This window comes from Haloarcula sp. HT12 (assembly GCF_055271655.1).
In genome coordinates this window covers 54,156-166,049 of sequence record NZ_JBUXKW010000005.1, presented here as the reverse complement: position 1 = coordinate 166,049, position 111,894 = coordinate 54,156, and the positions used below count along the sequence as shown (strand labels likewise).

General features: G+C 65.2%; 104 protein-coding genes, 1 tRNA gene and 1 pseudogene (2 of these 106 running past the window's edge). 61 read left to right on the top strand and 45 right to left on the bottom strand.

The window, feature by feature from the left end; translation table 11 throughout:
• Positions 1 to 369, bottom strand: the 5' portion of a protein-coding gene (locus ACY9XZ_RS17185) for an HTH domain-containing protein (protein WP_463458252.1). The gene continues 120 nt to the left of window position 1, outside the view; only the first 369 of its 489 coding nucleotides appear in the window; the start codon lies at positions 367 to 369; its stop codon lies beyond the left edge, outside the window.
• A gap of 131 nt (positions 370 to 500) precedes the next feature.
• Positions 501 to 1,436 (bottom strand): sulfide-dependent adenosine diphosphate thiazole synthase, encoded by a 936-nt coding sequence (locus ACY9XZ_RS17180; protein ID WP_463458251.1) that lies wholly within the window; start codon positions 1,434 to 1,436, stop codon positions 501 to 503.
• A gap of 253 nt (positions 1,437 to 1,689) precedes the next feature.
• On the opposite strand from ACY9XZ_RS17180, the gene ACY9XZ_RS17175 reads away from it, so the two are divergent.
• Positions 1,690 to 2,049 carry a hypothetical protein gene (locus tag ACY9XZ_RS17175; RefSeq protein WP_463458250.1) on the top strand — a complete coding sequence of 120 codons (360 nt, stop codon included), beginning with the start codon at positions 1,690 to 1,692 and terminating at the stop codon, positions 2,047 to 2,049.
• Positions 2,050 to 2,214: 165 nt separating this feature from the next.
• On the opposite strand, the gene ACY9XZ_RS17170 is transcribed toward ACY9XZ_RS17175, so the two are convergent.
• The 4 genes from ACY9XZ_RS17170 to ACY9XZ_RS17155 form a co-directional block, all read right to left on the bottom strand.
• Positions 2,215 to 3,564, bottom strand: coding sequence for a hemolysin family protein (locus ACY9XZ_RS17170; protein ID WP_463458249.1), 1,350 nt, complete (start codon positions 3,562 to 3,564; stop codon positions 2,215 to 2,217).
• A gap of 43 nt (positions 3,565 to 3,607) precedes the next feature.
• Positions 3,608 to 4,396, bottom strand: coding sequence for a hypothetical protein (locus ACY9XZ_RS17165; RefSeq protein WP_463458248.1), 789 nt, complete (start codon positions 4,394 to 4,396; stop codon positions 3,608 to 3,610).
• Between the two features lie 112 nt (positions 4,397 to 4,508).
• Positions 4,509 to 7,058, bottom strand: a complete 2,550-nt coding sequence (locus ACY9XZ_RS17160; protein ID WP_463458247.1) for an AAA family ATPase — start codon at positions 7,056 to 7,058, stop codon at positions 4,509 to 4,511.
• A complete protein-coding gene (locus ACY9XZ_RS17155; protein ID WP_463458246.1) occupies positions 7,055 to 7,804 on the bottom strand; it encodes a 4-phosphopantoate--beta-alanine ligase in 750 nt (249 codons plus the stop codon). Before ACY9XZ_RS17155 ends, ACY9XZ_RS17160 begins: the two co-directional genes overlap by 4 nt.
• Positions 7,805 to 7,948: 144 nt before the next feature.
• On the opposite strand from ACY9XZ_RS17155, the gene ACY9XZ_RS17150 reads away from it, so the two are divergent.
• The 10 genes from ACY9XZ_RS17150 (at position 7,949) to ACY9XZ_RS17105 (ending at position 19,360) form a co-directional block, all read left to right on the top strand.
• Complete coding sequence (locus ACY9XZ_RS17150) at positions 7,949 to 8,860, top strand: PhzF family phenazine biosynthesis protein (RefSeq protein WP_463458245.1); 912 nt, start codon at positions 7,949 to 7,951, stop codon at positions 8,858 to 8,860.
• Between the two features lie 121 nt (positions 8,861 to 8,981).
• Entirely contained in the window at positions 8,982 to 11,291 is a 2,310-nt protein-coding gene (gene ppsA, locus ACY9XZ_RS17145) for a phosphoenolpyruvate synthase (RefSeq protein ID WP_463458244.1), read from the top strand.
• 54 nt (positions 11,292 to 11,345) lie between these two features.
• Complete coding sequence (locus tag ACY9XZ_RS17140; RefSeq protein WP_463458243.1) at positions 11,346 to 12,254, top strand: RAD55 family ATPase; 909 nt, start codon at positions 11,346 to 11,348, stop codon at positions 12,252 to 12,254.
• Positions 12,255 to 12,395: 141 nt separating this feature from the next.
• On the top strand, positions 12,396 to 13,448 hold the full coding sequence (gene mfnA / locus ACY9XZ_RS17135) for a tyrosine decarboxylase MfnA (RefSeq protein WP_463458242.1): 1,053 nt from the start codon (positions 12,396 to 12,398) through the stop codon (positions 13,446 to 13,448).
• A gap of 93 nt (positions 13,449 to 13,541) precedes the next feature.
• A complete protein-coding gene (locus ACY9XZ_RS17130; RefSeq protein WP_463458241.1) occupies positions 13,542 to 14,126 on the top strand; it encodes a YqaA family protein in 585 nt (194 codons plus the stop codon).
• Between the two features lie 74 nt (positions 14,127 to 14,200).
• Entirely contained in the window at positions 14,201 to 16,333 is a 2,133-nt protein-coding gene (metG, locus tag ACY9XZ_RS17125) for a methionine--tRNA ligase (protein WP_463458240.1), read from the top strand.
• Between the two features lie 77 nt (positions 16,334 to 16,410).
• Entirely contained in the window at positions 16,411 to 16,776 is a 366-nt protein-coding gene (locus ACY9XZ_RS17120; RefSeq protein WP_463458239.1) for a DUF7312 domain-containing protein, read from the top strand.
• Between the two features lie 69 nt (positions 16,777 to 16,845).
• A complete protein-coding gene (locus tag ACY9XZ_RS17115) occupies positions 16,846 to 17,442 on the top strand; it encodes an NfeD family protein (RefSeq protein ID WP_463458238.1) in 597 nt (198 codons plus the stop codon).
• Between the two features lie 71 nt (positions 17,443 to 17,513).
• Positions 17,514 to 18,704, top strand: coding sequence for an SPFH domain-containing protein (locus ACY9XZ_RS17110; RefSeq protein WP_463458237.1), 1,191 nt, complete (start codon positions 17,514 to 17,516; stop codon positions 18,702 to 18,704).
• A gap of 50 nt (positions 18,705 to 18,754) precedes the next feature.
• Positions 18,755 to 19,360, top strand: a complete 606-nt coding sequence (locus ACY9XZ_RS17105) for a winged helix-turn-helix transcriptional regulator (RefSeq protein WP_463458236.1) — start codon at positions 18,755 to 18,757, stop codon at positions 19,358 to 19,360.
• A gap of 19 nt (positions 19,361 to 19,379) precedes the next feature.
• Here the strand turns inward: ACY9XZ_RS17105 and ACY9XZ_RS17100 are convergent, their stop codons facing one another.
• Together ACY9XZ_RS17100 and ACY9XZ_RS17095 are read right to left on the bottom strand one after the other, a co-directional pair.
• A complete protein-coding gene (locus ACY9XZ_RS17100; RefSeq protein ID WP_463458235.1) occupies positions 19,380 to 21,230 on the bottom strand; it encodes a PAS domain S-box protein in 1,851 nt (616 codons plus the stop codon).
• A 198-nt stretch (positions 21,231 to 21,428) separates the two neighbouring features.
• Positions 21,429 to 21,671: a DUF7123 family protein gene (locus ACY9XZ_RS17095; RefSeq protein ID WP_463458234.1), complete on the bottom strand. Its 243-nt coding sequence runs from the start codon at positions 21,669 to 21,671 to the stop codon at positions 21,429 to 21,431.
• Positions 21,672 to 21,918: 247 nt separating this feature from the next.
• Between ACY9XZ_RS17095 and ACY9XZ_RS17090 the strand changes: the two genes are divergently transcribed.
• Complete coding sequence (locus tag ACY9XZ_RS17090) at positions 21,919 to 22,317, top strand: TRAM domain-containing protein (protein ID WP_463458233.1); 399 nt, start codon at positions 21,919 to 21,921, stop codon at positions 22,315 to 22,317.
• 2 nt (positions 22,318 to 22,319) lie between these two features.
• Here the strand turns inward: ACY9XZ_RS17090 and ACY9XZ_RS17085 are convergent, their stop codons facing one another.
• From ACY9XZ_RS17085 to ACY9XZ_RS17075, 3 genes are read right to left on the bottom strand one after another with little or no spacing between them, the layout of a single operon-like run.
• Positions 22,320 to 23,075, bottom strand: coding sequence for a YkgJ family cysteine cluster protein (locus tag ACY9XZ_RS17085; protein ID WP_463458232.1), 756 nt, complete (start codon positions 23,073 to 23,075; stop codon positions 22,320 to 22,322).
• A 33-nt stretch (positions 23,076 to 23,108) separates the two neighbouring features.
• Complete coding sequence (locus tag ACY9XZ_RS17080; protein WP_463458231.1) at positions 23,109 to 23,894, bottom strand: MBL fold metallo-hydrolase; 786 nt, start codon at positions 23,892 to 23,894, stop codon at positions 23,109 to 23,111.
• Between the two features lie 9 nt (positions 23,895 to 23,903).
• A complete protein-coding gene (locus ACY9XZ_RS17075; protein WP_463458230.1) occupies positions 23,904 to 24,173 on the bottom strand; it encodes a MarR family transcriptional regulator in 270 nt (89 codons plus the stop codon).
• Positions 24,174 to 24,411: 238 nt separating this feature from the next.
• On the opposite strand from ACY9XZ_RS17075, the gene ACY9XZ_RS17070 reads away from it, so the two are divergent.
• Both ACY9XZ_RS17070 and ACY9XZ_RS17065 read left to right on the top strand, forming a co-directional pair.
• Positions 24,412 to 25,116 carry a class I SAM-dependent methyltransferase gene (locus tag ACY9XZ_RS17070; RefSeq protein WP_463458229.1) on the top strand — a complete coding sequence of 235 codons (705 nt, stop codon included), beginning with the start codon at positions 24,412 to 24,414 and terminating at the stop codon, positions 25,114 to 25,116.
• A gap of 95 nt (positions 25,117 to 25,211) precedes the next feature.
• A complete protein-coding gene (locus ACY9XZ_RS17065; RefSeq protein ID WP_463458228.1) occupies positions 25,212 to 26,117 on the top strand; it encodes a glycosyltransferase family 2 protein in 906 nt (301 codons plus the stop codon).
• A gap of 48 nt (positions 26,118 to 26,165) precedes the next feature.
• Here ACY9XZ_RS17065 and ACY9XZ_RS17060 read toward each other — a convergent pair whose 3' ends face one another.
• Positions 26,166 to 26,975 carry an amidohydrolase family protein gene (locus ACY9XZ_RS17060; protein ID WP_463458227.1) on the bottom strand — a complete coding sequence of 270 codons (810 nt, stop codon included), beginning with the start codon at positions 26,973 to 26,975 and terminating at the stop codon, positions 26,166 to 26,168.
• A 175-nt stretch (positions 26,976 to 27,150) separates the two neighbouring features.
• Here ACY9XZ_RS17060 and thsA point away from each other — a divergent pair, with 175 nt between their 5' ends.
• Positions 27,151 to 28,710, top strand: a complete 1,560-nt coding sequence (gene thsA, locus ACY9XZ_RS17055) for a thermosome subunit alpha (protein WP_463458642.1) — start codon at positions 27,151 to 27,153, stop codon at positions 28,708 to 28,710.
• 80 nt (positions 28,711 to 28,790) lie between these two features.
• Here the strand turns inward: thsA and ACY9XZ_RS17050 are convergent, their stop codons facing one another.
• The gene (locus ACY9XZ_RS17050; protein WP_463458226.1) at positions 28,791 to 29,222 is read right to left on the bottom strand and encodes a DUF371 domain-containing protein; all 432 of its coding nucleotides are present in this window, start codon (positions 29,220 to 29,222) and stop codon (positions 28,791 to 28,793) included.
• Positions 29,223 to 29,248: 26 nt separating this feature from the next.
• The gene (locus ACY9XZ_RS17045) at positions 29,249 to 29,422 is read right to left on the bottom strand and encodes a hypothetical protein (RefSeq protein ID WP_004517155.1); all 174 of its coding nucleotides are present in this window, start codon (positions 29,420 to 29,422) and stop codon (positions 29,249 to 29,251) included.
• A 108-nt stretch (positions 29,423 to 29,530) separates the two neighbouring features.
• Here ACY9XZ_RS17045 and ACY9XZ_RS17040 point away from each other — a divergent pair, with 108 nt between their 5' ends.
• From ACY9XZ_RS17040 to ACY9XZ_RS17030, 3 genes are all read left to right on the top strand, one after another.
• Complete coding sequence (locus ACY9XZ_RS17040; RefSeq protein WP_463458225.1) at positions 29,531 to 31,375, top strand: glycoside hydrolase family 2 protein; 1,845 nt, start codon at positions 29,531 to 29,533, stop codon at positions 31,373 to 31,375.
• 267 nt (positions 31,376 to 31,642) lie between these two features.
• A complete protein-coding gene (locus ACY9XZ_RS17035) occupies positions 31,643 to 32,533 on the top strand; it encodes a coiled-coil protein (protein ID WP_137684527.1) in 891 nt (296 codons plus the stop codon).
• A 36-nt stretch (positions 32,534 to 32,569) separates the two neighbouring features.
• Positions 32,570 to 33,271, top strand: a complete 702-nt coding sequence (locus ACY9XZ_RS17030; protein ID WP_463458224.1) for a LysE family translocator — start codon at positions 32,570 to 32,572, stop codon at positions 33,269 to 33,271.
• On the opposite strand, the gene ACY9XZ_RS17025 is transcribed toward ACY9XZ_RS17030, so the two are convergent.
• On the bottom strand, positions 33,266 to 33,982 hold the full coding sequence (locus ACY9XZ_RS17025; protein ID WP_463458223.1) for an HD domain-containing protein: 717 nt from the start codon (positions 33,980 to 33,982) through the stop codon (positions 33,266 to 33,268). The genes ACY9XZ_RS17030 and ACY9XZ_RS17025 overlap by 6 nt on opposite strands.
• A gap of 285 nt (positions 33,983 to 34,267) precedes the next feature.
• Here ACY9XZ_RS17025 and ACY9XZ_RS17020 point away from each other — a divergent pair, with 285 nt between their 5' ends.
• The gene (locus ACY9XZ_RS17020; protein ID WP_463458222.1) at positions 34,268 to 34,465 is read left to right on the top strand and encodes a hypothetical protein; all 198 of its coding nucleotides are present in this window, start codon (positions 34,268 to 34,270) and stop codon (positions 34,463 to 34,465) included.
• Here the strand turns inward: ACY9XZ_RS17020 and ACY9XZ_RS17015 are convergent.
• Both ACY9XZ_RS17015 and ACY9XZ_RS17010 read right to left on the bottom strand, forming a co-directional pair.
• Positions 34,462 to 35,190 (bottom strand): GNAT family N-acetyltransferase, encoded by a 729-nt coding sequence (locus ACY9XZ_RS17015; protein WP_463458221.1) that lies wholly within the window; start codon positions 35,188 to 35,190, stop codon positions 34,462 to 34,464. The genes ACY9XZ_RS17020 and ACY9XZ_RS17015 overlap by 4 nt on opposite strands.
• A gap of 197 nt (positions 35,191 to 35,387) precedes the next feature.
• Positions 35,388 to 35,810: a universal stress protein gene (locus ACY9XZ_RS17010; RefSeq protein ID WP_463458220.1), complete on the bottom strand. Its 423-nt coding sequence runs from the start codon at positions 35,808 to 35,810 to the stop codon at positions 35,388 to 35,390.
• Between the two features lie 75 nt (positions 35,811 to 35,885).
• On the opposite strand from ACY9XZ_RS17010, the gene ACY9XZ_RS17005 reads away from it, so the two are divergent.
• On the top strand, positions 35,886 to 37,496 hold the full coding sequence (locus tag ACY9XZ_RS17005; RefSeq protein WP_463458219.1) for a Na+/H+ antiporter NhaC family protein: 1,611 nt from the start codon (positions 35,886 to 35,888) through the stop codon (positions 37,494 to 37,496).
• A 319-nt stretch (positions 37,497 to 37,815) separates the two neighbouring features.
• On the opposite strand, the gene ACY9XZ_RS17000 is transcribed toward ACY9XZ_RS17005, so the two are convergent.
• The 3 genes from ACY9XZ_RS17000 to ACY9XZ_RS16990 form a co-directional block, all read right to left on the bottom strand.
• Positions 37,816 to 37,888, bottom strand: a tRNA-Gln gene (locus tag ACY9XZ_RS17000).
• A 120-nt stretch (positions 37,889 to 38,008) separates the two neighbouring features.
• Complete coding sequence (locus ACY9XZ_RS16995) at positions 38,009 to 38,443, bottom strand: metal-dependent transcriptional regulator (RefSeq protein ID WP_463458218.1); 435 nt, start codon at positions 38,441 to 38,443, stop codon at positions 38,009 to 38,011.
• Positions 38,440 to 38,922 carry a ferritin-like domain-containing protein gene (locus ACY9XZ_RS16990; RefSeq protein WP_463458217.1) on the bottom strand — a complete coding sequence of 161 codons (483 nt, stop codon included), beginning with the start codon at positions 38,920 to 38,922 and terminating at the stop codon, positions 38,440 to 38,442. The genes ACY9XZ_RS16995 and ACY9XZ_RS16990 overlap by 4 nt, the downstream gene beginning before the upstream one ends.
• A 243-nt stretch (positions 38,923 to 39,165) precedes the next feature.
• Between ACY9XZ_RS16990 and ACY9XZ_RS16985 the strand changes: the two genes are divergently transcribed.
• Positions 39,166 to 40,797 carry an alpha-amylase family protein gene (locus ACY9XZ_RS16985; RefSeq protein WP_463458216.1) on the top strand — a complete coding sequence of 544 codons (1,632 nt, stop codon included), beginning with the start codon at positions 39,166 to 39,168 and terminating at the stop codon, positions 40,795 to 40,797.
• Positions 40,798 to 40,871: 74 nt separating this feature from the next.
• Here ACY9XZ_RS16985 and sufD read toward each other — a convergent pair whose 3' ends face one another.
• From sufD to ACY9XZ_RS16965, 4 genes are all read right to left on the bottom strand, one after another.
• Complete coding sequence (sufD, locus tag ACY9XZ_RS16980; RefSeq protein ID WP_463458215.1) at positions 40,872 to 42,083, bottom strand: Fe-S cluster assembly protein SufD; 1,212 nt, start codon at positions 42,081 to 42,083, stop codon at positions 40,872 to 40,874.
• A 2-nt stretch (positions 42,084 to 42,085) separates the two neighbouring features.
• Entirely contained in the window at positions 42,086 to 43,516 is a 1,431-nt protein-coding gene (sufB, locus tag ACY9XZ_RS16975) for a Fe-S cluster assembly protein SufB (RefSeq protein WP_310895368.1), read from the bottom strand.
• Positions 43,517 to 43,552: 36 nt separating this feature from the next.
• Positions 43,553 to 44,485, bottom strand: a complete 933-nt coding sequence (locus ACY9XZ_RS16970; RefSeq protein ID WP_463458214.1) for an ATP-binding cassette domain-containing protein — start codon at positions 44,483 to 44,485, stop codon at positions 43,553 to 43,555.
• A 125-nt stretch (positions 44,486 to 44,610) separates the two neighbouring features.
• Complete coding sequence (locus ACY9XZ_RS16965) at positions 44,611 to 48,642, bottom strand: DNA polymerase domain-containing protein (protein WP_463458213.1); 4,032 nt, start codon at positions 48,640 to 48,642, stop codon at positions 44,611 to 44,613.
• A 107-nt stretch (positions 48,643 to 48,749) separates the two neighbouring features.
• On the opposite strand from ACY9XZ_RS16965, the gene ACY9XZ_RS16960 reads away from it, so the two are divergent.
• The 3 genes from ACY9XZ_RS16960 to ACY9XZ_RS16950 are packed head-to-tail and all read left to right on the top strand — an operon-like array spanning position 48,750 to position 49,834.
• On the top strand, positions 48,750 to 48,941 hold the full coding sequence (locus ACY9XZ_RS16960; RefSeq protein ID WP_463458212.1) for a DUF7331 family protein: 192 nt from the start codon (positions 48,750 to 48,752) through the stop codon (positions 48,939 to 48,941).
• Positions 48,942 to 48,981: 40 nt separating this feature from the next.
• Complete coding sequence (locus tag ACY9XZ_RS16955; protein WP_463458211.1) at positions 48,982 to 49,386, top strand: DUF7322 domain-containing protein; 405 nt, start codon at positions 48,982 to 48,984, stop codon at positions 49,384 to 49,386.
• Between the two features lie 25 nt (positions 49,387 to 49,411).
• The gene (locus ACY9XZ_RS16950) at positions 49,412 to 49,834 is read left to right on the top strand and encodes a DUF7346 family protein (protein WP_463458210.1); all 423 of its coding nucleotides are present in this window, start codon (positions 49,412 to 49,414) and stop codon (positions 49,832 to 49,834) included.
• Positions 49,835 to 49,858: 24 nt separating this feature from the next.
• On the opposite strand, the gene rad50 is transcribed toward ACY9XZ_RS16950, so the two are convergent.
• From rad50 to ACY9XZ_RS16935, 3 genes are all read right to left on the bottom strand, one after another.
• Entirely contained in the window at positions 49,859 to 52,534 is a 2,676-nt protein-coding gene (gene rad50, locus ACY9XZ_RS16945) for a DNA double-strand break repair ATPase Rad50 (protein ID WP_463458209.1), read from the bottom strand.
• A gap of 13 nt (positions 52,535 to 52,547) precedes the next feature.
• Positions 52,548 to 53,807 (bottom strand): DNA double-strand break repair protein Mre11, encoded by a 1,260-nt coding sequence (gene mre11, locus ACY9XZ_RS16940; RefSeq protein ID WP_463458208.1) that lies wholly within the window; start codon positions 53,805 to 53,807, stop codon positions 52,548 to 52,550.
• Between the two features lie 84 nt (positions 53,808 to 53,891).
• Positions 53,892 to 54,254, bottom strand: coding sequence for a hypothetical protein (locus tag ACY9XZ_RS16935; RefSeq protein WP_463458207.1), 363 nt, complete (start codon positions 54,252 to 54,254; stop codon positions 53,892 to 53,894).
• 207 nt (positions 54,255 to 54,461) lie between these two features.
• Here ACY9XZ_RS16935 and ACY9XZ_RS16930 point away from each other — a divergent pair, with 207 nt between their 5' ends.
• The 13 genes from ACY9XZ_RS16930 to ACY9XZ_RS16870 all read left to right on the top strand — a co-directional run bounded on the left by ACY9XZ_RS16930 (position 54,462) and on the right by ACY9XZ_RS16870 (position 67,778).
• Positions 54,462 to 54,590: a hypothetical protein gene (locus ACY9XZ_RS16930; protein WP_463458206.1), complete on the top strand. Its 129-nt coding sequence runs from the start codon at positions 54,462 to 54,464 to the stop codon at positions 54,588 to 54,590.
• An 81-nt stretch (positions 54,591 to 54,671) separates the two neighbouring features.
• Entirely contained in the window at positions 54,672 to 55,205 is a 534-nt protein-coding gene (locus ACY9XZ_RS16925; RefSeq protein ID WP_463458205.1) for a DUF7310 family coiled-coil domain-containing protein, read from the top strand.
• Positions 55,202 to 55,675: a DUF7311 family protein gene (locus ACY9XZ_RS16920; RefSeq protein WP_463458204.1), complete on the top strand. Its 474-nt coding sequence runs from the start codon at positions 55,202 to 55,204 to the stop codon at positions 55,673 to 55,675. Before ACY9XZ_RS16925 ends, ACY9XZ_RS16920 begins: the two co-directional genes overlap by 4 nt.
• Positions 55,668 to 57,530, top strand: a complete 1,863-nt coding sequence (locus ACY9XZ_RS16915) for an ATPase, T2SS/T4P/T4SS family (RefSeq protein WP_463458203.1) — start codon at positions 55,668 to 55,670, stop codon at positions 57,528 to 57,530. The genes ACY9XZ_RS16920 and ACY9XZ_RS16915 overlap by 8 nt, the downstream gene beginning before the upstream one ends.
• Positions 57,527 to 59,272 (top strand): type II secretion system F family protein, encoded by a 1,746-nt coding sequence (locus tag ACY9XZ_RS16910; RefSeq protein WP_463458202.1) that lies wholly within the window; start codon positions 57,527 to 57,529, stop codon positions 59,270 to 59,272. The genes ACY9XZ_RS16915 and ACY9XZ_RS16910 overlap by 4 nt, the downstream gene beginning before the upstream one ends.
• Before the next feature lie 33 nt (positions 59,273 to 59,305).
• The gene (locus tag ACY9XZ_RS16905; RefSeq protein ID WP_463458201.1) at positions 59,306 to 59,767 is read left to right on the top strand and encodes a DUF7283 family protein; all 462 of its coding nucleotides are present in this window, start codon (positions 59,306 to 59,308) and stop codon (positions 59,765 to 59,767) included.
• On the top strand, positions 59,748 to 60,167 hold the full coding sequence (locus tag ACY9XZ_RS16900) for a DUF7285 family protein (protein ID WP_463458200.1): 420 nt from the start codon (positions 59,748 to 59,750) through the stop codon (positions 60,165 to 60,167). Before ACY9XZ_RS16905 ends, ACY9XZ_RS16900 begins: the two co-directional genes overlap by 20 nt.
• The gene (locus ACY9XZ_RS16895; RefSeq protein ID WP_463458199.1) at positions 60,164 to 61,033 is read left to right on the top strand and encodes a DUF7284 family protein; all 870 of its coding nucleotides are present in this window, start codon (positions 60,164 to 60,166) and stop codon (positions 61,031 to 61,033) included. Before ACY9XZ_RS16900 ends, ACY9XZ_RS16895 begins: the two co-directional genes overlap by 4 nt.
• Positions 61,021 to 64,023 carry a DUF7286 family protein gene (locus ACY9XZ_RS16890; protein WP_463458198.1) on the top strand — a complete coding sequence of 1,001 codons (3,003 nt, stop codon included), beginning with the start codon at positions 61,021 to 61,023 and terminating at the stop codon, positions 64,021 to 64,023. The genes ACY9XZ_RS16895 and ACY9XZ_RS16890 overlap by 13 nt, the downstream gene beginning before the upstream one ends.
• A gap of 50 nt (positions 64,024 to 64,073) precedes the next feature.
• Positions 64,074 to 64,502 carry a DUF5791 family protein gene (locus ACY9XZ_RS16885; RefSeq protein ID WP_463458197.1) on the top strand — a complete coding sequence of 143 codons (429 nt, stop codon included), beginning with the start codon at positions 64,074 to 64,076 and terminating at the stop codon, positions 64,500 to 64,502.
• On the top strand, positions 64,499 to 65,389 hold the full coding sequence (locus ACY9XZ_RS16880; protein ID WP_463458196.1) for an SDR family oxidoreductase: 891 nt from the start codon (positions 64,499 to 64,501) through the stop codon (positions 65,387 to 65,389). Before ACY9XZ_RS16885 ends, ACY9XZ_RS16880 begins: the two co-directional genes overlap by 4 nt.
• Before the next feature lie 48 nt (positions 65,390 to 65,437).
• Complete coding sequence (locus tag ACY9XZ_RS16875) at positions 65,438 to 66,622, top strand: DHH family phosphoesterase (RefSeq protein WP_463458195.1); 1,185 nt, start codon at positions 65,438 to 65,440, stop codon at positions 66,620 to 66,622.
• Between the two features lie 70 nt (positions 66,623 to 66,692).
• Positions 66,693 to 67,778: an aldo/keto reductase gene (locus ACY9XZ_RS16870; protein WP_463458194.1), complete on the top strand. Its 1,086-nt coding sequence runs from the start codon at positions 66,693 to 66,695 to the stop codon at positions 67,776 to 67,778.
• A gap of 4 nt (positions 67,779 to 67,782) precedes the next feature.
• Here ACY9XZ_RS16870 and ACY9XZ_RS16865 read toward each other — a convergent pair whose 3' ends face one another.
• Positions 67,783 to 67,953 (bottom strand): HVO_0758 family zinc finger protein, encoded by a 171-nt coding sequence (locus ACY9XZ_RS16865; protein ID WP_004517187.1) that lies wholly within the window; start codon positions 67,951 to 67,953, stop codon positions 67,783 to 67,785.
• A 119-nt stretch (positions 67,954 to 68,072) separates the two neighbouring features.
• On the opposite strand from ACY9XZ_RS16865, the gene ACY9XZ_RS16860 reads away from it, so the two are divergent.
• The 5 genes from ACY9XZ_RS16860 (at position 68,073) to ACY9XZ_RS16840 (ending at position 72,376) form a co-directional block, all read left to right on the top strand.
• A complete protein-coding gene (locus ACY9XZ_RS16860; RefSeq protein WP_463458641.1) occupies positions 68,073 to 69,209 on the top strand; it encodes an MFS transporter in 1,137 nt (378 codons plus the stop codon).
• Positions 69,210 to 69,241: 32 nt separating this feature from the next.
• Positions 69,242 to 69,712, top strand: coding sequence for a DUF7109 family protein (locus ACY9XZ_RS16855; RefSeq protein WP_463458193.1), 471 nt, complete (start codon positions 69,242 to 69,244; stop codon positions 69,710 to 69,712).
• 84 nt (positions 69,713 to 69,796) lie between these two features.
• Positions 69,797 to 70,417: an NUDIX hydrolase gene (locus ACY9XZ_RS16850; RefSeq protein ID WP_463458192.1), complete on the top strand. Its 621-nt coding sequence runs from the start codon at positions 69,797 to 69,799 to the stop codon at positions 70,415 to 70,417.
• Between the two features lie 72 nt (positions 70,418 to 70,489).
• Positions 70,490 to 71,272, top strand: a complete 783-nt coding sequence (locus ACY9XZ_RS16845; protein WP_463458191.1) for a DUF7388 family protein — start codon at positions 70,490 to 70,492, stop codon at positions 71,270 to 71,272.
• Positions 71,273 to 72,376, top strand: a complete 1,104-nt coding sequence (locus ACY9XZ_RS16840; protein WP_463458190.1) for an NAD(P)/FAD-dependent oxidoreductase — start codon at positions 71,273 to 71,275, stop codon at positions 72,374 to 72,376.
• 30 nt (positions 72,377 to 72,406) lie between these two features.
• Here ACY9XZ_RS16840 and ACY9XZ_RS16835 read toward each other — a convergent pair whose 3' ends face one another.
• Positions 72,407 to 72,910, bottom strand: a complete 504-nt coding sequence (locus ACY9XZ_RS16835) for an Hsp20/alpha crystallin family protein (protein WP_463458189.1) — start codon at positions 72,908 to 72,910, stop codon at positions 72,407 to 72,409.
• Positions 72,907 to 73,065, bottom strand: coding sequence for a DUF7559 family protein (locus ACY9XZ_RS16830; protein WP_463458188.1), 159 nt, complete (start codon positions 73,063 to 73,065; stop codon positions 72,907 to 72,909). The genes ACY9XZ_RS16835 and ACY9XZ_RS16830 overlap by 4 nt, the downstream gene beginning before the upstream one ends.
• Positions 73,066 to 73,170: 105 nt before the next feature.
• On the opposite strand from ACY9XZ_RS16830, the gene ACY9XZ_RS16825 reads away from it, so the two are divergent.
• From ACY9XZ_RS16825 to ACY9XZ_RS16780, 10 genes and pseudogenes are all read left to right on the top strand, one after another.
• Positions 73,171 to 73,968, top strand: a complete 798-nt coding sequence (locus tag ACY9XZ_RS16825; RefSeq protein ID WP_463458187.1) for a DUF429 domain-containing protein — start codon at positions 73,171 to 73,173, stop codon at positions 73,966 to 73,968.
• A gap of 69 nt (positions 73,969 to 74,037) precedes the next feature.
• Positions 74,038 to 75,960, top strand: coding sequence for an ABC transporter ATP-binding protein (locus ACY9XZ_RS16820; protein ID WP_463458186.1), 1,923 nt, complete (start codon positions 74,038 to 74,040; stop codon positions 75,958 to 75,960).
• 271 nt (positions 75,961 to 76,231) lie between these two features.
• Positions 76,232 to 77,683, top strand: coding sequence for an arginine/ornithine antiporter ArcD (gene arcD, locus ACY9XZ_RS16815; protein WP_463458185.1), 1,452 nt, complete (start codon positions 76,232 to 76,234; stop codon positions 77,681 to 77,683).
• 139 nt (positions 77,684 to 77,822) lie between these two features.
• Positions 77,823 to 78,167, top strand: coding sequence for a DUF4112 domain-containing protein (locus tag ACY9XZ_RS16810; protein WP_463458184.1), 345 nt, complete (start codon positions 77,823 to 77,825; stop codon positions 78,165 to 78,167).
• A 44-nt stretch (positions 78,168 to 78,211) separates the two neighbouring features.
• Positions 78,212 to 79,951: a radical SAM protein gene (locus tag ACY9XZ_RS16805; RefSeq protein WP_463458183.1), complete on the top strand. Its 1,740-nt coding sequence runs from the start codon at positions 78,212 to 78,214 to the stop codon at positions 79,949 to 79,951.
• Between the two features lie 68 nt (positions 79,952 to 80,019).
• The gene (locus ACY9XZ_RS16800) at positions 80,020 to 81,837 is read left to right on the top strand and encodes a flippase-like domain-containing protein (protein ID WP_463458182.1); all 1,818 of its coding nucleotides are present in this window, start codon (positions 80,020 to 80,022) and stop codon (positions 81,835 to 81,837) included.
• 350 nt (positions 81,838 to 82,187) lie between these two features.
• A complete protein-coding gene (locus ACY9XZ_RS16795; protein ID WP_004591241.1) occupies positions 82,188 to 83,153 on the top strand; it encodes a transcription initiation factor IIB in 966 nt (321 codons plus the stop codon).
• A gap of 456 nt (positions 83,154 to 83,609) precedes the next feature.
• Positions 83,610 to 84,638 (top strand): DNA-methyltransferase, encoded by a 1,029-nt coding sequence (locus ACY9XZ_RS16790; protein ID WP_463458181.1) that lies wholly within the window; start codon positions 83,610 to 83,612, stop codon positions 84,636 to 84,638.
• Positions 84,639 to 84,677: 39 nt separating this feature from the next.
• Positions 84,678 to 85,007: pseudogene (locus tag ACY9XZ_RS16785) on the top strand (type I 3-dehydroquinate dehydratase); the annotation flags it as partial.
• A gap of 84 nt (positions 85,008 to 85,091) precedes the next feature.
• Positions 85,092 to 85,508, top strand: coding sequence for a DUF6677 family protein (locus tag ACY9XZ_RS16780; RefSeq protein WP_463458180.1), 417 nt, complete (start codon positions 85,092 to 85,094; stop codon positions 85,506 to 85,508).
• A gap of 30 nt (positions 85,509 to 85,538) precedes the next feature.
• Here ACY9XZ_RS16780 and ACY9XZ_RS16775 read toward each other — a convergent pair whose 3' ends face one another.
• Positions 85,539 to 86,705: a 3-dehydroquinate synthase II gene (locus ACY9XZ_RS16775; protein WP_463458179.1), complete on the bottom strand. Its 1,167-nt coding sequence runs from the start codon at positions 86,703 to 86,705 to the stop codon at positions 85,539 to 85,541.
• A 299-nt stretch (positions 86,706 to 87,004) separates the two neighbouring features.
• On the opposite strand from ACY9XZ_RS16775, the gene ACY9XZ_RS16770 reads away from it, so the two are divergent.
• Complete coding sequence (locus ACY9XZ_RS16770) at positions 87,005 to 88,399, top strand: P-loop NTPase (RefSeq protein WP_463458178.1); 1,395 nt, start codon at positions 87,005 to 87,007, stop codon at positions 88,397 to 88,399.
• Here the strand turns inward: ACY9XZ_RS16770 and ACY9XZ_RS16765 are convergent.
• From ACY9XZ_RS16765 to trpC, 4 genes are read right to left on the bottom strand one after another with little or no spacing between them, the layout of a single operon-like run.
• The gene (locus tag ACY9XZ_RS16765; protein ID WP_463458177.1) at positions 88,396 to 89,199 is read right to left on the bottom strand and encodes a 2-amino-3,7-dideoxy-D-threo-hept-6-ulosonate synthase; all 804 of its coding nucleotides are present in this window, start codon (positions 89,197 to 89,199) and stop codon (positions 88,396 to 88,398) included. The two genes, ACY9XZ_RS16770 and ACY9XZ_RS16765, sit on opposite strands and share 4 nt — an antisense overlap.
• A gap of 26 nt (positions 89,200 to 89,225) precedes the next feature.
• Complete coding sequence (gene trpA, locus ACY9XZ_RS16760; protein ID WP_463458176.1) at positions 89,226 to 90,056, bottom strand: tryptophan synthase subunit alpha; 831 nt, start codon at positions 90,054 to 90,056, stop codon at positions 89,226 to 89,228.
• The gene (gene trpB, locus ACY9XZ_RS16755) at positions 90,056 to 91,318 is read right to left on the bottom strand and encodes a tryptophan synthase subunit beta (RefSeq protein WP_463458175.1); all 1,263 of its coding nucleotides are present in this window, start codon (positions 91,316 to 91,318) and stop codon (positions 90,056 to 90,058) included. Before trpB ends, trpA begins: the two co-directional genes overlap by 1 nt.
• The gene (gene trpC / locus ACY9XZ_RS16750; RefSeq protein WP_463458174.1) at positions 91,315 to 92,130 is read right to left on the bottom strand and encodes an indole-3-glycerol phosphate synthase; all 816 of its coding nucleotides are present in this window, start codon (positions 92,128 to 92,130) and stop codon (positions 91,315 to 91,317) included. The genes trpB and trpC overlap by 4 nt, the downstream gene beginning before the upstream one ends.
• Before the next feature lie 128 nt (positions 92,131 to 92,258).
• Here trpC and ACY9XZ_RS16745 point away from each other — a divergent pair, with 128 nt between their 5' ends.
• Both ACY9XZ_RS16745 and ACY9XZ_RS16740 read left to right on the top strand, forming a co-directional pair.
• The gene (locus ACY9XZ_RS16745; RefSeq protein WP_463458173.1) at positions 92,259 to 92,756 is read left to right on the top strand and encodes an N-acetyltransferase family protein; all 498 of its coding nucleotides are present in this window, start codon (positions 92,259 to 92,261) and stop codon (positions 92,754 to 92,756) included.
• A gap of 100 nt (positions 92,757 to 92,856) precedes the next feature.
• Positions 92,857 to 94,044, top strand: a complete 1,188-nt coding sequence (locus ACY9XZ_RS16740; protein ID WP_463458172.1) for a redox-regulated ATPase YchF — start codon at positions 92,857 to 92,859, stop codon at positions 94,042 to 94,044.
• A gap of 57 nt (positions 94,045 to 94,101) precedes the next feature.
• Here ACY9XZ_RS16740 and ACY9XZ_RS16735 read toward each other — a convergent pair whose 3' ends face one another.
• The 5 genes from ACY9XZ_RS16735 to ACY9XZ_RS16715 all read right to left on the bottom strand — a co-directional run bounded on the left by ACY9XZ_RS16735 (position 94,102) and on the right by ACY9XZ_RS16715 (position 98,630).
• Complete coding sequence (locus tag ACY9XZ_RS16735) at positions 94,102 to 94,641, bottom strand: hypothetical protein (RefSeq protein WP_463458171.1); 540 nt, start codon at positions 94,639 to 94,641, stop codon at positions 94,102 to 94,104.
• Between the two features lie 107 nt (positions 94,642 to 94,748).
• A complete protein-coding gene (locus ACY9XZ_RS16730; protein ID WP_463458170.1) occupies positions 94,749 to 95,348 on the bottom strand; it encodes a hypothetical protein in 600 nt (199 codons plus the stop codon).
• Positions 95,345 to 96,001 carry a DsbA family protein gene (locus ACY9XZ_RS16725; RefSeq protein ID WP_463458169.1) on the bottom strand — a complete coding sequence of 219 codons (657 nt, stop codon included), beginning with the start codon at positions 95,999 to 96,001 and terminating at the stop codon, positions 95,345 to 95,347. The genes ACY9XZ_RS16730 and ACY9XZ_RS16725 overlap by 4 nt, the downstream gene beginning before the upstream one ends.
• A 342-nt stretch (positions 96,002 to 96,343) precedes the next feature.
• Positions 96,344 to 97,687, bottom strand: coding sequence for a glycosyltransferase family 2 protein (locus tag ACY9XZ_RS16720; RefSeq protein ID WP_463458168.1), 1,344 nt, complete (start codon positions 97,685 to 97,687; stop codon positions 96,344 to 96,346).
• Between the two features lie 172 nt (positions 97,688 to 97,859).
• Positions 97,860 to 98,630, bottom strand: coding sequence for a lamin tail domain-containing protein (locus ACY9XZ_RS16715; protein WP_463458167.1), 771 nt, complete (start codon positions 98,628 to 98,630; stop codon positions 97,860 to 97,862).
• A 535-nt stretch (positions 98,631 to 99,165) separates the two neighbouring features.
• Here ACY9XZ_RS16715 and ACY9XZ_RS16710 point away from each other — a divergent pair.
• Positions 99,166 to 100,200, top strand: coding sequence for a hypothetical protein (locus ACY9XZ_RS16710; protein WP_463458166.1), 1,035 nt, complete (start codon positions 99,166 to 99,168; stop codon positions 100,198 to 100,200).
• A gap of 149 nt (positions 100,201 to 100,349) precedes the next feature.
• On the opposite strand, the gene ACY9XZ_RS16705 is transcribed toward ACY9XZ_RS16710, so the two are convergent.
• The 3 genes from ACY9XZ_RS16705 to ACY9XZ_RS16695 all read right to left on the bottom strand — a co-directional run bounded on the left by ACY9XZ_RS16705 (position 100,350) and on the right by ACY9XZ_RS16695 (position 103,541).
• Positions 100,350 to 101,519: a zinc-dependent alcohol dehydrogenase gene (locus ACY9XZ_RS16705; protein WP_463458165.1), complete on the bottom strand. Its 1,170-nt coding sequence runs from the start codon at positions 101,517 to 101,519 to the stop codon at positions 100,350 to 100,352.
• Positions 101,520 to 101,532: 13 nt separating this feature from the next.
• Complete coding sequence (locus ACY9XZ_RS16700) at positions 101,533 to 102,054, bottom strand: SRPBCC family protein (RefSeq protein ID WP_463458164.1); 522 nt, start codon at positions 102,052 to 102,054, stop codon at positions 101,533 to 101,535.
• Between the two features lie 530 nt (positions 102,055 to 102,584).
• A complete protein-coding gene (locus ACY9XZ_RS16695; RefSeq protein ID WP_463458163.1) occupies positions 102,585 to 103,541 on the bottom strand; it encodes a TIGR03557 family F420-dependent LLM class oxidoreductase in 957 nt (318 codons plus the stop codon).
• Between the two features lie 842 nt (positions 103,542 to 104,383).
• On the opposite strand from ACY9XZ_RS16695, the gene ACY9XZ_RS16690 reads away from it, so the two are divergent.
• The 3 genes from ACY9XZ_RS16690 to ACY9XZ_RS16680 all read left to right on the top strand — a co-directional run bounded on the left by ACY9XZ_RS16690 (position 104,384) and on the right by ACY9XZ_RS16680 (position 108,173).
• Positions 104,384 to 105,028, top strand: a complete 645-nt coding sequence (locus ACY9XZ_RS16690; RefSeq protein WP_463458162.1) for a helix-turn-helix domain-containing protein — start codon at positions 104,384 to 104,386, stop codon at positions 105,026 to 105,028.
• 119 nt (positions 105,029 to 105,147) lie between these two features.
• Complete coding sequence (locus ACY9XZ_RS16685) at positions 105,148 to 106,737, top strand: oleate hydratase (RefSeq protein ID WP_463458161.1); 1,590 nt, start codon at positions 105,148 to 105,150, stop codon at positions 106,735 to 106,737.
• 56 nt (positions 106,738 to 106,793) lie between these two features.
• Positions 106,794 to 108,173 carry a hemolysin family protein gene (locus tag ACY9XZ_RS16680; RefSeq protein ID WP_463458160.1) on the top strand — a complete coding sequence of 460 codons (1,380 nt, stop codon included), beginning with the start codon at positions 106,794 to 106,796 and terminating at the stop codon, positions 108,171 to 108,173.
• Between the two features lie 89 nt (positions 108,174 to 108,262).
• Here the strand turns inward: ACY9XZ_RS16680 and ACY9XZ_RS16675 are convergent, their stop codons facing one another.
• The gene (locus ACY9XZ_RS16675; protein ID WP_463458159.1) at positions 108,263 to 109,483 is read right to left on the bottom strand and encodes a GNAT family N-acetyltransferase; all 1,221 of its coding nucleotides are present in this window, start codon (positions 109,481 to 109,483) and stop codon (positions 108,263 to 108,265) included.
• 143 nt (positions 109,484 to 109,626) lie between these two features.
• Between ACY9XZ_RS16675 and ACY9XZ_RS16670 the strand changes: the two genes are divergently transcribed.
• Positions 109,627 to 110,598: an aldo/keto reductase gene (locus ACY9XZ_RS16670; RefSeq protein ID WP_463458158.1), complete on the top strand. Its 972-nt coding sequence runs from the start codon at positions 109,627 to 109,629 to the stop codon at positions 110,596 to 110,598.
• A 39-nt stretch (positions 110,599 to 110,637) separates the two neighbouring features.
• Here the strand turns inward: ACY9XZ_RS16670 and ACY9XZ_RS16665 are convergent, their stop codons facing one another.
• Positions 110,638 to 111,702: a Brp/Blh family beta-carotene 15,15'-dioxygenase gene (locus tag ACY9XZ_RS16665; RefSeq protein WP_463458157.1), complete on the bottom strand. Its 1,065-nt coding sequence runs from the start codon at positions 111,700 to 111,702 to the stop codon at positions 110,638 to 110,640.
• 149 nt (positions 111,703 to 111,851) lie between these two features.
• Here ACY9XZ_RS16665 and ACY9XZ_RS16660 point away from each other — a divergent pair, with 149 nt between their 5' ends.
• Positions 111,852 to 111,894 carry the beginning of a phytoene desaturase family protein gene (locus tag ACY9XZ_RS16660; RefSeq protein WP_463458156.1) on the top strand. 1,481 nt of this gene lie beyond the right edge of the window, so only the first 43 of its 1,524 coding nucleotides appear in the window; it begins with the start codon at positions 111,852 to 111,854; its stop codon lies off the right edge, out of view.

The following is a 111,894-nucleotide window of genomic DNA, read 5'->3' as shown; positions in this document are numbered from 1 at the left end:
AGAATATACGGCGACAGCAATCATCGGCAGGCGCAGTACCTCGGTACTCCCGCCGACCAGGAGCGACGACGTCCGCGTCTCGAACGGCGGTCGGAGACTCAACCCTCGTTCGGTCGCCCACTGTTCGTACCGGTCGACAGTTTCCAGCACCTCACCGTGTTCGCTCCCCTGGGACACCGGGACTTCCTCGGGCCACGTCCGGATATCGAACCCGTCGATGGTTCCCGCGGTGGCGAGTTCCGTGAACCGGTCGATAGCTGTCGTTCGTGGGCCACAGACCGGCCGCCGACTCCATAGCTGGACCGTGATCTCGCCGCCGACTAGCTCATCGGACCTGTGTTCGTCGCTCCGCTGCATCTCTTCTGACATTGGTTGTCAATCACTAACAACTCTGCACTACTCTTGTTTAATTGTTGGTTTCAGCGCGAGATTCCGGCCTGAATGTTCATCTATATGGGGAAAACCTAGACGGTTAAAAACCAGAGGGGCGTGGGTGGATTTCAGTCGTCAGCGGGGGATGCGGCGTCGCGGCTCGTGACGTCGACTGGGTCGGCATCGACTTCCAGCTCGTCCAGGGCGACCTGGGCGGCGCGCTTGCCGGAGACGAGCATGGCACCGAACGTCGGACCCATGCGCGGGAGGCCGTAGGTCGTTGCCGTGGCCATGCCGGTGACGACGAGGCCGTCGTGGGCGAGGCCGGTGTGTTCGACGACGGCGTCCTCGCTCTCGCCGACCCACATCGAATCGTGGCCCGGCGAGTCGTGGCCCGGCGCGCCGTAGGTGTCGTCGTCCGTCTGGTCCATGCCGCTGGCTTCGTCTTCGAGGCCCGGCGCGTTCAGGACGCCGCGCTCGTCGAGTTTCTTGACCGCCATCGCGTCGTGGCCGGTCGCGTCGATGACGAGGTCGGCCTCGACGGCGATGGGATCGACGCAGGTGATCTCACGTGGCAGCGCGTGGACCGGCGTCCAGTTCATGACGATGCCGCCGACGCGGTGGTCTTCGCGGATGACGATGTCGGTGAACTCCGTCATGTTCTGCATCTTCGCACCGGCGTCACAGGCGGCCTTGATGAGGCCGGAACAGGCTTCGGGTCCGTTTGCGACGTAGAGGCCCTCACTGTCTTTGGACTGTTTGTGGTCGACGTCGAGTTCGTCGAGGATCTGCTGGGCCGGGTCCCGCACCGTGACCTTGTTCATCAGGAAGCCGCCGAGCCAGAAGCCGCCGCCGAGGTAGTTGTTCTTCTCGACGACCATCACCTGCACGCCGCGCTCGGCGAGTTCCTTCGCGGCCATCAGTCCCGACGGGCCGCCGCCGACGATGATGACATCGGAGTCCGAGAAGTCCATGAACTCCTCGGTCCACTCCTGTCCGATGGCGCGTGTGACTTCCGCCTCGCCGACGTCGCTGAACTGTTCGAATGAATCGGAATCGCTCATACCACCTAGTGATATCTCTTGGTGGTACAAAGTCGTTCTGGTACTGTGACTTGCGGGGACGACGGCTCGGATGGTGAATGACGGTCGTCGTGAATGCGGTGCTCCTATTCACGAGACGGTAACGGTACTGGGCAATCCAGGCGAGCGATGTAACGTGCTGGATCGCCGTCTATCTGATCCCTGGCAGAAACGCCCCCAGGAGAGAGGCTAGATTCATCAGTAGCACACCTGATAGGTGACCAAGGAGAATCTCATGGTCGTAAGCGTTCATCACTACGAGCTGGCGGAGTCAGCGACCCACTCGGAGTTCCGAGAGGCGGTGTCGGAGGCCGTCAGTCGCGGTCTGTTCGAGGATGTCCCTGGGCTGATTGACTACCGGATCGGTCGGGGTATCAGAGGCGACCGATCCGGGGAGTTCGCGGCCGTGTGGATGTACGAAAGTCAGGAGAGATGGGCTGATATCTGGGGCCCAGTCGGAGACCCAGTCCCAAAATCCGAGTATCCCGACGCCTGGCTCACGTGGGAAGATGAGTTGCTTGATCCGCTACTCGCCGACGACCCGGACAAGGTCGAGTACACATCGTACGAACTCATCGCCAGCAGTACCGAATAAGCGCTGTATATTTTGCAGAGCCGAGACGAACTATTGGGTTTGTGTCAGGTGAGCCGTCCGGGAGTTAAGCCGTTCAGCACGCAGGAGACCGTCATTACTACTATAACGCCAACTCGCCCGACTGGGAGTGACGTCGGTTCAACCTTGCATGTCCCTGATCGAGACCTACTCTGTGCTCGGTAGTTCGTCGGCGTCGGTTTCCGCGCTGGGAAGTTCCACCCGCACCTCCAGAATACGGTTGTTCTCAGCGGTCTCAACGGTCAGCCGGGCACCGTCGTAGGTCACGCCCTCCCCTTCTTCGACGATCCGCCCCGTCTGATTCAGTATCGATCCCGCGATAGTTTCGAACTCCCCGGTTTCCGGAAGCTCGGTACCGAGTGTTTCATTAGCCGTATGAACAGTGAGTTCACCGCGAACGACGGCGGTGGTGTCGTCAACCCACCGAATCGGGGTGGTCTCCGTTTCGGCAAGCACTTCACCGATTATCTCCTCGACGATGTCTTCGATAGTGACAATTCCGGCGGTCGCCCCGAACTCGTCAACGACGATAGCCATTCGTTGTCGGTCGGCACGCAACTCCGACAGCAGTTCGTCTACCTCCTTGGTCTCCGGGACGATAGGCGGGGTTCGGGCAACAGACCGAAGCGGCGTCTCACCCTGCCGGTCGCGCGCTTCGACCAGATCCCGGATGTGGACGACACCGACGACCGTATCTAGCACGTCCTCGTACACGGGGAGCTGTGCGAACCCGTGGTCGAGACACGTATCGATAGCCGTCTGGAGATCCGCGTCAGCGTCTACCGCGACCACGTCGAGTCGGGGCACCATCGTTTCTTTGACGATGCGGTTGCGAAACCGGAGCAGGCGTTGGAGCATCCGATGTTCCTCGTCGGTGAAGACCCCTGCGCGCCGGCCGGCAGTGATCACCTCTCGGACTTCCGCCCGCGTAACATACGCGGCTTCGAAGTTCCCGTCACTCCCCATGAGCGTATTGACAGCTCTGGTCAGCGCGTCGAATACTTTTACGAGCGGATACAGCAGGACCTGTACGATACGCAACGGGCGGGCGATCCGAAGTGACCACTGTTCACTGTGTTCGACGCCGTACGACTTGGGTGCCGTCTCACCGAACAGCAGTACCAGCGATGTAACTCCAAAGGTGGCGATCAGGACAGCCTCACCGGGCGTGAAATACAGCCCGAGTAGTCCCGTCGTGATGGCTGACATACCGATGTTGGCTATGTTGTTCCCGACGAGAATCGTCACTAACAGCCGACGTGGGTCGGATTTCAGGGTTGACAACGTCGCTGCGCCCGGTACCTTCTCGTCAACTAGCGCTCCGATTCGGTGGTCTCCGAGGGAAAAAATAGCGATCTCCGCAGAGGCGAAAAACGCGGAGAACAGAATCAGGACCACTACGGCGAGGATTCCGAGACCAGTTATCGTCGTTTGCGAAACATCGAGAAGCGCGACGGATTGTCCGAGCGGAATCGACGAGACAGCCAGTGGATCCATACCTATGAATCCGTAGTTGTACGTGTAAAATCCCGGTTACTGGTCAGTCCCAGGCCTGTAGGCCCGCAGCGGTCAGCACATCAGGGCCACCGTCCGGCTGACAAACTGCCCACCGGGAACGGTCGCCATCTGCGGGAAACAGGTGTTCGGGGACAAGCGGCATCGGCACGGGCGGGTAGCCGCCCCGCCGCATCGCTGTCGGGCCGGGGAACCGCGCGACCACCTCGTCGCCTTCGGTCACCTCGAACTGGCCGTCGTCGGCTCGGCGGTAGGCGTGCTGGAAGGCGTGGCGGCCGGCGTCGGCGAGTGAATCGACGTGTTCGAGGACGGCGACGACTTCGGTTCCGACGCCCAGTTCGAGCCGGGGCCGGCCCTGGTCGACCCTGATCTCGCGCCACTGCAGGTCACCTGCCGGGGCCCGAGCGCAGGCGTAGGTCCCGTCCGAGAGCGGCACGCGGTCGGGCCCGTTGTAGAACCTCCGCCCGTCTGGGCCGTCCGCGGCGAGACAGGCGGGGTCCCCGAGCACCGTCGCGACCACCTGGGTCAGCGTCGTCCCCATCTCTTCCGTGGACGGGACGACGAACAGGCAATCGCGGCCCTCTCGCACTGCGTCGACGAACCGCGGCACGAGTCCGGACGGGCCGACGTCGGCTTCGGTCAACGGCTCGATGGCAATCGGCCGCGGGTTCGCCCTGTCGACGAGCCCGATGGCGTCCTCGGTCGGCGTCGCAAGGGCTGGGGGTCCGCGGTTATCGTCGCGCACGGTCACGTCGTAGCCGGCCCGCTCACACAGCTCGACGGCGTGGTCTCGGACCGATGGGTAAAGCAGCATTCGTCTTCAGTACGGGCGCTCCCGGCTTGAACCCTCGATACGATCGTCGGCTGTCGGGGACCGTTCAGACACCGCGTACTGACGGACCGAGACAGCAGGGTCTGGTCGACGGCTACGACCCGAGTCCCAGGTCTGCCGTCCCCGCAGCCCCCTGATAGCGGTCCCGGTCGTCCCAGTCGGCGATGCTCGAATGGGTCTCCCGGACGGCGAGTTCGAGATGGGCCTGTGTGATTTCGGATCCGTCCCGCAGAGCGTGGCGCGCCGCGTCCTCGGCGACGAGTGCGAGATCGCTGGCGGCGTAGCCCTCTGTCGGGGCGACGATGGCGTCCCAGTCGATGTCGCCGGCGACGGGCCGGTCCCGCAGGTGGATCCCCAAAATCTGCTTGCGCGCTTCGGCGTCCGGCGGCGGCACCTCCACACGCTCGTCGAACCGCCCGGAGCGCCGTAGCGCCGCGTCGATGTCCTCGACGAAGTTCGTCGCGGCGACGACGACGACGTCCTCGGCGGCCGCGCCTTCGAGTTCGGTGAGCAACTGATTGACCAGTTGCTGCTCGCTCGTGTTCATCGAGCCCCGCCGCGATCCCGCGATGCCGTCGATCTCATCGATGAACAGCACGCAGGGGGCGTTCGCGCGGGCCACTTCAAACACCTCGGCGACGTTGCGGGCCGGCTCGCCCATCCACTTGCTCGTCACGTCCGCGGGGCTGATCTCGACGAAACTGTGGTCGAGCTCGCCCGCAAGCGCGCCGGCGAGGTGTGTCTTCCCGCAGCCGGGCGGGCCGTACAGCAGCAAGCCTGATAGCACGTCGATGCCGTACTCGGCGTAGGCGTCGGCGTTCTGAAGCGGGTCGAGGACCGTCTCTTCGAGTCGGGCTTTCAGGTCGCCCATCCCGCCCACGTCGTCGAAGTCGCGCCCGGCGTCAGTCTCGACCAGCGAACTGGCCTGCAGGTCGACGCCGTCCGGTTGGACGACGCCGTTCTCGGCGACCATCTCGGGGTCGATCCAGTCCGGGATGCTGGTGTCGGTCTCGGTGGCGGCCTGCATGAGATGGTCCGTCCCGATTGGAGCGTCGGCCCGCAACGCCTTTCGGGCGGCGTCCTCGGCGATGAGTTCGATGTCGCTGGCCGCGAAGCCGGCCGTCTCCTCGACGACAGAGTCTAAGTCGATGTCGGCCGCGGTGGGTCGGCCAGCGAGGTGAATCTCCAGAATCTGCTTGCGGGCTTCGGGGTCCGGTGGCGGAACCTCGACGCGTTCGTCGAACCGCCCAGAGCGACGGATGGCGTCGTCCACGTCCTCGATGAGGTTCGTCGCGCCCAGCACGACCACGTCCTCGTCGGCGATCCCTTCGAGTTCGGTGAGCAGTTGATTGACCAACTGCTGCTCGCTGCTGTTCATGTTGCTGTCGCCGTCGCGCGCGCCGGCGATGCCGTCGATCTCGTCGATAAAGAGGATACAGGGGGCGTTCGCGCGGGCGATCTGGAACAGCTCCTCGACTTTCTGTGCGGGTTCGCCCATGTACTTGCTCGTCACGTCGGCGGGTGTGACCTCGATGAAAGCGTGGTCGACCTCGCCCGCGAGCGCGCCGGCGACGTGTGTCTTCCCACAGCCGGGCGGCCCGTGCAGGAGGACGCCGTTGACGACGCCGATGCCGTACTCCTCGAAGGCGCTGGGGTCCTGCAGCGGCCGGACGACCTTGTGGTTGAGCGTCTCCAGCAGGTCGCTCATCCCGCCCACGTCGGCGAAGCTCCGAGACGGGTCCGGGTCGACCAACTGGGCGGCTTGCATGTCGACACCGTCCGGCTGGACCACCGATCCGTCGTCCGATGGGCGCTCGCGGTTTATCGAGGGTGCGCCGTCGGTGCCGCCGGGACTGGAGTCGCGGCCGGTATCAGCCGGGCCGGTGTCGTCGGACTCGTCGATCCGCTCCCGGATGTTCCGTTCGAGCCGGTCGGGGTTGACCTCGTAACCGTAGTCGGCCAGCCGGCGGGGCTCGGCGCTGAGAAACTCCGCGAGCCAGCCGTGACGTTTTAGCTCCTCGGTCGGAGCGTCCGGGTCCCGGAACGTCACGAGCTTCACGTCCGAGCTGTCGGGCGAGTGGTACTCGGCGAGCCAGAAGGGGATATACAGGCGCTCGACGGCAGTCACGCCGTCGAACCCGTCGGGGTCGAAGTCTCCGGGGAGCCCGTAGGACTCCCGCAGCTTCCGGAGGAACACGTTCGCCGCGCCCGAGGTGCCACTACGCTCCTCGCGGTACTCCGCGACGCGCTGGGGCAGCAGCGACCGGGCGTCGTCGTCGGTGACCTGGAACTGCAACAGGACGGAGCGGCCAAGCGCCGGGTCGTCGTGGCCGAAGTCGTAGTCGCCCGTCGCTCGGCGGACCACCGCGTCGGTGTCGTCGACGTATTGGGACACCGCCCGGTCGTTGTCCGCCCAGAGGCCGTCGAGAAATGCCGTCTCGGATTTCGTCGTCGTTCCGAACAGCTTGCCCTCGCCGGTTTCGTACTCGTAGTCGATCTTGAACACCGGATAGAACACGCGGTGGAGCCGTTCGAGTTCCTCGGTATCGCCGAAGGCCGTCATCGTCCGCTGGTCGAGGGTTTCTCTGACGGTCTCCTCGTCAGGCACCCGGCGGTCGGCGTAGATGTACGGCGGCAGACTCATTCGAGGTCTCCCTCCCGAATCGTCCGCTCCGCCGCAGTCAGGGCGCTGTCGGCGTCGAACGCGTCGATGGCGTCCTGCTGGGCGTCGGGGTCGTCACGGAGGTCACGCGCGTGCTCGGTGATGTTCGGTATCGCGCGGATGATGTTGTCGATGATGGGTACTGTCGCTACTTCGGCCGAGCGACTCCGGGGATTGAGGTCGATGACCAGTTCCGTCTTGCCCATCTCGCCCAGCGCCTCGGCGCGGTCGCCGTCCTCAAGCGGGACCAGCACTACGTCCGCCGCGCCGATACCGTCGGCGTCGACCTTCGCGCGCTCGTGGTCGAGGCCGGGGATGCGGCCATCGGCGGTCAGCCCTTTCACGTCCGTCGCGCCGTGCTCGCGGAGGTACTCCGCGATGGCCTCGATTCGATCCTCAGTCCGGTTGAACAGGTTCACTTCGAGGGCTGCGCCGGTCACCTCGGCCAGTTCGACGAGTTCACCGGGCACCAGGGCGGCGGCGTTGCCGTTGACCGAGACGACGGCGTGCTCGGCGGAGAGGAGGTGTGCCGCGGCGGCACGCTCGGCGTCGTCGGCGCTGTCGATAGTGCGCTCGCCCAGCAGGTAGTCGAAGGCCTCGCCGCGGCCCTGGGCGATGAGGCCCTGCCGGGAGGTGATGCCGCGGTCGACGCCCGCCTCGATCCGGTGGCGGGTCAAAAGCGACTCGTAGCGGGGGTGGCTTTCAGGGAGATCGACGTCCTCGCTCATACGTTCCAGTGATAGCTCCCTGTACTAAAGTCGTCCGTCAGGCGCTCGGTTCGGTCGCCGTCGCGTGTCTCATCGTGACCGGCCGCCGGACGTCTCCGACTCGCTCCGGAAAAGGTTATCCCCGAGTCGGCACAACTCCGTGCCATGGATACCCGACAGGCGTTGCTTGTCGACGCGTTCGCCGCGGAGCCGACGGCGGGCACACCGGCCGGCGTCGTGCCCGACGCCGAGGGACTGAGCGGCGATCAGATGCAGGCCGTCGCCAGCGAACTGGGAGCCACCGAGACGGCCTTTGTCCTGCCGGCGGGGGACGCCGACCGTCGCCTTCGCTGTTTCTCGCCGACCGAGGAACTGGAGCAGGCCGAGACGGCGGCAGTTGCGGCTCACGCGGCGCTGTATGAACGGGGCGAGATCGACGCCGCCGAGTGGACCGTCGCCACCGCCGGGGGCGAGGTCAGCGTCGAAACGAAACAGAACGGGATAGTCTGGGTCGAACAGGGACGGGCCGACATTACCGAAGTAGATATCCCCTACGACGACGTCGCTGACGCGCTCGGACTCGACGAGGCCACGCTCAAGGACGTGGGTGCGGACCTCCCGCTCGTGACGGCCGACGCCGGCGAACCGTGGCTCATGGTTCCGGTCAACTACTTCGAGCACCTGAGCAACCTCGCCGTGGACGGGGCTGCCGTCGATTCACTCTGTGACCGCGCGGACGCGGCCGGCGTGTACCCGTTCACCTTCGACACCGTCGGGGCGAACGCCACCCGCCGGTCGACAGTCCACGGCCGGGTCTTCCGGGCGGGCAACCGGACCGAGGAACCGGTAAACGCCGCAGCGTCCGGGGCCTGTGGGGCCTTCGTCCGCCGGTACGGGGCGCTCGATGACACCGTCGAACAGGTCCTCGTCGAGGGCGGTCACTTCCGCGACCGACCCGGAACTGTGTCAGTCGACACCGACGGGACCGAGGTGTGGGTCGGCGGTCGCGGCGTGACCGCGCTGGACGGGACAGTGACTGTCCCCGCTGTCGACGACGACGATATTATCGAGGCGTGACCGCACGCACCGCACCGGCAGCGTGACTGTCTAATTCACTCGATATCGAGTGAAGAGCGGTTTCTCACTGGCTGCAACCGGAACATCCTTAATTGTCGTTGGAGATGATACGGATGAGTCCATGCCAACACTGTGGCTCGACGAAATCGGTGCCGACGACCTGTCGCGGGTCGGCGGCAAGGCGGCGTCTCTCGGAGAACTGACCGGAGCGGGCCTGCCCGTTCCGTCGGCGTTCGTCGTTACCGCCGACACGTATCGGTCGTTCATCGAAGCAACTGGAATCGACGAGCCGCTGTTCGAGGCCGTCGATGTCGACAGCGACGACTCGCAGGCCCTGGCCGAGGCGGCCGAACGCGCCCAGGAGCTGATCCTGGAAACCGACACCCCGCCGTCGGTCCGCGAGGACCTGCTGGCCGCCTACGACGAGATGGGCGACGAGGACGTTGCAGTGCGCTCCTCGGCGACCGCCGAGGACCTCCCGGACGCCTCTTTCGCCGGGCAGCAGGACACGTACCTCAACGTCTCGCGGGCGGATCTGCTCCAGCGCGTCAAGGAGTGCTGGGCGTCGCTGTTCACACAGCGGGCCATCTACTACCGCAACGAGAACGACTTCGCCCACGACGCCGTGGACATCGCCGTCGTCGTCCAGCAGATGGTCGACGCGGAGAAATCGGGCGTCATGTTCACCAGCCACCCCTCGACCGGCGGCCCGACGGCGATCATCGAGGCCGCGTGGGGACTGGGTGAAGCGGTCGTCTCCGGTGCGGTCTCACCCGACAACTACATCATCGACCGCGAGAGCGGCGCTATCGACGAGGTGACTGTCGCCGACAAGAAGGTGATGTGTGTTCGGGGCGAGGACGGGGAGACAATCGAACGCTCCGTCCCCGAGGAAAAGCGCAACGAGCGGGTCCTCTCCGACGAGGAAATCCACCGGCTCATCGAAATCGGTGAGCGCGTCGAAGACCACTACGATACTCCACAGGACGTCGAGTGGGCGGTCTACGAGGGCGAGGTGTACCTGCTGCAGTCCCGTCCGATCACCACCATCGACGACCCCGAAGGGAGCGCCGGGTCGGCCAACGAGGCCGAGAGTCAGCCGCCGGGGGCCAAATCGGGCGTCGCCGACGGCGGGGCGATGGAGAGCCAGTCGGAGTCGGTCCGGCTCTCCGGTATCGGCTCCGCGCCGGGCCGGGTCACCGGCGTCGTCCGCATCGTCGACAAGCTCGACAACCTCGACAAGGTCGAGGACGGCGACATCATCGTCGCCGAGATGACCACGCCGGACATGGTGCCGGCGATGAAACGAGCCAACGGCATCATCACCGACGAAGGTGGGATGACCAGCCACGCCGCCATCGTCTCCCGGGAACTCGGCGTGCCGGCCGTCGTTGGTGCCGAGGACGCGACACAGAAGCTCCGGGACGGCGAAACGGTCACCCTGGACGGCGATAAGGGCACAGTCGAGAAAGGGGCCAAGGTCCCGGAGACGAGCGAGGACGAGGAAGACGCCGGGCCGGTCGAGGCACATTCGGCCGTCAAACCGATGACCGGAACGGAGGTCAAGGTCAACGTCTCCATTCCGGAGGCCGCCGAACGGGCCGCCGCGACGGGGGCCGACGGCGTCGGCCTGCTGCGTATCGAGCACATGATCCTCTCGACGGACAAGACCCCCTCGCGCTACGTCGAGGACCACGGCGAGCGCGCCTACGTCGACGAGATCGTCGAGGGCGTCCGCTCGGTGGCCGAGGCGTTCTACCCGCGGCCGGTCCGCGTCCGAACCCTCGATGCCCCCTCCGACGAGTTCCGGCAGCTCCAGGGCGGCGAGGACGAGCCCAGCGAGCACAACCCGATGCTGGGCTACCGGGGCATCCGGCGCTCCCTCGACCGGCCCGGCGAGTTCAAGCTCGAACTCCGGGCGTTCGAGCGGCTGTACGACCTGGGCTACGACAACGTCGAGCTGATGCTCCCGCTGGTCACCGACGCCGAGGACATCCTGCGGGCGAAGGCGCTGATGCAGGAGGTCGGCATCGACCCACAGAAGCGCGACTGGGGCGTCATGGTCGAGACGCCGGCGAGCGCGCTCTCCATCGAGGATATCTGTGAGACGGGCATCGACTTCGTTTCCTTCGGGACGAACGACCTCACGCAGTACACGCTCGCCCTCGACCGCAACAACGGCAACGTCGCCGACCGCTTCGACGAACTCCACCCGGCCGTCCTCGAACTCATGCGCCAGGTCATCGGGACCTGTCGAGAGCACGACGTCGCCACGAGCATCTGCGGCCAGGCCGCCTCGAAGCCACGGATGGTCGACTTCCTCGTCGACGAGGGGGTCACCTCCATCTCGCCGAACATCGACGCCGTGCGTGACGTACAACACGAGGTCAAACGCGTCGAGCAGCGCCTCCTGCTGGAATCGGTCCGGTGAACGGCGGTTTGACGTAGCCAGCAGATTTTTTTGCGCCGTTCGCTTCGTTGCGGTATGGCACCCGAATCGACACCGGAGGCCAAGAGTATCAGTTCCGGTGTGTCCTACATCCCCTTCGGCATCCCCGGACTGGACGGACAGGTCCGTGGGATTCCGACCGGGAGCACGGTCCTGCTGGCCGGGGCGTCAGATGCGGGCGGCGACGCCTTTACCTACACGAGTCTCGCGACGCTGATGCTCGCGAAACACCGCCCCGAGATGGTCCCGAACGGCATCGCCCGGCGCAGCGAGGCGATTCCGGAATCGGTGACCTACATCACGCTCTCGCACGACCGCGAGCACGTCTACAGCGAACTCGACGCCGTCCTCGACGGCTACCAGTTCGACGCCCTCACCGACAACATGACGGTCGCCGACTTCTCCCAGCGGTTCATGGAGCTGCTGCCGGTCCCCGAGCCGCTGTTCGATGCCCGGCGGAGCGACGACGACATCGAACAGCCCGACGCTGAACCGGACCCCGCAGCGGCCGAGCCGTCGGACGAGACCTTCGAGAAACTGCTGGCCGACATCAGCGAGCGGGTAGCCGAGGCCGCGGGGACGCTCATCGTCGTCGATTCCCTGACCGACCTCGAACGAGCGACGGCGTTCGGCCTGCCCCAGAACCACGAGGTTGCGTTTCTGATGGGGCTTCGGGAGGCAGTCGTCAACTGGGGGACCGTGGCCTTCGTCAAACTCGACCGCCCCGCGGGCGACGTGCGGTCGGACGAACTCATCCACGGCCTCCTGCACGGCAGCGTCTACTTCTACTCAAACGACAAGGGGTTCGAGACGTATCGGACGATGCGGGTCGGCTCGTTCGGCGGCGCACTCGACACCGAGCGCCAGACCGTCTTCGAGTCGCTGATCGGCCCCACGGGCTTTCGCGCGAAGGCGACGAAGAAGATCGGCCCCTCGAACTGGTAATTCGGTCGGTACGGGTCCCGAAGGGTCGATTCCGACCGGTCGGGCCGTCCCGGCTGGCGCTGTCAGCAGCTCGAATAAACGCCGGACAACGACACGCCCGAGCACAACGGCTAAACCGCTCCCCCTCTATACCTGCGATAGATGCTCCAGCGGGCAGAGCCACAGGATTTCGAGCGCGTCCTCTCGTCGATGTGTACCGTGCCACATCCGTCGGCACGCGAGGCCGCCGAGCGCTTCCTCGCGACGAACCCCGGGGACCCGGGCACGTACGAGACCGTCGCCGACCTGGAACGCGAGGCCGTCGACTACCTCGGCGAGATCACCGGGCTTTCCGACCCCGCGGGCTACGTTGCCTCGGGCGGGACAGAAGCGAACCTTCAGGCGATACGCATCGCCCGAAACCGCGCCGACACGGACGACCCGAACGTGGTCGCGCCCGTCCACGCCCACTTCTCCTTTACCAAGGCAGCCGACGTGCTCGGCGTGGAACTGCGAACCGCGCCGGCGACGGACTACCGCGTCAACATGGACGCGATGGCGGAACTCGCCGACGAGGACACGGTGTGTGTCGTCGGCGTCGCCGGCTCGACCGAGTACGGCTACGTCGACTCGATCCCGGCCATCGCCGACCTCGCCGAGTCGGTCGACGCGCTCTGTCACGTCGACGCCGCGTGGGGCGGCTTCTACCTCCCCTTCACGGACCACGATTGGCACTTCGGCCACGCGGCCGTGGACACGATGACGATTGACCCCCACAAGGTCGGGCAGGCGGCGGTTCCCGCTGGCGGACTGCTCGCTCGTGACCGCTCGCTGCTGGACGAACTCGCCGTCGAGACGCCGTATCTGGAGTCGACTGACCAGTTGACGCTGACGGGCACGCGGTCGGGCGCCGGCGTGGCCTCCGCCGTCGCGGCGATGGAGTCACTGTGGCCGGCGGGGTACAGAGAGCAGTACGAAACGTCGATGGCCAACGCCGACTGGCTGGCCGACCAGCTGGCGGCGCGGGGCCACGACGTGGTCGGCCCCGAACTCCCGCTCGTCGCGGCCGATCTCTCGATGCCGATGACCGACGAGCTCCGGGACCGCGGCTGGCGGGTCTCGAAGACCGGGGCCGGCGAGATGCGCGTCGTGTGTATGCCGCACGTCACGCGGTCGATGTTGCGGTCGTTCGTCGCGGATCTCGACTGGTATTAAACCGCGGACTTCGACCCTGTCGAACACACCGCTATTGAGCCCTCCCGAGAGAACATACGAAGGTTTAGAAGTGCCTGCTTGCTACAGAAGGGCGTGGACCTGGTAGTACCGACCACAGCGTTCATCGCCTTCATCGGCGACTGTACGACCGCCGGCACTCCGCTGTCGCCGCTGGAAGAGGCCGTCTGTACGGCCACCGGTCCCACCGGACTGGGAATTATCGCGGTGTACTCGTTCCTGATCGCGTTCATCCTCCCGCTGCCGAGCGAAGTCGTGCTGGTTCCGGCCGAAACGCTTCGGCTCGGCCTTTCCACGAACGGGAATCTGGTCGCGATCATCCTTGTCAGCGGCTTCGGGAAGGCCCTCGGGAGCCTCGTCGCCTTCCACATCGGACAGGAGGCAAAGGAGTACGGGCCCCTCGTCCGCTGGATCAAGCGCTCACGGTTCGATATCATTGGATGGTCGGAGAAGAAAACGGTCCAGCTCGCCCAGAAGTACGGCTACGTCGGACTGGCGCTCGCGCTCTGTGTCCCGTTTTTCCCCGATACGATCTCTATCTACGCGTTTACCGTCCTCGAACGCGACTACTATCGGTTCGGTGCGGCGACGTTCTTCGGCAGTGCCGGGCGGCTCGTCGTGACGCTCGCGCTCGCTAGCGGTACCCTTGCGCTGCTGTGACCGGGTGGACTCGGAGCGTGGCCGGCACGCCGAAACCAACCCCCTTTTGACCCGTCGGTGGCACACGAACAGGTATGAGCCACGACGAGTTTCCGACGGACCAGCCGGCGGTCGTGACCTGTGGGTTGCCCTACGCGAACGGCGACCTCCACGTCGGCCACCTCCGAACGTACGTCGACGGGGACGCGCTGTCGCGCTCCCTCCGACGGATCGGCCAGCAGACGGCGTTCGTTTCGGGATCGGACATGCACGGCACGCCGGTGGCGGTCAACGCCGCCGAAGCGGGCGTCGAGCCGCGGGAGTTCGCGCTTGACTTCCACGAGACCTACGCCGAGACGTTCCCGCAGTTCAACATCGAGTTCGACAACTACGGGCACACCGACGACGCGACCAACGTCGAACTCACTCAGGAGTTCGTCCGCTCGTGGGTGGAAAACGACCACGTCCACGAGAAGGAGATTCAGGTCGCCTGGGACACCGAGGAGGACCAGCCCCTCCCCGACCGCTACGTCGAGGGGACCTGTCCCTACTGCGGCGAGCAGGCCCGCGGCGACGAGTGCGACGAGGGGTGTCAGCGCCACCTCGAACCCGGCGAAATCGAGGACCCGGTGTCGACGCTGACGGGCAACCCCGCCGAGTACCGCACCCGCGAACACAAGTTCCTCCGCCTCTCGGACTTCCAGGAGTACCTCCAGGGCTTCCTCGACCGGCTGGAAGGCACCGACAACGCCCAGAACCAGCCCCGCGAGTGGATCGAGGGCGAACTCCAGGACCTCTGTATCACGCGGGACATGGACTGGGGCGTCGATTACCCGGAGGATGCAGATGGTGGGGACGACCTCGTCCTGTACGTCTGGGTCGACGCGCCCATCGAGTACGTCGCTTCGACGAAACAGTACTCCGAGCGCGTCGGCGACGACGAGTACGACTGGGAGGCGGTCTGGAAGGTCGACGGCGAGGAGCGCCACGGCACCGAGTGGGACGACGACTGGTCCGACGACAACGGCGAAATTATCCACGTTATCGGCCGCGACATCATTCAGCACCACGCCGTCTTCTGGCCCGCAATGCTCCGCGGCGCGGGGTACAACGAGCCCCGGTCGATTCTGGCGACTGGCTTCGTCGGTATCGACGGCAAGGCCCTCTCGACCTCGCGCAACCGCGCCGTCTGGGCCGACGAGTACCTCGACGCCGGCTTCCACCCGGACCTGTTCCGGTACTACATCGCCACGGGCGCGCAGATCGACACCGACGTGGACTTCTCCTGGGACCGCTTCCAGGAGCGGGTCAACGGCGAGCTCGTCGGCAACGTCGGCAACTTCATCTACCGCTCGCTGTTGTTCGCCGAGCGCAACTACGACGGGACGCCCGACGCCGCCGTCAGCGACGACGTGCGCGAGCGCATCGAGGACGCCATCGAGGAGTTCGAGGCCGCCGTTCGGGAGTACGACGTGCGCGAACTCGCCGAAATCGCCATCGAGCTCTCGAACTACGGCAACGAGTACATCCAGCGTAACGAGCCCTGGAACCTGGTCGACGACGACCCCGAGGAAGCCGAGCAGGTCATCCGCGACTGCGTTCAGCTGACGAAGGCCGTCGCGGTACTCATGCAGCCCGTCCTGCCGGGCAAGGCCGAGCGCCTCTGGGGCCAGCTCGGCGAACAGGGATCCGTCGCCGACGTGACCCTCGACAGCGCGCTCGACGCGCCGCCGGCGGAGTTCGGCGAGCCCGCTGAGCTGTTCGAGCAGGTCGAGGACGACCACATCGAGGCGCTCAATGAGGAACTGCAGGAACGTGTCGAGGAAGCCAGTGACGATGGAGACGACGAAAGCGACGACGATGGAGATGGGGACGACGCGGAAACCGCCGACCTTCAGCCGCTCGTCGAGGACCGCATCAGCTTCGAGGACTTCGAGGGCGTCGACATGCGCGTCGGCGAGATCCGCAGCGCCGAACCGGTCGAGGGCGCGGACAAGCTCCTGCGCCTGGAAGTGGATATCGGCCACGAGGTCCGGCAGGTCGTCGCCGGGCTGCGACAGCTCCACGACGCAGAGGCCCTCCCCGGCACACGCGTCATCCTGCTTGCCAACATGGAGAAAGCCGAGCTGTTCGGCATCGAATCCAACGGCATGGTGCTGGCCGCCGGCGACGAGGCGGACCTGCTGACGACCCACGAGGACGCCCCGCTGGGGACGCGGATCAAGTAACCACCGCTCGCCGGCGTCACCGAGGCGGGTAACCCCAGTCGCCAGCGCTTTTGTAGTCACGCCCCATATCCTGGGGTATGGATGATGACGGGGCCGCCCAGGACGGGATGGCCGCTTCCGACGATACGTTCACCGAGGAGTACGAACTGGCGACGGAAGCCGACGTAATCCGGGTCGAGGAGGACGACGGTGACGCGGCCGCGGACGAGGAGGGGGCGGTCGCCGGCTCGTTCGCCCCGGACCTGGAGGTACGGCCCGACGCGCCGAAGCCGGAGAACGTGGTGTTCGTCGCGCTGGGGGTCTGCATCGCGATTCTCGCGCTCGGGCGGATGTTCCTCGGGGCGGAGATGTACACGCCGTCCATACTCGCCGGCGTGGTCCTGTCCGTTGCACTCGGAACCGCGGTACTGTATGGGTTCTTCGTTCGGACGAGCGACGTGTGAGGCCGTTCCGGTGGCTGCGCGTCGCTCCCGACCCCGACACTTAATCCTGCTCCGACACTAAGTCGGGACATGGTGAACCCGCTGGCGGCAGTTGCTCCACTGCAGGCCGAACCACTGTTAGGTATGTCGCTCTCCATCCTGCTGTTTCTGGCCGGCGCGGGCCTCATCGTGGGCGAGGCGCTCGCGCCCGGGACGCACTTCTTCGTCCTCGGCGTGGCCCTGCTGACGGCAGGGCTGGTCGGGCTGTTCATCCCGGCGAGCCTGGGTATCCTCGCGCCGCTCATCCTTACCGTCGTCGTACTGGCGACGACGGCGGTCACGCTGTGGGGGTATCGAAAGCTGGATTTCGCCGCCCCGGGCCGCGGCCAGACGCTCAGTTCCGACTCGCTCACGGGACAGTTCGGGACTGTGACCGAGCGTGTGACCCGCAGCGACGGCGAGGTCAAACTGGAGGACGGCGGCTTCAATCCCTACTACCAGGCCCGGAGCACAGGCGACCCGATCGAAGAGGGGACGGAAGTCATCGTCATCGACCCCGGTGGCGGGAACGTTCTGGAAGTCGAAGCGGTGGAGTCGGGGGCCGACGAGATCGACCGGGCGCTCGAACGTGACCGGAGCCGGAGCGACGCGGACACCGAACCGGAACGAGAGTCCGAGCGGGCGTAGGTGTGCGATTCGGTAGTTTGTGACAGTGACACCGAAGCCTTTTCTTTGCGCGCTCCGGAGGTTTGACTGTCATGTTCCCCGCGACAGCACCGCTGCAAGGTCTGGGAGGACTCGTCGGGTTCGTTACCGTCATCTTCCTCCTGCTGGCTATCGCGCTGGTGTACTCCAGCGTCGTGATCATCCGCCCGTACCAGAAAGGTGCCTACACGGTTCTGGGTACCTATCGTGGCGTCCTCGACCAGGGGATTCACTTCATCTACCCCTTCGTCTCCGACGTGACGCGCTTCGACATGCGTACGCAGACGCTCGACGTGCCACGGCAGGAGGCTATCACCCGCGACAACTCGCCGGTGACCGCCGACGCCGTCGTCTACATCAAGGTGATGGACCCGAAGAAGGCCTTCCTCGAAGTCGACAACTACGAGCGTGCCGTCTCCAACCTCGCTCAGACGACCCTCCGCGCAGTGCTGGGTGACATGGAACTGGACGACACGCTGAACAAACGCGGCGAGATCAACGCCCGCATCCGGAAGGAACTCGACGAACCCACCGACGAGTGGGGTGTCCGCGTCGAGAGCGTCGAGGTCCGGGAGGTCAACCCATCCAAGGACGTCCAGCAGGCCATGGAGCAACAGACCTCCGCCGAGCGGAAACGCCGTGCCATGATCCTGGAAGCCCAGGGTGAACGGCGCTCCGCCATCGAGACAGCGGAAGGTGACAAGCAGTCCAACATCATCCGCGCCCAGGGTGAGAAACAGAGCCAGATCCTGGAAGCCCAGGGTGACGCCATCTCGACTGTCCTCCGTGCGAAATCCGCCGAGTCGATGGGCGAGCGCGCCGTCATCGACAAGGGGATGGAGACGCTCGCGGAAATCGGCCAGGGCGAGTCGACGAAGTTCGTCCTCCCGCAGGAGCTCACCTCGCTGGTGGGCCGCTACGGCAAGCACCTCCAGGGCTCGGACGTGAAGGAGAACGGCCACTCCCTGGAAGCGCTTGATTTCGACGACGAGACCCGCGAGATGCTCGGCCTGGACGACATCGAGGAGATCCTCGGCCAGATCGATGAGGAGGCCGAGGTCGACGTCGAGGCAATGGAAGAAGAAGCACAGAAGATCAAGCAGGGCCAGGACACTGGTCTCGACAGCGCCGACGAGATGATCGAGGAGATGGATGCCGAAATCGACAACGACTCTGGCACGACGGACGTTGCCGGCGGCCCCGACGACACGACGCGAACGTCGGAAGTCGACAAGGACAACTAACTGATAGACAGGCGAAGACGTTTTATTACCGACCCACCTTTTCGGTAGCAATGACACGTGAGGGCGACGTGGACGAGGACAAGCGAGCGACGCTCCGCCGCTTTGCCGCCCTCGGTGCAGCGAGCCCGTTTGCCCGCTTCGGCGACAGCGGGAGCGAGAGCGACGCGCCCGACGCCATCGCCGGGTACGTCTCGGCACATCCCGGAACGCACTTCTCGAAGCTCCGTGACGACCTCAAACTCGGAACCGGCGAGGCCCAGCACCACCTCCACCGGCTGGAAAACGAGACCGTCGTCGCCTCACAGAAGGACGGCGACTACCGGCGGTACTTCCCGGCCGGCCAGTTCTCCGAGTTCGAGCAGGTGGCGCTTGGCTACCTGCGGCGGTCGACAGCCCGCGGGATGCTTGTCACGCTGCTTCGCCGCCCGGACGTGACGGCCTCGGAACTGGCCAGCGAACTCGACGTTTCGCGGCCGACGGTGAGCAACTACGCTGCCGATCTGGAGTCCGCTGGACTGCTCTCCCGTGAGGACGGCTACGCGGTGACTGAGCCCGAAACCGTACTGACACTCCTTATCCGATACGCCGACTCGTTCGGCGACGATGTCGCCGCACTGGCCGGCGAGGCCGACTCGCTGCTGCGGTACGACCCCTGAGCCGCTTGCTTCTGTCGGGTCACGTCTCCCGGTCGACACCGGTGAATTCAAACCTTGCCCCGCCCGACTCGCTATCGGTTACATTGGTCTCCCAGTCGTGGACAGCGGCGATGTCGGCGACGATTGCGAGGCCGAAGCCGGTGCCGTCGGACCCGGTCGAGTAGCCCGCTTCGAACACCGTGTCTCGGTCGCCTTCGGGGATTCCCGGGCCGTCGTCAGCGACGTAGAAACCACTGCCGTCGTCTAGGTCGCCGACAGTCACTGTCACGTCACGTTGCGCCCGACCGCTCGTCGACCCGCTCTCCGCGCTCTCGCCCTGCACCTGTGACGGCATCGACCCATGGGTCACGCTGTTCCGGAACAGGTTTTCGAGCAGGCGCCGCAGCCGCTGGGGGTCGGCAACAATGACACTGTCAGTGTCGGTCACAAGGGTCGCGTTCTCCGTGTTGATGGGCTGCCAACACGCGGTCGCGGCGGTCTGTAAACTGACGGGCTCGAGGGTCGTCGACTCGCGTCCGTCCCGTGCCAGCGTGAGGATATCGTCAATGAGCGTCTGCATCCGCTGGAGGGCGCTGTCGACACTGTCGAGGCGGTCGTTGTCTTCGTCCTGCTGTGCTAGCCTAAGCTGGCCCTGGGCGACCGTCAGTGGTCCCCGGAGGTCGTGGCTGACGACGCTGGCAAACTCCTCCAGTCGCTCGTTCTGCATGCGGAGCCTGCGTTCCCGCTCCTTCTGTTCGGTGATGTCCTGAAAGAAGCCCCGAACGGTTCGCTTTTCGGTCCCTTCGACCCGCTCGCCGTGAGTCCGGACCCACCGACAGTCGCCCGTCGCGGTGATGAGTCTGGCCTCGATATCGTACGATTCCCCGTTTTCAAGGGCCGCGTCGACGGCATCCGCGACGGTCTCTCTGTCGTCGGGGTGGTAGAACGACAGCCCCTCCTCGACCGTCGGTTCGAAGTCGTCGTCGACCTCGTGGATGCGGCGGGTACCCGCTGTCCAGGTCACGTTCCCGCTTTCGTCGAACTCCCAGGCCCCGAGATCGCCCAGTTCCTCCGCCTCGGCGAAGAAGTCCCGCATCTGCGCGAGGTTCTGTTCGTACTCGGTGCGCTCCGTCACGTCCTGACAGTGTGAGAAGATGGTGACGACATCACCCGAGTCGTCGGTGACGAGGCAGTTGTGCCACTCGACCATGATGCGCTCGCCGTCCTTCCGGACGTTCTCGTCGACGCTGTGGTAGCCGCCGCTGGCCTCGCTGAGGGCGGACGTGACTTCGTCGACGTGGTTGTAACTCTCGGGGCTGACGAACACCTCCCACGTTTCTCCGACCAGTTCGTCCTCGGTGTAGCCGAAGATATCTGTGAGCGTCTCGTTGACCCGGACGATCTCGAAGTTCTGATCGAACTCCACGAAGCCGAGCGGCGATTGATCGATAAACAGCGAGAGCCGCTCTTTGCTCTCTTCGAGGGCTCGCTGTGACCGGTACTGTTCGACGGCGTTGACGATTCGGTTTGCGAGCAGGGCGTAGTGGCTGGTGTCCCCCGTTTTCTGTAAATAGTCAGTGACGCCCGCGGAGATAGCGTCACCGGCGACCGCTTCGCTGCCGCGGCCGGTGTACAGAATAAACGGGAGGTCCGGATAGTCCTCGCGGACCGATTCGAGGAAGTCGATGCCGTTCTCGCCGGGCATTTCGTAGTCGGAAACGATACAGTCGACGGGTTCCGTTTCGAGCAGGCGCAGGCCTTCTGCCGCACTCGTTGCGGTCTCGATGTCGAACGCGGCCCGCTCTCGCTTGAGGAACGCCGCTGTCGTCTCGGCGTACTGCCGGTCGTCGTCGACGTGAAGGACTTGGATAGCGGAACCGGCCTCGCCCATTGGTGTATCAGACTATGCATCCAATTGTTATCAATATGCATATTCACTGAATCAAACAGTACTGTCTACATCGGATCAAGCGTGGTACAACGAAACGAGCGCGTTCACGCCGAATTTTCTATACCGACGGCTATCTTATACCTCCGCTCTATGAACCGGACCGGGAATCCATTATTCCTGTCCGAGCGAGCGGCCGGTTCAGGCCTCGACCATCCACGTCGTCGAGGAGGAGTACCCCCATTTCTCGACGGCCAAATCGTGGTCGCCGTCAGCGATAGCGGTCATGTTCGTCCCGACTTCCTTGGCCGAGAGCCCGAGTTCGTCGCCGATAAGTCGCGATTTGAAATACGTCTGGTCGTCGGCATTGGCGCGGAGATACTCCAGAATACGTCGCTGCTTGTCCGAGAGGGGGCTGTCGGGAGTGTGCGCGGTGGCGCTCATTAGTACAGGTACTAACAGGACCGAGTCGCCCTTATGGGATTTGGTACAGACGGTTAACGGCTTGCCGTCCTGCGGTTTTCTCCCGCTGGATACGGGGATTCGGCTGCTACTTGGGCCACGCGACAGGTGGTTGGTACAGGCGGGAAACACCGCAGTGCAGGTCACCACAGTTGGAACGGCCCCAGTCGTCCGCTCCGGCAGTTCTTTAGTAATGGCCCGTTTTGTGGCCGAACGGAGGTCTATCACATTGGAAATCTCGGATCAACTGCTGTGTCTGTTCAGTGCCGATATCCGCGACGAGGGGGACCGGTACGTCGTGGAGGTTCCACGTCGAGAGGTCGAGACGGGCGCAGTCGACTCGGGCAGTACCTACCGTGTTGCGCTCATCTCCGCGGACGAGGAGACGGAGCCGGGCGAGGAGACGGTGGCGGACACGCCGCCGGACCAGCCACAGCCGCCGGTCGAACCAGGTGAGACGCGCTACGTCGAGATCGAGGACATCGGGAAGCAGGGCGACGGCATCGCCCGTGTCGAGCGCGGTTACGTCATCATCGTTCCGGGGGCCGAGATCGACGAACGAGTCAAGATCGAGATCACCGAGGTCAAGTCGAACTTCGCGGTCGGCGAGATCATCGACGACGTGTGACGTTACTCGTAGGGGCTCCCGTCGGGGCGTTTTGCCCCTTCGGAGTCGTGGACGACGATCTGTCCGGCTGACGGGTCGACGGGCCGATAGTTGTCGCGGACGCCGATGGCCTCTTCGAGTTCCCGAACGGCGCGTTCCTTGAGCGCCGCGGCCAGTTCCTCGGCGTCGGCTCTGGAGATATCCCGGCCGAGGCCCTCACACTCGTGGGCTCGGACCATCCCTTCCTCGTCGACCGCTTCGCCCATCGGCTGGCTCGTCCCGCCGAGTGCGACGCTGAAGGGGTAGGTCCGGCAGATGAGCGGGCGGTCGCCGTGAACCGTACAGGCACCCATCCCGTCGGCGTCCTCGGCGTAGAACGTACAGTCGCCACAGTCGTCGGTCTGGAGCGCCCACTCGAAGGTCTCGCCTTCGGGGCCGTCCGGGCCGTCGGCCAATCCGTACGGCATCGGTCGGGCCACGTCGCGGAAGTCGTACTCCCCGGCGGACTGTAGCTGCCGGATCTCGTCGGGAAACACCGTCGCCGTGTGGGGTTCGGCGTCGGTTTCGGCGGACCCGTCGGTCTCACTCTCACTGGCACCGTCACCGGCCGTCTCGCCACCGCTCTCGCCGGCGCTTTCGCCGCCCTCGCCACACGCCGACTCGGCCTTGCAGCAGGCCCCACAGCGGGTGCATTCGAACCCGATGGTCTCGATAGCGTCGGCCAGTTCCGACTCGTCGAGTGCGCGGGCCCGTCCGAGTTCGGTTTCCAGGGAGTCCACAGCCGTGGTAGCGGGCCGACGGGCAAAAAGGCGTCACTCCGCCGGGTTCGGTACAGCCCGGTCACCGTCCCACGAAACAGTGCCCTCGACGGCGAGCTTTTCGAGGTGAGCCAGCACTGTCGCGCGGGCCAGGTCGCGCACACCGGCAAGGTCCTTTTCGTAGGCGGCATCGAGGATTTCGTCCAGAGTGCCAGCGCCGTCGGTGACGGCCCTCCGAACACGCCGCTCGCGCTCCAGTCGGTGGCCGATGAGCCGCGCACAGGTCTCTCTGGGGTGCTCGATACGCGGGCCGTGACCCGGCAATAATACGTCAGGGTTCCTGGCGTGGAAGCGACGAAGCGACGCGAGGTAGGCCCGAACGTCGCCCTCGGGCGCGCCGACGACGACACTGCCCTCGGCGACGGCGAGGTCCCCGGCGACGATGGTTCCGTCACGTGCGAAGGCGACGTGTTCCGGTGCGTGGCCCGGTGTGTCGAGGACGGTCACCGGGCCGGCGTCGGTCGGAATCGTCGTCCCCTCGCCGAACAGTCTGTCGGGGGTGACGTTGGCCGCGGCCTCGAACGCGGCCGTTCGGCCGCGGCGCGCCCAGACCGTCGCGTTCGTTTCCCTGGCGTAGTGTGCGACCGCACCAGCGTGGTCCGGGTGGTGGTGGGTGAGCGCGATGTGGGCGAGAGTACGGTCCTCGAGAAGCGCATCGAGCGCATCGCTGGTATCCGCGGGGTCGACGAGAAGAGCCGCTTCGTCGCCGCAAACGTACGCTGCCGTGCTGCCGGTCGGTGCCCGCGACGGGACGGACACGTCGGCCCGCTGCCAGTCCATGCCGGCGGGTCAGACCGTGAGGAAATAAACCTGTTTGCGTGCGTCGGTGAAACTGTACCGCGAGTCCACCAGATCGGACTCCTCCAGACGGTTCAGGGCGTACCTGACAGTCCGGTCCGGGAGCAGCGAGTTCTCGGCCAGTTCGCCCTGTGACAGCGGGGCGTCGTCTTCCAGCACCTTCGCGACGAGTTTCGCGCTCGGCGGGAGTTCACGCAGGGTGTCGCGGAACTCATCGTCGGTGAAAGGTGCTGGAGCAGCGTTTTCAGTTAATGCGCTCATAGTGGCTGATATTCAAGGCTTACTGGTAAAACTTGGCTATATGCATGACCAAACAATACAGATTCTATGAAGTGTTTAATGTCTCCTTATACAGGACCACCATCGTGCGGTTCTGGTCGCTGTCCGGCAACCGAGCCCAGAACTGTCAGGGGTGGCTTTGGGCCGATCCGGAAACCAACCGGACCGACGAAAGGGGATTCCAGTATCGTTTTATCCCCCGCGGGGTGAGCACTACACCGTGAAAGGGCAGGAGTGGTATCAGGCCGACACCGTGGCCGAAGAGTACGAGGCCAAGCGGTTCTCACGCGGCGGTCGGCTGATCGACCGACGCGAGAAACAGGCCGTCCTCGACGGGATCGGCCCCGTGGCCGACAAGGACGTGTTAGAGGTAGCTTGCGGGACCGGACGGTTCACCGTGATGCTGGCCGAGCGCGGCGCGAACATCACCGGGCTGGACATCTCCGGCCCGATGCTCCAGCAGGGCCGTGAGAAGGCACAGGCGACCGGCGTCGACGACCACGTCGAGTTCATGCGGGGCGACGCGGCCCGACTCCCGTTCCCGGACGACCATTTCGACACCGTGTTTGCGATGCGCTTTTTCCATCTGGCGGACACGCCCGCCGCGTTTCTCGCGGAGATGCGCCGCGTCTCGAAAGAACAGGTCTTTTTCGACACGTTCAATCGGTTTTCGACCCGGTCGATATACAACTGGGCGCTCCCCATGGGCTCGCGGCTCTACTCGCGCTGGGAGATCGACCGGCTGCTCGATGGGGCCGGGCTGGAGCTGACCGAGGCTAACCACGACTGGCTGCTTCCCTACGGCTTCTACCGGAAGATTCCGAACGAACTGGCCGCCTCGTTCCGCTCGCTCGATACGGCGCTGGGCGGCACGCCCCTCGGCGAGAAGCTGGCCTCGGTGTCGTACTGGAACACCCACGTGTAGCGTGGCGCTGCTTGGCTAGCTCGTTTTCCCTGAATTGGAAGGTCGACAGCAGTTTCCCGCGACTTTTAAGCGCCTTCGCCGTCGTACCCAGAGGTATGGATATCTCGGTAGTGGTCCCGACGTTGAACGGCCGGGAGGAGCTGACCGGCTGTCTGGACGCACTCACCGAGCAGGTTCCCGACGCTGAAGTCATCGTCGTCAACGGCCCCTCGGCCGACGGTACAACGGGGATGGTCCGAGACCGGGACGACGTGTCTATCCTCGTCGAGATCGCCGACAGATCGGTCACGGTCGCCCGCAATGCCGGGATCGACCGGGCGACGGGGGACGTTATCGCGCTCGTTCACCAGTCGCTCTCGGTCGAGTCCGGCTGGGCTGCGGCCGTCAAAAGCGGGCTTTCGGGGACAGCCCAGGCCATCACCGGGCCGACCCACCAGCAACTGTGGGCCGGGATGACGACCGAAACAGAGGAGACACGGACGATAGCCGGCCGCGACGTGACGTATTTCAACCCCGGAAACGTCGCGTTCGACGCCGACGTGCTGGAAGCGCTCGACGGGTTCGACGAGTACCTGAACGTCGGCAGCGCCCGGGACTTCGCACACCGGATGGCCGCCGGTGACTACGGTGTCACCTGGAGCACGGAGATGTGCGTCAGCCGCGAGTTCGAGGCCGACGGCGGAACCACGGAGACCGACTGGAACTGGAAGTACCGCTCGCTCGCCTACCGACTGGTGAAAAACTACAACCTCCGGCCGACCGTGATACGGCGCCTCCTCAGCCACGCGACGGGTGACGCGACGGACGCGTTGCTCGATGTCGTGCGTGGGGAGACGACGCCGTCACAGTGGCTCGGCAACGGACAGGACGTGTTCGGCGGCGTCGGGGCCGGGGTCGTCGACGGCCTCCGCGCACGCGTGACCGACCGGACAGCCCGCCGGAACCCGAACGGTCGTTCCGCGCGCGCGGACCGCGCGGTGACTGTGTACGATTGGCGGTAGCCGAAGGCCTGACCGCACCCGGTCGGCGGAACGGGTAGCTGCCGGCCGTCAGGGAGCCAGCGCCTCGATGACGCGGTTCGGGTTGTTCGAGAACACCTTCCGCATCGCGTCTTCTGGGACGTCTAATGTCAGTATCTCCATCACGGCCACGTTCGGGTGAACGCCGGGGACACCGCTCCCGAAGAGGACGCGATCCGGATGTTCCAGGATCGCCCGCTCCATGGGTCGTCGATAGCGGACTGCGCTGGTGTCGAGATACAGCTGGTCGTGCGTCTCCAGCAGATCGATAGCCCGGTCCATCAGGTCCTGTCGGAGCGGGTGCGCACCGAAATGCGAGAGAATGACCGGGAAATCGTACGCTAACAGCGATTCGGCGACGGCTTCGGGCGGGAACCCTTCGCCGCCGTGGACGATGACGGGCAGCGACACGGATTCCAGTTCCGCGAGCACGTCCTCGTCTGGCAGCCCGTCCATCGGCGGATGGAGCTTGAAGCCGTAGAACCGGTCGTCGTAGGCGTACTGCTCGATGTCCGCCGGCGAGGTGTGGTCCTCGGTGCGGCTGCTCGCGAGGTTGCGAAGGGTCGACCCGGGACCGCTCCCCGGATCCCGAGCGCCGTTGACTCTGGCGAAGGCGACCATCGGTCGCTCGACGGTCATCCGGGCGACGGCGTTGTTCGCTTTCAGATACGACCCGTCCCGTTCGTCGGGAAAGACGACGGAGCGGACGACGCCGGCCTGGTGCATCTCCCGTTCGAGTTGCTCCGGGTCACCCATCCCATCTCGCGGTCGGCGCTGCTCGTCGGGCTCTAACCGTGCGTGGACGTCGACAACGCGAAACCCGTGCTCCAGCTCCAGCATCTACTATACGGTGTGTCTACCCCTATATTAAAAGGTGTGTAGGTCCGGTCAGGATTACGGGGATAGCACGGCGCTGTCGCCCGACGAGCGGTCCACGGTGTTAGAAAGTTTTATATAGAACCGCTTGCCTTGTCTTAAGTGAGGTTCAACACATATGTCATCTGGCCAGCGACGCATGGGCGGCCAGCCTCTTTTCATCCTTGATGAGGACGCCCAGCGCACACACGGGAAGGACGCACAGTCATCGAACATCTCCGCCGGAAAGGCCGTAAGCGAGTCCGTACGGACCACGCTCGGTCCCCGCGGCATGGACAAGATGCTCGTCTCCGACGACGGTGATGTGGTTATCACCAACGACGGGGCGACCATCCTCTCCGAGATGGACATCGAACACCCCGCGGCCCAGATGATCGTCGAAGTCGCCCAGACGCAGGAAGACGAAGTGGGCGACGGCACGACGACAGCGTCCGTGCTGGCCGGGGAACTGCTGACGAAAGGCGAGGACCTGCTCGACGACGACGTCCACCCGACGACCATCGTCGAGGGGTACTCCGCCGCCGCCGAACTCGCCCGCGAGGCTATCGACGAGATCGTCCTCGACATCGACCTCGACGACGAGACGCTCGTCGAAGTCGCCGAATCCTCGATGACCGGCAAGGGCACCGGTGACGTCGAGGCGGAGAAGCTCGCCGAAGTCGTCGTCGACGCCGTCCGCCACGCCAAGAGCGACAACGGCGTCCGTCGGGACAACATCGAGGTCCACACCCAGACGGGTGCGGCCTCCTCCGCGACCAGGCTCGTCGAGGGCGTCATCGTCGACGAGACGGCCGTCCACGACAACATGCCGACCTCGGTCGAGGACGCGTCCATCGCGGTCATCGACACCGAACTCGACGTCCGCGAGAGCAACATCGACGCCGAGTACAACGTCTCCAGCGTCGACCAGCTCAACGCCGCCCTCGACGCCGAGGAGCAGGAACTCAGCGGCTACGCCGAGGAAGTCCTCGAAAGCGGCGCTGACGTCGCCTTCGTCACCGAGGACGTCGCCGACCGCGTCGCCTCCCAGCTCGCCAAGGAAGGCGTCTTCGTCGCCGACAGCATCAGCTCATCGACCGCCAAGGACATTGTCGAGGCCACCGGCGCGAAGCGCGTCGGCTCGCTCGAAGCCCTCGACGAGGACGCGCTCGGCCACGCCGACAGCGTCGACGTCGAGAAGCAGGGCGACGACGAGGTGACGTTCATCACCGGCGGCGCGACCGCCGAGTCCGTCACGGTCATCGCTCGCGGCTCCACCGAACACGTCGTCGACGAGCTCGAACGCGCGCTCAACGACGCGCTCGACACCGTCATCGCCGCGCTCGACGCCGGCGGTGTGGTCCCCGGCGCAGGCGCGACCGAAATCGCTATCGCCGATCACATCCGCTCGGAAGCGGCGTCCATCGAGGGCCGCAAGCAGCTCGCCGTCGAAGCGTTCGCCGACGCCGTCGACGTGCTGCCCCGCACGCTCGCGGAGAACACGGGCCTCGACGCTATCGACGCGCTCGTCGACCTCCGTGCCGAACACGAGAGCGAGGGCATCGCCGGCATCATCAGCGAAGGCCAGACCGGCGTCGTCGGTGACCCCGTCGACTACGGCATCCTCGACCCCGCCGCTGTCAAGCGCGAAGCGGTCGACTCCGCCACCGAGGCGGCGACGATGATCGTCCGCATCGACGACGTCATCTCGTCGAGTTAAGCGAGATAGCGGTACAGGCGCTCTAACCTGTTTTCTTTTGGTTAAACCGAAAGCGGCGCTACCGCTGTAGAAACCACCGCTCAGTCGCCGCTGGCTTTGACCGACAGCGTCAGCGTCGCCTCGCTGCCGTCAGCGAGCGCGTCGATGAGGTCCCGGTCCACGTCACCGGCCGCCGCGTCGGCGTTGACCATCACGGTCCGGTCGTCGACGTAGTCGCTCGTCCGCAGGACGTGGCTCCGGTCGTTCTCGAACGACAGGTCGGGGTGGCCGGTCCCGGTCACAGTGACAGCGTGGTCGCCGGCCTCGATGGTGCCCGTGATCGTCGCGTCGGCGTCCTGGCAGGCGGTCACGAACTCGTCGTCGAAGTCGGCGGGGACGCGGTCGGCCTCGATAGCGAGGATACAGTCGCCTGCGGGGGTCAGAAAGTCGTCGCTCGTCAGTTCCAGCGTGCTCGCGTGCTCGCCGGTGACGTTCTCGTGGCCCTGTGCGTGGACCACTTCCTCGAGTGTCATACCTCCCGGTCACCGCCGGGCGTACTTCAGCGGGACGACTCCGACCGGACGACGGTAACCGTCACCGCACCGCAGGCGCACTCGTGGGCCTCGCGGCGGCCGGCGTCGGTCTCGAACACCAAGGCTGGCTCGCCGAGCGGGCGCTCGCAGTGCTGGGCCTCGCAGGTCGGTGTCGCCGCCTCGTGCAGTTCGGTGAGCATAGCTGGATAGTAGATGGCTACCTATGTCAAAGCGAGCCATCCCCGGAGTGAAAGTGAAAGTGAAGCCGTGGGGCAAAGGATATGCCCCCGCGGAACGGGCCACAAGGTATGTCGCTGGAGTGGCGCGGCGCGGCGGTTGCGCCGGACGACGAGATGCCGTCCCCGGAGGCGTGGGACCCGGTGTCGATGCCCGGGCGGCCCGAGCAGTTCGCCGGGGCCGAGGCCGTGGCCTACGAAACGACGTTCTCGGACCCACGGGACGAGAGCGACGCACACGCGCTGCTGGTACTGCACGGAACGTACGCACACACGCGCGTGTGGTGCAACGGCGACCTGCTCACCACTCACGACGCCTACTTCGAACCGCTCCGGGTTCGCCTCCCCGAGAGCGAGGAGTACCGGGTCGTCGTGGAGTGTCGCGCGCCCGAGGACCGCTTCGGCGGCCTGCACGCAACCGATCAGCTCCCGCCGGAGCGCTGTGTCCCGGGCATCTGGTGGGACGCGCGCCTCGAAACACGGCCGGACCCCTGCGTGAGCGAACTTTCGGTCCGACCGCAGGTGGCGGGCGACGACCCGGAGGACGCCGCCGTCGAAGTGTCCGCGACCGTCCTGACCGAAGACTCCCTCGACGACCGAATGACGCTCTCGCTCCGGCCGGAGGGGGACGTTCGCGGCGGCGGGATGATGGACCGAGCCCGCGTCTCGACCGACGAGGAAACGGCGACGGTGAACTATACGATGGACGTCCGGGATCCATCGCTGTGGTGGCCTCACGACCGCGGCGAGCAGTCCCGCTACGTCCTGCGGGCGAAACTCGGCGACGACGAGCATTCGGTGACGACCGGGCTGTGCACTGTCGAATACGAGGACGGCCTGCTGGTCAACGGCCAGACGGTGCCGGTTCGCGGCGTGACGCTGCTGGATCCGACTGCCGAAGATATCGCGCGGGCCGTCGACGCCAACGCGAACCTGGTCCGGGTTCGGGCCCAGGGAACACCGCCCGAGGTGGCCCGGGCCTGTGACGACCACGGCGTCCTGCTCTGGCAAGACTTGCCGCTGTCCGGCCCCGGGTCGTTCGACAGCGAGCGGGGGACCGACCTCGCGGCGTCGCTGGAGGCTGCTTACATGCAACATCCCAGTTTCGCGGCCGTGGGCGTTCACGACGAACCGGTGCCGTCGTTCGCCGACGGGCTCGGATCCGGCTTCCTCGACCGGTTTCGCTTCCGATGGCGTGCCTGGCGGGCCAGCTACGACGACGCGGACGCCGAGTCGGTGGCGGCGGCCGTCAGCGAGGTTCCGACGTTTCCCGTCGTCGGCCCGCCCGGCATCGACCCCGACGCGGCCACGCTGTACCCGGGGTGGCGATACGGCGACACGGCCGACCTCCCGTGGCTCTGTTCCCAGTTCGGCGTCGGCGACATCGTCGCGGGCTTCGGCGCGGGTGCGCTGGGGTCGCCGGACGCCGACGACAGTCCCGGCTTCGACAGCGCCTGCCACGACCGCCACGTCGACGGCGGCCTCGACGAGTCACAGGCGTATCAGGCCGGCGTCGTCCGCGAGGTCGCCGAGACGCTCCGGCAACGCGACGCGCCACTCATCGTCGTGGACAGCCTCCGGGACGTCGGTGACGCGGGTATGGGCGTTCTCGCCGCTGATGGGACCGAAAAAAGGGCGTTTGGCGTCCTCGCCGACAGCTACGAGCCCACGCAGGTCGTCCTCTCGGACCCGGCACCCGGTGAGCAGGATATCGTCGTCATCCACGACCGGCCGGAGAAGGCGGATCTCACCGTCGAATGGGACCGCAACGGCGACCGCGAACAGGCCGAACACACCGTCGGCCCGTTCGCCCGCGTCACCGTCGACACGCTCGCGCTTTCGGCCGGTGACGAAGTCACACTCGCCGCTACTGACGGCCAGACTGTCGTGAAAAACGAGTACTGTATTAATGAGTAATATACGGCCGTGATATACCAGGGAAATCCGGGCCGGTATCGACCGGCCGACCCCTCGAATTAAGGCGTGTGAGGCGTTGACGCGGTATTCAGTGCACCGGAATGTTTAAACAATATCCACCTCTATCTGTAGACACCAGAACGCTTCCGCGTTCAGGCAGTATCGCTTTCAGCCCAACATGAGAGGGAACCCTTGTTATTGGTGTCAGCCCCTCAGTAGTGGGCCGACTGTCTGTGCTGAAGCGGTGATGGCATAGAGGATTCAACAATGGCAGACTCGATAGACGAATCAAAGAACGTTACAGTAACAGAAGAGGACCTCGAAAACAAATCGAAAGGCGAGCTTATCAAACTCGCCGGCCAGCTTCGTGACCGACGCAACGAGCTGAACCAGATGGCGTCCGAGCGGGCCTCCGCCCGCGACGACCTGAACGCGAAGACTCGCGAGAAGGTCGACGAAGCCCAGGAACACCGCGAGAAGCGCGACGAGCTCAACGAGCAAGTCCAGGAACACAAGGACAAGCGAAACGAGCTCAACGCGGACGCAAACGAGCTGTTCGACAAGGTCGACAACCTGAAAAACGACCTCGAACTCGACGAGGGCACGTCGGTCGAACAACTCAAAGAGGAGATCGAGGACCTCGAGTTCAAGCAACAGACCGAAGTGCTCTCCTCGGAAGACGAGAAGGAGCTCATCGAGAAGATCGAGACCAAACGCGAGAAGCTCCAGGAGAAACAGGAGAAGCTCGATCAAGGTGGCGACCTCGAAGAGCTCAAAGAGGAAGCGGAAGAGGTCCGCTCGGAAGCCTCGAAGCACCACCAGAAGGTCACGGAACTGGCCGACGAGGCCCAGAAGCACCACAACGAGATGATCGAGGCCTACCGCGAGGCCGACGAGATCCGTGACGAGGCCGACGAGAAACACGAGGAGTTCGTCGAAGCCCAGGAAGCGGCCGACCAGCACCACGAGGACTTCGTCCGCGTCCAGAAGCGCCTGCGCGAACTCGACAAGAAGGAAGAAGAGCAGGAGCGCTCCCAGCGCGAGGAGAAGCAGGAAGCCGCTCGCGAGGAAGCCGAGGAGATCTATCAGAAGTTCAAGGAAGGCGAGACCCTCGACACCGAGGACCTGATGAAACTCCAGAAGGCCGGCAAGCTGTAATCTGCGGGATTTTCTCTCCGTTTTCACTGACTGTAGATGCTTCACTCGCCCTCACTTGGCCCGCTCCAGTTCGGTGTGCTCTCGCTCGTCCCGACAGCCCTCGGTGGCGTCCTGTTCGGTCTCGCGCTCGCCGCGCCACCGGGCCCGATGAACGCCGTTATCGCCGAAGAGAGCGCGCTCCGAGGCTGGCGGGCCGGTTTCTTCGCCGGCCTCGGTGCGATGACCGCTGATGCCTGTTTTTTGGTGCTTGCGCTGCTCGGCGTCGCCACGGTTATCACTGAGACGCCGGGCCTCCGACGCATGATGGTCGGTGCTGGCGGGCTCCTGATGCTCTGGTTCGCCTACGGTGCGGTTCAGGACGCTCACAAAGTCGCCGGGACGGACCTGTCGGGCACACCCGGAGAGAGCCGGGGCTTCCGCAAGGCGTTCGTGCTGGCGCTGACGAACCCCTATCAGGTCGCCTTCTGGCTTACCGTCGGCGTTGGCCTCCTCGAACCGGGTGTGATCGACGTGGCGTCGTACGTGCCCGCGGTCGACGCCGATGCGCTGACGGTCCAGACTGGGCATCCGGTGCTGCTGGGTGGGTTTTTCGGCGGTATCGGCCTCTGGATTACGGGGTTTCCTGCAGCTATCGTCGCCGCGAGAACGCGCATCGAACGGCTTGCACCGCTAATCGCGTGGGCGAGCGCCGCCGTGCTCGCCGGGACCGGCGTCCTGTTCCTGCTGCGGGCGCTATGAGTTGCCCATTCCGGTCGCCACGTCGTCGAGGTCGTCCTCGACGGCCATCTCGGCGACCTCCATCGTCAACCACTCCTGGAACCAGCGGGTCCGTTTGAGCCGCTGGTGGACGATTGACTCCGCTGTGTCGCTTTCGACGCGCTCGCGCGCGTCCTCGCCGCGCTCGATGACGCGGTCGACCATCTCGGCCGCGTCCATGTGCGTTCGGGACTCATAGCCCATCCGCAACAGCATCAGGGCGGTCCCGTTCGCGCCGACCTTATCCAGGATGTCCGCCTCGATGAGACACTGGACTTCCAGGGGCAGGTCGTCCAGCGGCCCCTGGTAGGAGTGGGCCTCGACGGCGGAGCAGACTTGTTCGATGAACGATTCCGGGTAGTCACCGTGTGCCGTCAGATACTCGCGCGCGATCCGAGCGCCGGCCTCCGCGTGGAGGTCCTGCTCGGCTTCCAGTTTCGCGATGTCGTGAAACAACGCTGCCACGCGAGTCACGTCCACGTTTGCCCCTTCCTTTCGGGCGATTTTCGTCGCGATGTCGACGACGTTGAGGATGTGATTGAAGCGGTACTCCGCGGAGTGCCACGGGTACCAGCGCATGCGGCCGCCCTCTTCCTCGTTTTCGACGCTCGCTGCGAGATAGTCGTGGACGAACTCCTTCATTTCCTCGAACGCGTCGGCTGAGACAGGTGACTCCCTAATCTCGACGCCCACAGCACCACCTCCGGAGACGGATTTCGATATTCATCTTACACATATAGACGTACGTTCGACTCTTTAGCGTTACGACAGGGAGAACGGCTGCCACACCCGGGGTTTCTAGATGCAAAACGCGTCGCAAATCCGGGTTTCGCGGGAAATTGTTCAGGCCGTCGACAGCTGTCATCTCCGTCGCTGACGCTGTATCAGGGGTGGCTATCGAGCGACAGCCCGCTGCTGGTTCCCAGCGGCTGAGAACATTAGTCCGGCTTTTTACATCTAATAAATAAATCAGTACATATGCCTCTCCAGCCACTTCACCCGCCCACCGGTGATGTGTCGATCGTTACCCACGCGATAAACGAACACGCGGTGACTGACGTGCTCGTCGGCGTCGGTATCGCCCTGTGTCTGTTCGGACTGTACTACAAGCTGATACTGCTCCCGGCGAATAGGCAAGAGTCGTCACAGCGCACGGGGGACCAGTCGCCACCTTAGAGGTAGGCGGCGTCCCAGCGCATCGGCTTGCGAACGTTGCCGCAGTTGTCACATTCGATACGGCCCATCGAGTCCATGGCGTTCGCGAGCGTCTCGCAGTTACTACAGTAGTAGCCGTAGCGGTCGCTCCCCTCCTCTGTGACGTGGACCACGTGGAACGGGGCCATCGACCCGGACTCGTGGTTGTTGTGGTCGACGTACACCGTCCGACCGTCGTCAGTGATCCGTTCGCGACCGAGTTCGTCCGCGTCGGTGTAGAGGTTCTCGACGTAGGTCCGCCCGGCGATGTCGACTTCACCCGTACCGGCGCGTTCGAAGCCGCGGTCCTCGTAGAAGCTGTTGCCCTCGACGTTGTCGGCGAGCACGCGTCCCTGGAGCGTCTCGGCACCGCGGTCATGAAGCTCCCCGTGGGTCTCGTCGAACAATGCTGACCCGATCCCCTCGCCGCGATATGCCGGGTCGACGTGTAGCCAGAGAATGGTCCCGATACTATCCCCTGACAGAACGCTCTCGGAGAGGCCGACCACCTGCCCGCCCTGTTCGGCGACGAGGATCAACCGATTGCTCTCGTCGTCGAGTACCTCCTCGATGCGCGCTTCGTCGTACCACTCCTCGATAGCGCTCGTAATCGCCTTCGGCCCCAGCGAGTACGACGCCTCCAGCGAGCGCCGCGCCACGTCACGAATAGCTGGCCGGTCCGACGACACTGCCTCCCTGATTTGCATATGCCACTAGTTGGCACGGAACATCATAAATCTACAGTTCGATGTCAGAATTTGGGACACTCGTCAGGCTATTCATGCAGGGACACGGTGATTTGTGGCTCCCACCGGTCTGTGTCTGTCCTGTGTCCACTCACTGTCGATACGATACAGGACTGCGGGCGCTGTTCGGCAAGTAGTCCTTGCTCACGGGGACAGGATCAGCGGATGATGGTGACTGGCACCGGAATCCTATCGACGATTCGCTCGGCGACACTCCCGACGAAGAACCGCTCGATGAGGTCCTGGCTGTGGCTCCCGATGACGACGTGGTCGATCCCGTGTTCGGTGGTGTACTCGAGGATTACCTTCGACGGTCGCCCCTGTTCTATGACTGTCGAGAGTTCGACGTCGAACTCGTCGGCGAGTTGCTCGGCTTCGGCCAGGATCTCCTCGCCTTCGGCTTCGCGCTGTTCGTAGATGTCGCCGAGCTTGACGCCCACGTACTGCTCGGGCTGGTGGGTGACGCTTGTGTCGACGACGAAAAGCGCCGTTATCTCCGCCTCGGGAAACCGTTCACAGGCGAACTCCAGCGCATCCCCTGAGAGCTTCGACCCGTCGTACGGGACCAGTACAGCTGTCATACAGACAGGTTTTACCGCTCCCCTATTTAAACCCATCCGGAGGGGTTTAAATAGAATGACAGTAATGTTGTTTGTATGTCAGAATTCGGTGCCGTATCGCTCGTGCCGCCACTTTTGGCAATCGCCCTCGCCATCGCCACGCGGAAGGCGGTCCTGTCGTTGTTCCTCGGCATCTGGGCCGGGGGCGTTATCCTCACGGGGGGCGTCGGTCTGGGACAGACCTTCGACTGGATCGCCTCAGCCATCGGCGATAGCGTCTTCCACGCCCAGATACTCATCTTTACGCTGCTTCTGGGGTCGGCGGTGGCGATGATATGGCGGCTGGGCGGCTCCCACGCCGTCCAGCGGTGGGCAGGCGAACGCATCGATACCAAGCGAAAGGCCGGCATCTCGGCGTGGGTTCTGGGGATCGTGCTGTTCTTCGACGACTACGCCAACACGGCGGTCGTCGGGAGCACGATGAAAGATATCTCGGATAACCTGAACATCTCCCGAGAGAAGCTCTCGTATCTCGTCGACTCGACGGCGGCACCGGTCGCGACGCTCGCCATCTCCTCGTGGGTCGCCTTCCAGCTGTCGATGATCGAGTCGGGCTACGAGGCGACGGATCTGGCTGCCAGCGAGATCCCAAACTCGTTTACGGTGTTCCTGGAGTCCATCCCGTACAACATGTACTCGATTCTGGCCATCGTGATGGTCGGCATCATTGTCCTCTCACAGCGGGACTACGGCGAGATGCTCGCCGCCGAGCACCGGGCCTCCGAGACCGGGAAAGTGACACGTGACGACGCCCGGCCGATGCAGGACGTCAAGTCCGAACTCGGCGAGCCCAACGTCGACGACCCCCGGCTGCTGTCGTTCATCCTCCCTATCGTCGTCCTCATCGGAGTCACCGTCGGGTCGGCGCTGTACACCGGCTACGAACCCGGCGCCTCACTGTACGACATGGTCACTGGGGCCGACTACGCCCTCGCGCTCATCTTCGGGTCGTTCGCCATGGTGGCGACCACCTACGTCCTCGGCTACGCCTACGGAGTGCTGTCCCTGAGTGAAAGCGTCGATACGACCATTGACGGCTTCGGCATCATGCTAACAGCGGCGACAATTCTGGTGCTCGCGTGGGGCATCGGCAACGTCGTCTCACCGGTCGACGAGGGCGGTCTCGGGACGGGTGCCTACGTCGCGGACTTCGTGGAGGCGTTCCTCACGCCCGAGGTGTTGCCCGTCGTCGTGCTGTTCACCGCGGCCTTCATCGCCTTTTCGACCGGGAGCTCCTGGGGGACGATGGCCATCGTGACCCCGATCGCAATCCCGGTCGCCTGGAATCTCACCGGGAGCCACGAGATGGTCGCGGTCATGGTCGGGATGGTGTTCTCGGGCGCCATTTTCGGCGATCACTCCTCGCCCATCTCCGATACGACCGTCCTGTCGTCGACGTTCACCGGGGCCGACCTCATCGACCACGTCCGCACACAGTTCTACTACGCGGCCACGGTCGTCCTCGTGACCGCCGGGCTGATGCTGGTGTGGGGATTCACCCGCATCACGCCATTCGTCCTGCTGCCAGTCGGTGTTCTCGCGCTCGTCGGCATAGTCTATGGCCTCTCAGAATTCGACGCCCGACGCCGCGGCGTCGAACCCAAGACAACGCAGGCGCTTCAGGACGTGGCTCCGGGCGACGACTGACGGACGAGTCTTGGAATACCGCTTGGAAATTGGAGCCGCTTGCGGCACACCCGTTCGCCTTTCTCCGGTCCCCGACGAGACGACCGATTGCGGGCTGTTCTTGCCAGCCCAGCGAACTGTCGTGGCGACGCTGCCACGGGTCCTCTCGGGAGTCGCTCGACCGTTCGGGGGACCGTGCGGGACCCGCGGTCACAAGCATTGGAAGGCCCAGTTAGATAGTCCCGGGCGGATTCGAACCGCGGTCGCTCCGCGTTGCTCCACTCCCTGCTTCGAATCCGCTGAACGTATTTGCCGCTCGCGACGTTGCTCGCGGCAAAAGTAGTCCCGGGCGGATTCGAACCGCCGTCAAGGGCTCCAAAGGCCCTTATGATTGGCCACTACACCACGGGACTTCGCTTCGCTCGTCCCGCGTACCTCGCAGAACCGTCCGGTTCTGCTCACCACCGCGGGACTGCACTTACCGCGTTCGGAATAATCGACGGAACGCACTTGAACGCTTCGAGAGCGTGCGGTCAGTCGCTGGTGACTTCGGCCTCGACTTCCAGCAGGGCACAGACGTCGTCCTCGGGGTCGAAACAATCCGGACACTGCGGTTGGCGGTCGATGATCGTATCGAGGCGATCCGCGACGGTTTCGTCGATGACGCCTTCCAGCTGCTTTGCCTCGGCACGGAACTCCTCGACCTCTAGCACCTCGATGAGGAACCGCTCGATGATGCAGTAGTTCTGGAGCGCTTCCCGCGCCTGTGCGATGCCGTCGTCGGTGAGGTCGACGCCCTTGTACTTTTCATGGTTCAGCAGCCCTCTATTCTCGAGTTTGCCGATCATCTCGTTTGCGCTCGCCGGGCTGACATCGAGCATGTCGGCCACGTCGCCGGTGGATGCCGGACCGTCTTCTTGCTGTTGCGTGAGATAGATCGCTTTCAGATACTGGGCCTGCGTGTTCATTGGTAGTCCTCCATCAGGTCGGTCACGTCTTCAACGCCCTCCGCCTCGTCCTCGCGGATATCCGATAGCACGGCAAGCAGTCGCTCGCGGTCGATGGTGAATGTCACGTCGGACGCCTCGATGGCTTCGATGAGGTCGTCGTAGAACTTGTACGCCGTTTCCTCGTTACAGAGCTGGTCGTACAGCACGCCGTCGAAGTCCTCGTCGGCTTCGTACTGGGCCTCGACCAGGGTCTCGATTTCCTCGAACGGGACGGTGTCGGCTTCCAGGTCGTCGATGAGTTCCTCCAGTTGCCGCCGGTGCTCGGCCGACTCCGTCTCGGCGTGTTCGAGAAGGTCGAGTACCGCCTGCTCGTGCGCACCGCTCGTTTCCTCGGCGTGTTTGGCGGACCGTGCCTCGACAACCTCTTCGAGGACGATACCGATCTGTAGCAGCCGGGCGAGTTGATGGTCGGATACAACCGGCTGTGTGAGACTCACGGCATCACCCCCACTCGGCGCTGTGCTGCGGTCATACACGTAGTTCGGGGAGGGCCGGACTTAAGCGGTTCCCTGTCGCCGGACCACGCTCCCACGGTTGTCCGCCCGTTGCGTGCTCCCGATACTTCGTCCGGGATGTTGTCAGTCAGTCCAGCAGTGACCGTCGCGAATGCCCGGACTCGTTAGTGAGACAGTTCTAACCCGAAACTACCAGACGTTGGGTCACGATAACAGATACAAGCAATGGTTGAAAATGACTGGCACGAAGATGCGGTCATCTACACGCTGGACGTGAAGACGTTCAACGACAGCGACGGCGACGGCTGGGGCGATTTCCAGGGTCTCATCGAGAAACTCGAGTACATCGATGAGTTGGGCGTCACCTGTCTCTGGCTCCGGCCGTTCTACCCGAGTCCGCTCCGAGACAACGGCTACGACGTCGCGGACTACTACAGCGTCCACGATCGGATGGGCACACTTGAGGACTTCCGGGAACTCACCGACCGCGCACACGACCGCGGCATCCGCGTCCTCACCGACCTCGTGTTCAACCACACCTCGACCGACCACGAGTGGTTCCAGCGTGCCCGCGAGGACCCTGACTCGGAGTACCACGACTACTACCTCTGGACCAGCCATCTCGACGACGCGTACAAGACCGGCAACATCTTTCCAGACCGCGAGGACGGCGTCTGGAGCTACGACGACGCCGCCGGCAAGCACTACTTCCACCAGTTCTATCATCACCAGCCCGACCTCAACGTCGCCAACCCCGCCGTCCGCGACGAGATCCACAACGTGATGCGCTTCTGGCTGGACCAGGGAGCCGACGGCTTTCGGATCGACGCCGCCCACCCGATGCTTCTGCCCAAGGGCCACAACGGAACGACCGAGGACATAGAGCTGTTCAAGGAACTGAAACGCGTCGCCACGGCGGCGAAAGACCACGCCGTACTCATCGCCGAGGCCGACGACCAGCCCGAGCATCTCGACTACTATTTCGGGGACGGCGAGGCGTTCGACCTCATGTTCAACTTCGTCCTGAACGCCCACATGGTGTACGGCGTCGGCGTCAAAGACACCTGGCCGCTTCACCGCGCGAACGAGGTCTTGCCGGACATCTCCGGCGTCGGTCAGTGGGCGAACTTCCTCCGGAACCACGACGAGTGGAACCTCCTGAAACTCCCCCACGAGGCGCTGGAGCACGCCCGCGAGTACTTCGGCCCCGACGACGGCTCCTCGTGGATCTTCGGTCGGGGTCACCGGCTCCGACTCGCGGATCTCTTCGGTCATGACCACGACCGCATCGAAATGGCCCACAGCCTCCTCTTCGCGTATCCCGGGACGCCGGTGGTCCTCTCGGGCGACGAAATCGGCATGGGCTCGGACCTGTGGCTCGACGAACGGGAGTCGGTCCGAACACCGATGCAGTGGGACGACACCGAGAACGGCGGCTTCTCGACGGCCGACCGCGAGGACTGCTACAACCCACCCGTCGTCGGCACCGAATACAGCTACGAACACATCAACGTCGCCGACCAGCGCGGCGACCCCGACTCGCTGCTGTCACGCGTTCAGCGCATCACCGCGGCCCGTACGCGCAACCCGGAACTGAGCGACGGCGACCTCCACCTCGCTAAATCGGGACACAAAGATGTGCTCGTCCACCGCGTCGACACCGACGACATCGCGTTCATCTTCGCTCACAACTTCGCCGACGAGTACCGCGAGTCAGTGCTCCAGTGGGAGGTCCCCGACGCCGACACGTCGAAGGAACTCGGCGACGGCGGCTATCACATCGCGGACGGCGGCGTCACCTTCCTCTTGGACCCGTGTGATTACGTCTGGCTTCGCGGCGACAAGAGCGACTGGTGAGCTAGCAGCAGCCACACTCGACTGCAAAACAGAATGTTGTTCGCGGGCTACCCGCCTGCGAGAGTAATCGGTGATTACTCTCGCAGACGCTCGTAGATCAGCTGGTCGAGGTCTTCGCGGAGTTCGTCGACCTGCACTTCTTCGAGCACGGGGACGTAGAACCCTTCGACGAGCATGTTCTTCGCTCGCTCCGGGTCGACACCGCGGGAGGTCATGTAGAACATGTCTTCCTCGTCGACCTGCCCGACTGTCGCGGAGTGGGAGGCCTCGGTGTCGTGGTTGTTGATGATGAGCTTCGGCGACGCGTCGGCCTCGGAGTCGTCCGAGAGCATGAGCGTGTTCTCACGCTGGTAGGAACTGGTGTCCCAGGCACTGCGGCCGACGTCCTGAACGCCCTCGTACACCGAGCGGGCCTCGTCGTCAAGGACCCCGCGGGTGACGAGATCGGCGATAGTGTGTTCGGCCTCGTGCCAGACGCGGCTGGCGATGTCGAAGTGCTGGTCCTCGTGGCCGAAGAACGCACCCAGGATCTGTGACTCGGAAGAGTCACCCAGCAGTCGGGTCTCGACGCTGGACTTGGTCAGGCGGGAGCCGATGTTGCCGTCGATCCAGTTGACCGTGGCGTAGGTGTCGGCGTGGCCGCGCTTGACCTGGAAGTTGTAGGTCTCCTCCGAGAGGTTCTGGAGCGCGCCGTACTGGACGTAGGCGTTCTCCTCGGCGACGACCTCGACGATACCGGAGTAGTACTGGTCGGCCTCGACCGTCTCGCCGGTCTGTTGCCGTTCCAGAATCGTGACCGAGGAGGACTCCTCGGCGAGGACGAGCGTGTAATTGAACAGCGACTGGCTGTTCATCGTCGTCCGGATCTTCACGTCCTCGGCGTCGACGCCTTCGGGGACGTAGACGACTGTCCCAGCCGAGAACAGGGCCGTCGACAGCGCAGTGAGGTAGTCCCGCTGCGGGTCGACGGTGCTGCCGAAGTGCTCCTTGACGAGGTCCTCGTGGTCCGCGAGCGCCTCGCTCCAAGAGAGGACCTCGACGCCCTCTGCGTCGACGCGGTCCTTGTCCTGTGCGTAGTCGAGCGGGTCGACCAGCCGTTCGTATTCGAGCGCGTCGAGGTTCGTCCAGGTGCGACCCGGCGTCCGGATGACGTCCGGCATGTCGAGCTCGTCGAGCGCTGCGAGCGCGTCCTTTCGCGTCTCCAGCAGCCACTCGGGCTCGCCGAGGTCCTCCGAAATCTGTTCTACCTGGGTCTCTGTGAGATTGGCGTGTACCTGCGTACTCATGGTTATCCGAGCGACCCCTCCATCTCAAGCTCAATGAGGCGGTTCAGCTCGACCGCGTACTCGATGGGCAGTTCTTCCGTGATCGGCTCGATGAAGCCGGCGACGATCATCTGCTTTGCGTCGTCGTCGTCCAGTCCGCGGGACTGCAGATAGAAGACGTCCTCGTCGCCGATCTTGCCGACGGTCGCCTCGTGGGCGACGTCGACTTTGGACTCCTTGATCTCCATGTACGGCATCGTGTCCGAGGTGGACTCGTTGTCGAACATCAGCGCGTCACACTCGACGGAGGTCGAGGAATCCTCGGCACCGTCGGCGATGTGGACGAGACCGCGGTAGTTCGTGCGGCCGCCGTCCTTGCTGATGGACTTGGACTCGATGGTGGACTTGGTCTCGGGGGCGTTATGGTAGACCTTCGCACCCGTGTCGATGTCCTGGCCCTCGCCGGCGAAGGCGATGGTGATGTGGTTGTCCGTCGCGCCGGGGCCTTTGAGGACGGTGGAGGGGTACAGCATCGTGGCTTTCGAGCCCATGCTGCCGGAAACCCACTCCATCGTGCCGTCGGCCTCGCAGATGGCGCGCTTGGTGTTGAGGTTGTACGTGTTCTTCGACCAGTTCTGCACCGTGGAGTACTGGACGTGTGCGTTCTCCTTGACGAACACTTCGACGCCGCCGGAGTGGAGGTTGAACTCGGAGTACTTCGGGGCGGAACAGCCCTCGATGTAGTGGACCTCGGAGTTCTCCTCGGCGATGATGAGCGTGTGCTCGAACTGGCCCATCCCGTCGGAGTTCATGCGGAAGTACGCCTGCACCGGCATGTCGACCGTGGTGTCCTCGGGGACGTAGACGAACGACCCGCCGGACCAGATGGCGCCGTGCAGCGCCGCGAACTTGTTGTCGCTCGGCGGCACGGCCTTGGTCATGAAGTACTCTTTCAGGATGTCTTCGTGTTCCTGGACGGCCTTGTCCATGTCACAGAAGATGACACCCTTGTCTTCCCAGCGCTCCTGCATGTTCTGGTAGACGATCTCGGATTCGTACTGCGCGCCGACGCCCGAGAGCGCGTTCTTCTCGGCTTCCGGGATGCCCAGTTTGTCGAAGGTGTCCTGGATCTCTTCGGGGAGGTCGTTCCAGTCGTCGACCCCGCCGCGCGTCTCGATGTCGGGGCGGATGTAGGGAACGATCTCGTCGACGTCGACCTCGGAGAGGTCGGGCGCGCCCGGCCAGCCGGTCGGCATCGGCATTTCTTGGTACTGCTCAAGCGCGCGCAGGCGGCGTTCGAGCATCCATTCGGGCTCGTCCTTGTCTTCGGAGATGACCCGGATGGTCTCCTCCGTGAGGCCCTTCTCGGCTTCGAAGGCGGATTTCTCCTCCTTCTTGAATTCGAAGCGCTTCTCCGTGTCGGTTTCTTTGAGGTGGTCTTGATCTGAACTCATAGTGTGTGTAGTGTTATCGCTGTGTACGGAAGGGCGTTACGCGGCCTCGTAGGCTTCCTCTCGGACCCAGTCGTACCCCTCGTCTTCGAGCTTTTCGGCGAGTTCGGCGCCACCGGAGGTGGCGATCTGGCCGTCGAGCATCACGTGGACGTGGTCGGGTTCGACGTAGTCGAGGATGCGCTGGTAGTGGGTAATCTGGAGGATCCCCGCGCCCTGCTCGTCACGGAGCGCGTTGATCCCGTTGGAGACGTCCTGCAGTCGGTCGATGTCCAGTCCGGAGTCGATCTCGTCGAGCACGGCGATCGAGGGCTCGAGGATCGCGGCCTGGAGAACTTCGTTTTGCTTCTTCTCGCCGCCCGAGAAGCCAGCGTTGAGATACCGGGACGCGAACTTCTCGTCCATGTCCAGCTGCTCCATCTTCTCCTGGAGGATCTCCTGGAACTCGGCGACGCCGATTTCGCCCTCTTCGACGTTGCCTTCCATCGGGGAGGTGTCGTAGCCGGCGGCGTCCTCGTTGGTGTCGCCGCCCTCGGCTTCGGCCTCCTCTTCCTCGTCGTCGTCCTCGAACAGTTCCTCGCGCTCTTCGAGCTTGGCGTTGAGCGCGGTGCGGAGGAAGTTCACCATCGTGACGCCCTCGATCTCGGCCGGGTACTGGAAGCCGAGGAAGATGCCGAGCGCGGCGCGCTCGTTCGGTTCGAGGTCGAGCAGGTCCCAAGTGCGGAGCTCCTCCGGGATCTCCTCGTCACCGAACTCGTCCGCTTCGAGGTGGATGAGCACTTCGCCGTCGGTTACCTCGTAAGCGGGGTGGCCGGCGATGATCTTCGCCGTCGTCGACTTGCCCGAGCCGTTGGGACCCATCAGCGCGTGGATCTCGCCGGACTCGACTTCGAGGTCGACACCGCGAAGAATCGTCTCACCGTCCTCTTCTGCGACTTCTGCGTGGAGATTGTTGATTTCGAGTTTAGCCATAGGTATCTCTTAGGTCAACCGAAAGAAGGTACGTTTCACCCATGAAGCTTTCGCATTGCCGTGAACTCAACTTCAGTATATAGAAACAATATTTCTCGCAGCAGTAAGCGCCCGCCGTCCGTGAGTTACATGAAACTGCCGAGTCCCGTCTGCTCCTGACCGGACTTGACCTCCTCCCAGGAGATGTCCATTGCCTCCAGAATCCGGGCAATCGGGCCTTTCAGCGTCTTATCGAGCATCTTGTCCCAGTCGATTTCGAACTCCTCGGGGATCTGGTCCGCGTACTCGAAGCAGATTACGTCGGGGTCCCGGCGGAACTCGCCGTACAGCGGGTCACGCTGGGGGTCTAACCCTTCCTCTTCCTCGATGCGCTGGAAGAAATCGGAGTGAACTCGGTCGAGGTACAGCCGCTTCGGCTTCGAGCCGCTCTGGAAATTCGTCCCCAGCAGGAGGTTGGCGTACTTCGCGCCCCGCACCTGTGCGGTGTCGGTATCGTAGTTGTCCAGTTTCTTCCCGATGCCACCGGGGATCCCCACGTCGTCGTAGTTGACGTTGCCGTCCTGATAATCCTCGATGACGTCGCTGACGTACTGCTTGATGGACTCGGCGTCCTCCCCGCGAACGATGCGGTCGATGACTTCCTTCTGGACCCGCTTCGTGATGGGCGCGATGTCCGAGCGCTGGTACTCGAAGCCCGTGATGTCGATGTCGTCGACGTGTTTCCCCTCCTTCCAGACGATGTTGCCCGCGTAACGCTTCTTCTTGCCCGCCTGGAAGAACCGCCGGTAGAGCTTCTCGAACTCGATCTCGAAGCGGTGGAACTCGGCGTTGAGCTGCTCCATCGCGAACTCGTCGTAGGAGGCGTTGATCGTCTCCTCCAGTTCGAACCCTTTCTGGATTGTCGTGGCGATGAGTTCGAGTTCGTCCTCGCCCATCTCGGGATGCTTCTCGCGCATCTCGTCAGTGATCTCTACGTCGCCCTCGACGTCGTCGGGACCCACGTCGCCAAGCTGGAGCATGACGGAGTCGGTGTCGCCGTAGACGACCTCGTACCCCTCGTCGGCAACGACTTCGTCGGTGTAGTCGATGACCTCGCGACCGGTGGCGGTAACAGCGGCTCCCATCTCCTTGTCGTAGAGGCGGAAGCGATCCCAGCCCAGAACGCCATATAACGACTGGCCGACGAACTGGAATTTCCCGTTGCGGCCGGCCATGAGCGTGTGGTTGTCTTCGACGGTGACGCAGTAGACGCCGTTCTCGGCTGTACTCTCGGACCCACTGCGGTGCATCCGGAGCGTGTTCTTACTATCTTCCGTGACGTAGATTCGCCACGACCCGCTGTCGTGGTTGTAGTTCGCGGTCAGTCCGAGGTGGGCACAGAGCCGTAGCACGTCGTCCCGCAGCTGGTCGCTGGACGTGGTGTACCGCCAGGAGTTCTTTTGGCGGTCGCCATCACCGGCGATGAGCGTCTCAAGGAACCGACGCTTCTGTCGCTCGCTCAGGTCGAAGACGAAATCAGGGATTCGCTTCTCGAAGCTATCTCCGCCGCAGATATCGCGGAGCAAGTCGCTCAAAAGCTTCGAGGTGAACTGGTAGCTCCGCTCGTCGACGTAGTAGTCGAATCCTATCCGGTCGAGCAGGTCACCGATGGCCGCGTGGTCTGACTCGCCGCCGTCAGCGATGGCGTTTTGTGCTATTTTGACCATCGTCGCTGACCCGCGCGTCTTCTCGCCGAACTGCTTCGTCTCGGAGGTGTAGACATTCCCTTCGGTAATGTACCACGCGAGCAGTTCGAGGAAGTCGTCACCGTCGACTGTTCGCGGAATCCACTTCCGACCCGATTCGGCGTGGATATACGTCCGCTCCGCAACACGTTCGATATACTCCCGGTCAGCCTCGAAGGCATCGGGTCCAAACACGTACCCTTCCTGCCCGATGTCGTTTTTCAGCACTGTGTCGGGGTAGTACCCCAGTTCCGAGGCGAACGTATGGCCGTGGACCGACGGCCGGACCCACACCTCGTAGTCGTCGACGAACTCGGTCAGGTCAATCGTGTCTAACGGATCGCCGTCCGGTCCGTCCCAATCGTGCGGGAGTTCGTAGTTCGTCGCGTCGTCGAGGTCGCCGGCTTCCACGAATTGGTACTCGTCCTCAGTGATACCGTTCGTCTCGTTCTTTCGGACGAGCATCCGGTGATTCGGTGTGACTCGGAAGTCCATCTTGCTCGTCTCGATGTCGACCAGTTCGCCGCGGTAGTCCGGGTACGACTGTGTCTCGACGACAGGCTTGACCTCCATCTCTTCCGTCTCGGGGTCCAGCGAATACACCTCGTCGCCGATCTCGAGGTCACGGATGTTGCGGACCCCCTCGGGCGTCAGCACGTCCGTGTCCGGCGTGAAGCAGTTCATAATCACCTTCACTGCCGCCTGCTGCCTGTCAAAGCGCTCGTACTCGGGGTTATCTGGGTCGAAGCTGTTTCGCTGTTCCTTCTTTTCTTCGCGTTCTGACAGGAGTTCGTCGACCATCTCCCGGATGACGCCGTCCGGTTCTTTCCGGAAGTGGGTGCCGTTGGGGGCACGGTAGGTGTCGCCGTCGTAGGCATCTGGGTCGACCTTCGTCTCCGGGCTGGCGTTGGTCGTCACCATGCACATCGGGTACAGCGACTTCAGGTCCAGTACGGTGACGTTCTCGCGGACGCCGGTAATCGGGTCGAAGACGGCCCCGCCCTCGTAGTCCTCACTCTCCTGTTGGCCTTTCGAGGGGAGCGCGAACTCGCCGTGGAGCTTGTGGAGGACGTACATATCGACGGCGTCGCCGGGCGTCGTCGCGTCCTCCAGTTTGCACCCGACGAAGGTCCGGACCTCGTCCCAGAAGTCGATGATGTCCTGTTCGCGGTCGAGTTCGACACAGAGCTCCACGTCCCGGAGGTTGTACTCCAGCAACTGCTCGGGGTCCTGTTCCCAGAGGTCGCCGATGTCGCCGGTGTAGCGCTCCTTGCCGACGCCGAGTTCCTGCTCGCCGACGGCGTCGAGCCGGTAAGATTCGAGTTCGGTGAACTGCGTGCGCTTGTAGGCATAGAGGAGGTCGAAGACGACCCGGCCTTTGATATCGGGGCCGCCCCAGCCCGAGCGCCAGACCTCGTCGACCCGCGAGAGGCGGTCGATCTGCAGGTCGTAGTCGTGGTTGTAGCTCTGGAGTTCCTCCAGGCGGTCGAGGAAGTACGGCGCGTCGAAGTCGTCGAAGTTCCAGCCCGTCAGCACGTCCGGGTCCGTGTCGACGATGTAGTCGACAAACGCCTCCAGCATGGCCTCCTCCTCGTCGAAAACCCGAACGTCGGCCTCGAAGTCCTCTCGAATCGGGTCGTAGCCGGCCAGGGCCTCGGGGCCGTCGATGCCGTCTGGGGACTCGTACAGCCAGACGACGTACTCGTCGCGGTAGGAGTCATGGGAAGTGAGACAGATGATCGGCTCCTCGCCGTCCTCGGGGAACCCCTGTCGGTCGTCGACCTCGATGTCGAATGTGTTGACCCGCGGCTCGGCGTGAGCCTCGACTGGCCGTATCTCCTCGTGGTGGACCTTCAGGCTGCCGTCGTCGAGTTCGCGGGCGGGGACCCGCACGCCGCTCGTGATGTCCTTGTCGATGAGCAGGCGGTTGGGAAAGAGGATATCGGCCTCGTAGTGGTCGAAATCGTCGCGGATCTGTCCCACGTCGCGGGGCGTCTGGCCGAATATTTTTGTCAGTCGCTCGCCCCGAATGGACTCGTAAGGGTCGCCGTTCTCGTCGGCTTCCTCCCACCCGGTGATGCTGTCGTACTGGCGGAGTTCGTCCTCGGTGACGCTGCTGGTCGGCGCGTAGAAGTACGGCTTGAAATCGAAGACCCGCGCGTGCATCGGTTCGTTGTCGTCGGTGCGGCCAAAGACGTGGACGACCGGGAACTCCTCGTCGCCCTGGCCTTCGATGGTATAGTCGACCTGCGTAACGACGAACTCGACGGTCTCCTCGACCGGCGGGAACTGGCGCTCGTCGAGGTCGACGACGCTCGTCCCACCGTCGCTCCCACCGTTGCCCGCGATGGCCGCCGCTTCGTCGGCGACCGGGCGGTCCTCGTCCGCGTCTTGCTCGAAGGCCCCCAGCGTTTCCTGGTTCCCGTTACTCATTCTTGGCCGTGCTTCGAGATGGCGCATAAAAACACCGACGGTCGGCGGCATGTTGCCACAGGCAGAAAGTATATGCCATCGAGTACCATACCCAAGTTTGACGGCCAATGTCGCACCACGCATCCCCCCACGGCGAGGCGGATAGGTCCGAAGAACTTCGGTCGGAGCCGGCGCTCCCGGACGCCATCCGGACGACCGAGACCTACGAGACCGAGGAGGGGACAGTGTTCTACGACGCGGAGAACCCGCTCGCGTGGCTACAGACCGATACGGCGCTCACCCTACAGGAGATCGCCTGACAGGAAGTACTTTTAGTCTCCACCCGTCGTAGCTAGTGTGATGGATATCCCCGGCGAGGACGACCCCAACGAGAGTCCGGGGGTTCTCTCGGAAAAGAGCGAGTACGAGCCATCGGAGTTTGACCCTGAGAGCCTCGGGCCAGACGTACCGTCCCCGTCCGGCGGCGATTACAGCGGCGAGGCCACGGGGCTGTTCGTCAAGCTCGTCATCGTGTTCAACGTCGCACTGCTCGCGCTCTCGCTCGGACCGATGCTGGCCTACTTCGAGGGGCAGGTCGACCTCGGGATCCGTATCTTCCTCGTCGGCGTCATCGCCTTCGGCTACGGGACGTTCCGGTACATCCAGTTCGAGCGGGCGCGAAAATCGGACGACGACCCGAGCGAAACAGCCGAGACAACAGATACCCAGCCCGACGGCGCGGAGTCAGGCGACCACAACGGCTAACCGGCCCGGTCGGCTACGAACGGCCATGCGTACTGTGCGGGACGACGACGGCACGCGCTACTTATTGGTGAAGGAATCCACTGAGTCGAGTCTGGTCCGAAACCCCGAAACCGGCGAGCAGCGCCACGTCCCGAACGCCGACCTCGAACCCATTGAGGGCGAATCACCGCTCACCACGGCCGCCGAGGCCGTGCCCGACGCCGCCCGGCGCGTCCTCACAGTCGCCCACGACGACCGCGCGCTGGGCCTGCTCGTCGAACTCGACGAGCGCGGGCCGCTCTCTGTGGCAGAACTGCTCTCGGCGTATGACCTCTGTGAAAGTGACCTCCACGGGCTGGTGGGCGAGTTCCGCGCCGCCGGCCTGCTTACCGAAGCACGAGTCCACGGCCAGCGGGGCTACGACACGACCGAGACGGCCAGCGACGGACTGGCGTACCTCCGCGACTGAGGGCCCATCGGCTTTGCGGCTGTTTCAGGCCAGTTCGGCGACCGTCGCTTCGACCTGTTCGACCCGCGATCGGTTGGTCGTGGCGTCCTTCTCGACGCGGACGAGTTCGTCGGCCGCGCCGACCAGTTCTTCGTCGTGGCTGACCACGAGAATCTGCTCGACGCCGACCTCGTCGCGCATGTACTCGACGAGGTCAAGCAGTTGCGTGACGTGGCCCGAATCCAGGAACACCGTCGGCTCGTCGAGGATGAGCGGCGGCATCGGCGCGGCCACTTCGATACCCTCCGCGAGCAGGCGGTAGATGGCACACCGCAGACTGAGGTTGAACAGCGCCCGTTCGCCGCCCGAAAGCTGTTCGGGTTCCAGCGGCTCGCCGTCTTTCTGATACACTGTGAGCTGGTACTGCCCGTCGAGTTCGATGTGGGAGTACGAATCGTTCTGGTACACCAAGTCGAACGTCTGGTTGAGCATCCGTTCGAGCGTCTCGACGTTGCGCTGGCGTAGCTCCGCCCGGAGCGTTCCGTACATCTCCTGGAGCTCCTCGGTTTCGTCGTACAGCGTATCGAGCTTTTCGAGGGTCGCTTCCAGGTCCTCGCGTCGGTCCCGCAGCGACTCCAGTTCCTCGATCTCGTTCGTCACGCCGCCGATGGCGTTCTGCAGTTCGTCGCGCTGCTCGCGTTTCTCCGCCAACGCCTCCTCGGCCTGGTCGATGTACTTTCTCGCTCGTTCCTTCTCGTTTCGGGCCTCCGTGATTCGATCCTCGTCGAACGATTCCGCGAGGTCCTGCTTGCGCTCACGCTTCTCCGCGAGCTGGTCGCGGCGCTGGTCGTTCAGTTCTGCCTGCTGCGTGCGTTTCTCTCGCAGCCGCTCGATGTCGTCGTCGCAGTCGTCGATGTCCGCGAGCAGGTCCTCAACCCGCTCCAGCCGCTCGATGGACTGCTTGACCTGCTGGCGCTCCTGATTGCATTCGGCGACGACCGAGCGGCATTCCTCGGCTTGCTCACGGGCTTCGGCGGCTTTCTCGCGTTTCGTCTCGGCCTCGGACTCGTGTTCTGTCGCTTCCTCGCGGAGCGTCTCGATGCGCTCCTGATCCGCGTCCAGTCCGTCTTCCTTCTCCTCGACGAGCTGAACGATGTTCGAGCGGTTGGTTTCGAGCGTCGAGAGCTCGTCCGCTGTCTCGACCAGTTCCGTCGCGGTTTCGTGTTTCGATTCGAGTTCCGAAACGTCCTCGCGGGCGTCCGCGAGTGATTCCTCCAGCTCGGCGATCCGCTCGCGGTCCTCCTCGATAGAATCGACGTGTGGCGACTCGCTCACGTCCTGTCCACACTCGGGACATTTGCCTTCCTCCAGCAGCGCCTCGGCCTCCGCGAGCGTCTCGCGCTCGCTCTCCAGTTTCATCTCCAGTTCGGTCACCCGCTGTCGGGCGTCGTCGAGGTCGCCGGCGACGGATTCTTTGTACGACTCTGCCCCGTCGCGGTCGGTCGGTGCGTCCTCGAACCTTGCTTCGAGGTCGGCGATCTGGTCGTCGATGTCGCTTATCTGCTCTCGGCGCTCGGCGATGGTCTCCCGTGCGGCGTCGAGGTCGGCTTCGAGTTCGTCGGCCTCCTCGCGCTTGTCCTCGGCCCGGGATTCGAGGTCAGCGGCGCTCTCGGCCAGCGCGTCGGCGGTGCTACTGTGTTCTTTCGCATCGACGCGCTGGTCCTCGATCCGGCTCTGCAGTTCGTCGTCGCGGGACTTCAGTTCGTCGAGCCGTGCGTCGACGGTGTCCGGGTCGGGGTCCGAGCTATCAAGATCGGTTTCGGCCGCCGTTTCCGAGAGATCCTCCCGCAGCGACTCCCGCTGGTCCTGCAGATCGCTGATCTGCTCTTTGAGGTCGGTTCGGTTCCTTTCCGTCTCTGTGATGGTCGCCTCCAGCTCCTCGATGTCGGCTTCCAGCGCCGACAGTTCCTCGCGTTTCTCCTCGTACTCTTCGAGGACGGACTCAGCCTGCGTGAGTGTTTCCTCCGCGGTGGCTTTCTGGTCCTCGATGTGGTCGATCTCGTCCTGCAGTTCCGACTCCTTCGTTTCGAGGCCGTTCAGGCGCTCGTGGAGATCCTTGTCCTCTTTTTCCTGAATCTGCTCGTCGAGTTGCGAGAGCGCCCCCTGCTTGTCGTCGCGCACGCGACCGACGCCGACGCGGGCATCGCTGGCCCGTTCGCGGTACTCCTCCAGTTTCCCCAGTTGCAGGAGGTCATCGAGCATGTCCTGGCGGTCGCTCGGGGAGGCGTTGATGAGCTTGTTCACCTCGCCCTGGCGGACGTAGGCGCAGTTGACGAACGCCTCGCTGTCCATGCGCAGGAGTTCCGTAATCCGTCGGCGCACGTCGCGTGCGCCTTCGTAAGTTCCCTCGGGCGTCTCCAGGACGCACTTCGCGGTCGTCGGCTGGGACCCCGTCGCTCGAATCCGGCGCGTGAGGTGGTAGTCGCCGCCGGCGTGGGCGAACCACAGTTCGACGGTGCAGTCGTCGGCCCCGATGGTGACCACATCGCCGAGAGTCTCGTCTAGCGCTTTCGAGCCGTACAGCGCGAAGAAGCAGGCCTCTAACAGGGAGGACTTCCCGCTCCCGTTGAGCCCGTGGATGACGGTCACGCCGGTGTCCAGTCGCAGGTCGGCATCGTCGTAGCACTTGAAGTTGGATAGTTTGACGCGTTGGAATCTCATCGTGTAGCCTCCATCAGAGGAACTCCTCGACGCTCGCCTGGCTCTCGCTGTCCGTGCCGTCGGCCTCGTTCACCGCCGCTCCGTCGTCGGTGTCGTCAGCCTCGTTCGCTGTTGCGCTGTCGTCAGTGCCGTCCGTGTCTCCGCTCACGGCCGCATCCGTGTCGGCTGCGAATGCACCCGAATCGTCCGACAGGAGGTCGCGCACGTGCCGTTCGACCTCGTCTTTGACGTTGGCGTCGGCGACCTTCGAGGCGCGGATCGTCTCGTCGATATCGTGGGCCGCCTCGCTCAACCCGAGATCTCGGACGCGCTCGGTGACGGCATCGTCGGGGTCGGCGAAGCTGATCTCCGTTTCTCCCTCCTCGGCCGTGATTTCGCGGTGGTCGGTGACCCGGGCGACGAGCGCCCCTCGATCGAGCGCGAACGATTCGACGCTGGCCGGGGTAACTGGGTCGCCGTCGCCGCTGATGGAGACGATGACAACGGCGTCCTCCAGATCGTGCTGGCCGACGCGGCTCCGGACGCGCTCGACGCCCTCCTCGGGGCCGAGGTCCACGTCGACGAAGACGAACTCCCGCGTATCGAGGCCCCGGCGGGTGATACGGACTTCGTCGTCGAAGGTGACGATGTTGTAGCCGCGGTCCTCGCGCTCGCTCGCGCTCGCGCGCTCGGTCGACCCGCAGTAGGTGACCCAGGCGTCCTCGACCTGCTGTTTGCCGGGGTCGTGGTTGTCGCCGAGCAACAGCGCGTCGAAGGTCACCGACGACTCGGTGAGGATCTCCGCGGCGTCCCAGTCGCCGTAATCGAAGGGCTGGAACAGGCCGTGGGTGACAAGCGCGGCGCTGTCCGCGTCGTGGGGGGCAAAGTCGTAGTCGAGGTCGGCGCGCTGGGAGCGCGGGACGAAATCGAGGCCGTAGAAGGCGGTGTCGCCGATGACCGTCGGCTCGTCGTCGAGGCGCGTCGCTAGCCCGAGCGATTCGTACAGGTCGAGCCACTGGGCGTCCCGCTTGGCTTCGTGGTTTCCCACGACAGCCAGAAACGGAATGCCGGCCTCAGAGAGTTCTTCCAGAACGCTGAGCGTACCCATGATATCCGCAAGCGCCGGGCGGCGGTCGTGAAAGAGGTCACCGGCGTGGACGACGGCGTCGGCGTCGTCCGCGATCGCGTCCCGGACCACCTGCCGGAACGCATCGAGGAAGTCGTCCCGTCGGTCGGGGACGTTGTACTGCTGATACCCGACGTGGGTATCGCCGGTGTGTATCACCCGTGTCATTTGCCCACCGGTAAGCCAGCGCTCCCTAAAGAGGTGTCGTGACCGGAGTGAAAGTGGTCGGCGACAGTGCGGTCGGCCCAGCGGTTACAGTTCGTCATCTGTCACCGTCGCTGCGTCCCGGTATCGACGGAATTCACGCAGGGCCGCTCGCCCTTCGTCGGCCAGTCCGCTCACCTCGTGTTCGGCCTGTGCGACGGCTGTTTCCAGCCGGCCGACGCCGAATGTTTCGACGAAGGCGACTGCGTCGTCCAAGTCACTGGTCGCCTCCGCCGCCCGTTCGATGACCACCCGGTAGTCAGCGTCGCTGTCCGTCTCGTCGGTGGCTTCTCGGCTTACGCTCCCGTCGTCCCAGCTGGCCCTCCGAGTGGCTTTGCCGTCGTCGTCGCTACCGATCTCACCGTCAGCGAGTGCCGTGAGCGCCGCCTTCACCTGGTCGCTATCGGCCATACGCAGAGGTGGTCCCGGTATCCGGTATAAACGTTCGCTGGCACCGGTTCGGTTGGTGGCGCGTTCGAGACGGTTTCAACATCCGGCAACACGAGGCCGATACCGATTGAAAATGAATACAGTTTAGTGAGGTGACTAGTGTAGTACAACTAACAGACTAACGCCGATAGCTCCGACGAGAATCCGCTATCGGTCGCCCCGATCATCATGCCACTGAACGGATTTCGCTCCGACGACAACGCCCTCTCGTCGGTCACAATCGTCGCGCTGCTGATTCTGGTGACACTGGTCGTCTCAGTCGTTCTCGCATTGTTCATCCTCGGCATGGGTGGGTAGGCAGACAGAGCATTTGCGGTCGGTGACTGGAAGGGATCCACAGCCGAGGGTTCAAATACCGGCACGGGACCAGAGCCGGGCATGACAGATATCGAGACGTTGGCTGAACGGCTTCGGACGGTCGAACGGGCGGTTACCGACGGAACGACCGAGTTCCCGGAGGTGACGGAACTCGCGGAGTTAGAGGCCCGCATGGACACCGTCGAACAGCGCGTCGACGATATCGACGAACGGACGGCGGAACTCGAAGCGGCCACGCAGGCCCTCCGCGGGTACGTGGGGAACGTCCGCTCGGTCAACGACGAGGTCGAACAGCGCGCCGACGCGGCGCTGGCAGCGACCGACCGTCTGGAGGGGCGCCTCGACGAGGAACTCGGGTCACAGCCGGCGTCCGACCAACCAGCGACGAACGCCGAACAGCGACCAACAGCGACGTCACAGGGGCGCCCATGCTCGTCGGATGGTCACGGCCACGCCGGTCAGAGCGCCACGACCGACCTCGCGGCCGAGGCGCAGACCGATTTCTCCGCCATCATCGACGGCGGTGGCCCGGACAACGACGAGAAGGAGACCACAGACACAGGCGTGTTCGGGCGCATCCGTGAGCTGCTGTGATATACCGGCTAGTACTGGCCGTCGCGGTCATGACTGCACTGGCTGGGGCGACGGCTCCGGCGCTATCGACAGTGCGGGCAGACGCCGCAAACAGCGCCATGGAGCGCCAACTGGAGGAACTGGCCGCCGAGCTGGCGACGCTGGCCGAGACTGACGACGCGACGCCGGATGGCGACGCGCGGCGCGCTGTGGAGATACGACTCCCGACGCGGACCTACACGAACGCCGGTGTCAGCTACCTTCGGTTCACGGAGCGGGCGGGTGTGGGCATCGCAACGTGGGAAGTCGAGTCCCGGACACAGACCGAGCAGTTGGCCGATATCCCGATCCGAACGACAGCGGGAACCGACCGACTGAAAGATCCCGGCACACATCGGCTCGTGTTCGTGCTGACACGGGCCGACGATCAGCGGGTGCTGACGGTCCATCGGTTTAAGTCCGAAGCCAGGGCGAGGCGTGGCCATGCGTGAGTGGTTCTTCGGGTCATCAGCAGCGGCGGACTGTCGCTGTGAGACGGCCATCGAGGGTGAGCGGCTGGTGGTGACGGCGGACGACTGCCCAGGCAGGGGCGACCTCGCCGCGTCGGCTGACTGCCGGGCAACAGCTGTCGACTCGCTTCCCTCGACCGGCGCTGAGACCGTCGTCACTGAACAGGCGGGACAGGAGCGGGTGTACGTCGGCCGAGCGGCGGCGGTGCTCGTCGCGGCCGGTCGGTTCGCAGCCAGGGTCGCCTCGCTGGACGACCGACTCGCAGAACGCGCCCGCCGTGACCCCGTCGCCGCCGCGACGGAGGCGCTCGGCCGGGCGGGACCAGTCAGCGACCTGGCAGCGGAGACCGGGCTAGCAGTCGCTACCGACGGTTTCGACACCAGCGAACAGGCGCTTACCGCCTACACTGGGCCGACGATCAGTGACGCCCGTGTCGGAGCAGCGCCACCGGCGGAGGCGGTCCTTCGGGACCAGCGAACCCTTTCGACAGAGGCGTTCGTTCGACGTTACGACACACCAGACGACCAACTGCCGACGTACCACATCGAGCCCCGAGAACAGCGGTTCGACGCGGCGGCGATGGAGACGCTCATCGAAGCGTACGAGCGGGTCGCGTCCGTCGCCGTCGACGGGGGCTGTCACCCGTATGACGCAGCGAGCGAGGTGACCGACGACAGCACTACCGCGACCGCCGTCGGTGCCGTCCTGGAGAAACACACCCGCGGCCTCGGTGTCCTCGAAGATATCTTCGCTGACGAGCGGGTGTCCGACGTGTTCGCAACGGCTCCCGTCAGTGACACGCGGCTCCGGGTTCGCTGTGACGGGGAGACCATGCGGACCAACGTCCGCATGACGCCATCGGGCGCGAACGCGCTGGCGTCGACGTTCAGACGGATGAGTGGCCGTGCGTTCTCGCGGGCGAACCCGACGCTCGATGCAAAGACGACCGTCGCCGACCGACAGATTCGCGTCGCTGGCGTTAGCGAGCCGGTCAGCGACGGCCTCGCTTTTGCCTTCCGCGCCCACGACAGCGACGTGTGGCGGCTGGCCGACTTCGTCGGTAACGGGACGATGCCCGCCGCCGTCGCCGGCCTGCTCTCTGTCGTCGCGGACCGCGGCGGTGCCTGCCTGATCGCCGGCCCCCGCGGCGCGGGCAAGACGACGACGCTCGGTGCGCTGCTCTGGGAGATTCCCCGCGAAGTACGGACCATTCTCATCGAGGACACGCCCGAACTCCCGGCGTCGTCGCTCCGAGACGACGGTAGAGACATGCAGGCGCTGCGGACCGCCAGCGGAGAGGGGCCGTCAGTCGACGCCACAGCGGCCCTACGGACCGCACTCCGGCTCGGCGAGGGCGCGCTCGCCGTCGGCGAAGTCCGCGGCGAGGAAGCCAGCGTCCTCTACGAGGCGATGCGCGTCGGTGGCGGCGACGGAGCCGTCCTCGGAACGATTCACGGCAACGGCCCCGACGCGATCCGGGAACGGCTGGTGTCGGACCTCGGTGTCCCGGCCCGGGCGTTCGCCGCGACGGACCTCGTGGTAACGCTCGCTCCGCCCGCGTCGGAGCACGGCCGCGGCATCGCCTCTGTCGCGGAGGTCGTCTCTCTCGGTGACGACGTTTCCTTCGAGTTGCTTCACGAACGCGACGGACCGGCGGCGACGGCGACTGGCCGCCTCAAGCGAGGGAACAGCCGCCTGGTAGAGTCACTCGCCGCACCGGGCGAGTCCTACGCCGAGGTCCTCGACATCATCGAGGCGCGAACCGAGCAGTTCGAAGAATCGCTAGCTGTGGAGACCCGTGGGAGCGAGCCTCTTACTGACGAGGTCCAGCCGTGACCCACGCTGGCGGTTCAGACGACTCCCGTGGTGACGCGAGCGCGGCACCTACAACGACGCTCGCAACTGCGCTCGCAACGGCCTATCCGGGCACTGTCGAGGTACCCGACGACTACCGCCGGGCGTGTCGGTTCCTCTCGCTTTCGGCCCCACCAGAGACGGTGCTGACTGCCAGTTACGGCGTCGCGCTGTGTGGCTCCCTCCTCGCGACGGTCGCCGTCTCGGTGGTGCGCGGACAGCTAGCGGCGGCCGTCGGCCTCGGACTCCTCGCCCTGTCCTTGGGCGTCGCGGCAGTGGGACGGTACGGTGTGCCGTTCGCCGCGGAGGCAAAGCGGATTCGAACGTTGGGAGCCGCGCCGTCGCTCGTCACGACACTGGTACTCGGTGTGACGCTGTGGCCCAGCGCCGAGCGGGCGGCCGCGTTCGCCGGACGGGCCGGGAGCGGGCTACTCGCCGCACGGCTGGACCACCACCACCGACGGGCCGCGGGGACACCGCGGAGTGGCCTGGGGACGTTCGCGGCGGCCTGGAGCGACCGGTTCCCGGCACTCGAACGCGCGGTCGGGCTGGTCGAGAACGCGACGGCGGCCCCGGCCGAGGAGCGGCCCGACGTCCTCGAACGCGCACGGCAGTGTATCCTTGACGGGACGCGCGACGAGATGGCAGCCTTCGCGGCCTCGCTCCGTGGCCCGGCGACCGGGGTGTACGCCTTTGGCGTCCTCCTGCCGCTGGCGATGGCGTCGCTCTTGCCCGCCGCCGCTGCCGCGGGCGTCCCGGTCACTGCGTCTGTGTTGATCGGGACCTACGGCGTGGTATTGCCCGCCGCGCTGTTGCTCGCCTGTTGCTGGCTGCTGGGCCGGCGACCGGTCGCGTTCTCGCCGGCGACAGTGCCGCGGAGCCATCCCGACGTTCCGGGGACACCGCTCCCCTCGGTCGCGGCTGGCATCGTCGCCGGCCTCGGAGGATGGCTCCTCGCCGACGTGCTCGTCGCTGAATGGGCCTCCCCTATCGGCGCACTCGGGGCCGGCGTCGGGAGCGCGCTCGTCGTTCACTACCGGCCGGTCGCCGAAGTCCGCGACCGCGTGACCGTCGTCGAAGCGGGCCTCCCGGACGTACTATCTGCTGTCGGTCGCCGACTGGACCGCGAGCAGTCGGTCGAAGCCGCGCTCGCGGGAGCTGTCGATGAGACGCCCGAACCCACCAGCGCCATCATTGAGTCGGCCGTCGCGCGCCAGGAACGCCTCGGTACCAGCATCGAGGGGGCGTTTCTGGGTCCCAGCGGCGCGCTCGCTGACGTTCCAAGCCGCCGAGCCCGTCGGGTGGCGACTTTGCTTGATACGGCCGCGACAATCGGACCACCGGCGGGGGAGTCCGTGACGACGATGGGCGAGCATCTGGATGCGCTCAGGTCTATCGAGCGGGAGACGCGCCGTGACCTCTCGCAAATCACAGAGACGCTGTCGAACACCGCCGCGCTGTTCGGTCCGCTGATCGGGGGCGCGACCGTCGCGCTGGCCGGGTCGATGGGCGGCGGCGAGCAGTTCGCCACCGTTCCGAGTGCGCTGCTGGGACCGGTCGTCGGCTGGTACGTCCTCGTGCTCGCGGTTTTGTTGACGGCACTCTCGACGGGTCTCCATCAGGGACTCGACCGCGCACTCGTGGGCTATCGCGCTGGTCTGGCGCTTCTGTCGGCCACGGCCACCTTCCTCGTGGCCGTCGTCGCCACCGGACTGCTGGTCTGATATTTAAATAGGAACACGCAGCCAGACCGGTCCATGTTCGAGACGCACGTCGACACGCTGTATCTCTGGGTCGGCCTGGGGACGGTGAGCGTCGCCGTCCTGGGTGTCGTCGTCGGACTGCCGACGACCGCACCGCCGGACGCCACCGACGCGGCAGCGACCATCGATGAGGTCACCACCAGCCCGGCCGGGTCCGTCGAGCACCGCCGACTGGTCGCCGATGAGTGGGTGCTCGACGGCCGTGCAATCCGCCTTCGCAACGGCGGGGGGACGGCCACGGCACGACTGCTTCGGGCGGCTGTTCCGGCACGGACCGAGAAGCTCCGGACAGTGCTGGACGGTGAGCGCCCGGAGACAGTGTACGACTCGCCCGATGCGTTCCGACGGGACATCCGTGCGGCGGGGAACACAGACGCCGACTGGAAACCGGCCCCGGATCGACTGACGGTCAGGCACGTCGCCTGGGGAGGGACCGATGTCACTATCGTCGGATAAAGCGACGACGGCATCATCGGCTAGGGCAACGACGGAGCCCATCGCCGCGCTCGTCGCTGTCTTCGCCGTCACGCTCGGTCTAGCGCTGTATGCCGGCGTGATCGACGACGTGTTCGCAACGCTTGACGACGACCGCAACATCGCCACGCCGACGGCCGATGCCGTCGAACAGCGGCTCTCGTCGGCGGGCGTCGTTCAGCCGGATGGAGTCGACAGATCGCTCGATGCGGTTCCGGCCAACTATCACGGGAATGTGACCGTCAGGGCGACGACCGGCGAGCAATGGAGCAGTGGTCGGGAGCCGCCGAACAGCGCCGACACCGAAACCAGAACCGTGAGCGTGCGGGTCGGGCCGGGTTCCGTCCGTCGCGGAACGCTCACCGTGCGAGTGTGGCGATGACCCGAGCGATGAGCGCCGTCGCCGACGTGACGGTGTTTCTCCTGCTCGTGGGTGCCGCTGCAGCGGCCGTCACAAGCGGCGTCGGCGTTGACCGGCCGGTGGCTACGAACCCCGCAGCGGAACAGACCTCGACGCTGGCGACGAGCACCGCGAGCGTCGAATACGAACTGGTCGTTGCAGCGCCAGAGCACCGAAAGCCGCCCGACAACGCCACGCTCCGACAGCGGACGGGCCACGGCACCGTCGCCGAACTGCTGGGCGAAGCGGCGATGAGCGGCGTCACCGTCGACGGTGAGCGGCTGTCCAGCGCCGGTACTGACTTCGAGTCGCGAGTCGCGGCGACGACGCGTGACAGACTCCACAGCCGGGGGCGGAAGACGTCCGTCCGCGTTACCTGGTCGCCGTATCCGGATGCACCGATCGAGAGCGCGTATCGCGTCGGTGACCGGCCTCCCGCCACCGTGGACGTTCGGGCGGCGACAGTGACAGTATCCAGTGGGATGGAGAACGTCTCGGAATCGGCCCGCGAGGCGGCGAAGACAGACGGCTACGACGGCGTGGCGACGGTCGTCGCCCGTAGCGTCGTCGACGGGCTGTTCCCGCCGGCGCAGTCACGGTACGCGCTCCGGGGCGACTACCCCTCGGATGTGCTGATGGGGGCGCGCTACGAGCGCATGGCCGACCTGACGGGGACCACCGTCGCCGTCGAACGGCAGTCACCGACCGAGATGAACCGCGAACTGACCGCGGCACTCGCCGCGCGGCTTCGGACTGACATGCGCTCGCGGTTCGACTCACCTGAAGCCGCCGCCCGCGCCGTCCAGACGAGCCGTGTCCGCGTGACCGTCAGGACGTGGTCGCCGTGAGAGACGATACCCGCGGCCGAGTTCCCTTCGCGCTGCTCGGCACCCTTCTGCTGGTGAGCAGTCTCACGCTGGCCCCGACGTTCGTCACCGAACCCGCACCCAGCGAAACGGCCGTCGAGCGGGCACTGGGCCAGGCGACCGCGGAGACGCAGGTCGCGGTGCGGGACGGCGTCTCGACAGCTGGCCGGCGGGCAGCGGCGAATCCGGTCGTCACACCGGCCGATACACCCGCCGGGCGGGTCCTGAACGACTCGACGGCGTTCCGGGACTCGCTCAGAATCCGCGCCTATCTCCGGGTCGCGGATCGACTGGAGCGCGTCTCTGCCCGGAGCGGTGACGTGACCGCGACCGCCAGCCTGCCGCCGGTTGCTAACGCGAGCGAACTCCGAGCGGCAAAACGCCGCGTCGCTGTCGAGCGCGCCGGGCCGAACAGGACCGCGGTGCGGGCGACAGTCGAGAAGATCGTCCTGACGGTCCGGCGAAACGGCGAGGTCGTCTCGACGCGACGCGTCTCGCCGACCGTCGTCGTTCCGACGCAGGCGCTCATGCTCCACGACCAGGTGTCGACCTACCAGGCGCGGCTGAATGCCGGGCTGGACGAGCAGGGGCTAAGCCAACGGATGACGGCCCGGCTGTATCCGATAGCGTGGGCGAGGGGATACGCACAATACGGCGGTGCAGGTATCGAAAACGTCGTCGCGAACCGTCACGTCTCGCTGGCGACCAACGGCGCACTACTGAGTGTCCAGCGGTCGACCTTCGGCCGGAGCGACCCCGCCGGCCGCCGTGCCCTGACCGAGGCGACGGCGGTGACGGGTATCGAAGACGTCGTCCGGGGCAGCAAGGGGACCGGCATCTCGGCTGACGCCCTCAACAGGGTCGAGTACAAACCGGTCAGCGAGACGCCGCCACGGCCGAACTCCACGGGCAGTCCGAGCCCGGGGGAGTCGATGACCGTCGGCGTCAACGAGACGGCCGACAGGGCGTTCCGGTCCGTTACCGAGCCATCGGCGCTCAACGAGACTCTCAAAGACGCATACACCGTCGAGGCAGCGCTGGAAATCGACAAGCGCCGACTGGGTGGGGGACCGCCGGGCAAACCACCGTCGCCTGGCACCGAATGGACGCTGGTCAACGAGCGAACGACTGCCTCGGCCGCGGCGGTCGGGAACGCCAGCGGAACTGTCGCCCCGCCGGAGGGCTGGCACGCGTTCCAGACGTTCGGCCGGACCGTCGAGCGCCAGTACACCAGGACTGCGGTCTGGCAGAAGGGGACGGACCGCCGACGCACCACCGCGACAAGTACCGCGCGCTATCGCGTGACCGTCGCCGTCGTCGGTCGCCACCATGGCCGCTCGCCGGCACCGAACCGCTCGATCCGCACTGCACACGATGCCAGCGCAAGTCCGCTGAACGGATCGAACCTCGCCGACGTGGAGCCGAAGGCCACCGGAACGCTCGTCGACGACGCCGGTGGCCGCGACGCGGTCACCGAACAGGCCGTCGACGGAAACCTGAGACAGACAGAAACCACGGTGACGGCCGACCGGCCCCCGGGGCTACAGGACTGGGTGTACCGGGACCTGATGGCCCTGCGAGCATCGGTCCGCAATACGACTGTCACCGTCGAGCGCGGGCGCGTCGGCACGTTCGAGACAAATCCGCCGGAGGAGCTCCGAAAGCAGGTCACACAGCGCCGCGCACGCCTCGCGGACGTGCCGGCCACCTACGATAACGCGGCCCAGGAGGCACGAACCGCAGCCCGTCTAGCCTATCTGAATGAAGTTGCGTCGCGACTGGACGAACAGGCTTCGGCGCGGGACGGCAACCGGGAACGTGTCGATACGCAGCTAACAAAGCGCACCGAGGGGTCGCTGCGTGCCCTCCGGAAAGGGTTAACCGCCCGCGATACTCGCGTCCACCGCTCTCGCCCGGCCCCAGTCGGTCCAGCCGGCCCCGTCAGAACGCGGGTCGATACGCAGACCCCGTATCTGACGCTGGCCGAACTAAACGAGAGCCGGTACCGCGCTCTCGACGGGCGCGAACACCCGCTGGTGGCGCGGAACGCGAACGTGTTCACGGTCCCATATGGGAACGCCGCCGACGCCGTCGTCGGCGGTGCGTTCGAGTCCGGCGACAGGGTGCGGCTCGCGACGGCGGCGAAGACGCTCGCGGCCGCAAACGATACCCTCGAAGACGAGTCGAACGCCACTCTCGCCGCGGAGCGCGACTCCCTCCAGCGAGAGGTCAGGACAGCCAACGAAGCGCTGACAATCCAGCTCCGGCTGGCGGTCCAGCAGGGGACCGACGCCGAGAAAGAAGAGAGCAAGGCCATCGTGGCGGAGGCGATGGCCCCGTGGGAGACATCGGAGTCCCGGGCGCTGGCGCTGACGAACGGCTCTGCACAGGAGCGGGTCGCCCGAACCGCCGGGCACCGGTTGAACCTCACCCGGATCGAGCAGGATCGCCTCCGCCTGCGGCTGCTTTCGGTCGATACGCCAGCGACTAGACCGACGCTGGGCGCGACGAACGGGACCGCCGCTGCGGTGCGGACCGTCGCCGAAGACGAACTGAGCAGCGCCCTGGCCGACGCCGGGGAGCGGAAGGCCCGACAGATCGCAACGAAGCGACTCGGGACGGACAGACTCCCGGCGGGACTGCCGCTGGCACCGCCGATTACCCCCTGGTACGCAACGGCGAACATCTGGTGGGTGACCGTCGAGGGCGAGTACGCCCGATTCGCCGTCTCTGCGAGCCACGGTCCGCCGAGCGACCCCGGCGCGCGGACCACTTACGCGCGTGACGGGCGCAACGTCACCCTGGACGTGGATGACGACGGAGTAACCGAGCGACTTGGGACCGCCGACCGGGTTTCGTTCAGGGCCGACACCGGCGTCGTGGTCGTCGTCCCGCCCAAACCGCGCGGGGTCGGCGACAAGGACGGCAACGCCGTGGAGGAATCGAGCGGGTGGCCCGATGCGGGCAACTGACGCCGGGACACATAACCGAAATAAAATACCCCGGGGCCGAACTGTGGCCCATGCTTAGAGGCGAATTTCCCGATGCCGGCGAGCAGTCGGCCGAGGAGTTACTGGCTGCCTACGGCACCGTACTCGCCGAGACAGTCGAACGCGTCGGCGTGGCAGACGTTGTGGAGGCGACCGGCCTCGACCGGGCGACAGTGGACGCGTTCGCCGACGGCGAGGTCGCCGACCGGACCCTGGAGGAGGCGGTCGCTGTGCTGGCGACCGGGCCGGACCGACCCGATGCCGACGCGTTGCAGGCCGAGGCCCAGGATATCCTCCTGATGGGGATGACGACGGCCGTGATGGACGTCGAATCGCTGGCCTCCGGCATCGATGACGAACTGGAGCCAAAGGAGATCCAACAGAAGATCGAGGGGCGCTATCCGGTGACACTGGCCGAGTACGCGCTCCTGCACAGCTACATCGAGGGTGAAAAGCGGTGACGGAACGCGTCGCAATCCTCGGCTGTGGCTACGTCGGTCTCGAACTCGGGCGACAGTTGCAGGACGACCACGACGTGGTGGGCGTGCGCCGGTCCGACGACGGGATCGCGGCTATCGAGGACGCCGGCTTCGAGGCGGTCCGGGCCGACGTGACAGACGCCGAATCGCTGTCCGCGGTGCCGGACGCCGACTGGCTCGTCTTCGCCGCGAGTTCCGGCGGCAGGGGAGCCGAGGCCGCCCGCGAAGTGTACGTCGAGGGGCTCCGGACGGCCATCGACCACTTCTGGTCGCGGGCCGACCCACCGGAGCGGCTGGTGTACACTTCCAGTACCGGCGTGTACGGCGACCACGACGGCGCGTGGGTCGACGAGGAGACGCCGCTTGACCCACAGACCGAAAAGACCGAAGTGCTGACCGAAGCGGAGCGGGTCGCCCGCGAGCGCCCCGTGGAACACGGCGGCCACGGCGCAGTCGCTCGCTTCGCCGGCCTGTACGGTCCGGACCGCTACCGACTGGAGCGGTATCTGGAAGGGCCGGTGACGGCCGGCTATCTGAACATGGTCCACCGGGCCGACGCGGCCGGGGCCGTGCGCCACCTGCTGACGGAAGACCACCGCGAGGAGGTCGTCCTGGTCGTCGACGACGAACCCGTCGAGAAATGGGCCTTTGCCGACTGGCTTGCCGAACAGTGCGACGTCCCGTTCCCGCCGAAACAGACGACAACGGAGCGACTCGCCGACGACAGTCTCTCGGAGACGGCGAAGCGCCGCATCCAGACGAGCAAGCGATGCTCGAATGACCGCCTCCGGAACCTGGGGTACGAGTTCGAGTACCCGACGTTCCGAGAGGGGTACCGTGACGCCGTCAGAAACTACCGGCAAAATTGACGCCATCGAGGCGAACTTTATTATTCACAGGCTGGCGAACAGGGGTGTATGACACGCGTTGCCGCCGGCGGGCTCCAGGTCGACGCCGCCGCGGCGTACGCTAGCGAGAACCCCCTGCTGGTCGCTGGTGTCGCTGTGGCGCTCCTTGCCCTCCTCGGAGCCGGCGTCTGGCTGCGTCGGTATCTCAGCCGGACGCCCGCAGAGCGGCTTCGCCGGGTACTGGCCGCCCACGACCGGATCGCGGTGTTGATGCACCCGAACCCGGACCCGGACGCGATGGCGTCCGCGCTGGCCGTCGACCAGCTCGTCGCCGGCACCGACACCTCGGCATCACTGCTGTACTCCGGGGAGATACGTCGACCGGAGAACCGGGCTTTCCAGACGGTGCTGGACCTGGATTTCGACCACATCGAGACTGCCCAAGACATCGACGCGGAGGCAGTCGTCCTCGTCGACCACAACACGGCACGCGGCTTCCCCGGTGCAGGAGAGATCGATCCGGTCGCCGTCGTCGACCACCATCCCGGTAACGGCACCGGCGACAAGTTCACCGACGTACGGTCCGACTACGGGGCCTGTGCGACCATCTTTGCGAGCTACTTCAACCAGTTAGAGTTTGAATTCAGCGATACGCAGGGGAACGGGAGTGTCGATATCGATGCAGCACCGGCAGAAACCATCCCCTGTGCGCTCGCAACTGGGCTGATGTACGGCATCCAGTCGGACACCCGGTCACTGACAAACGGTTGTAAGTCCGAGGACTTCGCGGCAGCCGCGTTCCTCTACGACGGGATGGACAGTGATCTGCTCAACCGCATCGCAAACCCCCAGGTCGACGCGGAAGTACTCGACGTGAAATCGCGGGCCATCGGGAACCGGGAGGTGCGAGCGCCCTACGCGTTCAGCGACGTGGGCGAGGTGTCGAACACGGACGCGATTCCACAGGCTGCGGACGAACTGGAGACGCTGGAAGGCGTCTCGGCGGTCGTCGTCGTCGGCGAGAAGGAAGGGACGATTCGTATTGCCGGCCGCTCGCGGGACGACCGCGTCCACATCGGCCGGGCGATAGAAGCCGTCGTCGACGATATCCCGATGGCCGAGGGCGGCGGCCACGCCAGGATGGGCGGCGGCAAGGTCCCGGTCGAACACATGGCCGGTCTCGGCCCCAGTGACGGCGTCTCCCGCGAAGACTTCCGCGAGCGGGTGTTCGACGCTATGTGCGGCGAACTGTAACAGAACTGGAGCGCACTCGCCGACCGCGGCGTATCTCTGTCCTTTTGTCACTGCCCGACCAACGGCCGGTATGGCCACACGGGAGGCGACCTGGGCGTACCGGGACGATCACGACGAGTTCGCGCGCACGTTCTACCGGCGGTTCGGCGACGGCGTCGTCTCCAGTATTGGCGTCGGCACGTATCTGGGTGATCCGACGGACGAGCGAGACGAACAGTACCACGACGCCGTCGTCACGGCGCTGGAATCCGGCATCAACGTCGTCGACACGGCGATTAACTACCGACACCAGCGCTCGGAGCGCGTCGTCGGCGACGCCGTCGCGGACGCCGACGTGGACCGCGAGGCCGTCGCCGTTGCGACGAAGGGCGGCTTCGTCCCGTTCGACGGGGAGCGCCCGACGGACCCCGGTGCGTTCGTCCGGTCGGAGTACCTCGACACCGGCATCGTCGACCGCGACGACCTCGTCGCGGGCCAGCACTGCATCGCGCCCGACTACATCGACGACCAGCTCGACCGCTCGCTCGCGAACCTCGGGCTGGACACCATCGACCTCTACTACGTTCACAATCCGGAGACGCAACTGCAATCGAACTCCCGCGAGGCGGTGTACGATCAGCTAGAGGCGACCTTCGAACAGCTGGAGGAGCGAGCGGCCGGCGGCGACATCAAGCACTACGGCGTCGCGACGTGGGAGGCGTTCCGCGTGGCCCCCGACCACGACAGCTATCTCTCGCTGCCCGAAGTCGTCGAGCGCGCTCGCGCGGCGGCCGAGACGGTCGGCAACGCGGCGACACACCTCCGCGCGATTCAGCTGCCGTTCAACGTCTCGATGGCCGACGCGTTCACCGTCGCGGCCCACGACGGCGCAGAGGGGCCGCAGTCGGCGCTGTGGTTCGCCCACGAGGCCGGACTGGACGTGTTCACCAGCGCCTCGATCATGCAGGGACAGTTAGCTGGGGAGGTTCCGGAAGACGTAGCGGCGAAGCTCTCGGGGGAGACGAGCGCACAGCGCGCCATCAATTTCGCGCGCAGCGCGCCGGGCGTGACCTGCTCGCTGGTCGGGACGGGCTCGGTCGAACACGCCCGGGAGAACGTCGATGCGGGTCGATACGAACCGCTCGGCGCGGACGCGTTCGACGCGGTCTTCGAGTAGCTAGCTAGCTGAGCTCCTTCCACTTGCCGTCGCACTCGGGGCAGACGCGCACTTTCCCGACTTCGTCCGGGTCGTTCTCCGTCGCGAGTGGCTCGTCACAGCTGGTACAGGAGAGCCGTCCGTAGTTGTCCTTCTCGACGTCGCCGGCCCGGAGGGCCTTCCTCACTGAGTCCATACCTGCCAGTGTGCTACCCGCGTGTAAAAACCCCGTGGCGGCGTTCCGGAACGTTGTTCACGTTTTCCGACGTACCGCCGGTCGTGTCTCGTCGCCGCGTCTTCGGCTCGCTGTTGGGGATGGTGTTCTGCATCAACCTCGCCAGAGTCGTCTTTGCGCCCCTCATCGAGCCGATTCGGGCGACGACAGGGGCGTCCGACGCGACGCTCGGACTACTGGCAACGATGGTCTGGGCCGGGAGCGCCCTCCCGCGGCTCCCCACCGGCGTCCTGTTGACCCGGATATCGCGGGCGAAGGTCATCTTCGGCTCCGGCGTCGTGTTGACGGTCGGGACGACGTTTACCGCGCTCGCGTTCGACCCGACGCTGTTGCTCGTCGGCGCGTTCACCATGGGGCTTGCAAGCGGCGTCTACCTGACCGCGGCGAACACGCTGGTCAGCGAGCTGTATCCGGACCGCCCCGGCCGCGCGCTCGGGCAACACGGCGTCGCCGCCCAGCTCGCCGCCGTCGGCGCGCCAGCCCTCATTTCGTTCGTCCTCATCGTTGGCACGTGGCGGACCGCGCTGCAAGCGATAGCCGTCGCCGCGGGACTGATAACCGTCGCGTTCACCATCGTCGCGAGGCGCTCCCAACTGCCCGACGCCGGCAGCGAGGACCGCGACCTGCTCGCCGCGGCGCGCGCCCAGTGGCACATCATCGTCACCAGCGTCGCCACCATCGGCGTCGCGGGACTGGTGTGGAACGGGCTGTTCAACTTCTACGTCACCTACGCCACGAGCGTCGGCCTGTCCCCGGGATCCGGCCGGACGTTGCTGTCGCTCGCGTTCGGGGCGGGCGTACCGGCCTTCTACCTCAGCGGTCGCCTGGCCGACCGTCTCCCGTCGATCCCGTACCTCCTGACGATACTGGCGGCCTTTACCGGCTGTGTGCTGGTGCTCCCGTCGCTGACCGGCTTCTGGTCGCTGGCCGCGTTCAGCGTCGTCGTCGGCTACGTCATCCACAGCATCTTCCCGGCGGTGGATGCGTACCTGCTCGGTTCGCTCCCGGACCGTCACCGAGCGAGCGCGTACGCCACCTACGGCGCGGGGATGATGGTGATGCAGGCTCCCGGAAGCGTACTCGTCGGGAGTCTGCTGGATGCCGGCGTCGCGTTTCCGACACTGCTTCGCGGTATGGGGGTGGCGTTGCTGGTCGTCCTCGTCGCCATGGTGTCGCTGCACCTCGACGGGCGGCTGCCGAGTACAGCCCGAGCCTAAAGGCTGAAGCCGCTCGGTGCCGCGTGGCCTGTATGGACCTGCCACCGGACGAGCTGGCTGGCGTCGTCGACCTCTTTGGCTCGCTCACCCAGGCGGAGCTTGCCGACGCCTGCGGCGAACTCGCTTTCAAACAGGGCGTCGACGCCGATCCGGACGCGGTCGCGGCGGCCATCGACGATGCTATCGACTCGTACCATCTCGTCGCCGTCGAGGATCACGCCGCAGACACCGACGAGACGCTGCTCGTCGTCGGCCCGACCGCGTTCCCGGCCCTGCCCGACGGCGCGGCCGACCTTCCCCATATCATGGACGTACCGTCCCGCGACCTCGCGCGTGACGCCGTCATCGAGGCAGTCAAGTCCCGCTTTCGGGAGGACGCGGTGATGGCCGTCAAAAACGGTGACGAGGACCGCGTCGAGACGCTGCTCGACGTGAGCTACGACATCGAGGCCTGGGAGAACGTGGCGATGGACGGCCTCCGCGACCGGCTGGACGACGTGTAGCGCCCCGTGTTCTGCATCATTAAACCGGATAGTTCGTGGGAGTGAGCCACCCGAATTAAGGCGGGCCATCACCTACCATCAGTCATGCAGTTGGACCGGGTCGCGGCCCACGAGCCAGTTGTCGTGGACGACGAGCCACAGGAGGCGGCCGTCATCGCCCCGGTCGTCACGCAGCCAGACGGCGAGGCGATACTGTTCACGAAACGCGCTGACCACCTGTCGGACCACCCCGGCCAGATGTCGTTTCCCGGCGGCGGCCGCGAACCCGAAGACGAAGACCTGCTGCGGACGGCGCTCCGTGAGGCCAACGAAGAGATCGGGCTCGATCCGATGGCGGTCAACGTCGTCGGCCGGCTGGACGACATCAGGACCATCACGCGCTACTCCGTGCGCCCGTTCGTCGGACGGATTCCGGACCGCGACTATCTGCCCTCGGACGAAGAGGTCGCGGAGATAGTCACCCTACCGGTGTCGGAACTGACGGACCTGGACAACTACGAGTCCGAACACCGCGACCACCACCACTACGGCGAGATACGGCTTCACTTCTTCTACGTCGACGGCTACACCGTCTGGGGCGCGACGGCGCGGATGCTCGTCCAGTTGCTCGAACTCGCGACGGACTGGCGGATGCCGCCCGAGCCGGACCGGTACATGGGGCCGGAGGACGACCTGCCCCCGAGCGTGCGTGACGAGGTGGAGTGACGGGGGCCGGACTGGAGCCAGCAGCCGAGAGCGACAGGATTTTGCGACTTCGTTTCGATGAACGCGTACTGGATGACCACAGTTACCGGTGCGACGCTGGCGGCCGCCGGCATCGACGCGATGGCGCTCAAACCCGCGGAGGTCGACGTATCGCGAGCGGTTGACCTGGATGTAGAGACGCTCGCAATCGATTACGAGGGAGCGGCCCACGTCCCGGAATCGGACACTATCGAGCGACTGGCGTCGACCGCCGATGTCCGTGTCACCACCCCCGTCCGAGCCGACGGCTTCGACCCGCTGGGCGACGACAGCGGGTTCGACGCGCTGCCGGCAGTCGCGGGGCGCGTGCTGGTCGCCGGCCACAGCGCGTATCTCTCCGAGGACGAGGCTGCGCGGGCCGTCGCACCGCGGCTACGGGCGGCCGTCGACGACGCCAGCGACCCCTGGGTCGGTACCGAGGGCATCGAGCGCCTCGCGCTGGCGGTCGGCGGGACGCAGTACGAACTCCTCTCCCGGACGACGGCCCGCGACGTACGGACGCTGCGGACCGCCGGGTTCGAGGGCTCGATTGCCGTCTACGCCCCGGTCGTGCTCTCGAACAGCGAGGACGCGATGCTCGACGCCGTCGGCGACTACGCGGCCCGGCGCGGCCCGGTTCGGGACGCACTGCCCGAGGGCGCGCCGGCGGACAGTCGCGCGACGGGTCGGGCCAGAGATGTACTCACACAGGCCATCCGCGACTACGCGCTCGTCGGCTCCGTCGAGACGGTCGCCGAGCGAACCGAGCGGCTCCGCGACATCGGCGTCGACACGATTGTCGGCTACCCGGCGCGTGGGCTCGACCCCTTCCTATAGATGAACGTCGCCGTCGTCGGCGGCGGGGCCGTCGGCCTCTCGACCGCGACAGCGTTGGCCCGCCGCGGCGCGTCGGTGACGGTGTTCGAACGCGACGAACTGGGCAGCGGCGCGAGCGGGCGCGCCGCCGGCCTCTGCTACGACGCCTTCGCCGACGACGTGGACGCCGCCGTCGCCGCGCATGCGCTCGCTCGGTACCGCGACGTGGATCTGTTCGAGCCACAGCCCTACGTCTGGGTCGCGCGCGACGAGAGCGACGCCACGGCCGTCCGCGAACAGATTTCGGGGATGCAGCGAAACGGCGTCGCGGTCGAGGCGCTCACGCCGGCGGCACTCAACGACCGCTACCCCGCGCTGGACACCAGCGGTATCGCGGTGGCCGGCCTCGCCCGCGACGCCGGCGTGCTCGACCCGGACGCGGTGGTAGCGACGCTCGCCGAGCAGGCTCGGGCGGACGGTGCAACCATCGAAACAGAGACGCCGGTCTCCCTAGTGTCGCCAACGACTATCGAAACCCCAGATGGGACGCGGCCGTTCGACGCGGTGGTCGTCGCGGCCGGCCCGGAAACGAAGCCACTCGTCGCCGACGTCGGCGTCTCGCTTGCGCTGAAAGCCTACCGGGCACAGGCGCTCGTGACCGACCCGGTCGACGCTACACTGCCGTCGTTTTACGATGCCACGCGGGAGTTCTACTGGCGACCGAAGGACGACGCGCTGCTGGTCGGCGACGGCGCACACGAGGTCGACCCGGCGGACTGGACCCCGGACGCAGATGCTGAGTTCGTCACTCGGAGCCTCGAACGCGTCGAGCAATCAACGGCGCTCTGTCCGGCGTGTGACCGAGCGTGGGCCGGCCTGTGTACCGCGACGCCCGACGGCGCGCCGTTGGTCGGCCGGGTCGCCGACGGCCTGTGGGTGGCGACTGGCTGGCAGGGCCACGGCCTCATGCGCGCACCTGCGATGGGTGAGTATCTCGCGGCTGCCGTGCTCGACCAGCCGAATCCGCTCTCCGAACATCTCCCCGGGCGCGTTGACCCGATGCAGTTCGACGGCTCAGAGACGTTCGCCGCGCTGGACGACCCGACGCGGGACTGGGCAGAGTGAATACGCTGTAAGAAAATGTAAACGGCGCGGTCAGGCGGCGGTATCGTCGTCGTCCGTATCGACTGATTCCGCCGTGTAATCTTCTTCGTCGGCCGATTCGGGCTCCTCGCTGTCGTCGGCTTCGACGCCAACGTCGGTCACGTCGTCCTCGTCGTGGTCCGACTCGGCCTTCGGGACGCGAACGTGCAGCGTGCCGTTGCTCTTGAGCGTGGCCTGGGCCGTCTCCGGGTCGACGGCGGCATCGCTCGGCAGGGTGACGCTCCCGTCGAGTGCGAGCCCGCGGCCGGGGTAGCGCATCTCGAAGCCCTCGTAGAAATCGCGGAAGCGGTCGATGCGGACCTCCACGCGGTCGTCGACGTACCGGACCTGGATGTCCGACGCCGTCGTGCCTGGCGCGTCGAAGACGATGAGGTAGGCGTCGTCCGACTCCAGCAGGTCCGACGGCAGCGGCTTGTTCTCCTGGACCCGCCCGGAGGCACGGCCGATGTTCTCGAAGATGGCGTCGCTGATAGAGGAGCCGATATCGCGCATCATAGTTCCACTTCGTCGAGGCAGTCCGTCCCGCCACAGTACGGACAGGAGAACGCCGCGAGTTCGACATCGTCCGGCATATCGTACGTGAAGTGCATCTCGAACATGTCGAGTTCGCAGCTGTCGTCCGTGCAGACGACTTCCATTGTGGCTGGCATACTATTCCGTTGGTCCGTCGGGGACAAACCCCTTACGGACGGGGAACCCTGATCCGTGCTCCCGCCAGCCCCAACATTGATGCCGTCACCACCATACTCGGGTGTATGAGTGAACGCGTCCTCGGGGTGGACTTCAGCGGCGCGGCGGCCGCTGGCGACGCGCTCTGGGTCACCGAGGCAATACCGACGGCGAGGGGACTGGACGTACAGCGATGCTACCGCGCGACAGACGAGTGGGGGCGGGACCGCGAGACGGCCCACGCCGGTCTCCTCGACCGCATCACGGACGACGATGTCGGAACAGTCGGCCTGGATTTCCCGTTTAGCCTGCCCCAGGCACTCCTTGACGCGCAGTGTGGGGGCACCTGGTCGGGCTTTGTCGACTGGCTCGCAAGCGGCAGCGGGCCGACCGACCCGGGGTCGCTGTCGGAGGCGTGCCGGCACACCGCCGAGATGGCGACCGGCAGCCGGGACCTGCGCCGGGAGACGGATTTCCGCCGGGGCGCGCTGTGTCCCTACACCAATCGGACCCGCAGCATGACCTTCTACGGCGTCCGGGACGTCCTCGGGCCATTGCGAGACGACGACAGCACGGCCGTCGTGCCGATGCAGGACTGGGACGCCGACACGCTGGTCGCCGAGGTGTACCCCGCGGCGACCTTCGGCTGGCTGGGCTGCTACCGCGAGGGGTACAAGAACGTCGACGACCCCCGGCAGCGCCGGGCGGCGAACGTCGCGGCGGTGGAGGCCTGTAGCGTCACCCTCGGCGAGCACCGCGGCACCTACCTCGGGAACCACGACGCGCTGGACTCGCTGGCCGCCGTCGTCTCGGCGGGCCGGCTGGCCGACGGCGCGAGGCCGCCCGCTTCGGGTCCCGAGAGCGAAGGCTGTATTTACGTCTGACGACGCGGCGGCGTCACTATCTCCGGGTCGAAGCCCGGCATATATGCGTTTCCGGACCAACTACCGTCTATGCCTGACGACCAGGGCGGCTTCGAGGGCGTCCGGGAGAACGTCGACGGCCACCCGATGGTCAATCTCATCGGCTACGCTACCCCCTACTGGCTCCGCCTGTTTGTCGGTATCTTGGCGGCGTTCTGTACCCGGTTCGCCCGCCTCGTGCCGCCGATAATCGTCGCCGCAGCCATCGACCGCGTCGTCCTCAGCAGCGGCGACCCCGGACTATTGACCGATGCCGGCCTGCTCCCGCCCGGCGAGATCACGGGCGAAGCCGCCCGTATCGCCTTCCTCCAGCGACTCGTCGTCATCGCGGCCATCGCCTACCTGCTCCGGTCGGCGACGCGCTTCGCATCGCGGTATCTCCTGCAGTCGAGCGCCCATAAAATCCAACGGGACCTCCGGAACGACACGTACGACCACCTCCAGCACCTCTCGCTGTCCTTCTTTGCGAACCACCAGACCGGCGGGATGATGTCGATACTCAACAGCGACATCAACCGCCTGGAATCGTTCCTCAACACGGAGTTCCGCCAGATGATTCGGGTGGTGGCGACCGTCGGCGGCATCGCGGTCGTCCTCTACTGGACCTCACCGAAACTCGCGTTCATCGCGCTCGGGCCGGTTCCGCTGATCGGCATTGCCAGCGGCTTCTTCCTCACCTGGATTGAACCCAAATACCGCGCCATCCGCCAGACGGTGTCCCGGCTCAACACCCGGCTGGAGAACAACCTCAGCGGCGCGCCGGTGATCAAGGCCTTCGACCGCTACGACTTCGAACGCCAGCGCGTCACGGACCAGAGCCAGGCGTACCACGACCAGAAGGTGGCCGCGCTCCGCATCCGGCGGGCCTTCTTCGCCGGCCTGCGACTCCTGACAGGGATCGCGTTCGTCCTGATTCTGTACGTCGCCGGGATGGACTTCATTACGAATCCCGAGAGCGAGGCCGCGCTGTCGACCGGTGGGTTTGCGCTGTTTTTCCTCTATCTCCGCCGGCTGTACTCGCCGATGCGCCGAATCGGCCGATCCGCGAACAAGTACCAGCTCGCCAAATCGAGCGCCGAGCGCGTGTTCGGCCTCCTGGGTCAGGAGCCCGAGGTCACCGACCCCGAGGACCCCTACGAACCCGATAGCGTCGACGGATCGGTCGAGTTCGACGATGTGACATTCGGTTACGGCGACGAGCCGCCGGTCGTCCGCGACGTGTCGCTGGACGTGCCCGACGGGGCAACAATCGGCCTTGCTGGGGCGACCGGGGCCGGCAAATCGACGCTGCTGAAGCTGGTGCCGCGGTTCCACGACGTGGATAGCGGTGCGGTCCGAGTGGACGGCGTCGACGTGCGCGAGTACGGCCTCCAGAGTCTGCGGAGCGAAATCGCCATCGTCGAACAGCAGCCGTACCTGTTTTCGGGAACGGTCGCCGAGAACATCGCCTACGGGGACCGCGGGCCCCTCGACGCCGAGCAGGTGGACGACGAGGTCCGAGGGAGTGACTGGGAAACCGCACGCGACCGTGTCCGCGACGCGGCGGAGGCCGCACAGGCCCACGAGTTCATCCGGGACCTGCCGGAGGGGTACGACACACAGATCGGCGAGCGCGGCATCAAGCTCTCTGGCGGCCAGCGCCAGCGGGTCGCCATCGCCCGAGCCCTGTTGAACGACCCCGAAATCATCATCTTCGACGAGGCGACCAGCGACGTTGACACGGAGACCGAGGACCGCATCCAGGAGAGCATCGAGCAACTGGTCGCGGACCGCACGGCCTTCGTCATCGCGCACCGCCTCTCCACGATTCAGGACGCGGACCGCATCGTCGTGATGGACGACGGGGAAATCGTCGAGCGGGGCAGCCACACCGACCTGCTCGCGGCCGACGGCGACTACGCCGACCTCTGGCACGCCCAGGCCGACGACCGGGCGGTCAGCGCCGACGACTGAGGGTGCTGTTGTCTGAATTTCGCCGGTAAAGGTCCAGCCCCGATGGTATGGCCTACTGCGCCGCCGGGAAACCCTGAATTATCCAGTTAGAATCTGTCCCCACCAGCGTCCGTGACCCACTGGCGGCACGCCGGTCGGTTTCACTCCCGTGCGAGTCCGTTACCTGACTTGTTGCTTGCTAACAACATACCGGAATGGGACGGTGACTCATATGCACTGTAGAGATATTATCGCTCTATTTAATACATATGAGTTATTAGATGGGGTAGACGTGACATCACTCACTCTCGAACCGCTAACGTACGAGGACATCCCGCCGGAACGCCGGCCGAGTGTACTCCAGGCGTTAGTCCCCGTGCTCGGTGTCGTCCTGTTCCTCGGTATCGGATCCGGGTTTCTGAAGCTGGCCCCACACGGGCCGCTGCTCTGGAGCATCGTGTTGACCGGCGCAGTCGGCAAGTACTGGCTCGGCTACTCGTGGGACGACCTCTACGAGGGCCTCGCGGACAGTCTGTTGATGGGACTGCAGGCAATTCTCATTCTGTTCATCATCTACGGACTCATCGCGACGTGGGTCAGCGCGGGCACCATTCCCGGGCTGATGTATTACGGGCTCTCGATACTGACCCCGGACGTGTTCCTGCCGGCGACGGCGTTACTTGCGATGGTCGTCGCGTTCTCCATCGGATCGTCCTGGACGACGGCTGGCACCCTCGGTGTGGCTTTCATCGGCATCGGCTCCGGCCTCGGCGTCCCGACGCCGATGACCGCCGGTGCCATCCTCTCGGGAGCCTACGCGGGCGATAAACAGTCACCCCTCTCGGATACGACGAACCTCGCGGCCGCCGTGACGAACACCGACCTCTACGACCACATCCGGGCAATGCGCAACGGAACCGTCGTGGCGTTTGGCCTCTCGGTACTGCTCTATGCGGTCCTGGGGCTGGGCGCTGTCGGTGACATCCCGGCCGGGCGCATCGCCGAGATCCAGGGCGCACTCGCCGGTAGTTACGAACTCTCGGCGCTCGTGTTCGCCCCGCTCGTCGTGACCTTCGGGCTGGCGCTGTACGGCGTCCCCGCGCTCCCGACGCTGGTCGCCGGAGTCTTTGCCGGGACTGTTTCGACCATCCTCGTCCAGGGCCGGTCGTTCACTGCCGCCTGGACCGTCTTCCTCGACGGAACGACCCCTGAAACGGGACTGGAACTCGTGAACGACCTGCTGGCCAGCGGTGGTATCTCGGGGTCGGCCTGGACGATTGCCGTCGTCGTCGCGGCCCTCAGTCTCGGTGGCCTCCTCGAACGGACCGGGGTCCTCGCCGTGCTCGCACACCACCTCGCGACCGCTGTCCGCGGGCCGCGCAGCCTGGTCGTCGGAACCGGTGTGTCGGCCATCTTCGTCAACGCCTTTTCCGCCCAGCAGTACATGAGCATCGTCGTCCCCGGACTCACGCTCCGGAACCTCTATGACGAGTACGGCCTGGCCAGCGACGACCTCTCGCAGGCTATCGAATCCGCCGGAACCCCGACCGGCGCGCTCTTTCCGTGGCACGCCGGTGCCGTCTATATGTCTGCGGTCTTCGGAGTCGGCACGCTTGCGTACGCCCCGTACTACTTCTTCGCGTTCCTCTCGCCACTGGTCCTGTTTGCGACAACGCTGTTCGGTGGGCGATACGACTCCGAACGGACGGATTCGGTCACGCCCTCCGCCGTCGCCGACGACTGATACGGATTGGTGTCGCTATGTACCGGTGTGCGCCGACCCCTGGGTCGGAAAGAATCCACGGTACTCCATGGGCGTGTGGTCCAGTGACGACGTATCACCCACCCAACACGCCCATTATGACCCCGTTCGTGTGTCAGCTATGGACACGGAACCGGCGGCGCTGGGTCGCATTCGAACCGTCGCTCACATTCTTGACGAGAGCGTCCGCATACCTGGCACCAGGTTTCGAGTCGGTCTCGACCCGATACTCGGCTTGCTCCCGGTTGCGGGCGACATCGCGACGGCGCTGTGTTCGCTGTACATCGTCGCCGAGGCCGTGCGGCTCGGCGTCCCGAAACGAACCGTGGTCCGACTGCTCGCGAACATCGCGGTGGACGCGACGGTCGGGAGCGTTCCGGTGGTCGGTGACCTCTTCGACGCCTACTGGAAGGCCAACGTCAGGAACGCCGAACTGGTCGCCGGGGCGCTCGATGCTAACGACTGAGGCCGACCAGACACGGTTTTAGGCATCGAACGTCAAGCGGGGATATGACTAACCCCGAGACGCTCGACGTGACAATCGTCGACGGCTACGTCGACGAGCCCGCACACTTCGGGGTGCCGCCGTACATCTCGACGTATCCGCGGTACGCCGCCGGCGCGCTCGTCGATGCCGGCGTCCCCCGCGAGCAGATAACCTACCACACCATCGACGAACTCCGCGAGGACAACGCGGTCTGGCGCGACGTGGAGGACGCTGACCTCATGGTGTACGTCGGCGGTATGACCGTCCCCGGCAAGTACGTCGGTGGAACGCCGGCCGAACCCGACGAAGTGCGCGAACTCGCCTGGACCGCGAACGGCACGTCCATCATGGGCGGCCCCGTTCGTTTCGGCGTCGGCGAGGCCAACGAGGGCGCGAGCGAGACCGAACGCGACGACCTGGATTTCGACTTCCTGGCGATGGCTGACGCCGAGGCGGCCGTCTACGACCTCGTCGAGTCCGGGCTGGAAGGATTCAACGACCGCTACCGGGACATCGCGGAGGAGACCCGCTGGGCCCGCGCCGGCGCGTTCGTCGTCGAACAGCACCCCAACCACCCGGACTACCTCATCTGTGAGATGGAGACCTCGCGGGGCTGTCCGTACCGGTGTTCCTTCTGTACGGAACCGATGTACGGCGACCCGGACTTCCGGCCGCCGGAGAGCGTCGTCGACGAGGTGGACGCCCTCTCGGACCGCGGCGTGAAACACTTCCGGCTGGGTCGACAGGCCGACATTCTGGCCTACGGCGGCGACGGCGAAGCGCCAAATCCCGACGCCCTGCGGCGACTCTACGGCGGTATTCGGGAGGTCGCACCCGACCTGGAGACGTTACACCTGGACAATATGAACCCCATCACGGTCGTGAAGTGGCCCGAGAAGGCCCGCGAGGGGATTCGTATCATCGCCGAGCACAACACGCCCGGCGACACCGCCGCCTTCGGGCTGGAATCGGCGGACCCGAACGTGATGAGCGACAACAACCTCAACGTCACCGCCGACCAGTGTTTCGAGGCGGTGAAAATCGTCAACGAGGTGGCTGGCTGGCGGCCGGGCGGGGACGGCGACCCGCGGACCGACGCGGAGGGGACAGCCCCCAACTTCGGCGACGATGCCGCCCGCCGGCTGCCGAAACTGCTCCCGGGAATCAATCTCGTCCACGGGCTGAAAGGCGAGACGCGGGAGACCTTCGAGCACAACAAGCGGTTCCTCCAGCGAGTCTACGACGAGGGGCTGATGCTCCGACGGGTGAACATCCGGCAGGTGATGGCCTTCGAGGGGACCGACATGGCCGACACCGGCGCGGAGATCGCCAAGGACCACAAGCAACTGTTCAAGCAGTACAAACAGGAGGTCCGTGAGACTATCGACAATCCGATGCTCAAGCGGGTCGCGCCGCCGGGGACGATACTGCCCGACGTGCATCTGGAGTACCACCAGGACGGCAAGACCTTCGGCCGCCAGCTGGGGACCTACCCGCTGCTCGTGGGGATTCCGGGCGAGCGCGAACTCGGCACCGTCGTCGACATCGCGGTCACCGACCACGGCTATCGGTCGGTCACCGGTGTCCCCTACCCGCTTGACCTCAACAGCGCGTCGATGGATGAACTCACCGCGATCCCCGGTATCGGCCGGAGCACCGCCGGCGACGTGGTGGTAAACAGACCCTACGAGTCGGTCGGGGACATCGATGTCGCGTCCATCGAGCGGTTCGCAACCACCAAGTCACAAGAAGGCGCTGACTAACGGCCGGTTCGGTCCCGCCAGCCTATCGAACCGAAAGTACTTTTCACTCCGGGGATGACCAAGGGCGTATGACTGCGGTCGAGGTGAGCGTCGTTCTCCCTGCCTACAACGAGGCAGATACCATCGAGCGGACGGTCTCGACAACGCTTGCGACGCTCGCCTCGTTTCTCCCCGACGACACGTACGAAGTTATCGTCGCGGAGGACGGCTGTTCGGACCGGACACCGGAGATCGCGACACGGCTCGCAAACGAGGACAGCCGGGTCCGACACATCCACAGCGACGAGCGGCTGGGTCGGGGCGGCGCGTTAGAGTACGCCTTCGAGCGGGCCGACGGCGAGACGCTGGTGTATTTCGATACCGATCTGGCGACGGATATGTCCCATCTCGAAGAACTGGTCAATGCCGTCCGCGTCGACGGCTACGACGTGGCAACGGGGTCCCGGTGGATGCCCGAAAACCGCGCAGACAGACCCGCAAAGCGCGGCATTCCGAGCTTCGGCTACAACACGCTCGTTCGGACGGTCTTGCGGTCCGAGATTCAGGACCACCAGTGCGGGTTCAAGGCTTTCGACCGCGGAGCGCTGGAGACGCTGTTGCCCCTGGTTCAGGACGAGCACTGGTTCTGGGACACGGAACTGCTCGTGAAGGCCCAGCGCAACGGCTACCGGGTGAAGGAGTTCCCCGTCGACTGGACGCCCAAGGGCGATTCGAAGGTCGATATCGTCCGGGACGTGTTCGGAATGGGGAGCCAGATACTCCGGACGTTCTGGGAGCTGTCGGTCAGCCCCCGTATCACTCGGGAGGTATCGCTCGGCGCGGGGACGATACTCGTCGTCGTCGCCCTGTTGCTGATGACGCAGTATCTCGACCCCGACCGCGTGCTCAGGGAGATGGCCGGCGCAGCGCCGGAAATCGTCGCTCTCAGCGCCGTCATCTACGCCGTCTCGTGGCCGCTCCGGGGCATCCGCTACCGGGACATCCTCGTCTCGATGGGGTATCGGGAACGGTGGGGCTTCCTGACGGGGGCGATATTCATCAGCCAGACCGGGAACCTCGTGTTCCCGGCGCGGGCCGGCGACGCCGTCCGGGCGTACGTCATCAAGGCCCGCCGCTCGATTCCGTACGCCTCCGGGTTCGCGTCGCTGGCCGTCGAGCGGGTGTTCGACCTGCTGACGATCACGCTGCTCGCCGGCGTCGTCATGATCGGCCTGGCCGCGACGGGGTCGGCCGAGCAGCTGCTCACCGCGCTGTCCGGGGACGCAGTCGGTGGTGACGCGGCCAGCAGCGGGCGGACGGCCGTGGCCGTGGCTGGCGGTGTCGGCCTCGCAGCGATCGGCGCGGTGGTGGCTATCGTCGCCAGCGCCCGGAGCGACCGGAACTTCGTTCGGGCGGTCATCGGCCGGCTGAGCAGCGACTCCTACGCCGACTACGTCGCCGGCGTCATCGAGGGGTTCGTCGGCGACGTGCAGACGGTTGCCGCGGACGGGCCGGCCTTCGCCCGGGTCGGTGCGGGGAGCCTCCTCATCTGGACGCTGGACGTGATTACTGCCCTGATCGTCTTCGAGGCCTTCGGCTACGGCCTGACGCCGTCGCTGGTGGCCGTCGGCTTCTTCGCGGTCAGCGTCGGGAACCTCGCCAAGGTCCTGCCGCTGACGCCCGGCGGCGTCGGCCTCTACGAGGGCGCGTTCACCGTCATCGTCGCGTCGCTGACGCCGGTCGGCGTCGCCGCGGCCATCGGCGTCGCTATCGTCGACCACGCGGTCAAGAACATCGTGACCATCATCGGCGGCGTCGCGTCGATGGCCTGGCTCAACGTCTCGCTGACGACGGCTGTCGAGGAGTCCCAGTCCGCCGAGGCCATCGAGCCGGAAACGAACGACTGAGACGGAAACGTTGGAGCGGTATGGTCGACCCGGAGGATCGACAGTATCCGAAACTACTCGACAACACTCCGTGTAGCTGCCACCCGTTTTACGGCCGGCAGCGTTCCGGTAGCACTGGCCACTGAACGTTCCGTTTTATTCGATAATCGGGTAGTCGACGGGGAAACGTCCGCTATTGATTATATGAATGGTCATGCGACTAACCCACAAACGTGGGTTTCGTGACGTGTATCGGCGGTCTCCAACACAATACCGGAATATTTTAATAACTTTCGTTCGAATACAGTGTTACCGACTGCCTCCGGGTTCTGTGATGTCTCTCACCCGGTGAGCACCCGCCTTCGCAACCAATGAGTGAACACACACGGACGCGACAGCAGCGTGAGGAACAGACGACGGAGTCGACGGAATCGGAGAGCACAGCGTGCCCGGAGTGCAGTGGCTCGCTCGTCATCGACGACGAACACGGCGAAACGGTCTGTGAGGACTGTGGCCTCGTCGTCGAATCCGACGAAATCGACCGCGGGCCGGAATGGCGCGCGTTCGACTCCAGCGAGAAAGACGAGAAGTCCCGCGTCGGCGCGCCGACGACGAACATGATGCACGACAAGGGCCTCTCGACGAACATCGACTGGCGCGACAAGGACGCCTACGGCAACTCCCTGTCGGGCAAGCAGCGCCAGAAGATGCAGCGCCTGCGCAAGTGGAACGAGCGGTTCCGAACCCGTGACTCCAAGGAGCGCAACCTCAAGCAGGCCCTCGGTGAAATCGACCGGATGGCTTCCGCGCTCGGTCTGCCGGAGAACGTCCGCGAGACGGCCAGCGTCATCTACCGCCGCGCACTGGACGAGGACCTGCTCCCGGGCCGTTCCATCGAGGGCGTCTCGACGGCATCCGTCTACGCCGCCGCGCGCCAGGCCGGCGTCCCGCGGAGCCTCGACGAGATCACAGAGGTCTCCCGCGTCGAAAAGAGCGAAATCGCCCGGACCTACCGCTACGTCGTCCGCGAACTCTCGCTTGAGGTTCGCCCCGCGGACCCCGAGAGCTACGTCCCGCGGTTTGCCTCCTCGCTGGAACTGTCCGACGAAGCCGAGCACCGCGCCCGCCAGCTCCTCCAGAACGCCAAAGAGCAGGGCGTCCACTCCGGGAAGTCGCCGGTCGGCCTCGCCGCCGCCGCCGTCTACGCCGCCGCACTGCTGACAAACGAGAAGACGACCCAGGCCGCCGTCTCCGAAGTCGCCGACATCTCCGAGGTCACCATCCGCAACCGCTACCACGAACTGCTGGAAGCCGAGCAGGACCTCCCTGTCGCGTAAGCTCCACGCTCGTCTGGAATTGCTGTGAGAACCGGGTTTTGGTTGATGTTTCCAAGCGTACTGTCTGCTCCTGCAGCGGACAGTCTGAACAGCCAGAAAGCCCCGGCCGGCTGAACTCGGGGGACTCGCTGTGGTCCTCGCTCGCCATGCTCACTGCGGTCCTTACTTCGTCCGCCTTCGTTCAGCCGGCCGCCCCTTTCAATCCCACCCGTAGCTGATTGGCCAGCCGACATCGGGTGGGATTGAAAGGGGCCGACACGCCCCGGGAACCCCGGCGACGTAAGCACCGCAGGGAGTGCAACGACCGAGGAGCGCAACGAGCCGCGGGACCGGAGCGTGTCGGGGGCTTTCTGGCTGTTTACGGTCGGTACTTCAAGACCAGATGCGATAGCCACAGATCCACAGACATCGACCGACAACCGCAAGACTAGAGTCGGCCCGTCCGCTGGGACCGGTATGGAGACGACACACCGGGTTCGAACCGGTGACGCCCGCACGCTCGACTGTCCCGACGACAGCGTCGAACTGGTGGTCACGTCGCCACCCTACCCGATGATCGAGATGTGGGACGACATCTTCGCGGAATTAGATTCCGACATCGGGGCGGCACTTGACCGGGGCGATGGCGACCGGGCGTTCACGCTGATGCATGACGTACTCGATTCGGTGTGGGCAGAGCTAAAGCGCGTCCTGGTGCCGGGCGGTATCGCCTGTATCAACGTCGGCGACGCGACGCGGTCGCTGTCTGACGGCTTTCGCTCCTATCCGAACCACGCGGAGATAACCGACCGGCTGACTGACCACGGGCTACGTGCACTGCCCGATATTCTGTGGCGCAAACCAACCAACAGCGGCGCGAAGTTCATGGGCTCGGGGATGGTCCCGCCCAACGCCTACCCGACCCTGGAACACGAGCACATCCTCGTGTTCCGCAACGGGGAGCGCCGCCGCCTCGAACCCGGCGCTGACCGCCGCTACGAGAGCGCGTATTTCTGGGAAGAACGCAACGAGTGGTTCTCGGACCTCTGGGAACTCCCCGGCGAGACCCAGGACCTTGAGGATGGCCTTCGAGACCGCTCGGGTGCCTTCCCGCTGACAGTGCCCTATCGGCTCATCTCGATGTTCTCGGTGTACGGCGACACGGTGCTGGACCCGTTTCTGGGCACCGGGACGACGACGCTGGCAGCGATGGTCGCCGGCCGGAACTCGGTTGGGGTGGACCGCGACCCGGACCTGCTGTCGGCGCTCAAAGACCGGGTCGCCACCGCCCCGGAGCGGTCCCGAACTATCGCCCGGGAGCGCCTCGCCGACCACCGCTCGTGGGTCGAGCAGCGCCGGGCCGACGGCAAGGAGCCGGGATACGAGGCCGAGCAGTACGACTTCGCCGTCAACACGAAACAGGAGCAACGGATTCAGTTCTACGCGGTCGAGTCCGTCAGTGCGACAGAGGACGGCTTCCGGGCCGTCCACGAACCGGTCGAGTAAGGCCGGCTTCTTGTGGGGTTCCGTCGAAGCCGGCGTATGGACTTCGAGTCGACGTCGGACCGTGACGTGATCGTAAGCCGACTCGAACGGGCCTGCGCCCACGGCGACGTGGGGAAGATGGCGACTACGGCCCAGTCGCCGGACGACGTGCTTGCGATGCTCGGGGCGACCCGCAAACTAACTGCCTGGCATGAGCGGGTCGCCACAATGTGCATGGGCGCGGCCGGTCGTCACTCCAGGGTCGTCGCCCCGCTGTACGGCTCCGGTATCGGCTACGCGCCGGTCGACCCCGCCGACGCGACCGTTCCGGGCCAGTACGACCTCGCGACGCTGCGGACGCTGGTCGAGCAGCTACAGAACGACACTTGAGGCGGTGTCTGCCCGGTACGTGGTTTTGCTCCGAACAGTAATCCTTCGGAAGATATAGGGGTATGCGAGACAGATTCGCCGAGTATGACTGAAACAGGACGCAAGCGGCCGTTACTGGCCGTGTTGCTTGCGTTCATCTTCCCCGGGTTGGGACACTTCTATCTCCGCAAGTGGGGACGGGGGCTGCTGTGGCTCGGGTCGTTGTTCGGGCTGTCAGTGTTGTTCGTCGTCACCGGCGCTATCGAACCCGTCACCCAGCTAAGTATCGACGCTATCTCATCGTCGTATCAGTCCAGGCCCACCGAGGTGACGATCGGCTCCGTCGTAATTACGACGCTCAACGTCGTCGACGCCTACTGGGTCGCCGTCAACCAGAACCAGACCAAGGAGATCGAAGCCGGCACGACGTGTCCGAACTGCGGCAAGGAACTCGACGAGGACATCGACTTCTGTCACTGGTGTACGACGCAGTTGGAGCCGGTCGAACCGGACCAGCAGTAAGCGTCGCAGGCAGTCCCGGGCCGAAGCAGCTTACTTCTCGATGATGCTCTCTTCGATCCGCTCACCGAAGTGCGTCGCCGTGTCTTCGTGGTAGACGAGGATCTCATCGCCGGGTTCGAGGTCCGTGACGGCGGTTCGCCCGTCCTGGGTGTGGACCTTGATCGTCTCGGCGTTCTGGAGCAGCGTCTCGATGCGGTCGCCGTCCTCGGTTTCGGCCTGGACGCGGAACATCGGGCGCTTCTCGATCTTCGCGCGGCCGACAATGGCCTCGCGGGTGCGACCGCTCGCGTCGACGATCTGGACCTCGTCGCCGGACTGGAGTTCCGAGAGGTACTTCGTGCCGCCGTCGGGCGTCCGGACGTAGGCATGCACCGCGCCGGCGTTGACGCGGAACGGCCGGGAGGCGACGTACGGTGATTCGGCCGTCTCGGCGTGGACGAAAAAGAGCCCGCGGGCCATCGATCCGACGAGCATCCCTTCGTCGTGTTCCATCAGGCTGCCCGTATCGATGCAGACGCGGTCGGCGGAGCCGGTCTGTTCGATAGCGGTGACCTCGGCGTACTCCAAGTCGAGTGACTCCCGACCCATCTCGTCGCGGACCTCGACCGTCTTCCGGATTTCGCTGAGTTCGTCCGTGTCCAGCAGGACGCCGTCGGCCCCCAGTTCCAGCGTCTCGTAGGCCGTGCGGGCGTCCTCGGCGGTCCGAACGCCGGCGATGAGATCCGTCTCCTCGCCGACGCGGGCGATGAGATTCTCCAGCGGAATGATCTGCCAGTTCTCACCGATGACGATGGTGAAGTCGGCTTCGGCGGCGACCGCCTCGGCGAACGCTTCGTAGTCCTCGTCGAAGATGCGGACGTAGCCGCCGTCGGGGGCGGCCCCGTTCTGCCGGAGCGTGGAGAGGTCCGCGGAACCGGAGAAATCCGAGGGGAGGTCGACCGTGCCGTCGCCCTCGCCGTCCTTGCCGACGATAGTCGCATCGGCCTGTGAGTCCTCCGCCTCGGCCTCCATCACGTGGACGTCGCCGTTGGTGAACGCGGCGATGTTTATTTCGCCGAGTTCCGAGACGCGGTCGACGTCTTCCTCGTCGACCAGCACCCAGTCGACGCCGGCCTCGATACCGGCGGTTATCCGGCGTTTCCGTGTCTCCCAGTCGCCGACCTCGCTGTCGGCTTTGAGCCAGACGCTTCGAGTCATACGCCCACGTCCGCAACGGCGGGGCTTGAACGTGGCGGAACCCGGGTCGGCCTGTTGGATTGCAGACAATCCGGGGAGGGGCGTGAACCGCCTCGGGGTCAAGCCGCGTGGCATTCGCCTCGACAGCTTGTAAAATACGCATCGCAGGGGGAGGGTTCCATTGGATTTCCTGAATTCAGTGGCTGCGTAAGACGACGTTTGTTATTTATTTTCCTCTAATTATCGTAACTAAATGTTGGCCAGTAGACTTATCAATGAATATTACTAACCTGTGACTGTATAATACTTTCCAGTTACAGATGGTTACCAACCATGTTTACACAATCGCCGGGGCGAAAGGAGGGGTCGGGAAGACGACGTCGAGCATCAACCTCGGGACACTGCTAGCGGAAGCTGGCTACTCGACCGTCGTCGTGGAGATGGACCTCGCGATGGCGAACCTCGTCGACTTTCTCGACGTCGACATCGACACCGACGAGGACACGACGTTTCACGACGTGCTCGCCGGCGACGCGTCGGTCACGGACGCGATGTACGAAACCGACGTGGGCCTGTCAATCGTTCCCAGCGGGACCACCCTTGCGGGGTACGCTGACACCGACATCGACCGGCTGCCCGACATCGTCGAAACCCTCCGGTGGCACCACGACGTCGTCCTGTTGGACACGCCGGCGGGGCTGAGCGAGGAGACGATTCGGCCGCTCCAGCTCGCCGACGACGTGTTGCTCATTTCGACACCGCGGGTGGCGTCGATCCGGAACGTTTCGAACACGAAAGAGCTCGCCGAGCGGGTCGACGCCCCAGTTCGGGGACTTATCCTCACGAAATCCGGGACGGGGGCGTCGCCGGGGGCCGATGAAATCGCGGACTTTCTCGACGCCGAACTGCTCGGCCACGTCCCGGAAGACGACGCCGTCCCCCACTCCCAGGACGGCGGCACGCCGGTCGTTCAGAACGCGCCAAGCAGCGGCGCTGCAATCGCCTACAAGCGGATCTCGGAACAGCTCGTCGATACTGAGAAAGCGTCGAACGGCACCACGACAGACGAAGTCGATCCGGCAGACGCACCGGTCTCGACTGACGCGGTGCCGACGGCCCGGACTACGGAACAGTCGGGACAGGGACACACCCCCGGGACGACGGACGGCGGCCGAGCAGTTCATCCGCCTGACGCAGTCACCGACGACGGCGACCTGATCGGACCAATGCCGGCAGAGAAGGACAGCGCCGACGATCCGGTTGCGGACACGGGGGCCGAATCCGCCGATGCCGATGAGTCATCCAACTCAGAGCCACAGCCAGCGGACCCGAATCCGGAAACTGAACCGTCGATAATAGACGGCTCTGATCTAGGAGAGACCGAGCCGGAATCGTCCGACGGACCGGAGGCAGAGTCTGTCGCTTCGGAGCAAGAACCCGACGCTCCGGAAGGGAACGCCGCTGTCTCGGACCTGACTGCCGACGTACCGCAAGGCGGTATCGACGGTTCACCAGGAGATACCGACACGTCGGAACACGGTGTCGATGACTCGACGCGAGAAACCGACGGGTCCTCGCAGTCTTCCGATGAGGGTGGTGCGGATGCTCACGTCGATGGAGGGGAAACCGATGGGAATGAGATCGATGAAGCCGACGCCGACGGAGCTGAAACAGACGGTCTCGGCGCGCGAATGCGGTCGCTGTTTGGCCTCTAGGCCTCGACGGCCAGCCCGGCCTCGCGGAGCGCCTCCTCGGTGGTGGCGTCGTCGTGGACGACCGCGGAGACGGCGCGGGCGATCTTCTCCGGTTCGTCGTGCTGGAAAATAGAGCGGCCCATCGAGACGCCGGAGGCCCCGGCGTCCATCGTCCCACGGACCATCCGGACAGTCTCCTCGTCAGTTCCCTTCGAGCCGCCGGCGATGACCACCGGCAACGAGGTGGACTCGACGACGTGCTGGAACGTCTCGGCGGAGCCGGTGTAGCCGGTCTTGACGATGTCCGCGCCCAGTTCCTCGGCCAGTCGGACGGCGTGGCCGACGGACTGGTTGTAGTCCTCGTTCTCGGAGTCGATATCGGGGCCGCGTGCATAGGCCATTGCCAGCACCGGCAGGCCGTACCGGCTGGCCTCGGTCGTCAGTTCGGAGAGCTCCTCGATCTGTTCGGGTTCGTACTGGCTGCCGACGTTGATATGGAAGGAGACGGCGTCGGCCCCGGCGCGGATGGCGTCCTGAACGGTGCCGGTGGTTCGCTTGTCCTGCTCGTCCGGCCCGATGGTGGTCGAGCCGTTGAGATGCGTGATGTAGCCCGCGTCGTTCTTGTTCGGATGGACGCGCCCGGCGATGCCCCGCTGGGTGAGGACGGCGTCCGCGCCGCCGCTGGTGACCGCGTCGATGGTCGATTCGATGTCTTTGAGGCCCTTTACGGCCCCCATTGTGATGCCGTGGTCCATCGGGACGATGACGTATGTGTCGTCTGTCCCGATGCGTTCGAGTCGTGCGCGTTTGCCTGCAGTCATGATATGAGACAGTGTGGCAAGTACGATTATGTGCGTTCCGGTTGCGGTCGTTCTGACGCCCCTCGGAGCGCACCCTCCTTGAGTTCGCGAGCCTTCGCTTCGAGCCGGTCGGCCACCTCCCCGACGGGGTCGTCGTTCTCGTGGCCCTCTGCGACGATATCGACCAGCGCGGAGCCGACGATGATCCCGTCAGCGCCGGCGGACACGATTCGCTCGGCGTGCTCACCCGTCTTGATCCCGAACCCGACGGCCTTTGGCACGTCCCAGTCGGACAGCCGCGCCAGCGAGTCCTCGGTCGCGTCGTCCACGTCCTCGCGCGCGCCGGTGACACCGAGGCGCGCCTGGACGTAGACGTAGCCCGACACCTGTTCGAGCATCCGTTCGAGCCGGTCGCCCTTCGTCGTCGGCGCGACGATGAACACGAGGTCGAGGCCGAAATCGTCACAGGCCCGACGGAGCGGGCCGGCTTCCTCGGCGGGCAGGTCCGGCACGACGAGGCCTTCGATGCCGACTGCGGCGGCCTTCTCGACGAAGGGACGTGGGCCCTCGCCTGAGCCGTATTGGTAAATCAGGTTGTAGTAGGTCATACACACCAGCGGCACGTCCACGTCGAGGTCCGTGACGAACTCGAAGAAGCGGTCGGGCGTCATCCCGGCCTCCAGCGAGCGGACGATGGCGTTCTGGATGGTCTTGCCCTCCGCAATCGGCTCCGAAAAGGGCAGACCGAGTTCGATGACGTCCGCACCGCCGCGGGCCAGCGCCTCGACGTATTCCAGCGAGGCCTCGTAGTTCGGGTCGCCAGCCGCGAGGTAGGGGACGAAGGCCGGTTCGTCCGCGAAGGCGCGTTCGAGGCCCATTAGAGGCCACCTCCCCCGACCCGCTCAAAAATGGACATGTCCGGGGCGATGTCGAGGTCGCGCTTGCTGGTCTCTTCGATGACGGTTTCGAGGTCCTTGTCGCCGCGGCCGGAGACGTTGACGACGACGGTGTCGCCGACCTCGTCGTGGTGCTCTTCCAGGTAGCCGAAGGCGTGTGCCGTCTCCAGGGCCGGGATGATACCCTCGTCCTGGGAGAGCCGGTGGAACGCCTCCAGCGCGGCGTCGTCGTCGACGTTGACCGGGATGACGCGATCTTCGTCGACGAGGTGAGCGAGTTCCGGTCCGACGCCGGCGTAGTCAAGCCCCGCGGAGACGGAGTGGGACTCCATAATCTGGCCGTCGGAATCCTGCAGGAGCTTCGTCCGCGCGCCGTGAAGGACGCCCTCGTCGCCGGTCGAAAGGGTGGCGGAGTTAGGCGCGACGCCTTCCTCCTCGTCGACCTGCAGCGAGGAGCCGCCGGCCTCGACGGCGTAGAGGTCGACATCCGTGTCGTTGACGAAGTGGGCGAACGTTCCCATCGTGTTCGAACCGCCGCCGGCACACGCCAGCACGGCGTCGGGCAGGCCGCCGGTCTTCTCGATGGCCTGCTCGCGGGCCTCCTCGGAGATGACCGCCTGGAAGTCCCGCACCATCTTCGGGAATGGGTGTGGGCCGACGATGCTCCCGATGACGTAGTGGGTGTTCTCGACGGTGGTCGCCCAGTCGCGCATCGTCTCGGAAATAGCTTCCTTCAGCGTACCCCGGCCGACCGTGACAGGATTGACCTCGGAGCCGTTGATGCGCATCCGAAACACGTTGGGACGCTGGCGCGCGATGTCGGTTTCGCCCATGTAGATCTCACAGGGCATGTCCAGATGGGCCGCCGCCATCGCCGTCGCCGTGCCGTGCTGGCCCGCGCCAGTTTCGGCGATGATGCGTTCCTTGCCCATGTACTTCGCCAGCAGCACCTGGCCCAGCGCGTTGTTGAGCTTGTGCGCGCCGCCATGCAGCAGGTCCTCGCGTTTGAGGTAGACGTCCGTATCGTACCGGGCCGAGAGCTGGTCCGCGTACTGCAGCGGGGTCGGCCGGCCGCCGAAGTCGGCCAGCCGCTCCCGGAACTCGTCCATGAAGCCGTCCTCGTTTTCGAGCACGTACCGCTGGTAGGCGTCGGTCAGCTCCTCGATAGCTGGCATCAGCGCCTCGGGCACGTACTGTCCACCGTACTCGCCGAACTTGGGGTCGTGTGCGTCGTCAGTACTCATGTGTCTGTAGTCGTCGTTTCAACTGCATCAGTGTCCGCATCTGCTAGTCGCCGCGTGTTCGCTTCCACGTCCGTCGCCGCGTCGTGGTCCATGATAGCCGAGCCGATCAGCAGCGCGTCCGCACCGGCGTCGCGCATCCGTGTAACGTCGTCCGGCGTCTGTATGCCGCTTTCCGCAATGAGTGTGACGCCGTCCGGGACTTCGGGCGCGACCGCCTCGAACGTTCCGAGATCGACCTCCAGCTCGCCGAGGTCGCGGTTGTTGACGCCGATGATGTCCGCACCCGCGTCCAGGGCTTTCTCGACTTCACCCGCCGTGTGGGTCTCTACGAGGACCTGGAAACCGCGCTCGCGGGCGGCCGCAAGCAGGTCCGCCAGGTCGTCGGTCCCGTCCGCTTCGAGAAAGCGGACGATGAGCAGGACGACATCCGCTTCGACGACATCCAGTTGGTCCTCGTGGAGGATGAAATCCTTGCGCAGCACCGGTACGTCGACGGCATCGCGGACCCGTTCGAGGGTCTCTGCTGACCCGCCGAAATGCTCCGGCTCGGTCAGCACCGACAGCGCCGCCGCGCTGCCCTCGACCATTTGTTTCGCGAGGTCGACCGGGTTGTCGGACCGCTCTCCCTCGGCGGTTGGGCTCGTGGGCTTGATTTCGGCGACGACCGGCGTCCGCCCGTCAGCCGCCGCCGCGTCGAAGGCGTCGGGCAGCGACCGGGGCGTCACCGATACCCGGTCACCGCCGCCCCCGCGCTCCCGCGCCGCGTCGAGAATCGACTGAACCGCTGGTGCTATCTCCTCACTGTCGTCCATTACTGAACACTAACGTACAGAAGTGTACATAAGAGTTACCCTCTTCGCTCAGGGGTGCAGGACACGACGGTCCCTCGCGTTGTCAAGCAAGCCACAGTTCTATATTGGTTCACGTTCCACGTTCACATATGTCGTTCCAGACATCCATCCGGCCGGCCGAATCGGTGGATATCGCGGATATCCGCCGGATTGCCAGGACCACGTGGCATACCGTGTACGACGACATCCTCGGAGCAGAGACAGTGGAAGAGCACCTCAAAGAGGGGTACGCGCCGCCGCTACTGGAGCAAATGATCGAGCTCGAAGAGGTCGGCCTGTTCGTCTCGACGGCCGACGGCGACGTGGTGGCGTACATGAGCTGTGGGATGACAGATGCGACCGGCTTCGGCGACCTCGACCTCTACGTCCACCCGGACTACTGGGGCGAAGGGATCGGGACGGAGCTGCTGCACCGCGGCGAACAGCACTTGCACGAGCTCTCCGTGCGGAAAATCCGCGACGAGGTGCTGGCCGAGAACGAGGTGGGGAACGCGTTCTACCGGTCCCACTTCGAGAAGGTCGGTGAACGGACGACCGAAGTCGGCGGGCAGGACCACCCCGTCAACGTGTACGAACGGCGGTTGTGAACGCCGCCATAGTTCGATCCGCAACAGTACGTGTGTGACTCACACGCTCTCGTAGCTCGTGTAACAGCGTTTAAGCCGCTGAAACTGCTTCATCGGTGCAATGAGCTACAAGATCGGACTCGTCGGCAAGCCCTCCGTCGGCAAGTCCACCTTTTTCAATGCGGCGACGATGAACGACGTGCCCGAGGGCGCGTACCCGTTCACGACAATCGATCCCTCGATGGGCGAGGCCTACGTCCGCGTCGACTGTGCGGCCCCCGAGTTCGACCACACCTGTACGCCCAATCACGGCTACTGTACAGAAGGCGTGCGGTTCGTCCCGACGAAACTGGTCGACGTGGCCGGCCTCGTCCCCGGCGCACACGAGGGGAAGGGGCTCGGAAACCAGTTCCTCACGGACCTCAACGAGGCCGACGTGCTCGTCCACGTCGTCGATTTCACCGGCGAGACGGACCTCGAGGGCGAACCCACCGAGGACCACGACCCGCGCGAGGACATCGACTTCCTCGAAGAGGAACTGGATATGTGGTATCTCGACATTCTGGAGAAGGGCATCGAGCGCTACCGCTCGGGCTACCACGGCGAGGACAAGGCCATTGAGGACGACCTCGCCGAGCAGATGTCGGCGTTCAAGATCAACGCCGACGAGATCAAGCAGGTCGTGCTCGCGCTGGACCTGGAACTGGACCCCGACACCTGGGACGACGAGGACAGACAAGCCCTGGCCCGCGAGATCCGCATCCGAACGAAGCCGATGCTCATCGCAGCGAACAAGATGGACACCCCGGAGGCCCAGGCGAACTGGGAGCCAATCACCGAGGACCCGGCGTACGAGCACCTCACGTTCGTCCCCGTCTCGGCCCACGCGGAGAAGGCGCTGAAAAACGGCAACGAGCAGGGCGTGCTTGACTACCGGCCGGGCGACGAGGAGTTCACTGTGACGGCAGATTTACCCGAGGAGAAGGCTGCAGGCCTCGAACAGATCCGGGACTTCGTGACGGCGTTCGGTGGCACGGGCGTCCAGCAGGCGCTGGAGACCGCGCTGTTCGAGGAACTGGGGGCTATCGCGGTGTTCCCCGGCGCTCGCAAGCCCCAGGAGGACGGCACCTTCCTGCAGGACTGTTTCGTCCTCCCCGACGGGTCGACCGCCGAGGACTTCGCGTACTTCCTGCACACCGACATCGGCGAGGGCTTCCTCCACGCCCACGACGTGCGCACCGAGCGCCAGATCGGCGCTGACACCGAACTCGACCACCGCGACGTGGTCGAAATCACGACGACGAACTGAACGGGGCGCTATCGCGGAGCTCCGCCGACACCGTTTTCGTATCCAGCGACGGCCGGGCTACAGCAGGAGATGCGCCAGTATCGCGATGATGGCGATTTTCTTCACGAGAACGACACCGATGATCAGTTGCGTCGTCGACAGCCCCCGGACGCGTTCGATTCCCCGCCGGAGGAACGCCGGCGACTGGGCGAGTTCGCGCACCAGCAGCCGCCACTCCGCGCGGAACGTCTCGGCCGCCGACCCTTCGCCGTCGGTGTAGGCGGCCTCGGGTGTGGGAAGCCACTCCGAGCCGGTGTATTCGAGTTCGACCAGCGATCCCTCTAGATGGCCCGCCTGCTCGAACTGCAGGCCGTTCGCTTCACAGAGCCGCTCGACCTTGGCGATGTCGCGGTCGCTGTCCAGGTCGTAGCGCCGCTGTATCGTGTCGGTCGTCCAGTCGAACTGGAACCGACAGGCGAGTTCGCTCTGGCCGACCCACACGTCGACGACTTCGGCCAGTTCGACCGTCCCAGCCGTCTCTTTCCGCTTCCGGTGGAGGTGCTCGTACTCGGCGGGGGACTCCGTCGACGCCGTCACCTTGGACTCCGTCTCGGGCATACCTTCTCGGTACGGTGTTCGTCTGACGACACTATACGTTTTCTCCCGTTCGAACGGTGTGGGATCCGGACAGCCGGAAGGTGACCGGCCAGCGACACCGGACCGGGTCAGATATCGACCGGGCAGCCGTTGATCTCGCCGCCGCGCATCCCCTCGGCGAGCCAGTAGATAGAGAGCGTCAACACCACGAGCGCCACCAGCGCGAACTCAAGTCCGTCCAGGGGCAGGAACAGCAGCGATGTCGAGACGCCGAGCAGCCCCAGCAGCCCCAGCAGGACCGCCGACCCACAGGCGGCACAGCCCGCGCCGAGCGTTCCGAGGACGACGCCCGCGACGCCCGCGCCGCCCTGCTGGAGGTCGAGGCCGTGCTCGCGGAAGTGGTACGTCACCAGGCCGATGTCGACACCGGTGAGAACGGCGACGACGACCAGCAGGACGCCCTGCGCAGGGTGGAACGACGTGCCGACGAACGGGTACAGTTCGCCGAGGACGCGCAGTCGGCTGGCAAGCGGGAGCGACCCACCGATCACGAGGTCAAGCACCAGCGGGACGTTCAGCGAGACGACGAACAGCGTCAGCGAGACGACAGCGGCAATCGAAGCGACCGCCGCGTAGACGGGCAATGTGAGCACGAGCCTGACCGTCCGGCCCATGAGCCGCCAGTCCCCGCGCGTCGTCGGGAGGCGGAGTCCCCGTGCGGTGCTCATCCGTCGCGCTCCTCCAGCGCCTCCGCGATGAGGTCGTAGCTGACGCTCCCGTTGACCTTCGTCACGAATTCGCCGTCCTGAAACAGCAGAATGATCGGTGTTGTCTCACCCAGCTCGGCGTCCTCGGCCGCCCGGATATCAGCCTGGACTGCGTCGTCGTGGGCACCGTTCCGGGCGTCGGTTGCGACCGCCTCGCCATCTATTTCTGTCTCTTCGGTGAGAAACGTCGCCGTTCGCTCCAGTACGTTGTCCGAGTCGAACGACGACTGTTCTGCGAAGTAGTGGTCAAACAGCGCCCAGTACGCCTCGCTGTCGCGGGCGAACGTCGACTCAAGCGCCTGCGTTGCCGGCTCACCCCACGGGTAGATGACGGGGTAGGTCCGGACGACGTACGCACCCTTGCCCGCGTCCACGATGTTCTCCCGGATGTCCGGCAGCGTGTTCTCGTGGAAGCGCCGACACGTTGGACAGGAGGGATCTTCGAACGCCAGGACGACGTGGCCGCCCAGTTCGCCGCGACGGGGCTGGGCTTCGAGGTCGGCAGCCGCCGGGTGGTTCCTGACGGACTCGCCGCTGTCCGCCTCGCCACTGCAGCCTGCAACTGCGCCAGCGAGCCCGACCCCGGAGAGCGTCAGAAAACGACGTCTGTTCATGTCCGACTGGTCGGCCTGCGCGGGTTTAGCGTTTGTTCCACTGTGTGGCCCCGATGAGTAACCGTCTTGTCGCCGGCGGCGGTAGCATCCCCCGGCCGATGACGACGACCCACAGGGCCGAACCGGGGTGACTCCCCGCTAGTGACGAGCCCTATGAGTGCCGAGGCCGACCTTCCATCCGGACAACTGCGGCGATAAGTGAACGAACGCCGAAGCACCGCGGGAACCTACCGGCGCATCGGCCGTAGGCTCGCGTCGAGTGAGAGCGCGTGCCCGGCGTGTCGCGAGCATCAGCGTTCTGGGTCGCGGTCCAGCATCGATCACCCCATGGCGCCCGTCGGTTCACTTCCCGGTAGCGTCGCTCGAACTCGTCACGTAGCGCGTCGGTCGCCGGAGGACGAACTCGTCGAGAAACGAGACCACAATGGCCTGGGCCTGCACGACGACGTATGGCCACAGGAGAAGGGGTGCCGCGTACTCGAGGGCGTCGCGCCGGTAACCGTCCCTCGCGTCGATGGCGAGCGTAGCGTACGACGCCACCAGCGGCGCGAGGAACACGAACGCCCAAAGCCAGCCAGCGATCGCTGGGGACGTGTACCCGTTCCAGCCGACGAGTACCACCAGCGGTGCGGCGAGAACCAGGAACGGAATCGCCAGCAGCGCACCGAGCGTGACAGCCAGGTCGACGCGAGCGGTAACCCTGGGCGGTCCGGAGAGGAGATTCGTCCCGAGGTACCGACGGGCGACTTGCATGCCGCCGCGGGCCCACCGCTTGCGCTGGTTCCACCAGGCGGAGACTCCGACGGGGTTGCGCTCCTCGGTCACGACGCCAGGATCGACTCTGACGGTGCCGCCGGCACCCTGGAGGCGGTAGGCCATGTCGAGGTCCTCGAGGAGGATCGACTCGTCGAACTGCCCCACTCTGTCGAGCGCGGTGGTCCGGAAGAACGCCTGGCCGCCGGTGAAGATGGTGAATCCGCCCAGGCGGTCGCGGGCGACGAACTCGGTTCGCTCGACCAGGTTCCGTTCGACGGTGGCGAGGAGCGTGACGAGCGACTCGCCCGGGTTCGTCCCCAGGCACCGACCCTTCACGCACCAGACCGACTCGTTGTCGATGAACCACCGGACTGCGCGGGCGACTGCGCCGCGCTCGAGGCGCTGGTCGGCGTCTAGCACCGCGACTACCTCGCCGGTGGCTGCCGTCATCGCGCTGTTCGTCGCGCTCGCTTTCCCGCCCGGTGGGGCGGTGCGTTCGACGGCAGTTACCCGCGGGTGGGCCTCGGCCGCCGCCTCCGCGACGGCCGCCGTCCCGTCGGTCGAGGCCGACTCGTATCCGACGACCACCTCTAACCTGTCGTCGGGGTAGTCGACGCGAGTACAGGCGTCTATTGTCGCACCGAGGATGTCCGCCTCGTTGTACGCGGTGACGACGAGGCTGACTGCGGGCCACTCCTCCTGTGGCGGTGCCGCAGGCGGGTCACGCCCCCTGGCCGCCACCGCTGTCGCGACCAGAAGTCGACCGCCCGCAGCGGTACACCCAACGAGAAAAACGGTGACGAAGACCCGACCGTACGCAGGGACGACGAGGCCCGGGGTGACCAGGACCGCGGAGAGCAATGCCGCGACGACCCAGGTGGTGACGCTTCGGATCGAGAGCGACGTCTCGTCGGGAGTGAGAGTGTCCATGCCGAGAAGACGTCCCGACGCGATAAATATCAGTGGGTTGACGAGTGTTCGACCTATTCGCCGGATAGCAGTCCAGTACACCGATCAGCTCTCCGTGGAAGCGACTACGGCACTCGACACCATCGCGCGCGTAGCTATCCCAGTCGTTACCCCTCTCCTTCGAGCGCCCGATTCACTTCAGGTACGGCTCTCGCAGGACCTCTCGCCCGTCCGCAGTCCTGACGGTGATCGTGTCGCCGTCGTCATCCCAGACCCCGCTCGTTGCGCCCCAGTAGACGTCGGTCTCGGAGTCGGACCCGCGACCGCTGTGCACCGTGACGTTCTGGCCGGAGTCGAGGACGAATCCATCCGGGAAGACGAACCGCTGACCGCCGTCGTTTTCGACGGTCCAGCCCGAGAGGGTCAGCGTCTCGTCGCCCGCGTTCCGGAACGCCACGTACTCGTCCTCGACGTCGTCCACGAGCCCGCGGTCCTCGTGAATCTCGTCGAGAACGAACGCACCTGCCTCGACGTCACGCGACGACTCCGATACCGTCTCGCTGTCGACCTGTGTGACGCCGCCGCCCTCCGTCCCCGGAGGAGTCGACTGTATTTCCTCGTCCTCCTGCGTGTGTGCCTCGGGGGAGCTGTGGCCCTCCTGATCGCTGACTTCCGCCCCAGTGATCTCGTCTCTGCCCACGAACTCGTAGGCCGGCTGGCCCTCTCCTCTGGTCGCTGTCTCTCGGTACCGGAGCGCCAGCGATTCGGTCTCGAAGCGGTCGAAAAACTGGTCCCAGGACAGCTGCTCGCCGCGGTCATCGTCGGGGTTCGAGAGCAGCCGCAGGCTGGTATCGCCCATCCCCTCGGCAAGCACGGGCACCGTCTCGTGCTCATCGGCCCACTCGTGTATCTGTTCGCGGTCGGTCGTCACCTGCCACGCAGCGCGGTCGGAGTTCCCGGGCATGGAATCGTGTTCACGGAGGACCATCAATTAACGGCTAGATCGTTTCGCGAGCCGTTCGGTGGTAACACGCTGTTACTCTCCGTAGCCCGCTCTTATCGGAACACCTCGACCGTTCTAACGGTCCGAGAACCCGTCCCTGCTTTCCAGCTAAACGTCGAGGCGTCGCGCGTGCGCTCCCATCGCGCACCGGCCGTTCACGATGACGTGGTGGAACTGCCCTTCGTTCAGTGGCCGCTGGACCCGGACGGATCGGCTGGCGTGCTACCGCGCGGCCATCGAGGGATGCCACGACCGCACACCGGAGCGTTCGCGAGTTCGGCGGCAAGCAGTGCGGTCTCCGCGAGGTCAATCGGAAAAGCAGCGCACGGAGCCGTCACGGGTGCCCATTCGGGCATATTGGTGAGTTCGCCAGACTGCTCGATAGCGGCGAGGACCTGATTCTACCAATCAGTATGCGTGCAGGTCCAATCGGCATAGAGCGGTGTTCCGTGTGGCACCACCGTGGGCTTACCCACCTCGACACCGTACGAGGCTCATGGACAGCGTTGACGATACGGACGCCGGAGACGGGAGAGAGATATCGGAGAACCCGACCGCCGGCGCCCGGTCGCGGACGGTCGGACAGTGGAACAGGTTGGTCCAGTGGGTGCTGCTCGATGGCAACCGGCTGGCGGTCGCGGGCGGACTGCTGGTCGTACTCCTCGTTTCGTACACCGCGCTCCAGTTCGTCGGGTTCACGGCCGTTCAGGAGTTCGGCGCGCTCTCGACGGCGTTCGGCGCCCTCGTGTCAGGAAACATCACGCTCATCACGGTGGTGCTCTCCATCAATCAGCTCGTACTCTCCCAGGCACTCGGTGGCATCGGTGCGCTTGAGAGCAACGTCAAGGAGGTGAGCGACTTTCGCGAGCGCGTCCGCACGGAAACCGGTCAGGAGGTGACGCCCGAGGAACCCGCGGCGTTTCTCGCATTGCTCCTCCGGAGTACGCGAGAGGAGGCCGACCGGCTCCGCAGTGCGGCGGCAAGCGTCGGCGATGAAGCGCTGCAGGCCGACGTGGGGGACGCAGCGGATCGGCTCACCGACCACATCGAGCACGTGCTCAGCCTGCTCGAGCGGCCGGACACCGGTGTCTTCGGTGCGCTCGCTGCGACCCTCTCCACGAACTACGCGCGGGAGCTCAACGCGATTCGCCGGATAGAGGTCCGACACACCGACCTGCTCTCCGAGGAAGCGACCGAGGCGCTCGAGAACATCACGAGCCGCATCAAACACGTAGATATCGCTCGTCAATACTTCAAGACCATGTACATCCAGGAGGAACTCTCGTACTTCTCGCGGCTGCTCCTGTACGTCGGGCTCCCTGCGGAGTTTCTCACGGTGGCGGCCCTGATAGCGATGTCCCAGTCGGGCAGTACACTTTCGGGCCTCCCGGTGACGCTCCCCATGCTCGCACCGGTGGTTGTCACGGTGGCGTTTGCGCCGCTGGCACTGCTGTTCTCGTTCGTGCTTCGCGTGGCGACCGTTGCCCAGAACACCGTCTCGCCCGCGCAGTTCACCACACCGAACGCGTAGGGGCGTGCGTTCGCGCGCTGCCGCCGTCGTTATTTACGCCGACCCCCGTAACGTACTTCGTCTATCCGGAGTTCGAACGTCTCGCAGGCGCTTCCGGCAGCGCTCGTCAGTGCTTGCTGGCAGCCGTCGGGCTGACGGCTGGACGCTCGTTACGGTTCCAGAATGACCTTTATACAGCCATCGTCCTTGTGGTTGAACGTCTCGTACAGTTGCGGGCCCTCTTCCAACGAGGCGCGGTGTGTAACGACGAAGGAGGGGTCGATGTCGCCGTCTTCGATCCGCTCCAGAAGCGGGTCGAGATAGCGCTGTACGTGCGTCTGTCCCGACTTGATAGTCAGGGCCTTGTTCATCACCGAGCCGAACGGGATGTTGTCGGCACGGCCGATGTAGACTCCCGGGACCGAGAGCGTTCCACCCTTCCTGCAACACTTTATCGCCTGACGGAGCACGTGTGCTCGGTCGTCTTCTAGCCTTATTTTCTGCTTGACGCCGTCGGAGATACCACTGAGACCGGTTCCGTGTGCCTCAGTTCCGACCGCGTCGATACACCCGTCCGGCCCCCGGTCTCCCGTCATCTCCATCAGCCGGTCGTAGACGTCCGCCTCCTCGTAGTGAATCGTCTCCGCGTCGCCGTGTTCCCGTGCCATCTCGAGGCGCTCGGGCACTCGGTCAATGGCCACTACCCGGTCGGCACCGAGCATCTGAGCGCTCTGGATGGCGAACTGCCCGACCGGTCCACATCCCCAGACAGCAACGGTATCGTCCTCATCGATGTCGGCGTTCTCCGCGGCCATGTACCCGGTCGGGAAGATATCTGAAAGGAAGAGCACCTGCTCGTCGGAGAGTTCTGAGTCGACCGTTATCGGCCCGACGTCGGCGTAGGGGACCCGCAGGTACTCCGCCTGCGCACCCGCGTACCCGCCTGTGAGATGCGAATAGCCGAACAGACCCGCCGGGGACTGGCCCATCATCTTCCGGGCCATCTCGGCGTTCGGATTCGAGTTGTCACACAGGGAGTACATCTCGTTCTCGCAGAACCAGCACGACCCACAGCTGATCGTGAAGGGAACGACGACTCGGTCTCCCTCTTCGAGGGTGTCGACGTCGCTGCCGACCTCGACTACCTCGCCCATCGGCTCGTGACCGATCACGTCGCCCTCGCGCATCGAGGGCATCTTGTCGTTGTAGAGGTGCAGGTCCGAGCCACAGATTGCGGTGGCCGTGACCTCGATTATCGCGTCGTTCGGATTGACGATCTCCGGTCGTGGGACGTTCTCGACACGAACGTCCTTCTTTCCGTGCCAGGTGAGTGCCTTCATTGATGGTGTCTCCTCAGAGCAAGTCCCCCGTCCCGCGACCCGACGGATTTCCCGCGAGGGTCGGAATCTCTCCGCTCTCGGTGAGGCTCTTGAACCGTCCCAGGGCCTCGCCAGCGAGCGTCTCGGGGACGACATCGAGTCGTTTCAACGCCGCTTCTCCGGGTGTCCCGCCCGGTGGGTCGAAGTCGAGTGACAGGGTGACGAGCGTCCCGCGGTCGCCGGGTGCCGGGCGAAAGCGAACCGAGCCGCTGTTTGGCACCGGCGCATCACCCACCGTCTGCCAGCGAATGACCTCCCCCGGTTCGGACTCGACGAGCCGGGTTTCCCAGGAGAGAGCCGCGCCGGCCGGCCCGTGAACGGTCCAGCGGTAATGGTCCTCGCCAGTCGCCGTAATCTCAGCGAAGCGTCCCATAATCTGGGAGAACACGTGTGGGTCACGCCAGGCCTCGTAGAGTTCGTCTTCGGACCTTCCGATGGTTACCGAGCGGCTGACAGTCGTCGCGGCAGTTTGATCGGCTCTCGGACTACGATTCATGCGCCGAGCGCTGTCCGTCTGTTCGCGACCGGTAGTAATCCCCAGCGCCCTGGCTATCGCGCCAGCGCCGACGAGTGCCAGTACGACTCCGCGAACTGAACGCCGTCTGAGCCCGCGGAGGAGAAGCACCGTACCGATTACGAGACTGCCAGCCCGTTTCGTCCGGTCGCTGACAGCTCCCGTCCCTGTGCGACGAGACCGCGACTGGGGGGAGTCCGGCCGATCGGCTCCGGTATCCCGCTGTGGTGGAGTCATTGGAAGAGTTCCTCGATCTGGTCGTCCTGCTGGTTTTCGTTTCCGGCTTCGTCTTTCGAACGAAACCTGGTTCGATAACCGCTAGAGGTGAGCTACCGGATTGACAGTTGTGGCTGCAAATGCAAGGGCCTCGGCTACCGCCTCATCCGCAAGGCGGCCCTCTACCGGCGAGTCACGCTCCTAATACAGAGACCGTTCCGAATCAGTCTGGTCCCGCCCAGGGGAACACAGGCACGGCCGGCTTGCTGCCGCACGTACCGCCGGTTCGTCTCCGGTCACGAAAACGACGGGAGGACCTCCTCGCGATACATATCGATCATGGCTGCTTGGTCGTCGCCGATTTGCATGGTGTAGACGTGGTCGTAGCCGGCATCGACGGCCGTCTGGATACTATCGATGTGAGCCTGGGGGTCGGGGTTCGTGATGATACTACCCTCTGCGATGTCTTCTTTGGAGACCATTTCTGTTGCCTGTTCGAAGAGCGCCGGCGTCGGTAACTCGGTGTTCAGTTCGCCCGGTAGCGCGGAGTTCGGCCACTTCTCGTAGGCGGTCTCGACTGCCTCGGATTCGCTGTCGGCCACGCAGGCCTTGAGCTGACAGAGGCGTGGTCCGTCCCCGCCGTGGTCCTCCCAGACGTCGATGACGTCCTGCGGGCCGACAGACCAGAACCCGTCACCGAACTCGACTGCGGCGCTGGCTGTCCGTTCACCGTACGCGGAGACACATATGCGCGGCGTCTCCTCGGGGAGGGTGTATAGTCTCGCGTTCTCGACGGTGTAGTGCTCCCCGTGGTGGCTGACCTCTTCGCCGGTCCAGAGTCGTTCGATTACCTCGACTGCCTCTTCGAGCATCTCTAGGCGAACGGCGTGTTCGGGCCAGTGGTCGCCCAGAACGTGCTCGTTCAGTTTCTCGCCTGTTCCGACGCCAGCGTAGAACTCGCGGTCGTCGAACATCGCGGCGGCGGTGGCGGCAGCGTGTGCATAGATTGCCGGATGGAAGCGGATGATCGGCGCCGAGACCCCGACGCCGACGTCGATATCCTCGGTCGCGGTCGCGATTCCACCGAGTGTCGACCACACGAACGGGGAGTGTCCCTGCTCACTGATCCAGGGGTGATAGTGGTCCGAGATGGAGAGAAAGTCGAACCCGGCTTCCTCTGCCCGCCGCGCGTACTCGACCAGGTCGGTCGGGTTGTGCTCCTCGCTCGATAGTGTGTAACCTACCTCTGTCATTGTAAAATCGGGACGTTAGCCCCGCAGGATATAGCTTGTCGACCGTCGAGAGTGTGAAACTACTGCCGGCACCTGAAAGGTGTTTTTATGACCACGTGGCTCGGAGACGGACTCGGTTCGGTGAGAGTCCCACAGACAGTCGAATCCATTCGAGTTCTGGAGCCGACTGGGAGCGTATCCAACGAGAGACAGTACACCCTGACGATATCCCAGTAGCGGGACTTGCGGCGATACTTCCAGCCGGACTGTGTATAGACTTCGAGATGTGAGTGCCGAGGCCAGCTTTCTATCCATACTGCGAGGCGAAGTGACCAGATGTCCTAGAACCGCATATGCTACCCTCTGAAAAAGGACAGTCGCAATCACAAGGCGAATAGAGTACACTCTGAGAGGTCACATAGGGCTCGTCACTTTCAGACCTGTTTCACAAAGAAGCCGAGGTTGGTGGTGCTCGGGACGAGTTGGCTGACCTCTCGTTCGAACTCGTCGAAGCCGACGAAAGCCAAGTCGGACTGAAGAACTGGATTCCGGAGAACGCGCCGCGATTATCGTCGCTGAAGAGCGGGGCACCGTTCTTCTAACCGACGACCCCCAGCCGAGACCTGTTAGGCTCAAGCGGTGAGGCGGTTCGATAGCGGCGGCCTACTTCCAGAGATAGTCTGGTTACTCTCGTCGTGAGCAGCGACCGCAGCACAGCCCGGTTCAGTTGGTCAGTTGTGTGTTCTCAAGCCGCAGTTCGCATGTTCCCCGGACCTGTTCCTGCGAGCGTTCGTCGACGGCGGTCAGTTTCGACAAGTGGGAATCCCCAGTACTGCTTTATTCTGTTCGGCTGAGCGACACACATGAGCGTCATCTGTGAGTTCGAGTTGCAGTCCCCAGATCTACCGCTGTGTACAGTCGCTGGCGAACTGGACACTGACTTGATCATCGATAACGTCGTCTCCGGAACGACCAGGGAACCGGCGCTCGTCTTCTCCGCGACGGGCATCGACCCCGATGCGCTCGAATCGGCGTTGCTCGGCGACGAGTCGGTCGTGGAGTTCGTCGCCATGGACTCGGCTATCGTCGAATCCCGGTATCGGGTCGTCCTCGATACGGACTACGTCGAGATGTACACCCAGCTCATCGATCGCCAGACGTATCCGATGGGTGCACTCGTGACCGAGCACGGGTGGAAGGTGAGCACGCAGTTCGCCGACCGGGCAGACCTCGAAGCGTTCCAGGACGGCTGTCAGTCGAGCAGTGTCACCTTCCACCCGCACCGTCTCTGTGAGACGGAGCACGGCGGCGACGACTACGGGCTCACTGTCCCGCAGCGGGAAGCGTTACTGGCAGCCCATCGATTGGGGTACTTCGCCGTCCCTCGGGGGGCGGATCTGACAGCGCTCTCGGCGGAACTCGACGCGACCAAATCCGCGATCTCGGAACGCCTCCGCCGTGGAACGGACCAGTTGATCGACCACACGATTGCCAGTTCCGAGCGGTGACAGCAGGCTTATCCGAGCGTGACTGTTTCGGCAGGAGATCCTCTCTTATAAATTGCTGTACATATGTCGGCAACGGTTAGGGCTGGCACTCGCGTACCATTACATGACGGTGACCCAATATGTATGGCCACCAGTACCCACACGTCACGGACCGCGAAGCACACTTCGTCGGGGGTGGTATCGCCGCCCTCGCTGGCGCGGCGTTCCTCGTACGGGACGGCAATATGCCCGGCGAGAACATCCACGTCTACGAGAAACTGGATGTCGTCGGTGGCGCGATGGACGGGGCCGGCGACCCGGACGAGGGGTACCTGATTCGGGGCGGTCGGATGTTCAATTACCCGACCTACGAATGTACGTGGGATCTCTTCGAGACCATCCCGTCGCTCGAAGACGACTCGCGCTCGGTCAAAGACGTGATGGACGAGTTCAACGAAGCGAATCCATCGTACGCCAGAACGCGCCTGATGCATGAGGGCGAGCGAATCGACGCGGGCGAGTATGGACTGACCCGCCAGCACCGGCAGTCGATAGCCCGACTGCTTCTCACGCCCGAAGCCCGACTCGGCGATACGCGCATCGAGGAGTGGTTCGACGAGTCGTTCCTGGAGACGAACTTCTGGTACGTCTGGGCGACGATCTTCGCGTTCCAGCCGTGGCACAGCGCCGCCGAGGTCCGGCGGTATATGTACCGGTTCCTCCACGAGTTCCCGCGCCTGCACACCATGGAGGGGATCGACCGGACGAAGTACAACCAGTACGACTCGATGATCCTCCCGCTCCGGCGCTGGCTCGAAGACAGGGGCGTCTCCTTCGAGTACAGCCACGAGGTGACGGATATGGATATTATCCCATCACAGATGGGGCGCACCGTCGAGCGACTCTACTGTGAGACCGACAGCGGCACCGAGTCGGTCCCCGTCGAGCCGTCCGACCTCGTGTTCGTGACGAACGGGTCGATGACCGACGGCTCGTCTATCGGTGGGATGGACGAGGCCCCGGAACTGAACGAGACCGGCGCGTCCTGGGAGCTATGGAAGTCCATCGCCGAGGGCAACTCACAGTTCGGCAATCCATCGGTGTTTGCTGACAACGTCACGGAGACGAAATGGGAGTCGTTCACCGTCACCCTGCACAACACCGAGCTGTTCGACCACATCGTCGATTTCACCGACGAGGAACCGGGTAACGGGCTCGTCACCTACCTCGGGTCGAACTGGCTGTTGTCGACAGTCGTCGCCGCCCAGCCCCACTTCGCGAACCAGCCGGACGACGTGAAGGTGTTCTGGGGCTATGCACTGTTCCCGGACCGCGAGGGGAACTACGTGGAGAAACCGATGTCCGAGTGTACCGGCCGGGAAATCCTGCAGGAACTGTGTTACCACCTGCAGTGCGAGGACCGGCTCCCGGAGCTACTCGACGACGTGACCTGTATCCCGGCGATGATGCCGTTCATCACGGCGCACTTCCAGCCCCGGGAGCCCGGTGACCGGCCCGAGGTCGTTCCGGACGGGTCGAACAACCTGGCGTTCCTCGGACAGTACGCCGAACAGCCGCGGGACGTCGTGTTCACCGTCGAGTACTCGGTCCGGTCGGCGATGACCGCCGTCTACGAGCTGCTCGACCTCGACCGGGAGGTCCCTCCGGTGACCAAACACTACCGGACGCCCGGTGTCCTCGCGGACGCCGTTCGGGCCGCGTACCGCTGAAGCAACCGACGGCGGTACGCGCGAGTATATTCCAGTGTTTTAGTACGGTGACGGAGATGGGTGTGTATGAACACACCGACGCTCTCCAGCCGGGGGTTGCGATGGTAAATCTCGCGCTCTCGGCGGCACAGCTCGTCGTGGCGCTGTTTCTCGTGGGATTGAACGGGTTCTTCGTCGCCGCGGAGTTCGCCTTCGTCCGCGTCCGCGGGACGTCAGTCGACCAGCTCGCTGCCGAAGGACGGGCCGGCGCGGGCTCGCTTCAGGCGGTGATGGCGGACCTGGACAACTACCTCGCGGTGACCCAGCTCGGGATCACGCTCGCCTCGCTGGGGCTTGGCTGGGTCGGTGAGCCCGCCGTCGCGGCGCTGCTCGAACCCGTTCTCGCCCCGGTGCTGCCAGAGAGCCTTCTCCATCTCGTGGCGTTCGCGGTCGGGTTCAGCATCATCACGTTCCTCCACGTTGTCTTCGGCGAACTCGCGCCGAAGACGTTCGCGATCGCGCGGACCGAGCGGCTCTCGCTGTTGCTCGCGCCGCCGATGAAGCTGTTTTACTACCTGTTCTATCCCGGTATCGTCGTGTTCAACGGGTCGGCCAACGCCTTCACGCAACTGCTCGGCGTCCCGCCGGCCTCGGAAACGGACGAGACGCTCGGCGAGCGCGAAATCCGTCGAGTGCTGGCCCGCTCCGGCGAGGAGGGGAACATCGACGCGGCCGAGGTCGACATGATCGAGCGCGTGTTCGACCTCGATGACACCAACGTCCGTGAAGTCATGGTCCCGCGCCCCGACGTCGTGAGCGTGCCCGCCGACGCCACACTGTCGGCCATCCGGGCGACCGTCCTCGAGGAAGGACACACGCGTTATCCGGTGCTCGACGCCGACGACAGCGATCAGGTCGTCGGGTTCCTCGATGTCAAGGACGTGGTGCGGGCGAGAGAGGAGGGCAACGACGATGCGACCGCGGGCGACATCGCCCGTGAGGTGCTCGTCGTTCCGGAGACGACCGCGATCAACGACCTCCTGTTACAGTTCAGGCAGGACCACCAGCAGGTGGCCGCGGTCATCGACGAGTGGGGGGTGTTCGAGGGCATCGCGACGGTGGAGGACGTCGTCGAAGCCGTCGTCGGCGACCTGCGCGACGAGTTCGACGTCGACGACCGGGAGCACTCGATACACAAACGAAGCGGCGGGAGCTACGATGCCGACGGCGGCGTCCCGCTGTCGACAGTCGCGGACACGCTCGGCGTCGATCTCGACAGCGACGCGTTCGAAACCGTCGGCGGACTGGTGCTTGGCCGACTCGACCGCGCGCCCGAAGTCGGCGACACCGTCGAAGCGGCCGGACACGTGTTCGAGGTGACGGGCGTCGACGGCACCCGTATTTCGACGATCCGTATCAGCGAAGGCGACACCGACGGCTCGCAATCGTCTGAGTAAGCGACCGCCCATACTGTTGGACGTGACTTCGTGAAGATATTCGTCACCCCGGGGCGGCGAAGTTCATGAAAGGCGTACGTCCGACAGTATCAGAAGAACTCGTCCAGATAGACAGGAGCAGGCTGGAAAACGTCCGTAAGCGGCTGGCGAAGCGAATCATCGAGTATCTCCAGTCCAGCTAACCGCTCGGCCGCGTCGACGCCGTGCGTCCCGACGGCGAGTTGGGAAAGCGTCGCGATGTCGACGGCCACGTCGGCTGTCGAGTCAGCGTCCGGAAGCGAATCGGCTGTCGAGTCAGCGTCCGGAACGGAGTCGACCGTCGCCGTGCCACCACTCACCGACAGTCGGAACTGGCCATCGTTGTGGGCAAGCAGTGGGTCGCTGACAGAGAGCGTGCAGTCCAGATCGACGGTGGGCCAGTCGAGGCGTTCGAGGGCGGATACGTCGGTCAGGCGAAGCATCGGCCCGGCCTCGATGGAACAGTCGACAGCCCCGGGGTCCTCGACGCGGTGGAGGAGGTCGGCGTCGGGTGGCAACTGGAGGATGATACGCTCGACCTGTGCGCCGTGTCGACCGAGGAACGCAAGCAGTGCCCGGCGGGCTTCCTCGTCAGCAGCCGCGAGGTTCGAGACCGAGAGCGTGTGGTCGGCATCGTCCGCGACGGTGTACACGACGTAGCCCCGAAGCGCCCCCTCGCGTTCGTAGCCATAGCAGTACGGGACGCCGTCGCCGTCCCAGTCGGCGAGCGTCCGCTCGCGCCACCACGCTTCCGAGCGGCGAAGCGAGAGCGCCGTCCCGGCGGCCGCAGCGGATTCGACCTGACGGAGCCGCTCCCAGTCGTCGGCGTCGAGGCGGACGAACTGTCCGGCGGTGTCGTAGTCCGGGAGCGCCGACGGCGGCAGGTCGAAGCGGCGGCAGGTGTTGGCCGTACCCCAGCCTAGCCGCCGGTAGAACGGCGTCGAGAACGGCCAGAGGGTGACGAATCCGACATCAGAATCGCGGTACTCGTACAGTGCGTCCTGACAGAGGTCACGGGCGTACCCCTGCCCGCGGTGTTCGGGCGGCGTCGCGACTGCGCCGAGACCGCCGACCGTCGTCGCCGCGCCGCGGACGGTCGTATCGAGGTAGTACAGCTTGCAGGTGGCTCGGAGGCTGTCGCCGTCGTAGAGGCCGCGCTGGTCGAACAACGACGGCGGCCAGTCGCCGTCCGGCTCCGGCAACACGGGACCTCGTTCGGGGGTGAACGCGTACTGGAGGATTCGCCGGTACGCCTGGCGGTCAGCCGCTGGGACGGGACGGAGTTCGGGCATACCAGTGCAGGTGGTCGCCAGCTACAGAAACCTAGGCATCTGCGTGGCGACATCGTGGTCCCGCGTGGGCCGAGCCCCCGGGACCTGGCGGCGACCCACGTGGCCGGCACAGGACTTTACACCGTCGTGGCCGACCGGGTGGTATGGAGTACTCGACGTTCGGTTCGACCGGCATCACCGTCTCGGACATCTGTCTGGGCTGTATGAGCTTCGGGACGAAGGGCGACGAGTGGACGCTCGACCGCGCGGAGAGCCGAGAGGTCATCGAGCGCGCCATCGATCTTGGAATCAACTTCTTCGACACGGCCAACGTCTATTCGGACGGTGAATCGGAGGAAATCCTCGGCGACGTGACCTCGGAGTACGACCGCGACGAGTTCGTCATCGCGACGAAAGGGTACGGCCAGATGCACGAGGACGACCCCAACTCCGGCGGCCTCTCGCGGAAGGCCATCGAGCAGGAGCTGTCGAACTCACTGGACCGGCTCGGGATGGACACCGTCGACCTCTACCAGATCCACCGCTGGGACTACGACACGCCGATCGAGGGGACGCTCCGGACGCTCGACGACGCGGTTCGGCGCGGCCAGGTCCGCCATCTCGGGGCGTCGTCGATGTGGGCCTACCAGTTCGCCGAGGCACTACACGCGTCGGACCGCCTGAATCTCGACCGCTTCGTCTCGATGCAGAACCTCTACAACCTCGTCTACCGCGAGGAGGAACGCGAGATGCTCCCCCTGTGTGAGAGAGAGGAGATCGCGGTGATGCCGTGGAGCCCGCTCGGCGCGGGCTTCCTGACTCGTCCCCACGAAGAGTTCGATGCGACGACCCGCGGGGAATACGAGGCCGAGATCGGCCGGCCGTACGCGGCGGGTGGTGGCCGGGAGATCAACGAACGCGTGCAGGAACTCGCCGCCGAAAAGGGCGTGTCGATGGCCCAGCTCGCGCTGGCCTGGCAGTTCCACAAGGAGTGGGTGACGACACCGATTCTGGGCACGTCCAGCGTCGAGCACCTCGAAGCGGCCGTCGAGGCCCTGGATATCGACCTCAGCGACTCGGACATCGAGTACCTGGAAGCGCCCTACGAGCCGGTCCCGGTTTCGGGTCACGAGTGAAGTGTCGCCGCGGTCCCGCCAGCGGAGCGCTGTTCGCGGTCAGGGCACGTACCAGATACCCCGGTCGCGGTCGAGCAGCGACCCGACGACGATGTGCGGAAGCGCGACGATACTGATGAACATACTCCAGAACGCCACCGCGCCGGGGAGTAGGTCGCTCGTGCCCAGCGGATTCGGGAACGCCCAGTAGACGGCGACGAGGACGCCGAAGGTGGCAAGCGCCCCGACGACGAGGACGATCCAGGCCCGCAGTGCGACAGTCGAGGGATCCGCGCCGCCCAGCAGGTCCCAGCGCTCGTCGCCGACCGGCTCATCCTCGACGGCTGCCGTCCGCGCCACCTGTCTGGCCGAGTACCAGAACGGGAAGTACAGGCCGACGGCAACGAGGACCGGAACGAACGCGAAGTACGCCGTCAGCAGCAGCGATTCCCCCGCGTCGACGAGCCAGGAGCGGCCCCCGCCCCGCAGGTAGCCAAGAAAGATATGCGCCGTCAGCGCGAGGCCGTAGCCGGACCCGATGACGAGCCGGGTCGTATCGAAGGAACCTGCGTACGCCGAGAGCGCCCCGGGCTCGACGAGCCCGACCATCAGCGAACTGAACGCGTGGAACGTCTCCGGCCAGAACACGATGGGGACGAGCATCACCGCGCCGCCGCGGACGGCCGCCGCCAGCCAGCGCTGGAACCGGGTCCTGAGGTGCTCGGTGCCGCTCGTGGCTTCTAACACCTGTCGGCCGCCCAGGCCGCCCTTCGCCATGGCGACGGTCAGTGCCAGCGCGAGACCGGCAACTGGCGCGGCGAGGAACAGGCCGACGAAGCCGCCGATGGCCGCCAGATACACGGCGACGTACCGCCAGCGAAAGGCGGGGCGACGGCGACGGAGGTTCTCGAAGTGCTCGTAGCCGCCATGCGGGAGGTTGAGCGCGACCATCCCGACGAGGTACACGACCATCTGGGCCCGGAGGGGAACCCTGACACCGACAGCGCCGAGCAGACCGAAGGCGACGGCGAGTACCAGCAGGCTCGCCCGCGAGAGCCAGAGCGACGGGTGGCGGTCGGCGTCCCGGTGACGGTTCCAGACGGACCCCAGGCTGATTGTTCGCATACGGCAACGCTAGGGAAAAGCTCAGTATAAACGAAACGAGCGATTCCAGCGAACTGGGAACGGCCCAGTGAATTAATGATGACGGTGTCTGTTGTGAGGTCCTGAGAATCCGAGGAACCCTTTTTCAGGCATAGTCGCTAGCGGACGATATGCGTGATGGCCTTCCTCGCGACCGGACGGTGACCGTCGTCG

Excerpts from the sequence above, each read along its gene's own strand:
- ACY9XZ_RS17180 (WP_463458251.1), bottom strand. The coding sequence starts at position 1,436 with ATGAGCGATTCCGATTCATTCGAACAGTTCAGCGACGTCGGCGAGGCG.
- ACY9XZ_RS17175 (WP_463458250.1), top strand. The coding sequence starts at position 1,690 with ATGGTCGTAAGCGTTCATCACTACGAGCTGGCGGAGTCAGCGACCCAC.
- ACY9XZ_RS17170 (WP_463458249.1), bottom strand. The coding sequence starts at position 3,564 with ATGGATCCACTGGCTGTCTCGTCGATTCCGCTCGGACAATCCGTCGCG.
- ACY9XZ_RS17165 (WP_463458248.1), bottom strand. The coding sequence starts at position 4,396 with ATGCTGCTTTACCCATCGGTCCGAGACCACGCCGTCGAGCTGTGTGAG.
- ACY9XZ_RS17160 (WP_463458247.1), bottom strand. The coding sequence starts at position 7,058 with ATGAGTCTGCCGCCGTACATCTACGCCGACCGCCGGGTGCCTGACGAG.
- ACY9XZ_RS17155 (WP_463458246.1), bottom strand. The coding sequence starts at position 7,804 with ATGAGCGAGGACGTCGATCTCCCTGAAAGCCACCCCCGCTACGAGTCG.
- ACY9XZ_RS17150 (WP_463458245.1), top strand. The coding sequence starts at position 7,949 with ATGGATACCCGACAGGCGTTGCTTGTCGACGCGTTCGCCGCGGAGCCG.
- ppsA (WP_463458244.1), top strand. The coding sequence starts at position 8,982 with ATGCCAACACTGTGGCTCGACGAAATCGGTGCCGACGACCTGTCGCGG.
- ACY9XZ_RS17140 (WP_463458243.1), top strand. The coding sequence starts at position 11,346 with ATGGCACCCGAATCGACACCGGAGGCCAAGAGTATCAGTTCCGGTGTG.
- mfnA (WP_463458242.1), top strand. The coding sequence starts at position 12,396 with ATGCTCCAGCGGGCAGAGCCACAGGATTTCGAGCGCGTCCTCTCGTCG.
- metG (WP_463458240.1), top strand. The coding sequence starts at position 14,201 with ATGAGCCACGACGAGTTTCCGACGGACCAGCCGGCGGTCGTGACCTGT.
- ACY9XZ_RS17120 (WP_463458239.1), top strand. The coding sequence starts at position 16,411 with ATGGATGATGACGGGGCCGCCCAGGACGGGATGGCCGCTTCCGACGAT.
- ACY9XZ_RS17115 (WP_463458238.1), top strand. The coding sequence starts at position 16,846 with ATGGTGAACCCGCTGGCGGCAGTTGCTCCACTGCAGGCCGAACCACTG.
- ACY9XZ_RS17110 (WP_463458237.1), top strand. The coding sequence starts at position 17,514 with ATGTTCCCCGCGACAGCACCGCTGCAAGGTCTGGGAGGACTCGTCGGG.
- ACY9XZ_RS17105 (WP_463458236.1), top strand. The coding sequence starts at position 18,755 with ATGACACGTGAGGGCGACGTGGACGAGGACAAGCGAGCGACGCTCCGC.
- ACY9XZ_RS17100 (WP_463458235.1), bottom strand. The coding sequence starts at position 21,230 with ATGGGCGAGGCCGGTTCCGCTATCCAAGTCCTTCACGTCGACGACGAC.
- ACY9XZ_RS17095 (WP_463458234.1), bottom strand. The coding sequence starts at position 21,671 with ATGAGCGCCACCGCGCACACTCCCGACAGCCCCCTCTCGGACAAGCAG.
- ACY9XZ_RS17080 (WP_463458231.1), bottom strand. The coding sequence starts at position 23,894 with ATGGACTGGCAGCGGGCCGACGTGTCCGTCCCGTCGCGGGCACCGACC.
- ACY9XZ_RS17075 (WP_463458230.1), bottom strand. The coding sequence starts at position 24,173 with ATGAGCGCATTAACTGAAAACGCTGCTCCAGCACCTTTCACCGACGAT.
- ACY9XZ_RS17065 (WP_463458228.1), top strand. The coding sequence starts at position 25,212 with ATGGATATCTCGGTAGTGGTCCCGACGTTGAACGGCCGGGAGGAGCTG.
- ACY9XZ_RS17060 (WP_463458227.1), bottom strand. The coding sequence starts at position 26,975 with ATGCTGGAGCTGGAGCACGGGTTTCGCGTTGTCGACGTCCACGCACGG.
- thsA (WP_463458642.1), top strand. The coding sequence starts at position 27,151 with ATGGGCGGCCAGCCTCTTTTCATCCTTGATGAGGACGCCCAGCGCACA.
- ACY9XZ_RS17050 (WP_463458226.1), bottom strand. The coding sequence starts at position 29,222 with ATGACACTCGAGGAAGTGGTCCACGCACAGGGCCACGAGAACGTCACC.
- ACY9XZ_RS17045 (WP_004517155.1), bottom strand. The coding sequence starts at position 29,422 with ATGCTCACCGAACTGCACGAGGCGGCGACACCGACCTGCGAGGCCCAG.
- ACY9XZ_RS17040 (WP_463458225.1), top strand. The coding sequence starts at position 29,531 with ATGTCGCTGGAGTGGCGCGGCGCGGCGGTTGCGCCGGACGACGAGATG.
- ACY9XZ_RS17035 (WP_137684527.1), top strand. The coding sequence starts at position 31,643 with ATGGCAGACTCGATAGACGAATCAAAGAACGTTACAGTAACAGAAGAG.
- ACY9XZ_RS17030 (WP_463458224.1), top strand. The coding sequence starts at position 32,570 with ATGCTTCACTCGCCCTCACTTGGCCCGCTCCAGTTCGGTGTGCTCTCG.
- ACY9XZ_RS17020 (WP_463458222.1), top strand. The coding sequence starts at position 34,268 with ATGCCTCTCCAGCCACTTCACCCGCCCACCGGTGATGTGTCGATCGTT.
- ACY9XZ_RS17015 (WP_463458221.1), bottom strand. The coding sequence starts at position 35,190 with ATGCAAATCAGGGAGGCAGTGTCGTCGGACCGGCCAGCTATTCGTGAC.
- ACY9XZ_RS17010 (WP_463458220.1), bottom strand. The coding sequence starts at position 35,810 with ATGACAGCTGTACTGGTCCCGTACGACGGGTCGAAGCTCTCAGGGGAT.
- ACY9XZ_RS17005 (WP_463458219.1), top strand. The coding sequence starts at position 35,886 with ATGTCAGAATTCGGTGCCGTATCGCTCGTGCCGCCACTTTTGGCAATC.
- ACY9XZ_RS16995 (WP_463458218.1), bottom strand. The coding sequence starts at position 38,443 with ATGAACACGCAGGCCCAGTATCTGAAAGCGATCTATCTCACGCAACAG.
- ACY9XZ_RS16985 (WP_463458216.1), top strand. The coding sequence starts at position 39,166 with ATGGTTGAAAATGACTGGCACGAAGATGCGGTCATCTACACGCTGGAC.
- sufD (WP_463458215.1), bottom strand. The coding sequence starts at position 42,083 with ATGAGTACGCAGGTACACGCCAATCTCACAGAGACCCAGGTAGAACAG.
- sufB (WP_310895368.1), bottom strand. The coding sequence starts at position 43,516 with ATGAGTTCAGATCAAGACCACCTCAAAGAAACCGACACGGAGAAGCGC.
- ACY9XZ_RS16970 (WP_463458214.1), bottom strand. The coding sequence starts at position 44,485 with ATGGCTAAACTCGAAATCAACAATCTCCACGCAGAAGTCGCAGAAGAG.
- ACY9XZ_RS16965 (WP_463458213.1), bottom strand. The coding sequence starts at position 48,642 with ATGAGTAACGGGAACCAGGAAACGCTGGGGGCCTTCGAGCAAGACGCG.
- ACY9XZ_RS16960 (WP_463458212.1), top strand. The coding sequence starts at position 48,750 with ATGTCGCACCACGCATCCCCCCACGGCGAGGCGGATAGGTCCGAAGAA.
- ACY9XZ_RS16955 (WP_463458211.1), top strand. The coding sequence starts at position 48,982 with ATGGATATCCCCGGCGAGGACGACCCCAACGAGAGTCCGGGGGTTCTC.
- ACY9XZ_RS16950 (WP_463458210.1), top strand. The coding sequence starts at position 49,412 with ATGCGTACTGTGCGGGACGACGACGGCACGCGCTACTTATTGGTGAAG.
- rad50 (WP_463458209.1), bottom strand. The coding sequence starts at position 52,534 with ATGAGATTCCAACGCGTCAAACTATCCAACTTCAAGTGCTACGACGAT.
- mre11 (WP_463458208.1), bottom strand. The coding sequence starts at position 53,807 with ATGACACGGGTGATACACACCGGCGATACCCACGTCGGGTATCAGCAG.
- ACY9XZ_RS16935 (WP_463458207.1), bottom strand. The coding sequence starts at position 54,254 with ATGGCCGATAGCGACCAGGTGAAGGCGGCGCTCACGGCACTCGCTGAC.
- ACY9XZ_RS16930 (WP_463458206.1), top strand. The coding sequence starts at position 54,462 with ATGCCACTGAACGGATTTCGCTCCGACGACAACGCCCTCTCGTCGGTC.
- ACY9XZ_RS16925 (WP_463458205.1), top strand. The coding sequence starts at position 54,672 with ATGACAGATATCGAGACGTTGGCTGAACGGCTTCGGACGGTCGAACGG.
- ACY9XZ_RS16915 (WP_463458203.1), top strand. The coding sequence starts at position 55,668 with ATGCGTGAGTGGTTCTTCGGGTCATCAGCAGCGGCGGACTGTCGCTGT.
- ACY9XZ_RS16905 (WP_463458201.1), top strand. The coding sequence starts at position 59,306 with ATGTTCGAGACGCACGTCGACACGCTGTATCTCTGGGTCGGCCTGGGG.
- ACY9XZ_RS16900 (WP_463458200.1), top strand. The coding sequence starts at position 59,748 with ATGTCACTATCGTCGGATAAAGCGACGACGGCATCATCGGCTAGGGCA.
- ACY9XZ_RS16895 (WP_463458199.1), top strand. The coding sequence starts at position 60,164 with ATGACCCGAGCGATGAGCGCCGTCGCCGACGTGACGGTGTTTCTCCTG.
- ACY9XZ_RS16885 (WP_463458197.1), top strand. The coding sequence starts at position 64,074 with ATGCTTAGAGGCGAATTTCCCGATGCCGGCGAGCAGTCGGCCGAGGAG.
- ACY9XZ_RS16875 (WP_463458195.1), top strand. The coding sequence starts at position 65,438 with ATGACACGCGTTGCCGCCGGCGGGCTCCAGGTCGACGCCGCCGCGGCG.
- ACY9XZ_RS16870 (WP_463458194.1), top strand. The coding sequence starts at position 66,693 with ATGGCCACACGGGAGGCGACCTGGGCGTACCGGGACGATCACGACGAG.
- ACY9XZ_RS16865 (WP_004517187.1), bottom strand. The coding sequence starts at position 67,953 with ATGGACTCAGTGAGGAAGGCCCTCCGGGCCGGCGACGTCGAGAAGGAC.
- ACY9XZ_RS16860 (WP_463458641.1), top strand. The coding sequence starts at position 68,073 with ATGGTGTTCTGCATCAACCTCGCCAGAGTCGTCTTTGCGCCCCTCATC.
- ACY9XZ_RS16855 (WP_463458193.1), top strand. The coding sequence starts at position 69,242 with ATGGACCTGCCACCGGACGAGCTGGCTGGCGTCGTCGACCTCTTTGGC.
- ACY9XZ_RS16850 (WP_463458192.1), top strand. The coding sequence starts at position 69,797 with ATGCAGTTGGACCGGGTCGCGGCCCACGAGCCAGTTGTCGTGGACGAC.
- ACY9XZ_RS16845 (WP_463458191.1), top strand. The coding sequence starts at position 70,490 with ATGACCACAGTTACCGGTGCGACGCTGGCGGCCGCCGGCATCGACGCG.
- ACY9XZ_RS16840 (WP_463458190.1), top strand. The coding sequence starts at position 71,273 with ATGAACGTCGCCGTCGTCGGCGGCGGGGCCGTCGGCCTCTCGACCGCG.
- ACY9XZ_RS16835 (WP_463458189.1), bottom strand. The coding sequence starts at position 72,910 with ATGATGCGCGATATCGGCTCCTCTATCAGCGACGCCATCTTCGAGAAC.
- ACY9XZ_RS16830 (WP_463458188.1), bottom strand. The coding sequence starts at position 73,065 with ATGCCAGCCACAATGGAAGTCGTCTGCACGGACGACAGCTGCGAACTC.
- ACY9XZ_RS16825 (WP_463458187.1), top strand. The coding sequence starts at position 73,171 with ATGAGTGAACGCGTCCTCGGGGTGGACTTCAGCGGCGCGGCGGCCGCT.
- ACY9XZ_RS16820 (WP_463458186.1), top strand. The coding sequence starts at position 74,038 with ATGCCTGACGACCAGGGCGGCTTCGAGGGCGTCCGGGAGAACGTCGAC.
- ACY9XZ_RS16810 (WP_463458184.1), top strand. The coding sequence starts at position 77,823 with ATGGACACGGAACCGGCGGCGCTGGGTCGCATTCGAACCGTCGCTCAC.
- ACY9XZ_RS16805 (WP_463458183.1), top strand. The coding sequence starts at position 78,212 with ATGACTAACCCCGAGACGCTCGACGTGACAATCGTCGACGGCTACGTC.
- ACY9XZ_RS16800 (WP_463458182.1), top strand. The coding sequence starts at position 80,020 with ATGACTGCGGTCGAGGTGAGCGTCGTTCTCCCTGCCTACAACGAGGCA.
- ACY9XZ_RS16795 (WP_004591241.1), top strand. The coding sequence starts at position 82,188 with ATGAGTGAACACACACGGACGCGACAGCAGCGTGAGGAACAGACGACG.
- ACY9XZ_RS16790 (WP_463458181.1), top strand. The coding sequence starts at position 83,610 with ATGGAGACGACACACCGGGTTCGAACCGGTGACGCCCGCACGCTCGAC.
- ACY9XZ_RS16780 (WP_463458180.1), top strand. The coding sequence starts at position 85,092 with ATGACTGAAACAGGACGCAAGCGGCCGTTACTGGCCGTGTTGCTTGCG.
- ACY9XZ_RS16775 (WP_463458179.1), bottom strand. The coding sequence starts at position 86,705 with ATGACTCGAAGCGTCTGGCTCAAAGCCGACAGCGAGGTCGGCGACTGG.
- ACY9XZ_RS16770 (WP_463458178.1), top strand. The coding sequence starts at position 87,005 with ATGGTTACCAACCATGTTTACACAATCGCCGGGGCGAAAGGAGGGGTC.
- ACY9XZ_RS16765 (WP_463458177.1), bottom strand. The coding sequence starts at position 89,199 with ATGACTGCAGGCAAACGCGCACGACTCGAACGCATCGGGACAGACGAC.
- trpA (WP_463458176.1), bottom strand. The coding sequence starts at position 90,056 with ATGGGCCTCGAACGCGCCTTCGCGGACGAACCGGCCTTCGTCCCCTAC.
- trpB (WP_463458175.1), bottom strand. The coding sequence starts at position 91,318 with ATGAGTACTGACGACGCACACGACCCCAAGTTCGGCGAGTACGGTGGA.
- trpC (WP_463458174.1), bottom strand. The coding sequence starts at position 92,130 with ATGGACGACAGTGAGGAGATAGCACCAGCGGTTCAGTCGATTCTCGAC.
- ACY9XZ_RS16745 (WP_463458173.1), top strand. The coding sequence starts at position 92,259 with ATGTCGTTCCAGACATCCATCCGGCCGGCCGAATCGGTGGATATCGCG.
- ACY9XZ_RS16740 (WP_463458172.1), top strand. The coding sequence starts at position 92,857 with ATGAGCTACAAGATCGGACTCGTCGGCAAGCCCTCCGTCGGCAAGTCC.
- ACY9XZ_RS16735 (WP_463458171.1), bottom strand. The coding sequence starts at position 94,641 with ATGCCCGAGACGGAGTCCAAGGTGACGGCGTCGACGGAGTCCCCCGCC.
- ACY9XZ_RS16730 (WP_463458170.1), bottom strand. The coding sequence starts at position 95,348 with ATGAGCACCGCACGGGGACTCCGCCTCCCGACGACGCGCGGGGACTGG.
- ACY9XZ_RS16725 (WP_463458169.1), bottom strand. The coding sequence starts at position 96,001 with ATGAACAGACGTCGTTTTCTGACGCTCTCCGGGGTCGGGCTCGCTGGC.
- ACY9XZ_RS16720 (WP_463458168.1), bottom strand. The coding sequence starts at position 97,687 with ATGGACACTCTCACTCCCGACGAGACGTCGCTCTCGATCCGAAGCGTC.
- ACY9XZ_RS16715 (WP_463458167.1), bottom strand. The coding sequence starts at position 98,630 with ATGCCCGGGAACTCCGACCGCGCTGCGTGGCAGGTGACGACCGACCGC.
- ACY9XZ_RS16710 (WP_463458166.1), top strand. The coding sequence starts at position 99,166 with ATGGACAGCGTTGACGATACGGACGCCGGAGACGGGAGAGAGATATCG.
- ACY9XZ_RS16705 (WP_463458165.1), bottom strand. The coding sequence starts at position 101,519 with ATGAAGGCACTCACCTGGCACGGAAAGAAGGACGTTCGTGTCGAGAAC.
- ACY9XZ_RS16700 (WP_463458164.1), bottom strand. The coding sequence starts at position 102,054 with ATGAATCGTAGTCCGAGAGCCGATCAAACTGCCGCGACGACTGTCAGC.
- ACY9XZ_RS16695 (WP_463458163.1), bottom strand. The coding sequence starts at position 103,541 with ATGACAGAGGTAGGTTACACACTATCGAGCGAGGAGCACAACCCGACC.
- ACY9XZ_RS16690 (WP_463458162.1), top strand. The coding sequence starts at position 104,384 with ATGAGCGTCATCTGTGAGTTCGAGTTGCAGTCCCCAGATCTACCGCTG.
- ACY9XZ_RS16685 (WP_463458161.1), top strand. The coding sequence starts at position 105,148 with ATGTATGGCCACCAGTACCCACACGTCACGGACCGCGAAGCACACTTC.
- ACY9XZ_RS16680 (WP_463458160.1), top strand. The coding sequence starts at position 106,794 with ATGGGTGTGTATGAACACACCGACGCTCTCCAGCCGGGGGTTGCGATG.
- ACY9XZ_RS16675 (WP_463458159.1), bottom strand. The coding sequence starts at position 109,483 with ATGCCCGAACTCCGTCCCGTCCCAGCGGCTGACCGCCAGGCGTACCGG.
- ACY9XZ_RS16670 (WP_463458158.1), top strand. The coding sequence starts at position 109,627 with ATGGAGTACTCGACGTTCGGTTCGACCGGCATCACCGTCTCGGACATC.
- ACY9XZ_RS16665 (WP_463458157.1), bottom strand. The coding sequence starts at position 111,702 with ATGCGAACAATCAGCCTGGGGTCCGTCTGGAACCGTCACCGGGACGCC.